Origin of the sequence: Sinorhizobium sp. NFACC03 (assembly GCF_900103435.1) — a bacterium.
In the GTDB taxonomy this organism is placed as follows: domain Bacteria; phylum Pseudomonadota; class Alphaproteobacteria; order Rhizobiales; family Rhizobiaceae; genus Ensifer.
Map to the genome: position 1 here is coordinate 1 of NZ_FMXF01000026.1, position 89,192 is coordinate 89,192.

Genomic DNA, 89,192 nt, shown 5'->3' on the forward strand with positions numbered 1-89,192 from the left:
GGTGTGGGTGATCATCGGATCGATCTCGATCTTGCCCTCCATGTACCAGTCGACAATCTTCGGCACGTCGGTGCGGCCGCGCGCGCCGCCGAAGGCGGTACCCATCCAGCTGCGGCCGGTGACGAGCTGGAACGGCCGGGTGGAGATCTCCTGGCCGGCGCCAGCAACGCCGATGACGACCGACTTGCCCCAGCCGCGATGCGAGGCCTCGAGCGCCTGGCGCATCACCTTGGTGTTGCCGGTGCAGTCGAAGGTGTAGTCGGCGCCGCCGATCTGGTCGGCCCCACGTTTCGTCATGTTGACGAGGTAGGGCACGATGTCGTCGCCGACCTCCTTCGGGTTGACGAAGTGGGTCATGCCGAAGCGTGTCCCCCAGGCCTTCTTGTCGTTGTTGAGGTCGACGCCGATGATCATGTCGGCGCCGGCAAGACGCAGGCCCTGGATGACGTTGAGGCCGATGCCGCCGAGACCGAAGACGATCGCGGTCGCGCCCATCTCGACCTTCGCCGTGTTGATGACCGCACCGATGCCGGTGGTGACGCCACAGCCGATGTAGCAGATCTTGTCGAAGGGTGCGTCGGGGTTGACCTTGGCAACGGCGATCTCGGGCAGCACCGTGTAGTTGGCAAACGTCGAGCAGCCCATATAGTGGTGGATGTTGTCCTTGCCGATCGAGAAGCGCGAGGTGCCGTCCGGCATCAGGCCCTGGCCCTGGGTCGAGCGGATCGCGGTGCACAGATTGGTCTTGCGCGACAGGCACGACGGGCAGGAGCGGCACTCGGGCGTATAAAGCGGAATGACGTGATCGCCCTTCTTCACCGAGGTAACGCCCGGGCCGACGTCGACGACGATGCCGGCGCCTTCATGACCGAGGATGGCCGGGAACAGGCCTTCCGGATCGGCACCAGAAAGCGTGAAGTCGTCCGTGTGGCAGATGCCGGTGGCCTTGACCTCGATCAGCACTTCGCCGGCCTTTGGGCCTTCGAGCTGAACCGTCATGACCTCGAGCGGCTTGCCTGCCTGAACGGCAACGGCGGCGCGTACATCCATTATATTTCTCTTTCTCTTGAGGTTTTCAGCCTGTCTTGCGGTGAGGCCTATCGGGGCAAGTAGCGTGTGAGACGGGCTTCGAGGAGCCGGATGAGGGTGATCAGCACCAGGTTGATCAGCAGGTAGAGCAGGCCGGCGATGGCGAATATTTCGAGGATTGCATAGGTCTGGCTCATCAACCGCTTTGCATGGCCGGTGATCTCCAGAACGGTAATGGTGGAGGCGAGGCTCGTTCCCTTGACGACGAGGACAAGCTCGTTGCCATAGGCTGGCAAGGCTTGCCGGATGGCGAGGGGAAACGTGATCCGGCGAAAGCGCAGGAGTTGCGACATGCCGCAGGCCTGCGCAGCTTCGACGAGCCCTGCCGGAATGGACATGAGGCCGCCCCGCAAGATCTCCGATGTATAGGCAGCGGTGTTGAGCGCGAGTGCCATGACCGCGCAATGGGCGCCATCACCGACCACCCACCAGAGCACAGGATTGTCCCGAACGAAGGAAAGCTGGCCGAGGCCGTAGTAGAAGAGGAAGAGCTGTACCAGCAGGGGCGTGCCGCGAAAAACGGTGCTGTAGCCTTTGGCAAAACTGCTCATGGCCCTGTTTTTCGATAGGCGCATGACCGCAAGCGCCAGGCCGAGGTTAAAGCCAATGGCGACCGAGGTGATCGTCAGGATCGCGGTGAGCCATAGTCCCTTGGCGAGGGTCGGAACTGCGAGGAAAACGAGTTCGAAATCCATGACCTATTTCCTCGTACGGGGGCGCAGAAGGCGTTCGATCCAGTCGAAACCACCCTGGCTGACCAACGTGATCGCGAGGTAGACGAGAGCGGCGATGAAATAGAAGATGAAGGGATGGCGGGTGGAGCCCGCGCCGACAAACGCGGCTCTCATCAATTCCTGCAGGCCGACCACGGAGACGAGCGCGGTGTCCTTGATCGTGGTCTGCCAGACATTGTTCATGCCGGGAACGGCGATCCGCAGCATCTGCGGCGCGATAATGCGGCGAAAGATCCGCCTGCCGGGAATCCCGAGTGCGCGCGCCGCCTCGATATGCCCGCTCGGAATGGCTGCCAGCGCACCTCGCACGACTTCTGTCGAATAGGCCCCCGATATGGCGGCGATTGCGACGACCGCGATGGTGAAGGCGTAACCGTTGCCGGCCAGTCCCTCGTAGCCGAACGCCGCAGCCACTCGGGCCACGAACTCGACGGAGGAAAAAAAGAGGAGATAGATGATCAGAAGTTCCGGCACGCCGCGCACGACCGACGTGTAGAAGTCCACTGCCAGTGTCAGCGGGAAAATCCGGGCCCACTTAATCAGGCCACAGCCAACGCCGATGACAGCGCCAAATGCCATGCTCGCCATGCCAAGGGCGATGGTGATTGCCGCTCCGCGCAGGATTGCCGATATCCAGCCGCTGTCCCATACCTGCCAAAGTCCAAGTTCCATCGAGCCCGCCCAACCTATGCATTGTCCTGTCGGATGAAGCCTCCCGAGAAAGGATCGACCTGCCGGCCTTTCATTCTCCCGGGAGGGTGCAGTTGCCCTTAGTGGCAGGGACGGGAGATGTCCGTCTTGAACCAGGTCTGGCTTGCCTTGCCGATCGAGCCGTCGGCGACCAATTCGCAGAGCGCCTTGTCGATACGGGCCTTCAGTTCGGTGTTCTCCTGCGCGATGCCGACGCCGATGCCCTCGCCGAGTGTGGGGTCGAAGGTGCTCAGCACCTTGACGTCGACGAACTGGAAATCCTTGCCGTCGGGGCGTCCCAGGAAGTCCTGGAGCGCGGATGAATCGGCGAATGCGGCCTCGACGCGTCCGCTGGCGAGGTCAATCTGCATCTGGTCGAGAGTGTCATAGGTCTTCAGGACGGCGGAGGAAGCCCGCTTTTCCATGAAGTGCGCATGGGTCGTGCCGGCCTGGACACCGACCGTACGGCCGTCGAGCGCTGTCAGCAGCGTCTCGATGTCCTTGACGCCAGCAAGATCGGAATCCTTTTTGACCACGAACATGTTGGCGAGTTCCGCATAGCCGACCGAGAAGTTGATCTGCTTCTTGCGCTCGGCGGTAATCGACATGCCGGAAATGATGATGTCGAAACGTTTGGCCTTCAGCGCCGGAATGAGACCGTCGAAGGCCTGCACGACAAAGTGACACTTCACTTCCAGTTTGGCGCAGAGCAGGTTTCCGACATCCGCGTCGAAACCGGTGACGTTGCCGGCGGCGTCAGCCATGCTCCACGGCGGATATTCGCCCTCCGTGCCGATCGACAATTCTCCCTCGGCGGCGTGGGCCGCGGTGAGGCCGGTGGCGAAGATCGTGGCGAGCAATAGACTTTTGAGCATCATGTTTTGGTTCCCCTTGCTGAGCGTTCTTGTTGGCTCCCGTTCCGGGAAGGGCCCCGGACAGGTGATGACGGCGGGCTGTCAGAACGTACGGGCCAGGAACTGGCGCATGCGTTCGGAGCGCGGGTTGGTGAAGACATCCGCCGGGGCACCCTCTTCCTCCACCTTTCCCTGGTGGAGGAAGAGGATCTTGTGCGAGACCTCGCGCGCGAACTGCATTTCGTGCGTCACGAGGATCATCGTATTTCCTTCTTCGGCCAGCTGCCGGATGACGCGCAGGACCTCGCCGACCAGCTCGGGATCAAGCGCGGAGGTCGGCTCGTCCAGGAGGATGAGCTTCGGGCGCATGGCGAGCGTGCGGGCGATGGCGGCGCGCTGTTGCTGGCCACCGGATAGCTGCCCGGGATATTGCGAATGTTTGTCGGAAAGGCCGACCTTCTTCAAAAGCGCGTGGGCGTGATCGACAGCCGCCCGTCGCTCCTCTTTCAGGACGTGCATCGGCGCCTCGACGATGTTTTCGAGGACCGTCATGTGTGGCCAGAGATTGAAGTTCTGGAACACCATGCCGACGCGCGAGCGGATACGCTCGACCTGGCGGATGTCGGCAGGTGCAGCACCGCCGTCCGGCGTCTTCTTCATGCGGATTTCTTCGCCGTCAATGACGATGCGCCCGTCGTTCGGTTGCTCGAGCAGATTGATGCAGCGCAGGAAGGTGCTTTTCCCCGAGCCGGAAGAGCCGATCATCGACACGACCTCGCCTGGCTGTGCAGAGACACTGACGCCGTTGAGCACGGAGAGGGGACCGAAGCGCTTGTGGATATCGTGCACCTCGATCGCCGGTCTCTCGTCAAGCCTTGGGCCGCCAGCCTCCGGATGGGTGACGACGATGACAGCGGCTGCGGCGGGGACGGTTTTTTCGGGTCGCGCGCCGCCTAATGCCTTGAGATCGGCGAAGGCGCGGTCGAAGTGGCGCAAGGATGTCTCAAGACAGGCGCGCTGCCAGTCGGCGTCTTCGGGAATGAAGGCGGCGAACAGGTCCTTCTTGATTCGGTCGCCGAGTGGCGTATCGATCTTGCCGAACAGGTGAAGCCAATTGTCCGCCTGGACCGCATCCGAGACCGCGGCGCCGTCGAGGGTACCGCATTCAACGACAAGCGGCAGGACGCGCGCCTTCGGTAGCGCGCCGCGCACGGCGGCCGAGACGTAGCCTGTGGCTGTCGCCGCGATGCCGGTATCCGTCGTTGCATTCTCGCCGGTCACGACGACCGAGAGCGCGGGGCCGAAGATGCGCCGGCCCCATTCCAGACCGGCGTGCTCGCTCTCGGCGACCGAGAGGAGGGCGGGGTAGCCGTAAGGCCCTGCACCTGTGTGCAGGTCGAAGATGACAACCTCGGCCGCCTTCTGTGCGAATGTCGACAGGATCTCGATCAGGGTTCGGTTGGACCAGACCGGACCGTCGCCGCCATAGAACAGGCCGTCCGGAAAGTCGTATTGTCCCGCTTCCACAATCGGAGCGATGCCTGCGTAGCCACCGAGCCTCCGCTTGGCGTCTTCGTATGCCTCGATTGCTGCGTCACGCTCCGGGCCGTCCCAGGCGCGACAGACGAGGGCCCCGTGCAATGCGGCGTAGCGTTCGTTCTTCGGCGGCGCGTTTCGCCAGTCGATGAAGTTGCGATTGAGATCGACATTGTCTTCGTTGACACGCCGCGTCCAAGCCGTGCCCCACGGGTTGATGAGGTGGATCGCCAGAACGGCGGTATCATCAGGAAGTTTCCAAGGGGAATTTTGCGAAAGCCACGCGGTCTGGCAGGCCGAGCCGAAGGGACCTTCGACGCCATGCGTCCCGGAGATCAGTACCATCAGCTTTTCAGCATCATTGCGCCCGAGATAGGCAACGTCAGTCGCTAGGCGCTCTCCCTTCGGACCGTGCAACGGGTGTAAATATTCGACGAGGCTAGCGCCAGCGGTGCGCGCGGCGGCGAGAAATCGAGCGCGCAAGGCGGAAAAGTCACCGGTGAAAAGGCCGGATGGCGCTGAAGGGGACATGCGATGGGGCTCCCGGTTTGCTCTGGACAGGCTTGCGTTTCCGCTCATTTGTTCGTTCCCTTGAGGCCGTGCCACGACCCCCTTTTTTGTGTTTTGGCTTGAAGCGCGCGCGGCAGCCGTCACGGCCTGGCGAGGCTGCGAAGCGCATCCAGAAAGCGGTCGTTTTCCAAGGGAGTGCCGATCGTCACACGGATGAAGGTGTTGTAACCTTCCTCCTTCCATGGCTTGACGATGATCCCCTTTGACAGGAAGTGATCGAACGCGATCCGGCTTTCCCGCCCGACGTCGATGAACAGGAAGTTCGTCTGCGACCTGGCCGTTGAAAGCCTCATGGCGGCCACAGCGTCGGCGACGCGCGCCCTCTCGTGTTTCAACCTCGCGACCGAAGACCGCATCCAGGCTTCATCCGCAAGCGCTACGACGGCTGCGACCTGCGCGGCGGCATTGACGTTGAACGGCGTCTTGGCGGCGCTCACCGCCCGGGCGAGCCGGACATCGGATGTCACGGCATAACCGACCCGCAGGCCTGCAAGCCCATACGCCTTGGAAAAAGTCCTGAGCACCACCCAGGAGAGGTTCGTCGCCGAGAGCGCGGCAAGGCCGTCGGGCGTGTCTTCGTCCGTGAACTCGAAATACGCCTCGTCGAGCACGAGAAGCGTTTCATGCCTGACTGCCGCGAGAATGCGCGTCAGCCCCTCGTGATCGAGCGCCGGACCGACCGGATTGGACGGCGAGGAGAGGAAGAAAATCGCCGGCGCGCGCTCGAGCATGGCGATGATCGCCGGTATGTCGAAATCGAGATCCGGCCGCATACCGACCTTCTCGACGCTTGCGCCATTGGCAAGCGCCTCGATCTCGTGCAGCCCAAAGCCGGGACAGACCGTTGCCACGAAGGCACCGGGACGCAGCACGGCGCGACAGATTGCGGCGATCATCTCCTCCGAGCCGTTCCCGGCGACGATCCGGTCGGGGGAAACGCCGAGCTTTTGGCTGAGCACCGCCCGCAGCGCCGTACAGGCGGGGTCGGAGTAGCGCGAGGGCTCAAGGTTTGCGAGCGCGGCTGTGACACGCGGTGAACAGCCGTCTGGGTTCTCGTTGCTGGCAAGTGCTGCGATGTCTTGCCGACCGCTCTGCCGCCGCGCCGCAGCGATGTTCATGCCCGCGTTGTAGGGCGGAAGGCCGGCCACATGCGGATTGAGCGGGAGCTCGGTATGAAGCGGTTTCGTCACGGATCTTCCTTCAAAGCTTGGACATCTGGATGGCGCCACGGCCATTCGGACAGTGCAGTCAGAGATCGAGCACGATCGAGGACTTTGGCCTGGTGCAGCAGAGCAGCACCCGGCCGTCCGGCACCTGATCGAGAGGCTCCTCGAAGTAGTCGACTTCACCTGAGACGAGGCCCTGCTCGCAGGTGCCGCAGACGCCCGCCCGGCAGGAGAATTCGGGCTCAATCCCCTGCGCTTCCAGGAACGCGAGGATGGAGTCGCTTGCGCTGTCCCAGGCAAGGCTGAGGCCCAATTTCTGCAGTACGACGCAGGGGGCTTCGCCGTCGATCACTGGCTTGGGGGTGAAAGCCATTTTCGATCGCGGCGCGGTCTGAGCGGTCTCCGTCAACAGGCTCGCCGGCCCGAAGAACTCGTAGGCGATGCGCTCCTTGCGCACCCCGAGGCCGGTCAGAATGCCGTAGAGCGCCTGCATGAAAGGTGGCGGCCCGCACATGTAGATGTCGTAGTCGTCGAGCGGCAGAAGGCTCTGAAGCGTGGCGCGCGTCAGGAAGCCCGTTGAATGGCACCGGGCAACCTTGAGATCGGCGCCTTCGGCGAAACGGTAGCAGTAGTGCACGGTGATACCGGGCCTGAGAGCGACGAGATGTTCGACCTCGTCCCGCAGTGCGTGGACGGCTGCACTGTCGCAGGCATGGATGAACCAGACCGGGCGGTTGGTGTCCCTCGCCAGCACATCGAGCATCGAAACTGTCGGCGTCAGCCCGACGCCACCGGAAAGAAGGACGACGGGCCGGGCACTCGCGCTGTCGAGCTTGAAGGCGCCGCGCGGCAGATCGATCTCGACGACCGCACCCGGCTCGATCTCGTCGTGCAGCCAGCAGGAACTCAGACCATCAGGCAGGTCCTGCGCGGGTGCGGCCTCGCGTTTCACGGTGATCCGGTAGGTACCTTCTTCCCGCGGGGAGGAGGAGACCGTGTAGTTGCGCAGGACATGCCCGCCCTTGCGATCGGGAACACGCATCGTCAGGAACTGTCCCGCCTCGAACGACCGCCAGTGGTGGCGTTCGAGTGGGGCAAGGCGGAAAGAGGTGATGGTGGCGCTTTCGCGTACCTTCGAGATGACTTCGAAGGAACGGAAGCGCGAGGCGGCCGCATCGAGCATCCGGACCGCTCCCTACTCGGCTGCGACGCTGGAGGGATCGGTTTTCGTCTCGGCGGCGATCAACTGAGCCAGCTTGCGCCGGAAGCGCATCGGGCCGACGTCGATTTTTAGGTCGAGATTCGGCGTCTGCTGGTTCGCCATTCCGTAATGAACCGCTTCCAGAACGACGCGGTCCTCTTCGAAAGCGCCGCGCACGGACTTAGCAAAACTCTCGGAAACCTTGACGTCATCAGGCGCAAAGTTGCGCATCTGGAACCAGTAGTACTTGGTCCGGTTTTGATCGACCGGAGTCATGAAGTTGTAGCTGTCCATCAGGAATGTATTTTCCGGCAGCGCGCGGCCTTCGCCGCCGGTATGGGCGGGCGCGAAGATCGCCTTGATGATCGCGTTGCTCGGATAGCGCACCTCATAGTGCTGCTTGCGGTCGGTGTTGCCCTTGAACTGCAGGAAGGGCGCATAGAACGGGGCCGGTTCGGAATCGATCATCCAGCGCCAGACGGTGACGCCGTCATCTTTCACGGTCGTCTCAAGCGGCGTTTCCTCGCAGGCGGAGCTGGCGAAGGACGACTGGTGGACCCAGGCGACATGGGACGGATCGAGCAGGTTGTCCGTCATGTAGAGATAATTGCAGTTCAGCGTCATCGACTCGCCGCGATTGATGCCCCAGGCGGGGTCGCCGAAATGCTCGACCTCAAAGATATCCTTCGGATCCGCCTTGTCGGCATCTCCCATCCAGACCCAAAGCAGGCCGTATCGCTCATGGATCGGGTAGGAACGCACCTTGGCGACATGCGGGATCCGCTCGGCCCCCGGCACGCGTGTGCAGATGCCTGAACAGTCGAAGGTGAGGCCATGGTAGCCGCATTCGACGTCGTCGCCCTTGATGCGCCCCATGGAGAGCGGCAGCTTGCGATGGGGACAGGCATCCTCGAGCGCGGCGGCCTTACCGTCCTGCTTTCGGTAGAGGACGATGTTTTCGCCGAGCATCGTGACGGGCTTCAACTCTCGGTCGACCTCGTGATCCCAGGCTGCGACATACCAGGCGTTCTTGAGAAACATTTCGCTCTCCTTGCGTTTTGTTAAGCGAATGTTCGACGTTTTTTATGTGCCAACAAGTTGCCAGCGCCTGCGTTCTTTTTTAGATTTTCTAAATTGGAGCGAATGGCTGAAGGAGTGCTTTACGATGCCGAACCCGTCCTTGCGCGGCTTGCAGGCCTTTGAGGCGATCGGACGATGTGGCACTGTCACAGCTGCGGCGGAGGACCTCGGCGTCTCGCCGGGCGCCGTGAGCCAGTTGGTGCGAAACCTGGAGCACTGTCTTGGCCTGACGCTATTGGAAAGGCGTGGACGCCGCGTTGAGCTTTCTTCCTGGGGCCGGTTGTACTATCGGGAAGTCGCCAAAGGCTTCCAGCAGCTCTCCCATGCTGCCAATGTTCTCACCCGCGCGCGCAACGAGACCGGGATCGTTCTGAGCGCGCTGACGTCGGTCGCCAACAAGTGGGTCAATCGCAAGATCTTCGACTGGCAAACGCTCTGTCCGGAATCGAGCGTCCGCATTCTCGGGCAGGAACAGGAGCCGCGCATCGGTGCCGATCAAGTGGATTTCCGTATTACCTACGGCCGGCGCTCCTATGTGCATGAGCACGTGGCCACGTTGTTCACGGACTGGATGGTCCCTGCCTGCTCGCCGATGCTGCTCGCCGGACGCAGCCTTGAAACGCCGCGCGATATCCTGACGTTTCCGCTCCTCCATGTGGAATGGGAGGCGGACTACAAGGCTTCTCCGCAATGGAACGACTGGGCAACCCTGGTGCACGCCGATGGGGCTAAGAAGTTCTCCGGCCTCTCCTTCACCTTGTCGAGCAGTGCGATCGACGCGGCCGTGAACGGCAGGGGGTTCGTTCTTGCGCAAGTCTCCATGATCAAGGATGAGATCGCCTCTGGATCTCTGGTTGTGCCCTTCGACATTCGTATGAAACTACCCGAAAGCTATTATCTCGCCTGGGATCGGGCCGCCCTCGAAAAGCCGTTTGGACAGAAGTTTCACAAATGGTTGCTTGGGGTTGCTAGACAGCAAGACCAAATGTCAGCTCCAGGCCCTCGTTCGAACCGGCTAACATGAGAATTTAGTCTCAATAAGAGTCTTGTCTGCCCTCGGCTGGGGCGTGGTGGGCGGTTCGATTCCGTTCAAGAGCATCGATTTATTTTCGTGGTGGGCGCCGTCTCAATGAAGGCCCTGGCAATCCCCCTGCAGCTGCTGTTCGGGCGCCCAGGGAGGCTGCTACTTGTCTAGCGCGAGGTGTCCTTCAGCTTGAGGAGGCCAGCGCGGATCACGTCCGACTTTGACGCCGGGGTGGGGAGGGGAGGTGCCGACTTTGGATTGTGTGATCCATCGCGCGCCTTGAAACCCTCGTACTTCTGGTTTGCATCCGACCTGTCGCCGTCCGATACAGGACCGACCGGTGTACCATTGATGTCGTGGCGGACGGATCCGGGTCGCGCGACCGCAATCTGATAGCTCCGCGAATGCACATAAGTTGCCATCGCCTTGCGCAGAGCCGTGACGCTGAATTCCGGTTTCAGGAGAGGGCGGATTTCATTCCAGAGCCCGAGTGCAAAGGGTCGGATCGGGTCGCCAATCTAGGCTGGAAGAACTGCGATCGGCCGAGTGAGAAGAGCGTTGATGGCCTCGATTTTGGCGACCTCTCGTTCACGTGCCAGAACCGGGCTGGAGTTATCTCGCGGAGATTTTGTCGTCGGTGACTTTTGACGCATCGCAACCCGAGCCAATCCAGGAATGTCATCGCTCCAGGATATGTCATTCGACATCACGAACCAACAACATCAGCTCGGTTCCAGAGGAATTATAGCTTGAACGCCGGAACGCAAGCACTGCGAGCGTTCTATGTCGTGCGCGAGAATCCTTATCTTCGAAGTGCCGGATCTTGGAGATGACAGCCGGGAAGTTGGGGTAGCAGCTGCTACGTTCGAACATTCCGATGCTCCCCTAGGCTCCCTGCAAAACGCTCGGCGAGGCGTTCCCTTTTGAAGGCCTCTGCCACCAGATCGACGAAAGCGCGCGTTTTGGCCGGCAACAGGGTCCGTGAGGCGTAATAGAGTGAAATGGCGCCCGCGTCAGCGTACCATTGCGGGAGAAGGCGAACGAGGATGCCGTTCTCGAGCTCTGGCAGGAGATCGGGCACAGCGAGCATGGCCACGCCGAGACCGAGCCGTGCGGCCTCCCGCATCGCCGCCGGGTCACTGACGACAATGGTTTCTGGCAAAAGCGCCGTCATCTCGGTTCCCGCCGCGTTGCGCATCGCCCAATGACGGATGCGGCCGGTTCTGAGCGACCGCATCACGATGCCATCGAATTGCGAAAGCCCGGTGGGATCGGTTGGCGGCGTGCGTTTCGCCATATAGCCAGGCGAAGCGACGGCGATGATGTGGGCAGGTGCCAATGTCCGGGCGACAATACCCGGAGCCAGATCGAAGCCCCCGCCGATGGCCGCGTCATAACCTTCGGCGGCCAGATCGACCGAGCGGTTCTCAAAATGCCATTCCGGCCGGATGAGCGGGTATCTGCGCAGCAGTTCCGGTAGCAGCGGCAGGATGTGGGTGACGCCGAAGGTGGGGCTCAAGCTGACCTTCAGCACGCCCATCGGCTCGGGAGCGCCAGATGAAACGTCGGTGATCGCCGCTTGCAGGGCTTCAAGATTGCCGCCGATCAACTGGAGGAACCGTTCGCCCGCTTCTGTCAGCACGAGCTTGCGGGTGGAGCGCTGGAATAGCCGCACACCCAGGTTCCGCTCCAGCATCGCCACGTTGCGGCTGACGGCGGCCGGTGTCAGGGCCATGCGCCGCGCGGCCTCCGAGAAACTGGAGGTCTCGGCGCTTTTGACGAAGCTTTCGAGGTTGGCCAGCGTTTCCATATCACCTTCAACTATCACTTGAAGTCAGATCAAAGCATTACCGACTAATCCGGAGGAAATAAACAGGACATCTTCACTCCATCGAAACCCCACGGAGTGAAGACAATGAATCAGAACACCCATCCCGTTGCTGGCAAGGTTGCTCTCGTCACCGGCGGTTCGCGCTCGATCGGCGCAGCGATTGCGAAGAAGCTTGCCGCCGACGGCGCGGCGGTCGCGGTCACTTACAGCGCATCGCCCGACAAGGCGGCCCAGGTCGTGGTCGACATCGAGGCCGCGGGCGGCAGGGCCCTTGCCATCGAGGCCGACGCCGGCAACCCGGACGCCGTTCGCGCTGCCGTGGCGAAGGCCGTGGAGACGTTCGGCGGGATCGACATTCTCGTCAACAATGCGGGGCTCGGCCTCGGCGGGCCGATCGAGGATATAGCCTTCGAAACCTATGAGCGGATGATCGCGGTCAACGTCACCGGCGTCTTCGTCGCGACGCAGGAGGCGGTGCGCCGCATGAAGCCCGGCGGGCGGATCATCCATATCGGCTCGTCGATGACACGTTATGCTGCGTTCCCGACGGCCTCGCTCTATACGCTGACCAAGGGCGCGATCACCGGCTTCAACCGCAGCCTCGTACGCGATCTCGGCCCGAAGGGCATCACCGTCAACACGGTTCACCCGGGTCCGACCGATACGGACATGAATCCGGCGGACGGCCCGGTCGCCAAGATCGTCGGTTCCGGCATGGCGATCGGCCGCTATGGCCAGCCCACGGAGATCGCCAGCGTCGTCGCCTTCCTCGCAAGCCCCGAAGCGGCCTTCGTCACCGGCGCGGACATCGTCGCTGATGGCGGCTTGACCGCCTGATGCCGCGACACTCGACCCCAGAAAGGACAATCGCCATGAACAGCATCGGCATCATCGGCGCAGGCAATATCGGTCGCGCCTTCGCGACGGCCCTTGCCAAAAACAACATCCGCGCCACGCTTGCCAACAGCCGGGGCCCGGAAAGCCTGAAGGACGTTGTCGCGGCGATTGGCCCGACCATCGAGGCCGGCACACGCGAGGACGCAGCGTCGAAGGACATCGTCCTCGTCGCGGTCAACTGGTCGAAGCTGCCGGCGGCGCTTGCCGGCCTGCCGGATCTCGGCGGCCGCGTCGTTGTCGACGCCAACAACCCCATCGAAGCACCGCTGTTCAAACCTGCCGAATTGAACGGCCGGCTGTCCAGCGAGGTCTTCGCCGGCATGGTGTCGGGTGCCCGCGTGGTGAAAGCCTTCAATCACCTGCAGCCGCACCTGCTTTCCGGCGATCCCCGAGCCGAGGGCGGCCGGCGCGTCCTGTTCTATTCCGGCGACAACGCCCAGTCCAAGGCGCAGGTCGGCGCGCTGATCGACCGGCTCGGCTTCTTCGGCATCGACCTCGGACCGATCTCGATCGGCGGAACCCTCGTCCAGTTTCCGGGCGGTCCTTTGCCGGCTCTCAATCTGGTGAAGTTCGGCTGAAGAGGCATCGACAGATCCCACGTTAAAGCTGTCGTCGGCGAACGGTTGAAACCGTTTCGCCGACGACGGCGGTGTTGCCGTTTTCTCTGAAGACCAAGCCGAGATTGGCCTTTCCTTGCAACGGCAAGCATAGAGGCGCAGTCGCCGCCTTCACGGGCCTTACGGCGTGAATTGTCCGCTTATGTTCGCTACCCCGACGGCAGGACTTATGCCACCTTTAGGGCGGCAACCTGTGCCTCTGCCTCCTTCAGCGACGACTTGCGCTGCTCGGAACTTACGTTGACCCCGTCGGCAGCGATGACCTCAGGATTGGCTATACCGATGAAAGCCAGCACGCTCTTCAGATAACTCAGCGTGTGCTCGAAGTTCTCGGCTGGTGAACCCGGTCCGTAGAAGCCGCCCCGCGCCAACGCTATGATGACGCGCTTGTTGCTCACCAAGCCTTCGGGTCCCTTTTCGGTGTACCGGAACGTCTTGCCCGGGACCGCGATGCGATCAATCCACGCCTTCAGTTGGCTGGGCACGCTGAGATTATACTGGGCTACGCCGAGAACGACCGTGTCGGCTGCTAGAAACTCTTCCAGAACAGCTTCGCCAAACTCAAGGTCGGCCCGAAGCGCGGCATCGTGGCTGGCTTCCAAGCCTCCCCTGACCACGGCTACGTAGTTGCCCGAGAGGTGCGGGATGGGCTGAGCTGCAAGGTCGCGATAGACCATGTCTACGCCAGGATTGAGATTCTTGAGGCGTGCGACCACAGCCGCCGAAAGCGCTCGGCTGACGGAGTTTGCGCCGAGAATACTGGAATCGAGATGCAGAAGGGATGGCATCGATGAACCTCACGCATGGAATTTGCAGGAATGAAAATGAGCGAGAGGGAAGTCTCGATCAACATAAAGGAACTTAAAAGTCATTTCGACTATATAGTCAATATGAAAATTCGCTGGTTCTTGACAGTTTGAAGTGGGCTCGCGCCGGCTTTTGATCGCCTCAAACAGCGAGAGTGTTGATGATACCGAAGATTTCAGTTGCGATATCGTCGGTGATCCGCAGCATCCGCCGCAGCGATTTTCGCGGTTCCCCCTTTCAGAACGCCTTGGCCTGCTGGCATCCCTCGATTGGGTGGTGGCCGCTTCGCCGTGGGTGAGCGAGTCAAGATCAAGTTTAATTGAGCACAATAGTCAAAATGACTATATGATCATAACGAGCGCGGAGCAGGTTGACGAATGGCAAAGATAAATTTGGAGCGCCGGGCGAAGATCGGGCGCGAACGGCGGGCGAGGACGCACGCGCAAATCGTCGAAGCGGGGACGATGTTGCTCGCGGAAGAGCCCGCCAAAACCCTCACGGTGGACGCTGTTGCAGAAGCAGCAGGCCTCGCAAAGGGCACCTTTTATTATCACTTCCAGAACATTGAGGAGTTGGTTTCTGCGGTAAGTGTACAACTCGGCCGGAGTTTCGACGACGTGCTGGCGCCCGCCCGGACCGAGATGAGAGACCCTATCGCGCGCCTGTCCTTCGCCTTCACACAATCCCTGGAAAAAGCGATTTCAGACCCTGGCTGGGCGCGGTTGGTAGTTCAGACCTCGCAAACCCGGAGCGAGTTCGGCCGCAGTATTCGCGACAGTCTCAAAGACGAGATTGCTGAGGCGATTGCGCAAGGGCGTGTGACAGTGCAGGACCCGCAACTGGCTGCGGACATTATCGTTGGAATTTGGCTGCAGGTGACCCGTGGCACTATCGAGCGCGTCGCCCCACCCGAATTGTCCAGCCAGGCTCTGGAGGCGGCACTTCGGGCCATCGGGAGCGCCCGACCCAAGAGCCCGAGTCCTTGAGCGGTTCTGGCGAAGTTCCGTGTCGGCATGATAAGCATATCCCATGCCAACCACCTAGTGAATCTGCCCTCTCAAAACACTCCGAAAACGCGACTTTTGGTTCGCACCCGTATGCGTTTAGTGCGTCGCGCTTCGCGCGGGCGCGTCCTGCATGGGAGTGGCTGGTAAGCGCACAAGGACAGACTTGGCCTCCTGAGCATTGAGGCCGATCGCGCGCAGAATCGCGCTGATGGCAGCGTCACGGTCGATCGAGGACAGCCTTCCTTCGCCGATCGCGCGCAAGATCTGGAGCATGATTCCGACGACAATCTCCAGTTTCAGCTCTGCAGACACTCCGTCGTCCGGCAATGCCTTTGAGAACTGCTGCAGGTCTTCGAAGAGGCGGCGGCGGGCTATCTCGCCACCCTTCGGAGCTGCCGCCGCCAGTCTGGCGACAACGCTGGCCCATAGAGGGTCTTTGAGAGCGTTGTCGATGAATGAGTAACACCCGAAGGCAATCTTTAGAGCAGGGTCCGTGAGGGACCCCCGACCCGGCTGCAGCAGTTCGTCGAAGGACTGCACCAGTTCCTCCGCGACCGCTGCGGTCACTGCCTCCAGGCTGTCGAAATGAACGTAGAAGGTTCCCTTGGCAACGCCGGCTTCTTTGACCAAGTCATCCACCGTGACAGATTCCACCGCCTGCCTAGCAAACAGCGAATTGGCGGCAGCAACAAGCTGCGCTCGAGTTCTCGCGCGCTTTTCACGCCCGATTTCGGCGCGTCGGATCGGATCGATTTTGGCCACGGTACAGACAACCTGAAAACTTTTCATGCAAATAGGTCATATTGACCAGAATGTCCAGTTATCACCCCGATGCGATGACCCCACTAAGGGAGGGGCAGCACCGACTTGTTCTGTGCGATCGTGCGGCCGCAGCCGTCGTAAAGCTGCCGGCAAACCCAGTGCGCACGACGTATCATCATCGAAGAACCCGTATTCCCGGCGCTTGGCTAGGCGAGGAGAGAGCTCCGTATCGTACAAAAGCGCAATTCTCATATTGACGTTAATGTCGAATTGACGTAATAGTCAATTCGACGGTCAAGTTCGGTCAGGCGTAGGCCCTCTCATCGTCAAACCCTTAAAACCTCGAACTTTTCGAGCGGAGGCTTTCATGCGCCCGTCGTCCGGTCAGTTTCTTTGTGTCTGTGTTGCCAGCCTTTGTCTCTCTCGCACTTGCGAAAGCATCGGCGTCGCAGTCGCGACCATCCTGACACTGGTCTTCCTGCCGACCTTCTATGTCGCCGAGAACTCCTTCTGGGAGACAGGAGCGGCAAATTCGGGTCCGCTCGGTGCGCCTGCTCTCGCACTCTTGCGCTGAGGGGGAACAGCCGTGCTGGAGATACCAACACCTCTCCTTTACCACTTTCTTCGATCGGATGCCCCGATGCATGCCGCGCCGAGTGAGAACAAGCGCGATTATGTCGACAGGATGCTGCTTGCCGCATTGCAGGAAACGCAAGTGACGGCGCGATCCTATGACACTAAGGCGCAGATCGTTGGCGCCGGCTACATCCTGGCGCTCAATCTCGTGCTGCATTTCGGCGATCTTCTGCCGACGCGTGCACCGCTTGGCCCGCTGTTCTTCGCCGTGGTCTGGGGTGTTGTCATTCTGCCAATCCTGCAGTTCGGGCAAGTGCTCTATCCGAGCCGAACCCGCGCAGAAAAGGACCTGCTCGGGAAAACGTCCAGTGCTTCCGACCAGCGCGTCTACTATGTCGAGCCCGACACATTTGCCGATCTCAAAGACTTCGTCCGAGAGGCACTGAAGTCCGACTGGACTTCGGTGCTCGGCGCCGAGTTACTCAAAACATCTCGCGTCAGGATCATCAAACAGGTGCGCTTCCGGCGGGGTCTTATGATGGCCGTCGTGTCTTTCATCGTGCTCGGAGGCGAGCAGTTTATTCGGAGTCTCTCCATCCCCTGAACATACGGCAGCGGGGACGAACCGCCCCGCGTTCGAGTTCACACTGGAAAGTATCGGAGATTTCAATGCGCCTTTAGAGGCTACCGGCAAGAACCAAATGGGCTATGAACGCGGTAACAGTCCATTTAGGGCCAGGTCGAAATGCGCCTCGATGAAGGCAGGCCCATCGATCGGCTTTCGATCCGCAAACATCAGGCGCCACACGGCAACGTGAAGGATCGAACTGGCGACGACGTCGGGAAACTTTGCCGCAGCCCCGTCAAGGAATTCCCCCGATGCGACGCCTTCCTCGACGAGCGTGCGTACGGCCGCAAGCAACGGAGCGATGAACTCGTCATGGTGTCGGTCCACAATGTCGGGGAAGCGCGTCCCCTCGGACAATGACAAGCGTAGGAGTTCTCTTGTTTTCCGATCGTCGGCGATCTTTTCGTATGCCAGGAGCAGGAGGGCCCGTAGCTGGTCCGCCGCCGAACCTTCGAGCGTGCCGACAGAAGCCAGCAGATCCGTGAACGGCGTCGACATGTGGCGGAACATTTCCTCGAAGAGAACGTCCTTCGTCGGGAAATAGAGATAGACGGTGCCCTTCGTCACCCCGAGGCGGGCTGCAACGTCTTCCACCCGCGTAGCCGCGTATCCCTTGACGGTGAATTCCTCGAACGCGGCCTCGAGGATCTCCTGAGGGCGCCTGGCTTTTTGTTCCGCCCGCGAGGTCTTCTTTTCGGTCTTTGTCATCGCGTTTTCATTTCCTGTTGGATTGGACCGGTTGTTCGAATCGCCTGGTTGCAAGCTGTCCTAGCAGGTTAGCCCGGGAATAGGCGGCTCGCCCTTCGGCAACCGACCATTCCCGACTTACCCAATATAATTGACTAACCCGTTAGTCAGTGATACTAGCGCATCACTCTTTTGATTGCAAACCGCTGTGGAGAAAAACATGCAGCCCTTTCGTTTGATTGGAATTGGTCTCGCCTGCGCCTATCTCGCCGCCTGCGAAGACAAAGCCGAAGTGGCCGCGCCACCGCAGCAGGTTCGGGCGGTTCGCGCGTCTGCGGCCGAGTATCAACCGGCCGCAGAGATCACCGGCGAGGTCAAGGCACGGATCCAATCCGATCTGTCCTTCCGCGTCAGCGGCAGGGTTATCGAGCGTCTCGTCGATGTTGGATCGCATGTGAGTGCCGGCGACGTCCTCGCTCGTCTCAACGACACCGAACAACGGGCCGATGTGGAGGTCGCCCGCGCTGGGCTTGAGTCGGCACAGGCGATCGTCAAGCAAAAGGCCCTTACGTTCGAACGGTATGACGCGCTATTGCGCTCGCGCTCGATTGCTCAGGCGACCTTCGATCAGGCTGACAAGGAACTGCGGACGGCACGAGCTTCACTGGACGCTGCTGAAGCGGCGCTGACGACGGCCGAGGACGCATTGTCGCACACCGAGCTGAAAGCCGGCTCGGGGGGGATCATCACCGCGCGCGAGATCGAAGTAGGCCAGGTGGTTTCCGCGGCGCAGCCTGCATTAACTCTCGCCCATGACGGCCCCCGCGACGCCGTTTTCGACGTGTTCGAGGCTTTCTTTCTGGAAGGACGGCCGCTCGCGCAGGTCGGTGTCGCACCGGTCGGGGATCGCGCGCTCGAAACTCAAGCGACCGTCAGGGAGATCGCTCCTTTCATCGACACGAGAACCGGAACGATCCATATCAAGGTGGCGCTTCCGGAAGATGCGCAATGGCCGCTTGGCACGCCGCTTGTCGGTGAATTCCGTTCGCCGTCACGCAAGGGGATTGTCCTGCCCGCCGGCGCGATCACCTCCGCGATGGGCACGCCCGCCGTGTGGCGCATCAACCCCGTGAAGAACTCCGTCTCGCTGCAAAAGATCGCAGTCGCTAAGTACCGGCAAAGCGATCTGATCGTGGCCGACGGGATCGCTCCGCAAGACCTGATCGTCACAGAGGGCGGAAAGTTCCTCAAGCAAGGCCAAGTCGTGGCCTGGGAGGGTAAGTAAGATGGTTGCTTACCGTCCCCAAGTCTCGTTTTCACTCCTTGCAGCGCTCGCGATTCTTGCCGGCTGTGATCAGGATGCCGGCGCAGGTGAGATCACGAGGCCGCGGCCGGTGAAGTCCGTTGCGGCGAGCGCAGCACACGCGGAGTTAGTGCGCCTGCCCGGGATCGTCCAGGCCAGGGTTGAGACCGGTCTTGCATTCCGAACCTTGGGACGCGTCGTGTCGCGCAAGGTAAATGTCGGCGACCTCGTACGCGCCGGCGATGTCGTCGCTGAAATCGATCCGCTTGCTCTTGAGCTTGCGGTCCGCAGCGCCGAGGCCGATCTGCGCAACGCTGAAGCGCAGTTCGAGAACGCCTTGTTGACGCAGGACCGCAAGCGGAGACTTGCCTCGACGAGCGCCGCGAGCACCGCGGATCTGGACCTTGCCGATCAGGCACTGAAATCGGCCTGGGCCGGCGTCGGCAAAGCAAATGCCAGCCTGGAGAAGGTACGCGAGCAGCTTGGCTATGCTGTGTTGAAGGCCGAGTTCGATGGTGTTGTGACTGCGACCTGGGTCGAAGTCGGACAGACGGTAACTGCCGGTCAGCCTGTCCTGAAGCTTGCGCGTCTTAATCAGCGCGACGTAGTCGTCGACGTTCCCGAAACGTATCTACAATCGCTGCGTCTGGGGGACCGAGCGGACATTGTCCTCCAACTCGATGACGCGCTGCGGACCTCCGGCGTCTTGCGCGAAATTGGCCCGCAGGCGGATGCCGGTACTCGTACTCATAGGCTGAAAATCGCCATCGATCAGGCGCCGGAGGTCTTCCGGCTGGGATCGGTAGTGACCGCGGCACCAGCTGACGTCCGGCAAGGGGCGGCGATCGGCGTACCGGCAACGGCCGTCGTCAAGAAGGACGGCGCCGACCGTGTCTGGGTGATTGACCCGGAGACACACACCGTCTCGCTCAGAAGTGTGCGGCTCGACAGCCCCTCCACCGACATCGGTTCCGTCGCGGTCCTCTCCGGGCTCAAGGACGGAGAAGAGGTCGTCGTCGCCGGCGTGAACGAACTTGCCGAGGGGCAGAGTGTGAGAACTGAACAGGATAATCGCCCGTGAACAAATTCAATCTTTCAGATTGGGCCCTCGAGCACCGATCGCTCGTCTGGTATTTCATGATCATCTTCGCAGTGGCGGGAGCTTTTGCCTATCTGAGCCTTGGCCGAGAAGAGGATCCATCCTTTACAATCAAGACGATGGTGATCCAGGCACAATGGCCTGGCGCCTCTGCCCACGAAGTGACGCAGCAGGTTACCGACCGCATCGAAAAGAAGCTCCAGGAAGTCAACAATCTCGAACACACCCGCAGTATCACGACCGCCGGCCAGACGATCGTCTTCGTCGATCTGTTGCCGGAGACGAATGCGCAGGATGTAAAGCCCACCTGGTCGCGGGTGCGCAACCTGATCGACGACATCAAGCACGACTTCCCCCAGGGCGTGGTCGGGCCGTTCTTCGATGACCAGTTCGGCGATGTCTACGGCAATATCTTTGCATTGACCAGCGACGGGCTCAGTCACAGGGAGTTGCGGGACTTCGCCGAGGACGCCCGCACCCAGATCCTCAAGATTGCGGACGTCGGCAAGGTCGACATCGTCGGCGCGCAAGACGAGGTCATCTATCTCGAATTCTCCACCCGCAAGATCGCGGCCCTCGGCCTTAACCGCGCCGACATCATTTCCACGCTGCAGGCGCAGAACGCGGTCACCCAGTCGGGTTTCGTTCAGACAGGACCGGAACGCGTCGCATTGCGGGTCGGAGGACGCTTCATCTCCGAAGACACCTTGCGTGGGATCAACCTCCGGGTAAACGACCGGTTCTTCCCGCTGACGGACGTCGCCACGATCACCCGCGGCTATGTCGACCCGCCGACGTCGCTCTTCCGCTTCAAGGGAAAACCGGCCATCGGTCTTGCGATTGGCATGAAGACGGGCGGCAACCTGCTTGCCTTCGGTGAATCGCTCGAAAAGACGATGGCCGCGATCGTTCAGAATCTCCCCGTCGGGGTCTCGGTCGAACAGGTATCCGACCAGCCGAAAGTCGTTCACGAGGCCGTGGGAGGCTTCACGAAGGCCCTGTTCGAGGCGGTCGCCATCGTGCTCGCGATCAGTTTCATCAGCCTCGGGTTCCGGGCAGGCTTGGTCGTGGCGATCGCGATCCCGTTGGTTCTCGCTATCACCTTTATGGTGATGCTCTATTCAGGCATTTCACTGCAGCGAATCTCGCTCGGTGCGCTCATTATCGCACTCGGTCTTCTCGTCGACGACGCCATGATCGCAGTCGAAATGATGGTGGCACGGCTGGAAATGGGTGACAGTCTCAGGAAGGCCGCCACCTACGTCTACACGTCCACGGCCTTTCCGATGCTGACCGGGACGCTTGTGACCGTCGCGGGCTTCATACCGGTCGCCTTCAATAAGAGCAGCGCCGGGGAATTCACCTTCACCCTCTTCGTCGTCATCGCCGTATCGCTCGTCGTCTCCTGGATCGTTGCCGTCCTGTTCACGCCTCTCATCGGCGTTACCTTGCTGCCGAAAACCATGAAGAAGCATGCCGAACACAAGGGCCGGTTCGCGAGGGCATTCTCGAGCGTGCTGCAGTTTTGCTTGCGCTGGCGCTGGATGACGATCATCGCGACCGTTCTCCTCTTCGCAGGTTCGCTCGCAGGTCTGACATTGGTGCCACAGCAGTTCTTCCCAAGCTCTGACCGGCCGGAACTGATCGTTGACTGGAACCTGCCGCACAACAGCTCGATTGCCGAAACGAGCCGTCAAATGGCTCAGTTCGAGCGCGAGATGCTGGCCGGCAACCCTGCGGTCGATCACTGGTCGACATATGTCGGAAGGGGCGCGCCGCGCTTCATCCTTTCCTTCGACGTGCAGCCGGCAGACGTTTCCTTCGGTCAGACCGTTATCGTCGCCAAGGAGCTCGACGCCCGCGACAAGCTGAAGCAAGAAGCGGAAGCTTACCTCCAGAAGACTTTTCCCGGAACTGACGCTTACGTGAAGCTGCTGGAAATCGGACCACCGGTCGGCAAGCCCATTCAGTATCGCGTGTCCGGGGACGACCTCCAGACGGTGCGCGACCTGGCACAGAAGCTGGGGTCTGTCATCGGCAGCCATCCTTCGCTCAAGAATCTCGCCTTCAACTGGAATGAACCGGCGCGCGTCGTAAAGATCGACGTGCTGCAGGACAAGGCGCGACAGCTCGGTGTCTCGTCTCAGGACATCGCCATGGCGCTCAACACCGTCGTACAAGGTGATGCGGCAACGCAGGTCCGGGACGACATCTATCTGGTCGATGTCGTCGGTCGCGCCTCGGAAAAGGAGCGCGGCTCGATAGACACGCTGCTCGACCTGCAACTGCAGAGCAGCAGCGGTCAGTCGGTTCCCCTCTCATCGGTCGCAACGTTCCGTTACGAGCTCGAACAGCCGACGATCTGGCGACGCGACAGGGTCCCGACCATCACGATCAAGGCCGGAATCAGCGATACGACGCAGCCGGCGACCATCGTGAAGGCGCTCGCCGACAAGGTTGCGGAATTCGAAAAGACGCTGCCGGTTGGCTATTCCGTTGCAGTCGGCGGCGCGGTCGAAGAAAGCGCCAAGTCGCAGGGTCCGATCGCCACGGTGGCGCCGGCCATGCTCCTTATCATGGCGACCCTGCTGATGATCCAGCTTCAGAGCTTCCACAGGCTCTTCCTGGTCTTCTCGGTTGCCCCTTTGGCGCTGATTGGTGTCGTCGCGGCGCTGTTCATGAGCAATGCGCCGCTCGGCTTCGTCGCCCTTCTGGGCGTGCTCGCCCTCGTCGGCATTCTCATTCGCAACTCGGTGATCCTGATCGTGGAAATCGAGGAATTGCGAGCCGCGGGAAAGTCGCCCTGGAAGGCGGTGGTGGAGGCGACCGAACACCGAATGCGGCCAATCATGCTGACGGCCGCAGCCGCGACCCTGGCGCTGATCCCGATCTCGCACGAGATATTCTGGGGACCCATGGCCTATGCAATGATGGGCGGGATCGTCGTGGGCACGGCACTAACGCTCCTGTTCCTGCCGGCGCTCTATGTCGCCTGGTTCCGGATACCGCGTGAGATCGAGCAGAACTGACATGACAATTTCCAGACTCTCATTCTCCGGGCGAGGTTTCGCCCGGGGGCCGCAACGAAGTGCCCGGTCGCGCCGAATCGCTGCAATATGTGCGTTTCCGCCGCGGGCGCTTGCTTCCCTTATTGTGTTAAGTGTCCTTGCCTCCGGCTGCGCGACCCGGGTGGAGAACGTCCTTCAGCCTCAGCAGGTGGCAGCCAGCGACGCCAGCCGGGTGAACATGCTGGTGGCGACGACGCGAAGGCCATCCGACGATCCCGGTCGCCTCTATTCGGGCGAGCGTGGAACGGCGATCTCGCTTAATAACCTCACCGTCTCCATTCCTCCGGATCGAAACCGCAAGATCGGCGAGGTGCAGTGGCCCTCACGCGTTCCGCCGAATCCGGAAAAGGAGTTTGCAGTCCTTGAAGTCGGCAAGGTTGCAGCGGAAGGGCAGGCTCTCGCATGGTTTCGCAAGAATCGGAACGCCAAGCGGCAGGTGCTCATCTTTGTTCATGGCTTCAACAACACCTATGCCGACGCCGTCTTTCGCTTCGCCCAGATCGTGCACGACTCGGGCACCGATGCGGCACCTATACTCTTCGCCTGGCCATCGCGGGCTCGCGTTTTCGACTACCTCTATGACAAGGAGAGCGCCAACTACTCGCGGCGTGCCTTGGAGGACATGATCCTTCAGGCCACCCGAAGCCCCGATGTCGACGAAGTGACGATTCTCGCCCATTCGATGGGGACCTGGCTCGCGGCGGAGGCACTGCGCGGTGTTGCCATGCGCGAAAAATCGATCCCGGCAAAGATCAAGAATGTCATTCTTGCGTCGCCGGACATCGACATCGATGTGTTTCGCCGGCAGTTTATCGAAATGGGGCCAAAGCGGCCGCATTTCGCGATTCTGACATCCACACGTGACAAGGCGCTAGAGGTGTCGCGCTTCCTGTCGGGCGGAGTTGACCGGGTCGGAGGATCTAATCTCAGACCCTACGCCGCCACCCTCGAGGAACTTGGCGTTTCGATCATCGACACGAGCGGCGTCGCGTCAAACGATCCGCTTGGCCACAATGCCTTTGCCGATAGCCCGGAGATCGTGCGACTGCTCGGCCGGCGTCTGGCCGGCCAATCGCTTTCGGGCGGCGAGGAGACATTCGCGGATCGCGTGGGAGTGGCCGCTGCCAATTTCGCCGGGTCGGCTGCCCGCGTGGCCGTCGCGGCCCCGGTATCGGTCATCAGCGGCGATGCACGCGAAGTGTTGAAACGCGAACTTTCTCCCTCGAACGGGCAGATCGTGGATGGGAGGATCGCGTATTGAGGACAGGTCTGCTTGGCAGACCTGTTTTCTGCCTAGCTGCCTCCATTCATGTTTGGCGCCCCTTAGCGCGCACGGTCGAGATCATGCAGTCGATCTACGGCATGGAAGCCTGCAGAATTCGCGCCAAGCAGAAGACGACGTCGGTACGCGACGCCGTTTCCGGCAGCGAGGATCAAAACGAATACCCCACCTTGACGGCGGCGCTGACTAGATCGTTGTCCGTAAAATTTCCGAATGAACCCGAAGCATCACCGAACTGATAGTAGCTGATGGCGGCCGTTATTTTTGTCTGGCCCTTCGTGTAGATTGCGCCAAGAGTGGGTCCCCACAAGCCGTCGGTTGCGTCGAGTGGCCCTTCAGCCCATACGTCAGTCGAGGGCTCGTATGTCAGAGACGCGAATCCCGACCATTGTTCACTAAACATCTGTGCCACGCCCAGCGTGTAGGTCTTCGTGTCGTTGAAGTGGACGAGCGATCCCAAGGGATAGCCCGGCGGACTGATCGTGTGTTCGCTCCAATCGGCCCAGCGAAACGTCGCGAAGAGCAATGTGGAAAGGCTGATCGGCGCCTGGAGATGGACGTTGACCGACTGCGGGGTCTCGACATCCGTGGTCCCTTGATAGGCACCGGAGGTGTCGAAATCGTAGTCGATCGCGGAATTGTAGGTAACTGCGACCCGGACATGGCTCTCCGGGATTTCAAAGGCCGCCCCGACCACGTAGCCCGCCGCCCAGGTGTCGTCAAAGGTGACGTTGCCAATCCCGGCAGGCACGCCGCCTGCGAAAACTGAGATATCGGTGTCGCCACCCATACGTTGCAGTCTGGGGCCGCCGAAGACGCTGAAACGATCCGTGAGCTTGTAACGCAGCAAACCTGTGACTGCGATCGACTCGACTTTTCCCGACAGACCGGACAGCGGCCCGCTATCATACTCGACTCTGCGTCCATAAGGATTGTCTACAATGACCGCTCCTGAGAATTGTTCGTTGATATCGGCCTTGAAGGCGCCATTGTAGAATGGAACCGAGGGCGCCGTATCGCCGGAAGCAAACGGGGGCCCGACGGCAATGATTTGTCCCCCCACGTTCGGACTGCCAAAGCCGATCCCGAATTCGACGTAGCGTCCCGTCTCGAAGAGGGCTTCATTCGGCTGCCCCAGGAGATCGAAGCCTCCTCCCATCGCCGGTGTGACCAAAAGACAGAACAATCCGGTCGACAAATTAATAGCTTTCATGCGGGTCTCCCTCCTCCGAGACGTGTCGCTTTTCCGCAAAGCCCAAGGAAATGCGCATTGCTCTCTTGCTTGCAGCCCGTGCGCGCTACCGCTGTTCCGGGGCAGGGGTTAGACCAGGAGGTGACACACGAGCCCTTCACACCCCCGCCGATCGGGCAATGGTGCGGGCGGCGACGTCGTGCGCGTCCTGATCCCGCCGAGATCACGCGTCCACGATTGCGAGCAATTGCCTGCCAAAATCGACGGCGCTGTCATCGGTGCGCATTTCGGCACGCATAATGTCGTCCGGTGCGAGGTAACGTGCGTGCGCGGTTGCTTCCTGGACGATCGCTTCCTTCCGCTCCGAATCCTTGAAAAGCTTGGTCGTCAGGATTTGGGCGAGGGGGACGCTCGCTTGCAGGATCACGCCGCCCGGCGTCCCTGTCAGGACCAGATCGCCCGCAGCCAGGTCCATCAGAGACGCAATGTCGTTGAGGCAGGTTTCCGGGCGAAAGACGAAGTCCCGGGAATGGGCCGACTGCCGCAGTTCGTCGTTCAGCCAGAGACGGATCTCAATCCTGTCGAGCAGATCCGCCACCTCGTCCGCTTCGGGAATGACCAGCCACGGGCCACAAGGGCAGAAGGTCCGGGCGCTTTTGCCGCGGAACCACTGCAAGAAGGCTTCACCGAACATGACGTCGCGGGCCGATATGTCGTTGCACAAGACGAGTCCGCCGATGAAATCGCCGAGGGTCTCTCGGGTGACGTGGTCGCCTGCAGTTAGTGGTCGCTTCAGGACAAGCCCAAGTTCCACTTCGTAGTCGAGCATCTGGCATCCTGGCGGCCGGATGACGGGATCGAACGCTCCAGACAGCGAGGAGGCGGCCTTCATGAAGAGCAGGTTCTTCTGGCGTGATGAATGCCCCGATTGATCCGCGTGATCTGCATAATTCAGACCCTGGCAAACGATCTGCGTCGGCGCTGTGACGGGGCTCAGAATGGTTACAGAGCTGATCGGGAAACGTTCAGCGCCTACCCGCGCCTTGAGGTGAGCTGGAGGAAGGCGCAGGATGTCCGCAGTCGAGACGAAGGTGCCTTCGAGCGGCGCGATCTCTTCTTCGTCCAAAATTCCCCACAAGGGTTCTCCACCGATCGCAAATCGGGTCACTTTAACTACCATTTCATTTCCTTTTTTGAGGGGGTCGCTTGGAAAGCGGCTCGAATCTCCGCTCACAGCACTTTGAAGGTCGGAGCGGCGTTACGCGCGGTCCTTGCCCTTGAGCTCCCCATATCGCTCGCGATAGTTCTCGATCGTGTCCATTGCCCCGCAGAATTCGACATTGTGCCAGTCGGGGTCGTAGAGATAGCAGGCGACGTTGCCGCCGGTCTCGCCGTCGCCCAAAGGCGGTTCGCTGTTGTGGCGGACTGGACCGTAGTTCAACTGGAATCCGTCGGCCTGCTGTTGCTTGGCAAAGGCCAGGACATCCTCCAATTGGTTTCCTTTCACCTCGAGCGCGAAATGGAAGAAGCTCATGCCCGAAGGTACGGTAATCCTGCCTGAAGGATCGTATTCCTCGACGAGCACGAGGCAATCCTCGTGGTCAGTTGCACTCATGTAGCAGCAGCGAAGGCGCCACCCTTCCTTGAACGGATGCGGCTCCAGCTCGCAGGTGCGGCTATGGATCATGCCGGCAACTTTCTCGTACCAGGCCCGGCTTCGCGCGATGTCGCGCACATAGATGGAGAGCTGTCCGATATGAGAAACGAGCGAAGGCTTGAAGACGCCGTAGTCCTCAGTCTTGTTGGAGAACCGCCGCTTCGTCAGCGTCGGCCACAACAGCACCATTTCGCGAAACCATTTCCGCTTCAGGAGGCCCGCGAAGCGTAGCTTGAATGGGGGCAGGACGTTCGGGGGAACGAGAGCGGTATTGCTCATATGCTGGGCTCCTCAATGATCTCGATCCAGTGCCTGTCGGGGTCCTGGAGGCAAAAAGCACGCGATACAGGGTGCGCGGAGGTGAGCATGCGCCCCTCGCGGATCGGTAAGTCCATGTCTCGTGCGCGGCGTCTGACGTCGTCGAATGCCTCTGCGTCCTTCACGGCTAGCGTGAAGTGCAGCATGGAATTGTTGTCCATCTTCAGCTTGTGATGCTTCACCAGGCAGATGTCGTGATGGTGGAAGCCGAACGAGAAGAAATGCATTTCCTGCTGCGACAAACGCATCGCGGCGCTGCTGTCCGGATGATTGAGGGCGGAGAACTGCAGGTCGAAGACCTTGATATAGAAAGCCTTTGAGCGTTCCAGGTCGGTAACGTAGAAGACGTGGTGTTGAAGGTTGGTGACGGGGATCCGAGTTGGAGCGTTCATGACTGGTTTCCTGACTGCTGGTTTGCCCACGAGAGTGCTGGCGCCCCCATCTCGTAACGGGCAAAATTGATCGCCATGACTGGCTTCCTTTTCTTCTCGCGAGTGTTCAGAGGAATTGCGTCTTGAAGGCGTAGCGACCCAGTTTTTCGCGGAGTGGGCCTGAATTGCCCTCGGCTGCAATTCTGGCAAGCAGACCGAGCCGGGCATCTTGAATGACCGAAAGGGATTCGAGCGTCACGCCGGACGCCGCCGCCTCCTGACGTACGACATCCTCAATCTCAAGCATCGACAATGCTGGCTTGAAGATCTTGCCGACGGGTGTGACGGGGAGCGTGGGCAGAATCCGGACGGATTTGGGGTGCGCAGCGCGCTCGGGAATACGGCCGACGGCATGGGCAAGCAGATCCGCCTCCGTTGCGGTCGTCCCGTGCTTCAATTGGACGTAGAGCACCGGCAGTTCTCCCGCGCGCTCATCGGGCCTTCCCACCGCTGCGGCAAGTTGTACCGCCGGGTGATCTTGCACGGCATTTTCGATCAGCTTGGGATCGATATTATGCCCGCCCCGGATAATGAGCTCCTTCTTGCGACCCGTCAGCCAGAAGTAGCCGTCGGTGTCCTGGCGGGCGAGATCGCCGGTGTTCAGCCATCGCTCGCCGTCTATCTCAAGCCAGAGCCCCTTGTTGTGTTCGGCATTGATGTAACCGGCAAAGACATTCGGCCCGCGGATCGCGAGCACGCCGACCTCGTCCGTCTCGGCGAACCCGGTGAAGCCGCCCGAATCGTCAAGTCTGACCACTGCCATCTGCTGGTAGGGGAGGCGTAGGCCGATCGAGCCGACACGTCGTTCGCCTTCCGGCGGATTGACGCTGGAAACACAGGCGCCTTCCGTCAGGCCGTAGGCCTCCAGAATGCGGATTCCGATCGTCTCTTCGAAATTGCGGAACAGTTCCACGGGCATCGGAGCCGCGCCGCAAAAACCGTATCCGACGCTCGAAATGTCGCGGCTGCCGACCGGCACCTGCATCAGTGCCGAGTATACAGTCGGAACGCCCGAGAAGGCCACGACACGATAGTGTTCGACGATCTCCCAAAAGGATGGAATAACTCCCTCTCCGCGATAGCCGTGCGGCGTGCCCATGACCACATGCCCGCCTTGCGACCACGGGATGAGGCCCGTCACCAGCTGTCCATTGACGTGGAAGAGCGGCAGGCCGCAGAAGATCGTCTTGCCCGGTGCGAACACACCCCCGATGAAGGTTTGGGTGGACCACGCGTCGAACACTTCCGACAAATGGGTGCGTGCGGCGATCTTGGGCAGTCCGGTCGTACCGCCTGTGCAGAAGTATGAAGAGATATCTCCGGGGCTGGGCATCTCGAAGGTCAAGCCTTCGCCGCGTTCCCCAGCAATTTCCTGACGCAGGCTGAGAACGGGGATGGAAAGGCCGTCGACACCCGGCGCCTGCGAGCGTACATCCGTCGCTTCATCTGTGGTCCCGCGGAGATACGGTGCGAAACTGACGGTTAGAATTCCTTGCAGGTCCGGCACCTTCTCCGCGGCCTTGGTCGCCTTCTGCCAAATGTCGGTTCCCGGAAAGGGAGCCAGAGTGACGAGCCATTTTGCCTTCCCGGCAATGAGGAGCTCGCAGATTTGTCCCGCTTCAAGCAGCGGATTGATCGCGAAGGTAATGCCCGCCGCCTCTCCGCCCCAGATCACGAAATGCGCTTCGGGCAGATTGGGCAGCACGAAGGCCACGACGTCGCATCGGCCGATCCCCAACCGCCGCAGGGCATTGGCTGTCCTCGTGATGTCAGCGATGAGCTCGGCATGCGTCCAGACGAAGGGATCACGGAAGTTGTCAGAGCGCAGAAAGAAGGACAGGGCAAGCTGATCCGGCACGATAGCGGCGCCGCGGGTAAGCATCTCGTAGGTGCTTGCGGGGAGGTTACGGTCCCGCAGCGGGATTTGCTCGAATGCCTCAACATCGGGCAATGCGACAATAGGGCGACCGACGCCGCCATGGGTTTTTGCGAGCATAGTGATCTTCCTCCCTGTAGGTCCGCGCTGGCTCACTTGGACAGCGGCGGCAACTCCCAATTAGCGATGCGACGAGCTTCCTCCGGCTCGATCTCAAGTGCCTGGAGCACGAACTCCGCCGCGTCGGATCCACCATCCGCCCAGGTCTTATGGCCCTGCTGCACCAGTAGCACTGCAGCGAGACTGGTGCCGGCAATCATCGCCAGCATTAAGAAGGACCCTTCCGGAGAGCCCCAACACTAAAGGAAATCAGGTCTTCGGGCGTGATGAGCGGGTGCCTGAGATTGAAATTCTCTATCGCTTTGGGTTCCCAGAGTGCCGCAGTTGACGCGCAAAGGCATTCAGCGGCCCGAAGACTGTCCTGTTGTCGAAATTCCTGTTCATCAACACCCTGTTCGACAAGTTCAGCGACGATGCCCTTAACGCGTCGTGCGTGTGCCTCGAAAGCGGGCCAGCGCTCATCATCGGCGATCGTGAGCAGCTCGAATATTTTGTCCTCATCCCGCATGAGAGCAAGGGCCCGTCCATGCAGCCCCAGCATGAACTCTCGGAGCGTTTCGGCACTCGTAAGGGTTCCGGAGTCGAGTTGAATGACGGGAAAGTTGTCTTCGAGCACACGCGCAACAAGCCTGTCATATATCGCCAGTTTGGAAGAGAAAAAACGATAGACGTTTGCGGGCGACATCTTGAGGTAGCCGGCGATATCGCACACGTTCGTTTTCCTGGAGCCATAAAGGGAACACAATTTCTCTGCCGCGCTGAGAATACGGGCAACATTCGTTCCCCGGCTCTCCTGCCGGCTTGTTCGCCGGTGGGTCATGCCCGAGCGGCTGTTGTCACTCTCAAGCATCGGCGCCTCCCCGCGAATCTGCGGCGCCGGGACGGGTCAACCTCAGTTCACCCAGATAGACGCTCTCGGACAGGACGCAGTTGCGCCAGACGCTGCCATGGGTATGGGACACTTCGACACGATATGTGCTTCCGTCACCCCGCAAACCGTCGAAGCCAAAATCGCCGAAGCTGTTCGTCGTGGCTCTCGCGAGACGCTTGCCTCCCTGGGATAGGGTCACCTCCGCCCCTTCGAGACATTCCACCGCCCCGGCGATGTCGGCGCTGACGCTGCCGCCGATGAAGCATGTCTCCCACCGTTCCAGACCCCGGTACCAGATGCGGGGTTTAGTTCCGAGCTCGGGCTTTTGCACCTTGAGCCCCTCGGTGGTCGCCTTTAGCTCCATGGCGGCGTCATCGAGTTTCACCGCCTCGAAGACGTCCGTCGGACAACTCTGCTGGCAACGAGGCCGCTGCCAGCCCTGATCGAGCAGGTGGGCATCAAAGATCCAGGTCTGCGGCACCTGCTGCTCCTCGTTCCAGACGATTGCCCTGTACGGGCACGAGCCGAGAATGTCCTTGCGGCCCTTAGCCTTCTCTGGATCAATGATAACGATACCGTCGTCGCGTTTGCGGATGGCGTCGCCCGCATATTGCATGCAGGGCGCGTCGTCGCAGTGGTTGCACATCACTGGCAAATAAGTGGTCTCCACCATCGGCGCACTGCCCTGTACGCGGCGCAGGATGCGAATAGGGCTCTCTCCCACGGCAGCAGCCGGCGCCGCGTAGCCCGGAAAGTCGTTGCCGACATGTTCGTCCCGGTCCGCGATCACGCAATTGTGGCAGTTCTCGCAGCGGCCGACGTTGATGATCAGATTCCATTTGCTCAAGACTTCCTCCTACGCCGCGCAGCCATCTTGAAGGCGTCCGCGTTCTGCCACTTCTCGATTTGCACAAGGCAGGAATTGGGAGCCATGCTGCTGGTTCCGCGGGTCTGCGACCGGTCCGGGGTAAGGATGTTCAAGCAGCCGCCGACCTCGACGGTCTCTCCTTCAATTTCGATAAGCTGGAACTCGGCGCTGGCCTCATAGGACTTGACGACGCCCAGGGTCACGAGGGCCGAAATGTCGGCGGCGCAGATCACGGCTCCGCGATCGTTGAAGATTTTCACCAGGTCACGATGACCAATGCCGCGGGCGGCGGCATCGGCCGGGTTGATCCGCAGCAACCAGAAGCGATGGCCTGCAACCAAGGCACGGTGGTCCTCGACCTGATTGACCGCGCTGTTCTTGCCATCCATGCTGGTGTGGAAGCTGTAGCGGCTATGAGTGGCGATCATCTGAAGCGGATAGCGCTCTGTCAGCTCGGTGGTGCGCAACCCTTCCCAGGAGGGAATGTAACGATTGACTGGCGGCCGATCCGGATTGTCCGCCGTGTTCCGCTTGAGGATCTCGGGCACGAATTCGAGTTTGCCGCTCGGCGTTTGCAGGCCCATGCCAAACTCTTCGGCATACTGGGATGGCATCGGGAGTGGTTCCGGCAGATCCTTGCGCCTGCCCTCGGCGAACCAGCGCATATCGACGGGCTGGCGCAGTTCCGGCTTTTCGGGCGGCACGACGTAGTAGCCCTTGCGACAGAATTTCTTCCAGGAAATTTCGCCGGGCAGATCTGACGAATCGAAAACCCGCTTGGCCCAGTCGAGTTCGCTGCAGCCTTCGGTGAAGACGGCGCCCAGGCCCAGCCGGGTCAGGATGGCTGTGAATATGTCGTAGTCGGACTTCGACTCGCCCAAGGGCTCGATGCACTTATGCTGGAGAGTTATGACGCGATGGTTGACGACGTTAACACCGTGATGGGCGTAGCCTCCGGAATTCGCCCATTCGCCGATGTCCCAGCGCTCCAGCGAGGTGCAGGCCGGCAGGATGATATCGGCAAACTGAGCCTCGCCCTCCATCCAGATGGACTGGTTCACCACGAACTCGATGCTCTCGTGCCGATAGGCGTCCACCCAGCGCCCCGATCGAGTTACGGTGCTCAGGGACGATCCGCCGTAGCGGTAGATCATGTGTATCGGCGAGTAGCCCGGCATGGGATAGCTGAAAGGCGCAAACTGGGCCTCCTGGGCCATACCGTCCCAGAGATAGCCGGTGGCGTGGCCGTTGATGATCGCGTCGGGCAGTTGCTGGCGCGGCACCATCTGCTTGACGGGATTCATCGTCAGGATGTGGGGCATGCGCTGATAATTGTTGACCGCATTGCCGGTCCACGCCAGGTCCCCGGAAATCCCTCCATCAGCATAGCCCGGAAAATAGAAGTGCAGGTTGTGCGGGACGCCGATCTGGAGACCGCCGAAATTGACGCCCGGCTTGCCCCAGCCCTGCATGGCCATCATCATGATCATGCAGCGGGCCCACTGGGCTCCGGTCGCGCCGCGGCCTGCGCCGCCGAACCCCGTACCGGTCATTCCGACAGCTAGGTAGACCTTCTTGCCGCCCCACTTGCGGGCCAGGGCGCGCACGTCCCTGGCAGGGATGCCGGTCTCGGCCTCCTGCCATTCAGGGGTCTTCGGAACGCCATCGGTTTCGCCCAGCAGGTACGCCTTCCATTCGTCGAAGCCGGTGGTGCGAGTGGCGACGTACTCCTCGTCATAGAGGCCTTCGGTGACCCAAACATACATGATCGCCTGGGCCAGGGCCGCATCGGTCTGCGGACGGACGGGAAACCAGCGTCCGCCCAGCAACTGGGCTGTCGGATTGCAATGCGGGTCGATATGTACGAACTCAATGCCGAGTTCCTTGGCCCATAGACGACGCGTCGTGCCCTCGAACCCCGCATAGGCTCCATTGGTGCTTTCGGGATCGCAGGACCAGAAGACGATCATCTCGGCTTCCTTGAGGCAGTCCTCGACCCCGCCATAGCCCGCAGGCACGCCGACCCGCATTGAATTGCCGAAATGGTGCATTGCGCCCCAGTACCAGCCCTCCCAGCTGTCCGGGTTAGCGGCAACCCGGGTGAAGCCGATCAGGTTGGCGCAGCGCATCAGCGAGCTGAGGTAATAGCCCACATTGCCCCACTGGTGGTGGGACGACATGGGGAACGTGATGGAACCGGGCCCGTGGACGCGCTTCTGCCGATTGATCTCCGTGGCGACGATGTCCAGCGCCTCATCCCAACTGATCCGCACGTAGCCGGATTTGCCGCGGTTCTGGGGATTGCGTTCGCCATTGGGATCGAAATCCACCCGCTTCATCGGGTAGAGGATACGCTTGTCCGAATAGACGAGGGATTTCATCGTCAAGGCGTGCGGCGCTACCAGCGCCCGCCGAGGCGGACTAAATTTGCGGCCGCGAGCCTCGATCACCCAGGTGGACGGATCGGTTGCGTCGAACTCGATCGGCGTAACCCGCAGAATGCGTCCATCCTTGACATAGACGAACAGGGGACCGCCGTTGGTGCAGGTGGTGAAGCGATGGCTGCCATCGGGCATGGGCATCCCCATGGCCACGCCGGCGGTCTCGCTCATGTTGAGAGTCTGCGTGAACCAGACAATCAGTTCGTCGGGCCCGGTGGTCACCACCTTAAAGTTCTTGGCCGCGTGGATGATCTCACCCTGATCGCGATTGGGCAGCAAGAGTTTCAAGGCGGTCGCCACGTCCTTGAAGGACATGACCACTTCGCCCTCGGCCGCCGTGCCCGGACGGGAGCGGAATTTGCCGCCTCGGATTTCCACGATGCGGCCGATGCTGCCGTCCTGTAGGCCGATCCATGCGACGACGTCCCGCTGCCTCAACCGCTCCCGGAACGCAGGGACGCGGGAGGCTGTGTGGTTGAGCACTTTGGGCAGGGCAACAAGAATGGTCCTGAGAACCTGCCGGTTCATCCTGGATTTTATCGCTGACATGTCGTGGCGGTCCGCGAGTCGGAATGTTCGTTTTCGAGGCCGAAGAAGAACGGCCCGAGCGCGGCGCGCGAAGCTTGCAGCTTCATTGATAGTTCTCCTCCTCCATCCCTCGATAATGACTATAATATCATAATGACCATGCAGTCAATTCGAAAAGAAGGATTGCAAAATTGGAGCGATGGGGCGGCCACAGGCATTGCGCCGCGGCGACGCCCTTTTGCGCGGTCTCCTGTTCGAAGCTGCAACTGTTATCCTCACGCAGTGCCGATAGCGGCCTGCGCTCTTGGGGGTTAAAGCTAAGGGAAAGGCTGGGTTTCAAACGTGCCGCGGTCGCCGTTGCGCGCAGATTGTCTGTCACTATGCACGCGATGCTCAAGACTGGTCAGCTTTTTGATCGGGCAGTTGGAATGGATCCAGCCAACGGCTAGCTGATCCGAATACTCTCCGCCAGCGTCCTGATGGACTGGCGTCAGAACGTCCCTGCCGGGACGTAGGCACGGTGATTCCGCGTGTTGGGGTGCAATCGCAGGTAACCGGCGGATTGCGTCGTCCACATTGGAACACTCGACGTGCGAAGCCCCATCATGCGGCGACCGTGTGTCGACCGCGAAGACGACCCTGCTTCCGGCAAACGCTCACTTGGCGCGCGCACAAACCAGACGCTCGCACCTGTATCGTTCGCTCTCCGGCACTGACCGCGATGCCGGCCGGACTGATCTTTGAAAAAACACTTGCAAAATGCCGTGCGATTAGACGACCCCAACAGAAGCAAGCACTCGGCGAGGGAATACGCTCACAAGGGATTGACGCAACGCCCGTTACAGAAGGATCGCATAATGTATCGACTGGAATGCCGGCCTTGCGGGGAAGCGAATGGCCTATGCCGAAAGACGGGCCTCTGCGAAGTGCGCCGCGGCTTCTTCCAATGCCTCCTCGGCCCACTGATTGAGACTCTTTCCCGAAAGTTCGGCAGCCAGAGCAGCTCGGCGATGCACTTCGGGAGCGACTCGAAACATCATCTTGCCGGAATAGGGCCTTTGAGGCTCTTTGCCGACGCTCTTGCAGGTCTCAAGGTAATCATCGACAGCTTCATGGAACGCCTTCTTCAGTTCAGCAACGCTGTCCCCGTGAAACCCGACTACGTCAGAAATGCCAGCAATCTTACCGAAGAACAGTTCGTCCTCCGCGTCGAATTCTATGCGAGCGTGGTAACCGTTGTAAGTCATGGTGTTCATGGTTCTACTCCAATTTGCGTCAGGAATTCGCGAGCGTCGCGAACCTGATAACGCTTTGCCTCCTTGTCGGGATGAGGACGATGGAAGCTCGCGATTATGCCGTCCTTTTCGAACTTAACGCGAGAGCCGTTTCCTTCGATGACTTTCGCGCCGGCAGCCACAAGCAAGTTTTCTATAGCGGCCCACTCGATGGTTCCCGAGACCGGATCTCTGAACACCGCCGCGAGGGTCTTTTTCTGCTTGCTGTTCATGCTAGCAAATATAGTGGCGCTTGCTATTTCTGCAAGCGTTATTTTCGATGCCACTATGAGTGCAGTGAGTATCGAGGGAGCCGCTGGCTGGTGTTACCCATCACGAGAACCGCCACCGGGGGATTGTTTGAACCCTCCCAGTTCGGCAGTCAGCTTTCAGCCCAAAGCGGGCAAGGGCGCAGCATACGAACCTTCCTTTTAGGGCGACCAACGCGATTGAAGGTTTTCAAAAGCCCGCCGCCTCTGATGCAGGTTCTCGAAGTGTGGTCAATTGAGCCTGATTTAACTCAAACATTCACAAAGGTGCCAAATTGAAATTTCTGAACGGCTCCCCAAGGCGTCACGTGTTCGTGGTGACAGGAGGCGGAGAGCTCGAAACGACTGCCGAGAACCCGCTGTAGACGTTCGGCATCGTAACGGGCGACCGGCAGACCGCTGCATTTTTCCGGCCCATCAAAATCAAATGTACTGATGATCGCCTTGCCGCGGGGGTTGAGTGTGTCTTCCAGGACGCGAACATACTGCTGGTCGTCCTCGGACTTTCTTATGCGAACCGGATAGCTGTTCTCGCGCGCGCCTTTACGCTACCTCCTCGCTATCACGACGAAGAGGTTCCCAGCGAATCGAGTAGGTGGCGGGCGCATGCCGCGATCGAACTGACCGCGCGCTCGACCACGGCCGCATTGCGCGCCAACGCATCGTTTCTGGCAGCGGAGGTTCGGTCCGCTGCCAGAGATGTTTCAACCAGTGGTCTGCTTATTTTACCGGGGGTTTGTAGGAAGATGCGATTCTGCCCGCCTTCTCTTGCGCAGTCTTGAATTCCGCGCCCGTGTAGGCTCGCACGGTTTTGACATTCGAGACGGCTCCCGATGCGCTTACGGCGAGAAGTGCGGGGACCAGATCAGCGCCATCGTCGAATTCCGTAATTGCCATCCAATCGGTCTCGCCGGTCGTGACGTAGAAGGAATGCAGTTTCCCACCCGCTGCTTCCATGATGCCACGGGCCGCCTTTTCCCGGTTCGATGGACTATCAATCATTCCCTTCGCTGACTTGGCTGTATAGCACCCTGTGGTTATGAACAGTGGCATAGTACATCCTCCCGTGATGATTGGGCAGATCGGGTGATCTGCCCTGCTCAATATCTCAAAAAACTTAGCGTTAGACGAGCGTTGGACCGCAGAGTGCTGGATTTGTTGCCGCCCCATCTTGGCGCTGTCACGGGGCCTGCCCCGACGACCTGCTTGGCGCAGCGATCTGCTAAGTTGCGGTCTGGATTCTTGCTGCTCTTGGGCGCGTTGCCGTTCTGGGATAGCCTACGGAAGCGCCCGAGAGTTTAGACCATGTCCGGCCCGAGCGGCGCTCCGGCTTGCGCTCTGCCGCAAGAGAAAGCGCAGCAGGATTTCGGCGCTGTAACCGACAAGTAGGACGATGCCGAAATTGCGCAGGATCGGCATAGTCCCCTGGTTCATCTCGGCTAAGACCCGATCTCTTGCCGCCACCCACTCGGGAACCATTCGCGCCGCTGCTTTGGTCTTTCGGATCCTGAATGCACCACTCTGCGGATCCTGGAGTGTGGGAACACACTTCATCTGGCATCTGCTCAACGCCGTCGCTCTGGGATTGACGCTCCTATCGATAGAACGGCTCTCGCCGAGGGAGCGGGGCGTCTCGTTGTCAGTGCCCGCGCACTCTAGTACGTGACGCTGCTGCTTCCAGTCCCGGCTGCCGCGGATGATATTAGGGCGCAGGCGAAGACAAAGCTCACTGCGCCCCAGCCCATTTCACTCCTCTTGCATCCGATGATCGTGGTATAAGGTCTGATGGCCGCATGAACCGGGGGAGGGGTGAATGCGTACGGTTCTTTCAATCCTTTCGATCGAAATGATACTGTTGGCGTCAGCGTCCGCCACCGAACCCGACGTCTTTCACAAAGCGCACTTTCCCGACAACACCGTGGTCAGCCTCAGCCTCGTCGAAAACCAGGCTGCGGCCAGTGTTGAGTACGACTTCGACGTCTTCATCGGGGTGTCGCAAACGAGCGACGAGGGAGGCAGGACCTACACCGACCCGAGCAAACATAGGGCGTCGGTTCGCTGTGCCGAGCCGGCAGCGATCTCGGTACGAGGAATCGAGTACCGAATACCCACGTCCGGAGCCAAGGGGAGCAACTGGAAGGACGATCTCTGGAACGCGGTCTGCATCCCTCCGATTTCTTGAGGTGCGCGCACGGGCATCAGCCAGAGCCCTCCTGCCGTGCCTTGATTGCGTTCATCTACTCGATTTCCTTGCGCTGCCCTTCGGAGATCTGGCGGCAGAGATTGACAAGCTCCTCGTCGGCAAGTTTTGCTTCACGACACATCAGGATCGCGCCCGAATGGTGCGGGATCATCGAGGCTACGAACTCCTGGTCGTCGATCAGGGCCTGCTTGCGCGTCCCCGCAAATGCGGCGACGAAGAGTACGGCAAGCCCAATGTGCAAGGCCACGTTCAGCCCGACGCGCCTGTACATTCCACCCATCGTCGCCAGCATGCTGATGCCCATCGGAGCTACCATCGTCAGCGCTATGTAGGCCATGTTGAGATTGTTCCGGAAGTCCGCCCAGCCGTCGATCATCGAGAACATCACGAAGTACATCACGATCAGGCCGAGAACCATGTTGACCGCAAACGTGATGTAGGGTGGGGACGGTCCCGTCCCGATGCTGGACTGGCTGCCTGTGTTGGGCCTTCATGGCGACATCCTCCGCTGGTTCCGAACGTCCTCGAAACCGTGCGGCCGCTCGTAGGTTCCATCATGGGTCTACGTCGCCGGACATCCACAACCAGCCGATCCGCAAACCGCCCGTTCCAGCGCGGAACTTTTGATCGGCAGGCGGATTGTAGGCTCGAAGGGAACGCGCCCCATGCCTGCCTTCCGAATTTCACTCCAGGTCATATTAATCGGTGCACTCTGCCTTGGGATTCTCAGTCTGCACGGCACACTGGGCGCGACCGTTCATGTCGATCGCCATTGCCCCTCCGTCACGGAGCCTGACCATCACGCTTCCGACATCGCCTCGCCGCCGGGCTGCTGCACAAAATCTCAGTGCTGTGCGGTTCTGGTGGATTGGATGCGTGCGGCGAAGATCCACTCCCCACATCTTCGCAGCCCGCTTGCAGTGCAGGCGAAGGCGTTCCTGCTCGTCCGCGTGCTTCATCCGCCGCCCAAGACCAGCACTCTCCCGATCTGAAACACACGTCCTTCCGAACATGGAGAGTACAATGAACAGCTCGCTTAAGCTCATAGTCGCCGGGACGGCCATACCAGCCATCCTTCTCGCAGCGACCGAAACGGCGTCGGCTCAGATGGCGATGCCGGACGCATGCAAATCGGCATCTTCGATGAGTGGCGACATGAAGATGCCAGGCGGCATGCAGACCGGCGAAATGGCCGACCATCAGAAAGCGATGATGGAGTCCATGCAGAAAATGCACCCGTCCATGATGCAGGGAATGATGGCGAAGGACCCTGATCTCGCGTTCGTCTGCGGCATGATCGGCCATCACATGGGCGCGATCAGCATGTCCGAGGTCGAGCTGAAATACGGTGATGACGAGCAGGCCAAGTCCATGGCCCAGAAGATCATCGACGCTCAGAAGAAGGAAATCGAGGAGATGAGCGCCTGGGTCAAGGAACACACCAAGTGAGTCCTCGCTAGCTTTGTCGGGAGGATACCGAGAGAGGCATCCTCCCGTTGGTCACTGCCGGAACCTGCTGGCGGCATCACGAGCCATCCGCGTGACGCACCAGCGTGCATAGATGGGCCCGAGGAGCGGGCCGATAATTCTGCCCGCCACCGTTGCCGGATCGTCGTAGTTGATGAATACCCGTAGCTGGGAGCCACCACCGGATCCATGGATCTCGAATCCCATCCTGTAGGCTCCGATGACAAGGAGGTCCGGCCGCCCCAGCGTCTCCCAGACCTTGCTGACCGGAGGCCGGTGTTCGACAATCACCTCGTCCACGGTGAGCTCCAGTCCGAGCACGCTGCCTCGCATCGAGATGCGGGATCCGACAGCGCGTCCGGCAGAATCTTCGAGCGAGTATGACATCCGTCCGCCGAGCATCATCATCGACGGCTTCCCCATGTGTGAACCGAGGGCGGCCTGGCCATCGAGGAAGTCGAAAAGCGTCTCGGGGGAAGCTGCAACATCGGTGACGGATTCTGCCGAGCGAACGTAGCTCATGTGATGTCCCCCGGCTCCGTCGGGTGGCTTCCACGGTCATGGCGATGCCCGCCGTGCCCATGTCCATGGAAGAGATGCATCAACGGGCACGCAAGCAGCAGCAGATAGGGCGTGAGACCCAACACGTGCTGCCAGTGCTCGCGAAGTACGAAGAATGCGGCAATCACTGCCAGCGAAGCGGCAAACAAAATCCATCTGCGATCCCACATCATATCCGTGCGCTCCTCAATCTCAGGGCATTGCCGATCACGCTGACGGACGAAAGCGCCATAGCGGCCGCCGCGATGATCGGCGACAGCAGAAGCCCGAAAGCCGGGTAGAGCACGCCGGCGGCGACGGGTACGCCTGCAGCGTTGTAGATGAAGGCGAAGAACAGGTTCTGCCGGATGTTCGCCATGGTCGCATGGCTGAGGCGCCGCGCGCGCACGATGCCCTGCAGATCGCCTTTGAGTAGCGTGACGCCCGCACTTTCGATCGCGACATCGGTTCCGGTTCCCATGGCGATGCCGACGTCGGCGGCGGCAAGGGCAGGGGCGTCGTTGACGCCGTCCCCCGCCATGGCCACGATCCTGCCTTCCTTGCGCAGACGGGCGACGATCTCGCTCTTGTGCTCGGGCAGGACTTCCGCCTCGACCTCCGTGATCCCCAGTTTGCGGGCGACCGCACTGGCGGTGGTCTTGTTGTCGCCGGTGAGCATCACCACGCGGACCCCGTCCCTGATCAGCGCCTCCACCGCAGCCGGTGTTGTGGCCTTGATCGGATCGGCAATAGCAAATAGTCCGCCCAGGCGGCTGTCGATGGCCGCGAAGATCACGGTTGCTCCCTCGCCACGCAGTTCTTCCGCCTTCTGCGACAGCGCAGAGACGTCCACCTTCTCCTCCGACATGATCCGGTGACTGCCGATGATGAGCCTGCGACCGTCGACGATGCCCGTCACGCCCTTGCCGACCGGACTGTCGAAGTCTTCCGCGGACACGAGTTCCAGGCCACGCTCGTTGGCGGCGTCGACGATGGCGCTTGCGAGCGGATGTTCGCTCGGCCGCTCCAAGGTGGCAGCCAGTCGCAGCAACTCGGCTTCAGATAGGCCGCTCACGGCGACGATTTCGGTGACCTTCGGCTTGCCCTCGGTCAGTGTTCCCGTTTTGTCGACCACCAGCGTGTCGACCTTCTCAAAGCGCTCCAGCGCTTCGGCGTTCTTGATCAACACGCCGACACCCGCGCCCTTGCCGACACCGACCATGATCGACATCGGCGTGGCGAGACCAAGCGCGCAGGGGCAGGCGATGATGAGCACCGCCACGGCTGCGACCAGTCCGTGGGCGAACCGCGGCTCCGGTCCGATCATCATCCACGTCGCGAAGGCAATGACGGCAATCAGGATGACGACCGGCACGAACCAGCCGGAGACCTCGTCGGCGAGCCGCTGGATCGGGGCGCGGGAGCGCTGCGCCTCGGCGACCATGTGGACGATCCGGGACAGCATGGTGTCGCGGCCGACCTTGCCCGCTTCCATGACGAAGCCGCCTGTCCGGTTCATCGTGCCGCCGATCAGTTTTGCCCCGATCTCCTTGGTGACGGGCATCGACTCTCCGGTGATCATGGATTCATCGACCGAACTCCGGCCTTCGAGGAGAGTACCGTCGACCGGAACCTTCTCGCCAGGGCGGACGCGCAGCTTGTCGCCAACGGCGACGGTCTCGAGCTCCACGTCCTCGTCGGTGCCATCGCTGCGGATGCGGCGGGCGGTCTTTGGCGCGAGATCGAGAAGGGCGCGGATCTCGCCACCTGTCTGCTCGCGCGCCTGCAGTTCGAGCACCTGACCGAGCAGCACCAGCACTGTGATGACGGCCGCCGCCTCGAAGTAGATCGCAACCGCTCCTTCGCTGGATCGGAATGTTTCCGGAAACAGGCCGGGGGCTACGGTTGCGACCACGCTGTAGACCCAGGCAACGCCCGTACCCATCGCGATCAGCGTGAACATGTTCAGGTGCAGTGTGACGATCGACTGCCAGGCCCGCTCGAAGAAGGGCGCGCCAGCCCAGAGAACGACCGGGGTCGCCAGGACGAGCTGGATCCAGGTCGACGTCTGGGCACCGAGCAGCATGTGCAGGTTGGTGAGATGGCCGCCCATTTCGAGCACCAGGACAGGCCAGGTCAGGACCAGCCCGGCCCAGAACCGCCGCCGCATGTCGACAAGCTCCGGGCTCGGCCCTGTGTCGGCGGTCACGACCTCCGGCTCGAGCGTCATGCCGCAGATCGGGCAGTTGCCCGGTCCGATCTGACGTACCTGAGGATGCATGGGGCAGGTGTAGATCACACCCTCCTGCTGGGGGCCTGGTTTGTCCGGGGCCCCGGAAGACGTCGCATTCTGATTGGCGGGGTGATGGTGCTCGTGACCTTCATGTTTGTGGTGATGCTTATTGTCGTCCATGGCAATGTCTCTTCCGTACAGGGACTAGCCGCTCAGGGCCGTCTGGCCCTCGTCACGCGCAGGTGAGACATCTGTCCGCCCACGAACTCACGGCGCTTCGCTTTCATTGACCTCCGGTCCACGGGAGCCTTGCGGACGATGATCGCGCCAAGGACGCGATCGCGCAGGACAGCCATCGGAGGCAGCGGGTCTGGTCAGCCAGCGGATCGAGGAGGGCCGATGGCGGGGCGGGAACTGATGCCGACGATCGGCCGTTGCAGGGTTAGGTCCCGGCGGCCAGCCGACTTCAGGATCGCTTCGATGAGCGTCGGGGCAGGGGACAGCGCGTAACACAGGCTGCAGACGCTCATGCAGCACGCTTTCGGGCAGTGTGGTTTACTGTCGGCGTGAAGAAACTGCGAGGAGACGGCATGTTGACTGCCGACGGTGTGTGTCCCGCAATCCATGGGAGCGGCCTCAGCCATCGGCGCGAACAGAAATAGAATTGCGACGAGGACGGCCAGAAAATCCTTTGCACGTTTCCGGACGATGTGACTGGCTGCGGTCATGGTTTCGTTCGACACCCTGTGCTGTCTTTGAGCACATTGCGCAATTCCTCAAGCATGACCTTGACCTTGATCAATCGAGCGCCGATTGCGGATCCTTGGCGTGCCAGGCATTGGAGTAACTAGGGAGCTTGAGATTGAAGGCGAGAACACTGGCCCTGTCAGCCGCCGTTTTCACGATGGCGCTCTCCGCAGCGACGGCCCAATCGACGTTACTGAAAGTGGCAGAGCGACAGCAGGACATGAAGGCGATGGCAGGTGCCGCCAAGTCCATCGACGGCATGTTCAAGGGCACCTCGCCATACGATTCAAAGTCCTTCAAGGCGGCTGCCGAGACCATTCGGATGTATTCCGGCGAAAGGCTCGCGGCACTGTTCGAACCACCCGTCATCGCCGAAGGCTCCAAGGCCAGTGGCACCATCGAAGCCGATCGGCCGACGTTCGACAGGCTGGCGGCGGAGCTCGGCGCTTACGCCGCGGCACTTTCCATCGCGGCAGACCGGAACCCGGATGTATGAAAATGACCAGCCGCGTCTTAGATCGGTCCGAATGGCATTTCTTTTTTGATCGCATGGCAAAAGCCCTTCGGGGAAAGCAGGCGCAGGTCGAGATTACCGGCCTTCGACTGGGTGACCAAATCCAGGCGAAATCGATCCCTTTGCTCGGCATCACCTTCGATCCCAAGGGAGATTTGCTTGAAATTGCTATGGAAGGGCTTGATCATCTCATTCATAAGCCGGCCAGCATAGCAATTCTTGAAGGGGTCGATGGGCTTAGTGGTCTGGAGATCGTGGATTCAGACCAACACCGCCAAATCGTCACATTGACGAGCCCGCTCAGGCTTTCCCCGCCAGGCAATTGACCCAGATAGGGCCGAAATCGTCTTGGAGCGCGACCTAAGTCGTCTTCGTCAATTTTGGTGTCAGTTGAGGTGTGTGATGAAGGCGATGGTGCTTGAAAAACCTGGGACGCCATTGGTCCTGAAGACCCTTGCCGATCCGCGGCCAGGCTCTGGCGAAATCCGAATACGCGTAGAGGCCTGCGCCGTCTGTCGTACCGACTTGCATGTGGTCGACGGTGAACTTTCTCATCCGAAACTTCCGCTGGTGCCGGGCCACGAAATCGTCGGGATCGTTGAAACGGTCGGTGTCGATGCCGATCCGTCTCTTGTTGGAAGCCGCGTTGGTGTGCCGTGGCTTGGGTTCACCTGCGGCCATTGCTCCTATTGCCGGGCCGGCCTGGAGAACCTCTGCGACGCGCCGCTCTTCACGGGCTTTACGCGCGATGGCGGGTTTGCCACCCATACTGTCGCTGATCAACGATTTTCCTTCAAGCTTGAGCCTGCGGCTGACCCAGTCGCTGTTGCGCCGCTTCTCTGTGCTGGGCTAATTGGCTGGCGGGCGTTGACAAAGGCAGGAAACGCAAAGCGTATTGGTCTCTTTGGCTTCGGAGCTGCGGCGCACATCATTACCCAGATCTCGGTGTGGCAGGGCCGCCAAATCTATGCCTTCACCAGATCCGGCGACATTCGAGCCCAGCGCTTCGCAGTCAGTGTGGGTGCGAGCTGGGCGGGTGGATCGGACGAGGCGCCGGAAGGCGTGCTTGACGCCGCCATCATCTTCGCGCCTGTGGGCGAGCTGGTACCGACGGCGCTGCGCGCAGTGCGCAAGGGAGGGCGGGTGGTGTGCGGCGGAATACACATGAGCGATATTCCTGAGATGCCCTACTCGATCCTGTGGGAGGAGCGTGAAATCGTTTCGGTCGCAAACCTCACGCGCGCCGACGCCCTTGAGTTCTTTCCCGTCGCTGATTTAGCTCAGGTAAAGACGCACACGGTCGTCTACCCCCTCGAGAGAGCGAACGAAGCCCTCGAGGATCTTCGCCACGGCAGACTGAATGGGGCAGCCGTCCTAGTTCCCTAAGCTGGAAGAGCGATCCGCAAGTATCGATATGGTGGAACCGCATCGACCAGGAAAATTCGACGGCGCGAGCGGCCGGCTGCCGATGAGCACCACGGGCGAGGAGTCAAAATCATGCGCTTTTCAGATCGATCGGAGGCAGGGAAGCAGCTTGCTCGAGCTCTTGAGCACTATCGCGGCCACGATGTGGTGGTGCTAGCCCTAGTCCGTGGGGGCTTGCCGGTGGCCGCTGAGGTTGCAACCCATCTTCAAGCGCCTCTCGACGTGATCCTAGTACGCAAGATTGGAGTTCCCTGGCACCGGGAACTCGCGATGGGGGCAGTCGTTGACGGGAACAAGCCAATAGTTGTGCGCGAGGAAGAGGTCATTGCCCTGGCACGAGTGACGGAAGCGGAATTTGAAGCCGCTTGTAAAAGCGAAATCGCCGAAATTGAGCGTCGCGGCAGTTTGTATTTCGCTGGCCGCGCTCCGTCGACATCGCCAAACGCATCGCAATCGTCGTCGATGACGGCATAGCCACTGGAGCGACTATCCGTGCAGCTGTCGAAGGCATCAGGAAACGCCAACCCTCAAGAATAGTTGTCGCGGCCCCAGTGGCTTCCCCAAAAGCGGTCGCGGCGCTGCAAGGACAAGTCGATGAAGTCTGTTGTTTGATTTCACCGCAGTCGATGGACGCGATTGGATATTTCTATGGGGATTTTTCCCAACTGAGCGACGACGACGTCATCCGTGTGCTCGCCGCCAATAGCGCCTAAGTTCGAACGCGAGCCGTTTCTCAATCGTTGGCTTGTTCGGGCCATACCGGGCCGTATGACATTTGGATTGTGACATCTTCCAAGCTCTGCAGAAAGTAGATCAATCTCTCATCTTGGCCAAAGACCGGCCGGTTTGAGTTCTTCCAGAACCTCGTGACGAAGCCGCCTTCGGGGCGGCACATATCATAAACATTGGCCAGGTATCACGTCGTCGGTGTGTCGTTCATTTTCGCAAGTTCGCTCGCTGTTGGCTGAACCCATGCCGATGACTGGAGCTGGTCATTCGCTCTTTTTTGCTTGCTCACCGAATAAATAAGGTGAAGCTAAATTAATTGATCTGGGTCAATGTGGCTCAGGGCGATGCGGCTACCTTGATTCCGACTTCAATCGGGAGGCTTTCATGTTCAGCAACATCCTCATACCTACCGATGGCTCACCGCTCGCGACGCTGGCCGTGGATGCCGCCATCACGTTCGCAAAGGAAGTGGGCGCGAAAATCACCATCCTTATCGTGACGGAGCCCTTTCACCTCGTTTCTCTGGATGCGGAGCAACTCAGCAACACCCGGGCGCAATATGAGGCGCTTTCCGAAGTGCATGCTGCCGAGACGCTTCGCGCCGCTCGGACCAGGGCCGAAGCGGCCGGCGTTCGCTGTGTGACCGATCAAACCAGCGCTCACGAGGTTTACCTTGAGATCATCAGAAAAGCGCAGGATATCGGCGCCGATCTGATCATCATGGCTTCGCACGGCCGCGGCGGTGTCGGCGCCTTGATCATCGGCAGCGTCGCCGCCAAAGTTCTTACGCATTCGACCATCCCCGTCCTGATATACAGGAAATAACACGAAGACTGAGACAAAATCGTCCGGAAAGGTGTGCATCGCCCCCGAACTTTCTCGAACCGGCATTCCGAAATTGAATCGTTAATGGAGCACCGACGCGCCTTCATCTCCGAGCTGATCAGAGCCGCCAACGAGGTCTAGAGGCTGACGCCGCATGAGATAAGTCGCCTCCTTGACCGTTCTGACGCTACGATCCGCGAATGCTTCAGCAGACCAGCGTTGGGGGTTGTCGGCGCGCAAGAGACGTCGTGATCGATCTGCAAATTGCGTCGCAGGGCTTCTCGGATCGCATAATGTATCGTCGGGAACCGGCGCGTCGCCTCGCAGTCTTCGAGCTGCCTCTTCCTTGTCACCCATAATTACGGCAGCGCTGAATGAGAGCAAAGAAGGGCTGTCCTTTAGGGCTGTAGAAAGATGCGAGGGATCAAGGTAGGTTTCGAGCCATAGGATCCCTGCGCGCGGGCTACTCATCGCACCCGTTTCCCATTTCTCCACTGTGGACGCTGGCGTTGAATCGGCCCCACAATCGTACGGCTGTTATACTCCGCCAGGTCCATCTTCACACTCGATCTGCCTTAGTGCCCCTTCGATCGTGGCTTTGTATCGCACGCGCGGTGGCCGCACATTATGCGCAAACAGCATGCGGCGGGCCTGCGCCGAGGCACCCGTGATGAAGAAGCGCACCTTGGCGCGTCCAGCTTTGTGAACCGCGCCTTCTATAACGCTCGCAGCAGTAGAATCGAGAAATGGGACGGCCGAGCAATCAAGGATGAAGTTTTGCCGTTGGTCAGCGATGCGATCGAGGATCGCGCCGACCGTCGAGGCAGCGGCGAAGAAAAAGGCACCGGAAATGCGGTAGACGACTGTGTCCGGATCGCTGGCGGTTTCCGTATGATAAGGCTTGCGCCCACCATTTGCCTCATCGGCGATGTCTTCGACCTGTGAAAAGGTGTGAGCTTCGACCGCGATCGTCTTCGACATCCTGTCGATGAAGAGCACTGCGCCGAGCGCGAAACCAATGACGATGCCTTCCGTCAGATCGCGGAAAACAACAAGCAGGAAGGTGACGATCAGCACCAGCGCGTCACCGCGCGAGGAGCGCAGCAGGGCGGCCACCGACTGCGTCTCGATCATGTTCCAGGCAACGACCGTGAGCAGGCCGGCGAGCGCAGAGAGCGGAATGTAACTCGCGAGGGGCGCGGCAATTAGCATAAATCCGAGGAGGAACAAGGCATGCAGCATCCCAGAGACGGGGCCATAGGCGCCGGCTCGAACATTTGTTGCCGTGCGCGCGATCGTGCCGGTCGCACAGATGCCGCCAAACAGCGCCGAGGCTATATTGGCCACACCCTGTGCTACGAGCTCGCAATTGGAACGGTGGCGCCGTCCTGTCATGCCATCGGCAACGACCGCTGAAAGTAGCGACTCGATCGAGCCAAGCAGGGCGAAGGCGATGGCGTCCGGCAAAACGGCAAGCAAAAGGTCGCCGCTAATCGCAGGCATCGACGGCAGTGGTAGACTGCGCGGAATACCGCCGAAGCGTGTCCCGATGGTATCCATAGGCAAATCGAAGACGGCAGTGACGAGCGATGCGGCGGTGATGGCGAGCAGCATCCCTGGCCAGCCAGGCCGTAAACGTTTCAGGGTGAGGATTGTGACGATTGTCAGTATCGCCACGCCAAGCGCTGAAAGACTAAGCGTGGGCGCTGCTGCGGTCAGTGCGGCCAGCTTCGCCAAAAGCTCGCCCGGTTCCTCGCTCGGCAATCTCAGTCCGAACAGTTCTCTGAATTGGCTGGCGAAAATGATGACAGCGATACCGGCCGTAAAGCCGATGGTCACGGGATAGGGAATGAATTTGATATAGGTGCCGAGCCGCAAATAGCCAGCGGTCAGCATGAAGACACCCGACATCATTGTCGCCAGAAGCAGGCCTTCGAGCCCGTGGTGGTGCGCTGTTGATGCTACGAGCACGATGAAGGCACCTGCTGGTCCTCCGATCTGGAAACGGCTGCCGCCAAGGGCCGATATCAGGAAACCGCCGACTATCGCGGTGAAGAGGCCGCGTTCGGGGGAGACGCCCGAGGCAATGGCAATTGCCATGGAAAGCGGCAGAGCCACGATCGCCACAGTAAGTCCGGCGACCGTGTCGCTGCGCAATTGTGACCAGGCATATCCCTCGCGCAACACCGTGACGAGTTTAGGTGTGTACAATTCCCAGAACGATGGGCTGGAAAATTGTGCCGTCGTCGGGCTGCTGGCCGTTCCAGTCTTCGCTTGCCGTGATATCCCCATTTGTTCTTCCGGCCCTTGGTTAAAGGTGGCGGGGGGGAGACGTCAGGATCGGCGATTGCCGCCGTTGAAGACACCTCCGCGTTTCACTGCCTCGCATCGCTGGAGGATCCCGGCTGGACCAGGCGGACACCGCGCCCGCCGCGCTCGCTCGCCTGGTTGTCGCTGATCAATTCTACGCCGCAGGCATTGAGCGCTTCGATCACTCGCGTCAGCGTTTCGATCACGCCGCGTACAATGCCTTCGCTGGCCTCCATGCGCTGGATCGTTGGCACCGACACGCCCGCCAGCTCTGCAAGCGTCTTCTGGTCGATGCCGGCAAGAGCCCGGGCGGCTCGCATCTGTGCAGCAGTGATCATGCATATATTCCCTAGCTGTTAATCTAAATTAGTGATGCATTGAAGTTCATGTTTCAAGCCTAATTCCTGAGGTGCTCGATGGCGCGCCAGAAACGGATGCTAACCGCGCGTTCGCTGCGGTTCTCAAATAGGCGGTCCGCTATCGTCACCGGGTAGCAGCGATCCGGCCACGTGGGGATACGGGCGCTTCAAAGCTGGGTGTTGGTAGGCGCCAGTGCGGCGCCGGTCCGCTCGCTGGGCACGGCGAGTTCCGGTCGGCCCAGCATGACAGCGATCCTTGAACCGATAAAGGTAGAGATGTCCAATCCATTCAAACCTTGCATGGTGGGTGCGCAAGCGTCCGACTTCCACCGGCGCTGAACTGCGGTTTGATTTCGCGCGGCAACGGGGATAGAGGCACATACGATTTTAGCTGCCGATGACGAGAGCATCTCGTCGATCCGATAAGACAAATTGGGTACTAGAGCGGAGTGAACATGAGTGACCAGAACGATGTCTACATTTACGACGAGGCGACCGGCGAATGGCGGCCGGCCTCGGAAATCGCTGCGGAAGCTGCGAAGGTCGCGGAGGTTCGCGATGCCTCCGGTAATCTTCTAGTGCACGGAGACTCCGTGGTCCTGATCAAAGACTTAAGGGTGAAGGGTGCCGGCCAAACCCTAAAGCAGGGCACAGTCATTAGGTCGATTCGGCTCACCGATAACCCGGAAGAGATCGACTGCCGCCACGACGCGATCAAGGGACTGGTCCTGCGCACCGAGTTCGTTCGCAAGCGGTAACCAAGAACATCAGCGCCGTTGTCGGGATGTCGGACGGGTGTTCCGGGGCTCCGCATGGTGTGGGCGACACGTTCCTCGATCGACTCTGACTGTCACGCCCCTGAGGGGCGCCCCATCAGACGGCACGAGCGGCCTCGTAACGCGACAGATGAACGAATGGTCGCCCCGACAAAGCAACCAGGCGGCGAGGCGCGTGTCACGCAACTGTCACGCGCAAAGAACTTTAGAAACTGCTAAGAAGTAGAGAGCCATGACGGTGTTCGAGTACGAAGATGCGCCGATACCTCTTTCACATTCATCTTCTTGGGACGGTCAATCGCGACCACACCGGAGCGTTTCATGCTAGCGACAGCCAGGCGGTGGCGCGCGGGAGATCGGTTGCGGACGGGATCGCAGAAAACGACAGGCACCGGAGCGTGATCGTAACCGTTGAAAGGGCAGGTGGCCCGGTTTTGGCGCGCGTAACTGCGACGAAGGCCATGCCCCCCTGGCAGTCTGCAAGCTCGAAGTTCGAACACGCCTGGCGGGAACTGACCGGCTTGGATTATCAGCCAACTCCCGAGTGATTGCGCCCGCGTTTTCGGGGAGGAATGAAGGTTTGGACGATGATCTGGTCTCGGTGAACGGGAGACGGCGCACACTTGGCTGGCGAGAGGCGCCGGCGATCGACGCGGACGACTTCGTACCGCAATAAAATGCCACCTGCATGCATTCCGTACTTGGGGAGACGAAAGAGCCGGCCGGGACGTGAGGTGGAACGCGATATACAGAATCCGCACCGATGCGGATTTCAACAGCATTCGCGACCACCTGCGCTACGTGCAGCTTCTTGCTTCGCAGGACCCGTGATGCACTTCTACTCCTGATGGAGGTCTCTGTCGGGCAAGTGAGGCAAGCTCTGCTGACGCCCAATCAGGTCCGCCGCTTCGACCTCTAACGAACTGCGCGAGGCGCTTGGACGATAAACGCTTCGTTCGAGAGAGCTGATGTAGGTGCGATCAGTGTCGGCACGAGCAGCGTGGCCGCAGCACAAATCACCCTCATTCGCATCTAATATCCCCCCGAAGCACCTTGGTCTCAACTTAAGTCTTTAAAGGCAGGAAAGGTTATCCTGAATTCATGGATCTAGGAAATCGGTTCAACGGAAAAGTACGGCCATGGGCCGGGGATCCCCGGCAGGTCGAGCTGCCCCCGCGGATCAAAGGAGCGGTTTGCACCGATGACGAGATCGCGCACGGTGCGGGAGACGATGATGTCGCCCGGTCCCGCGCAGCCCGCAAGTGCCGCGGCAAGCCGCAGGACCGGGCCGGCATAGAGGCCGTGGTGCCTTTCGCACTCGCCGATTTGGACGGCTGCTCGCACATTCAGGCCGATGTGATTCAGGCGGTCCCGAAGATCGAATGCACAGGCGATCGCCTGGCTGGGCTGCCGGAACACGACGACAAGCCTGAAATCCTGGAGGTCGATCGCCTCACCGTCGGCAGCACGAAGCTGACGAAAGGCATCGTCCTGCCAATCTTTCATCCGGCCGGAAGATGAGCTGTTCTCGGGCGTGGATGGGTCTTGAATGTCCAGGTGCAAGACCGTCAGCAAGGTGCTTTCGGTCGGAACAGGCTGGGCAGACGCCAGGAACCGCCGGATTTCGTCCATCAGCCGATCGGCATCAGCGCCCCAGATGATATGGTCGTCCCCGGGCAGCTCCACATATGTCGCGCCGGGAATGCGGCTTGCCAGATAACGCCCTTCTTCGGGCTTAACCCAGCGGTCGCCGGTTCGCTGGGTGATCAGGGTCGGAACGCGGATCGCCGGAAGGATGTCGCACGCATCGATTTCGACGCTCCACCGCCACAAGGCGACCGCATCGGCGGGGGACGCCGAATTTCGCAGGTAAGCCGCAAACCATTCGCGTTCCACCATATTGTCGACTAGGCTCGGGGCCGCCCGGCTAAGGTCCGCCGGGCGGCCCCACTCCCGCTCGATGGCAAGCAGTTCCTCTTCGAGTTCTTCGCGGGTGCGCCCCCAGGGATAGTCCGATGACCAGAGACCCCGCGCATAGGCGCCGTGCAAGATAAGGGCGGTCGTGCGTTCGGGATAGCTTGCGGCGAACAACATGCACATGAGGCCGCCTTCCGAACTGCCGAACAGGACCGTCTTTAGCGACCCGACCGCATCCAGTACGGCGCGCACATCCTGCATGCGCTGTTCAAGTGTCGGAAAACCGGTGCCACGATCCGAAAGGCCCGTGCCGCGTTTGTCAATGCGGATTAGGCGGCAGAAGGAACCGAGACGGTGGAGAACGCGTGACAGTCTCGGCGACTCCCAGGCGTAGTCCAGATTAGAAACCCAGCCTTGCACATATACGAGGTCGAAGGGGCCGTCGCCTGTCACCTGGTAAGCGATGTTGACCCCGTCCGATTTCACGTAGAGGGTTTGAGGGCGGCCTTCGAACGGCGCCCCTTTCTCCGGTGGTCGCCCGGCAACCGGTGCCGCGCGGCGCGCCCGCAGATCCTGGTAGAGGGCCTGCGTTTCTGGCTCGGGCTGCACACCGAGCTGCTTGCGCAGCGTATCGGCGCAACGCTGGTATTGTGCGAGGGCGAGGTTGAACTGTCCCTTCGTCGCATAGGCGCGCATCAGCGCGCGGTGTATGTCCTCCCGCAGTGGATCGAGGCTGAGCAGGCGTGTTGCCGCGGGAACGAAGGCACCCGCCTCGTTTCCCGCGATGTGGCGGGTGATGAGATTCTCCAGAACGGCAATGGCGATCAGCCGCAACCTTTCCCGCTCGGTGCGAAGCCAGTCTTCGAACGGCTCTTCCGCAAGGTTGAAACCTTCGAGGAGTTCTCCGGCATAGAGGGCGATCGCCTTTTCGAAGTCGTCCGTCGCGGAGCCGGCAGCCAGGACCTCAAACTGCCAGACGTCAAGATCGGCATCGCGGAGGTCGAGTGCCACCCGGTCACCCTTGATCACAAGCCATTCCCGTCCTGTCGCCCCCAGCGCTCGCCGCAGCACCGACAAAGTTTGCCGCAGGTTCGCACGGGCCTGCTCTTCGGCCACCCCGCCCCATAGCAAGGTGGCAAGTTTCTCGCGTGATTGGGAGCGTCCGGTCTGGAGCGCCAGATAGGCCACCAAGGCACGCGCCTTGCGCGTAGAGGCTGGAGACCCCGCAGCAAGGCCCGCGCAGTCGAACCCGCCCAGCAGGGTGAGGAAGGGGCGTCTCATCGAATTCGCCAAAGCCATCTTTTTACGAATCCATCACGCGCGGCCTCACACCCTTTTGACGGGGACGGAGGATCGTGCGGACGACGCCGCACGTCGAAGTTGGAGGCTAGTGCAATGAGTTTCATCCGTAAAGGCGAAGAGGGTATGCGCGAGGGAGCCGAGGGGCGGGTCCGGTGGCGGGCGCGCCTGCATATCCTATGGATTACTGCCATCAATCCGGTTGTCCCATGGCACCGGCAGAGCGAACATCTCCTGCGGGATATCGGCAAGAGCGCTGCCGATGCCGAACGGGAAGCGTATGCCAGAAGCTTTGGCTCGTTTCGCCGATTTCGTTTTCCAGATCGCGAATAGGCCTGCTTTGGCAAGCAGCCCTGACCGGGCGTTCGTCTGGATAGGAGATGGCGGGCATGTGAATGGCACACCGGTACCCGGTTAGCGCGGCTCGAACCCACGCGGACAACCGACAGCATTCGGTCAGCTGATTAAGCGCGCTCGGGGCGGTTTCATGGCTTCGCCAGTCCCACGCCATGCCAGCCAGTTCCACAATAGACATAGGCAGCAAAGGCTGGCTTTTCAGCAATTTGAGAACGTAAGGTGTGTGTCGCTGGTTCGAATGCCCTCAAGGCGAGAGGTGCGCCCGCCACACCGTCTTCCGGTGTGTCAGCTCTTGCGTCTGATATTTGCGACCAGCGATTTTGGCGAGGCCAAATTCTGCCGGAAAATCAAGAAACCTGCGGAATAGCTTCATTGTGTGTCCGCGATGGAAGATGCGGATGGCTAAAACGACGCCAACAATCAGAACACCGACAACGGCAGCCTCAACTCCCGTCGGCCACCGCGTGTGAACAACAAGACCGCCGATGACGCCGAAGGCTGTCGCTGAAACGATCAGTTGCGCCGCCAACGCTACCGGCAAGCGTCGGGACCTCGCCGCTTTCGTTGAGATCTACAGCCTCGCCAAGAGGTGGCCGCGGCGATTTTGCGATGTCCTGAAGTTGGGCCGGTGAGCTCGTGCCTTCGCGGGTGTCTCTAGCGCCGTTTGCCCGTGTCGCGTCCACGCCGCTCTTCCCTTTATAGAACTCAGCCATATTTACACCTCCACTGCCGGAAGGCGGTTCCTTCGAAGGGACCTGGGGCATGTCCATCATAATCAGCATCCTGATCACGGCCCTTATCATCGCCTTGGTGCTGTACCTCGTGCAAAAACTTCCGATTGACTCGACGATGAAGCAGATGGCTCAGATCGTCGTTGTAGTCGTCGGCATAGTCTTGTTGCTCAGCTCGCTGGACGTGTTCTGATCAGTGCACGGGGCTTGCCACTACTCGACCCAGCCGACGCCACCGGCCGGGAGTTGCTCTCAGCCCGCTTTTCCAGCCTTTGCGGTGCGGATTGGGCGAAGGCGTCAAGAAACTTGCGCGCCTGCCGGGGTTGCAATTCGCAAAAGGGAAAATCCTGATGAACGGCCACCACCACGAACGCCCACAGCAATGAAATTGAAGCCGGCTTATTCGGACTCTAAATTGTGAAGGTTGCCGCCGACACGCGCGGACACGCCTGTAAACACGTGATAGACCGCCCAGGAGCGATCCGCTTCCATGAGGCGGCCGTGCTGATGATCCACTGTGTCAGACGCTGGCGCGCCATCTTCATTTCCTAGCTTTTGATCGCTAGTGCATGTAAAAGCGGATCAGCCTATCGGCACCCGCGTGGACCGCGTCGCGCGAAACAGAGGTTCGCTGATGATGACGCTGTTACTTCCGAATCCGAGCCGCAGCGTCGATGAAAAGCGAAACGCCGTCCGCTTCTTTGGCCATGACGGTATGTTTGAGTTGCGGTTCTTCGTCGGGGCCGAGGCGCTCGTGATGGCGGATGCCGAATTGGGCAGGTCGGAAATCTCGGAATCGAAGTTCCTTTCTGTTTTCGACGCGTTGCGCCTGTCCATCTACGAAGTCCCACGCAAGGCCTATTCCAGTGGCCGCGATTCCTACACACTGACCGCCGCCGATTTCCGCCAGGATGGATTCAGATGCTGATCCGCTACGGCTATGAGATCACCCTGAACTTCCAACAACCGACCGCGTTGATATGCCTGCTGTCGGTCCACGAGGATCGCGCGGCCGATATCCGGGTTCCTGAAACGACATTCACCGCCCCCGATGTGCCGACATCGACCTATCGCGATCTCTTCGGCAACCGATGCCGGCGGCTTGTCGCACCGGCGGGTGACCTGACGATATGGGGCGATGCCACAATCGAGGACGACGGCAAACCGGACAAAGTTCTGCCAGCCGCCCAGGAGCTCCCAGTGCCGGAGTTGCCGGACGATTGCCTCACCTACCTCATGGGCAGCCGCTATTGCGAAACCGACCGTCTCAGTCAGAGCGCTTGGGACATGTTCGGTTCGGTCGCGCCCGGTTGGGGTCGTGTGCAAGCGATCTGCGATTTCGTCCACCACCATATCCGCTTCGACTACATGCAAGCCCGGTCGACGCGGACGGCCTTCGAAGTCTTTCATGAACGCGTTGGTGTCTGCCGCGACTTCGCACATCTTGCGGTCACGCTTTGCCGCTGTCTCAACATTCCCGCGCGCTATATCAACGGTCATCTCGGCGACATCGGCGTCCCGATCTTCGACCCGATGGATTTCAGTGCCTGGTTCGAGGTCTTCCTGGACGATGGATGGCACACGTTCGATCCGCGCAACAATACGCCACGTATCGGCAGGATCGTGGTTGCGCGCGGCCGTGACGCGGCCGATGTCCCCCTCATCAACTCGTTCGGGCCGCACGTCCTCAAGTCGTTCCGGGTGTGGACTTATGAGGTGCCGGCCTTGCAATAACCCGCTGGGAACATTGCCAGTCGCGATCAAAACGCAGGAGCGGTTTACGGCATGAGGGACCGCCTCTCACGGCTTCCCAGGGAACCCGCGGATCGGCTTACTAAGCCATTCATGCGATTCCTCCGCATTGAGGCTACGGCGGGCATTATCCTGCTGCTCAGCACGCTCTTGGCGCTAGTCCTCGCAAACACAGCGTGGTCGTCGTCGTTCCTCGCCTTATGGGAGATGCCCGCGGGCGTCAGAGTTGGCGACATCGAGACCTATCGTTCTCTGAAGCACTGGATCAACGACGGGCTGATGACGCTCTTTTGGCGGCGAGGTAGTTTTCCGGGCGCTTGTCATATCGGGTTGCGATGCCTCGGAACTGCTTGATCCTGTTGAAGAACCGTTCCACGAGATTGCGTTGCCGATAGACCCAGCGCGAAAACACGAAAGAGCCCTTGCGATTACGCTACGGCGGGATGTTGGCCCAGGCCTTTCGCTCGGCGGCCTCAGCCCGAATGGCATTCGTGTCATAACCCTTGTCGGCCAGCAGGATGTCCCCCTCGCCAAGCTCATCCGTCAGCGCGTCGGCTTCGGCACAATCGGCGATCTGTCCACCAGTCAGACGCAGATTGACCGGGCGACCTTCGGCATCGACGAGCGCGTGGATTTTGCTCGTAAGCCCGCCGCAGGAACGTCCCATGCCACCATCGTCTCCATCCCCTTTTTTCCCGTGGCCGCGTGCTGGTGAACGCGGACACAGGTCATCACGATGTCGCCATCGTAGGCCTTGCACACCGCTTCAAGAAGCCGATCCCATACCCCGGCTTTGCGCCAGCGGACGAAGCGGTTGTAACTGGTCGTCGGCGGGCCATAGCGTGCCGGAACTTCCGCCCAAGGCGAGCCCGTTCGAAACCGCCGGAGGATGCCATTCAGGACCCGCCGATCATCAACGCGGGCAACGCCGCGTGGCTTGTTGGGCAACAACGGCGAGATGATCGACCATTCGTGGTCAGTCAGTTCGTAGCGACGACGCGTCATCAAATGCTTCCCTATTTCGAAGCCTTGAATCACGGTGGTCGATAAATGCCAAGAAATTTTATGGGTGTAAAATTCCGATTCTGACGTGCGGGTCTGCGCGCCACCTTCCGAACCAGGCTCAGGATCCTTCCTCCTTGCGTGGATCGTCGCCAACCTGACGCAAGAGCTGGGTGAAGTAATGGTTCAAGCTTTCGAATGAGCGTTTTGCATGCGACTGTTGCTCCGTTGCGGAACCAGCGATTTGGCGAAGGCTGTAACGGGTGAGCGCCTGAATCAGGAGGAAGGTATGTCCAGGGAAACAGAAGAGAACATCGACGAACGGCAAGAGATTGCCGACCGTGCGATCCGCTATTTGGGAAGGCCGGCCGCGTTGCTTACGGATCGGGAACGCGCGGTTTTTCGACGCCATCTAGCCCGACGCGCAATAACGCGGGACCCGAATCGCTCTTTTGACGAGAAGCTGACGCCCGGGCAACGTTTGGCGGACAAGGTGGCCGAGTTCGGTGGCTCGTGGACCTTCATCATGACTTTCGCGCTAGCACTCGCGCTGTGGGTCGGAGCGAATGTACTTGCAACTACCCGCGCCTTCGATGCTTATCCCTTCATTTTTCTCAATCTCATTCTATCGATGCTGGCAGCCGTTCAAGCACCCGTGATCATGATGAGCCAGAACAGGCACTCGATCAAAGATAGGGTCGATGCGACACACGACTATGAGGTTAACCTGAAGGCGGAAATTGAGATCATGGCGCTGCATGACAAGCTGGATCAGATGCGCGAGATTGAACTTAAATCCCTGGTTGACAAGCAGCAGCAACAAATCGAGCTGCTGGCAGGACTTCTCATCAATCGCAACAAATAGGTCGTGGCGCATGTCACTCAGATAGTCTTCGGACGAATGACGATTCCCTTGGCTCCCTTGGGTCGAACAGGTAGACCGCAATCAGTATGCCCCACGCGTGTTTCTTCGCGGCGTGTTCGTGGAATTCGCGGTACCTCCCCTCAATGACTAAACATCTCCATCGGTGCCACTCAATGAAATGCTCGATCTCGACGCATACAAGCGGATTACTCCGCATGAATTCAATCTTACTTCCCGGCGTCGTTGCGATCGATCTGCTCATTCTGGTCCCGACGGGCAGACTTTAGGCTGACGCCACGATGAACCTGAAATCGGGATTGAAACGACGCTTGCGCTAGATGGGCGGCCAAAACCAAAGGATCAGAGGCACGCCCATTAAGACCACAATAAACGAGAGCGGCAGCCCCAACTTCCAATAGTCGCCGAAGCGATAGCCGCCAGGGCCTAGCACCAGGGTGTTGCACTGGTGTCCAACAGGCGTGAGAAAATCGCAAGCCGCCCCCACCGCGACTGCCATCAGAAACGCATCCGGATTGTAGCCAAGGCGCTGAGCAAGGGTGACCGCGATCGGGGCGACTACGAGAACGGTGGCTGCATTGTTCAGAAACGGTGTTGCTGCCATTGCGACCACCATGATCATTGCAAGGGCCCCATAGGGGGGCAACGTGGTAGCAAGTTGAGCAAGGCCGCCGGCGATTAGGTCGGCACCACCGGTCGCACGGATCGACTCGCTGACCGGAATGAGAGCGCCCAGCATTATTAGGATGGGCCAATCGACAGCCTCGTAAGCTTCCCGAAGCGAAAGTGAACCAAGCACTACCGTCAGCACAGCAGCCGTAAAGAAGGCCGTGGCGACGGGCAGCAGGCCGAATGCCGTTAGCACCATGGCACCAGCCAGGACCACCACCGGAATCAGGCCTTTTCGGGGATTCCCCAAGCGGATTTCGCGTCCGGCCAACGGAAGAAGACCGAGTTCCATTAACCTGTTCGGGAGAAGCACGAGATCGCCCTTCAAAACGAGCACGTCGCCTGGCTTTAATACGATGTCGCGCAATCGATCAGTGAAGCGCTCGCTGCTTCGGCTTACTGCGAGCAGATTAATGTTGAAGCGATCATGCAGCGCCAAACGCTTGGCGGTTTGCCCGATCAAGACTGATTTCGGGCCGATCACCGCCTCAATCCCTGCAATCTCCTCGTCGGTTCCCTTCGCTTCCGTGGGGCGGTCGTGTCCCTCCAGTTCCAGACGTGCACGACTGATGCCTCGCTCGAGCGCCTGAGGGTCTCCCTCCAACAGAACGATATCCCCTTGGCGGAGTTCGACGTCCGGCAGTGGAGTCACGCGCTCGACTCGGTTGCGAATGAGGCCAGTGACAAGGACTTCCTCGTCCAACAAGATCGACAGGTGGCTGATCGACTTGCCGATGACCGACGAAGTGGCAGTAACACGCGCCTCTGTCATGTAGTCCTTGATGTTCAGCGCCTTCTCCATTGTCGCGACCGCCGTGCGTTCGTTGGGAAGCAGCCGGTAGCCAAACGCCAGAAAGACTACTCCCGCTGCGGCTAGCCCTATGCCGACGGGGGTGAAATCGAACATGTTGAATGGGCGGCCCGTCAGTTCCTCGCGCATTCGGGAGACGACGATGTTCGGCGATGTGCCGACGAGGGTCATGAGCCCGCCAAGCAAGGAGCCAAACGCCATCGGCATGAGAAGAGACGAGGGGGAAGCTTTCGACCGGCGCGCCATCTGGAATGCTACTGGGATCATCATCGCCAGTGCGCCGATGTTCTTAATGAAGATGGAGAGAACCGAGACAGTCGTCACGAGAATAACAACCTGACCCTGCACAGAGGTCACGCTGGGCGCCACCCGATGGAGCAATGCCTCTATGACGCCACTGCGCTCAATCGCGGCGCTGACGACAAGCGCGCTGGCTACAATGATGACAATATCGTCCCCGAAGCCGAAGAACGCTGCCTTGTGCGGCACGATACCGGTGAAAACTGCGGCAAGCAGCGCGAGAACTGCAATGAGGTCGTAGCGGAGCCGTCCCCATATGAAAGCGACCATTAGGCTGATCAGAATGGCGAAGGCGAACGCCTGAGCCTGTGTCATGGATAAAGTCCCGACCTCCTCCTCCCAATGCCAGGTCCATTTTACTCGCTGAAAGAGCTAATGTCGGGATAACTTACCAGCTTCATTCCAGCTTCGTAGAGCGGATGCACGCATGATTAGGCGACTACAGGATGCTTCCGAACAGGACCGAATAGACGATCACAGCAATCGCCAGCGTAAACGCAAGCGATACGAACATGCGCGTGAAATCGTAGGTACTGAAGCGGGCGGGGATGAGGTTTTTCATTGCGATCTCCTAAGTTTCGCCTGGTCGAGATGCCCAAAGCGCAGCGTCACCGCGCCTCAAGATAGTGAGCGACTGCAACTCTTGCTGACCCTGCCGAAGATGTCCGCTGGAACTTGGATATCGGTCAGAATGGTCGCTACGAATTCGTCGCGCTTGGCATGATTGTCGTAGCCTTTAAGTGCTGCGAGGTCCGTGCTGGTGGCAGTTGCCATTCGCCCTGCCGCACTTGAACAGGTGCCCGCAAGCGCAGCCGCTCTGGCCTCGGTGCCGCGAAAAGTCCAACGACTAGACCGATCGCATAGGGCTTTGTCCGCTCAAGGACTTGATCGAATGTCATGATTTCGTTCCCTTTAATCAGGTTGATTTTCGGGATCGTTGCGGGCCCGCGCTCGGACCAGGAGCCAATGGCAATCCGGATTTTTTACAGTGCGCTTTAAAAGAATTAATGTAAACAACCAATTACAATGTTAATTCAAAACTACGTTGCAAATAATGATCGTGAATGATCTTGGGTAGAAAATGACAAATATCGATTTTTCAGTGAAAATATATTTATACAATCCGAAATATGTTTTCGCCGAAACAGATTTTCGATCAATAAACATAGTAAAGCCGTATTCAAGGCATACAGATTTATGATGGTTCTGAGGCCAGCGTGGCTTTTTGCTTCAGCAGAGGCAGCAGGCCCGCCCAACTCACCAATCTCGATTCCGCATATTCAGGTGCGGTGCCGTCGTTATGAGCTTCGTCCGATGAGGCTGTAGCGACGGGAGCTGTTCGCGCTGCTATTGGCGCCAAACGGCCGATCCTGGCTGAATCTCGCCCACGTATGCCACAGAAAAGGAGGGCAGCATGTTTGCCCGGACGAAACATCGAACAGTCCATTTCGACCAACCATTCTGGATGCCAGACCTCGGTGAGATAGTGGCTCGTGGCGACTACCAAGTCGATGAGGACGAGGAGTTGATCGAAGGCATCTCGTGGCTCGCTTATCGCCGTGTGGCGACCTTTATCACGCTACCAGCGACGGCCGCGAACGAATACCGAATGCGTCTGATAGCAATCGATCCTGAGGAACTTGAACGCCTGATAGCCGTCGATCGCCACGAAGCCGCAATCTCGCCGTCACCCTAACCGTAATGGCAACATCAACGCCTAACCATCGATTTCCGATCGGTCTGTCAGTGCGCCTTAAAGATCGCGCAAATATTTCACCCCGTGCGGCGGTAACGATCACATCATCGCCAAACTCGCCTTCAGGGACAACTCGCCTCGGTATCGCATCCGCAATGATGAACTCGGCCAGAGCGAGTGAGCAACGAAGATAATCTGCAGCCGATTGAACGGGGCATGACGCCCGATAAATGAGCAGCGTCGCCAGTCGGGGCACAGGCGACCGCCGCAAGGAGGGCTGCAGATGAAAAGCAAACACGAAGAACACGCGCTCGTCATCAGCGCATGGGAATCCGAAGGGGGCGCGCCGAACAGATCCGGACAGCTCGATCAGTATGGTCGCCGTTTCGACGGAGACGGAACCTATTCGATCTATCACGTCTTCACGGGAGAGACTGCAGAAATAGGCCCTTGGAAGATGGAGGGGCTCAGCCCTAAAAATGCAGTGCGGGCGCTGCGTATTCTCAATACCCCCAAGCTCGCTGGCGATCGCCTCCACCTGTGAACAAACACCCGTAGCGCTTTTTTTGAAGGGAGGCGCCGCGGTACGGCGCCTCCTTAACATACCGTTGGCTGAAGCCCAATTATGTCGGGGATCGCTAGTCCATGCTGCAGAGCCCGCTACGGAGCTGATACGGCCGTTTGCACTCCCAAGCATTGCCGGAAGAATCGAGATGCGCATTCTCAGGAATGCTTGATCTCTGAACCCGGCGACCGCAACGGCTGATTTTGGCGTCTGATGCGAGTTTAGGTTGGAGGGCGTATGCCTGCAATCGCTACTGGGCCTTGGTTCCTTGCTTCAGGCGAATGCTGACGGGTCTACCCTCCGCCTGCTGGACCTCGAACTTGTTTGTCTTTCGGATGAGGTCGCTGAGCTTTCGAAACCCGAAGGTACGCGGATCAAAGTCTGGTGCCAAGTTGAGCAGTTGCTTGCCAACGGTACCGAGGTTTACCCACCCTTCCTCGGTTTCTTCTTGGGCAAGAACTTTTTTTATCAACGGCACGGCGGCGCTCACCGGTTGTAAGGACTTTGCCGCTGATGTGGCGTCCTGCTCGCCTTTCCCTGCGCCTGCGAGCAGGTTCTCAGTGTAGATGAATCGGCGGCAGGCCTGCCGGAAGCTCTCCGGAGTCTTTTGTTCGCCAAAGCCAAAAACGTCGATGCCCTGCTCGCGAATACGGGCGGCCAAACGCGTGAAATCGCTATCGGACGAAACGAGGCAGAAGCCATCAAAACGACCACTATGCAGCAAATCCATGGCGTCGATCACGAGTGTGATATCTGAAGCGTTCTTGCCTGTCGTGTAGGCGAACTGCTGCTGCGGAATGATCGCGTGTTTCGCGAGCACATCCGTCCATGCCTTGGAACGCGTGCCCGAGAAATCGCCGTAAATGCGGCGGACGCTGGCCTCCCCGATCTTTGCCACCTCCTCGAACAACCCGTCGGCGATCTTTGCCGAGGTGTTGTCGGCGTCGATAAGGACCGCAAGGCGTGGTGATCGAGGCTCAGACGGCATGCTTTGCTCCTCTCGTCCAATCGTCAAAGCTTAGCAGCCGCTTGGCCATCGCACTATCCGGCTTTCCAGCCAGCACTCTTGTTCGCCCGCATCACTGCCATCAGCATCGGGCCGAGCGAGAATTCCCCTCTAGCCGCCTGGCGAAACTGATATGCCCCGCCCAAACCGCGATCACACTTCCATTTATCGAGGCATAGTCCGGTATTCGGAGGTTGCTGGTCGATGCTTTGGAGGCGCGAAAGGTCATTGTTCCAACGAGATCGAAGAAGACGCCTGCGCCCGTCCCGAAATGGAGGAGGTCTGCAAGATCGGCCAAGCAGATTTTCTTTTCATCCAGCGGCGACTAGAGCCCCGGGGGTGGCCGCCGTTGCGCGTGACGTGCCGCCCGTTAGCCAGCCGCCCAGCTGAACCCGATGATCATCATGGCGACCGCCCCGCCGGCCCATACGAGAAACGTCTTGGATGGCTGGTAGCTCTTGAAACGCTAGGCGATCGAATGCTGACCGAGCGGTCCAGGCACTGTTCTCAGTATCCCATCCCACCGATGCCGCCGTTACCCGCCGGCCGGGCAGTTTCTCTTGAGGGAATGTCGGCGATCATCGCTTCGGCAGTGATCAGAAGTGCCGCGATTGAGCCGGCGTCCTGCAAAGCGGTCCGCACGACCTTCGCCGGGTCGACGATGCCGGCTTTGATCATATCGACATAGGTCTCCGTCTGCGCGTCAAAGCCCTGGTTGCGGTCCCCGCTGCCGGTGAGTTTTCCCACGACGATCGAACCTTCGACACCGGCGTTCTCGGCGATCTGCCGGATCGGGGCTTCAAGCGCCCTGAGCACGATCGAGATGCCTGCTGTGACGTCCGCATTCGCTCCCGTCAGTCCGACCAGGACCGACCTGGCGCGCAACAGAGCAACACCACCGCCGGGAACAATGCCTTCTTCAACCGCGGCGCGCGTGGCGTTCAGCGCATCGTCGATACGGTCCTTCTTTTCCTTGACCTCGATTTCGGTCGCACCGCCGACGCGGATTACCGCGACGCCGCCGGCGAGTTTCGCCAGGCGTTCCTGCAGTTTTTCCTTGTCATAGTCGGAGGTCGTCTCCTCGATCTGTGCCTTGATCTGCTGGATGCGCGCCTGGATGGTCGCTTTATCGCCGGAGCCGTCGATGATCGTGGTGGTGTCCTTGTCGATCAGCACGCGCTTGGCGCGGCCGAGCATGTCGAGCGTAACGTTCTCGAGGTTGATGCCGAGATCCTCGGAGATCATCTGGCCGGCCGTTAGGACGGCAATGTCTTCCAGCATGGCCCTGCGGCGGTCGCCGAAGCCCGGCGCCTTGACGGCAGCGACCTTCAGGCCACCGCGCAACTTGTTTACGACCAGCGTCGCCAGAACCTCGCCCTCGACATCCTCGGAGAGGATCAGCAACGGTTTGCCGCTCTGCACGATCGCCTCGAGTATCGGCAGCAACGCTTGCAAATTGCCAAGCTTCTTTTCGTGGATGAGGATGTAGGGGGCCTCCAACTCCACGCGCATCTTCTCGGCATTGGTGACGAAATAGGGCGAGAGGTAGCCGCGGCCGAATTGCATGCCCTCGACAACGTCGAGCTCGGTCTCGGCAGTCTTGGCTTCCTCAACGGTGATGACGCCTTCATTGCCGACTTTTTCCATCGCTCTGGCGATCATCTCGCCGACTGTCGCGTCGCTATTGGCGGCGATGGTGCCGACTTGCGCAATCTCGCCCGAGGATTTGACTTTCTCGGCGCGCGCCTGGAGCTCCTTGACGACAGCAGCGACCGCAAGGTCGATGCCACGCTTGAGATCCATGGGATTCATGCCGGCGGCGACGAGCTTGACGCCTTCGCGCAGGATGGAGGCAGCGAGGACAGTCGCCGTCGTGGTACCGTCACCGGCAAGGTCGTTGGTCTTAGAGGCGACCTCGCGCACCATCTGCGCGCCCATGTTCTCGAACTTGTCGGCCAGCTCGATTTCCCTGGCTACGGTGACGCCGTCCTTGGTGATGCGCGGGGCGCCATAGGCCCTGTCGATGACGACATTGCGACCCTTGGGGCCTAGCGTCACCTTGACGGCGTTGTTGAGTAACTCGACACCGCGCAGCATGCGATCGCGCGCATCAGTGGAGAATTTGATTTCCTTGGCAGACATTGTATTCGTCCAGTGCGACGACGCCCATGATGTCGGGCTCGTTCTTGATAAGGGGTGCCTCACCGTCGATCCTGAAATCGGTACAAGACCATTTGCCGAACAAGATCCTATCACCGGCATTGGCGTCGAGCGGAATCAGCTTGCCGCTTTCATTACGCGTGCCTGGATCAACGGCGATCACTTCGCCTTCCAGCGGCTTTGGCAATGTCGCGAATGATCCCGCCCCTGGATTTGATATAGTCTTCCGCGCGCCGGATGACGACGCGGTCATGGAGTGGACAGAATTTCATAGAGATTCTTTCTGCGGTCGGCGCATAGGGCGACTGCAATCCTTACATAGCACGATTGGCACTCGATTGATAGGAGTGGCAAGAAATATTATTTCATATAAGGAATAATGTTGCAAAATATAAGTCAGATAATTCTGACGAAAATATCGTGTGTAATTCTAATAGTTATACATATATTGAAATTACAGACGTAATTATTCTGTATATTATCGGTAGCATCGACAATTTCTTCGCCCGTTGCTCAACCAAAACAGCAACCTACCGGTGTTGCTGAGTTTGTTTGGACTCGTTGGCGGAGTGCTTGCCTTTGGGTTGATCGGGCTCTTTCTCGGACCCACCCTGTTGGCGGTCGCGTACAATCTGTTTCTCGAGTGGGTGGCAGTCGAACTCTATGAACGGGTGCAAGCAGCGTCCGGCCTGCCCGCGGATGCGGCAACCACCCCAGAGAACTGAGCAGCAATCGTGGTTTGAACTCGTTGCCGAGGTTGATGCCTGCACGGGGCTCTCTCAGAGACCACGCCTGCCTGTCGAGGAGACAAAGGCTGCTGGCGTCAGGAGAGATCGTTGCTTCGGATCATGTCTCGGCAGAAGCGGGCGGGGAATGGGCGTTCCGGACGCATGTTGCGGCAAATTGCTTGCCAATGCGATCAACGGACCGTCTCGGGTGTTGCGGCGCGATCAAACGCCGTGCCGCCACCCTCGTTTTCCCATCGGTCCAGCTCTTCAGGCGAAAAGGACGGCGAGAGCATTTCGATCTGGCTAATCAGAATGGTGACCAGCGCTGCTTCGGAGTGAGTGCCACGTTGAAAAGCCGAGATCAGCAATCGCGCTGCGGCTCGTCTTTTCGCGCGGTGCCATGCACTCCTGACATCGAATATCCCGGCGGTGTCGAGCACCCTTTTTAGCATATCGAGGGGAACGGGGGCATGGGAGGCTACGTTGGAAGACATGTTGTCCTCCTTTGGTTGGAGGCATATCCGCAGGTCATCGCTCGGGCCTTGCTTGAAAATTTGCCTGCTATCACTGTGGTCCCGCTGCAAGGATATGGGAAGCACTTTCGTGTTCATCGTCCGATTTGATAACGGAGCGGCCTGCTCCTGCCAAAGCGCCGGTCCCCTATGCGAGGCGACCGCCGGAACCGCAGCCTTTGCCCGGCTCGATAACAAGCCGGGCTGGCGTTTTCTTCAGGCCGCTTTTTCGGCGGTCTGATTGACGACCTTGGTGGCGATCGCGGTCAGGGCAATGTCGGTTGCCTGCTCTTCGTCGAGCGTCGTCTGAAGCAGCTTGGCGGCGCCTTTCATGCCCAGCTCCAGCGCCCACGTCCTCAGCGTGCCGTAGCGTGACACTTCGTAGTGTTCGACAGCCTGTGCGGCTGCAAGCAGTCCGGCGTCGAGCGCGGGCGAGTCATGTTCAACCGAACGATTCACCGGACAATCCACTTCGATCAGACGTTCAGATTGCCGGGCGTAGATGAGACGATTGTTGCGGGCGATTACGAAATCGATGACAACGAGGTGCCGAAGATTGCTCTTGAAAAAGTGGGGTCGGCGTTATACTAAATACGCAAATTTAGTATAACTTGCGTCGTCTACCATTTCCCTGATCGATCGCGGGCGCTGTACTAAAAACGCCGATTTAGTACAGCGGAGGCAACATGAAGCAGATCGATCTCATGTATCGCACCATGACCGCCGAACTCGGCCAACGGCTGCTCGATGCTTCCTTCTCGGCCGACTTCCCGGTGGAAGGCCGCTTCGTCGGGGTCAACAACAAGGGCCGGAAATACTGGTACTTCGACCAGCCGCCGGAAGGGGACGGATATCGCCAACAGCGCCGATATGTTGGACCGGCCGACGATCCGGAGATCAACAAACGGGTCGAGGACTTCAAGGCGATCAAAGACGATACGAAAGCTCGCCGTAAATTCGTCTCGACGCTTGTTCGTGAGGCTGGCTTGCCGGAACCGGATCGCTTTACGGGCGATGTCGTCGAAGCTCTCGCCAATGCCGGAATCTTCCGCCTGCGGGCCTGCCTCGTCGGATCGGTCGCCTTCTCGACCTATGCGGGACATCTTGGCGTCCGTCTGCCTACTGCGTCATTCCAGACCGGAGATGCCGACTTCGCCCAGGACTATGCGATCTCGGCCGAAGTAGGGGACAGCCTTCCACCTATTCTCGAAATCCTGAAGGGCCTCGATCCGACATTCCGGCCGGTCATGCATCGCTCGGGGTCACCGCGTGTGACCGGCTTCATCAATCGCAGCGGCTACAAGGTCGAGTTCTTGACCGGAAACAGGGGATCACATGACCACATGGACAAACCGGCCGACATGCCCGCCCTTGGTGGAGCCTCGGCCGAACCGCTGAGATTCCTGGACTTCCTGATCTATGAGCCGATTAGAGCCGTCATGCTACACAAGTCAGGCATCAGCGTGATCGTACCAGCTCCGGAGCGCTACGCGATCCACAAGCTGATCGTCGCCAGCCGCCGCGTCGTTGACACGCTTGGTTCCGCGAAACGAGACAAGGACTTGAGGCAGGCCGTTCTCCTGTTCGAAGCACTCGATGTCGCCAATCGGCTCAATGAGCTGTCGGACGCACTGCATGAGGCATGGGAGAGGGGAGAGGCCTGGCGCTACGCGATCAAGACCGGGATCGGCTACATGAGCCGCGCTGATCGGGCGAAGACGGAAGCGTTGTTCAAGGAACTCGGCGTCGATCCATTCAAGGAAGATAGGTAGGGGCGGCTATTTCACAGATTTAGCAGCGCGCCAATGCCGATCATTTGGATCGCGGCGCGATCCCCATTGTGATGTCGAAGAATTCCCAATACAGAACTTCGTCGGTCATTGTCTGGGCCGATTGGATCGGGATGGCTGTAGAGCGTCTTTGGATCGGCTGAGCGCAGCGCGAAGAGGTTGCCGACGATCAAGCCGCCAAAGCCCCACGACTTCGCGAAGCCGATGCAACGGCGGATGGTCGGGTCGTCTTGGTCGGCGTCGGCCGTGGACGGGTTCAACATCAGGAACGCGACCTTTGGCAGGTCGGCATCCATCGCCGTTCAAGCCGGTAGCGATAGGCGCCGGAGCTTGAAATGATTGCCGAACACGTCAGCTCTTTCGCGAACAGATCGATCCCCGTCACGCGACACCGCCGTTCACTTGCAGGTCGATGTCCACGCCGAGCGCATGGCGCAGAGCGTTGCCGGCTGCTTCGACATCGCTCTGATATGAAGTCGGCACGCCCTTGGGCCGTCGTCGGCGGCAGTGTTCAGGTTGTCGGCAATCGTGTGCCGCGGACCACGTTGCCAGATCCCCTACGATGAGGTGATAGTGCTCCTTGTCGAGTTCTGAGGCTCGATAAGCGCCGGCACTCCAATGCGCGATGATACGCGACATCTTCACCGGCCGGAACTATTCCAGCGGTAGGCGATAGGTCATATTCCCTTTCAGTGGACCAGGTTGTGGGGGTAAGCAACGGGAGGCAGCAGTGGATGACTCCGAAAGCTTTGAAATTCAGTGCCAGAAGTGCGGGACGCGGGAGCGGCTTACGTTCTCCGAGATGGAGACGAGAGAATTGATCCAGTGCACGCGCTGCGGCGCAACCCGCGGCATGGGAAAAGAGAACCTGCTGGAGACGTGTCGCGAAGCAGCGAAAACGATGCGACAAAGGCTGGGATCCCCGAACGTTGTCAGAGGCGCTTTGTCGGCGCATATTTTGCTTATCGCCGGACTATGAAAAGGGCTCCGCGGCTGAGAGAGCATAAGCGCTTTCGCCCCAATTGGAGGAGCTTGGGCCATGCTTGATCAACGGCAATCCGGATACATCCTTCCTGAAGGCTTTACTGTGATTTCAGCCGTCTTCGAGAGGGTCATGGATGCGCGGCACATTGATCGGCAAAGCGGTGAAGGCGAGTGGCTGGCTCGGGAGGCGCTCCATCTATTCATGAGCGGCATACGAGACGCATGGGAGCTCGAAATTCGACTGAAAGAAGCTTGCTGCCCCATCGACGTTTCACCGCCCGCAAGCGCCGGTGGCACCAAAATCGTGGATCTGTTGCCGGATCTGTCGGCGTTGCCGGATCTGTCGGCATGGGCGCGGTGCTTGACGGCCTCACCGACCGGGGCAACTGCGCTCACAGAACAAACACTCGAATACGCCGTCGAACATATGGATGAGTTCGTGACGAAACCGAATGTCAGAGGATGGCTGGTCCGACTGATGCTGGACCTCCGCCTTGGCCGGAGCCGCCGTCGACGCCGAACGTAGGAATGGCGCTCGCAGGCGCAGCATGAAGATCGTACGACATCGATTCGAAGTCCCGACGCCGAACTCCTGCAGGCACAATCCGATCAGATGCTCAGTGTCTGGCATCTGACCGCCAGTAGCGAGCAAGCTCGGGATCGAGCGCCAGATGCTCCTGCCATGCGGCTTCTGGAACCTGTCCCGACCGATAAGCCTCGATCAGCAACCGCTGATCGTCGCTCAACCGCGGCTCATCGAAATGATGCAGCTGGAACAGCCCGAGTACCGCTTCGCCGATATCTCGCATATGAATAGACATTGGAAACCTCGCCTCGTGGTCAAGGATATAACGTGTGACCGCCGACGATGTTCAAATCTTTTGATGTCTAAGCAAACCTGCTGAGCGGTGATGACGCTGATCGGTTTTACCTGATCGTGGGTGGGGATGGCAGGCAACGACGCCTAGACTAGGCGACGGAAGAGTGTCCGGAGCCATGTGCAGTACCTTCTTGTTAGAAAAAACAGGCCACCATTCCCGATGGGCTCGCACGCGGGCGCCGCATTAAAATCGCGCGATATGGAACGGCCGTCGCGCTGGCGGCTTTGCTAACTGGGGACCTCCATGATCCTCGACGGCGAGGCCGTCGTTCTCGACGATAAGGGCCGCTGCGACTTCGGCTTCCCCTAGACCGCCGAAGCGCAAGGTGACCGGCAGCGGCGGTTCCAGGGCCGATCTTTGATGCGATGCAGCAACGAACCTGTCTTGACTAGTCATACTTTTCGCGGCTCCATGGAGAAACTGATCTGCTGGTCCTACCAGTGGGTCAGTTGGAGGCGGTGAACGGCGATGGACGGCAGCCCAATACTCACGCAAATGCCAAAGGTCGGGCAGAGTCTCGACCGGCGCACGGCTCGTGACCTCATCGCCGACAAGCTGATGGTGCTGATCGCCACCAACATGCTGCGCCCCGGCGACCTCTTGCCGGGGGAACGGGAACTCGCCAATGTGCTTCATGTCAGCCGTGAGACGGTGCGCGGTGCCATCCAGACGCTCGCCGCGCGCGGTATCGTCGAGGTGTCTCAGGGCAGTCGCACGCGGGTCTGCAATGTCGATCTCAGCCATCTCACCGTTACCATCGCTTCCCCCAACGCCATCGACAGCTACGATCTTGACGATGTTCATGCGGCCCGGCTGCATATCGAGCTGAAGGTCGTTGGCGATGCAGCTGACAGGATTGACGAAGAGACGTTGGGCAAGCTCAAAAGCCTGCTCGAGGCTCAGAAGCTCTGCGGCGATGACGCTATGCGATTCCTGATCTGCGACCGCGAATTCCACATGGCGATCTATCGGGCTTGCGGAAACCCGCTGCTGTCCGATTTCGTCACCGATCTCTACACCTACATGATGGACTATCGGCGCAGCGCCATGTCACGGCCGGGCGCGATCGATGCCAGCTATGACGACCACACCGAGATCGTGGAGGCACTGGAGCGGCGCGACCGGGACGCGGTGATCGCTGCATTTCGCCAGCATCTGACCCGGATCTACGACACGACGAAGGAATTGCTTGCGGGGAGCGGGCAGAAAAACAGGGAAAAGAGCAAGAGCGAGATGGCAGGCTGATCCGGCCTGAGCCGGGCGGCAGACGGGGAGGTTCGTCGAAAATGGATGTCATGGTGATTGGAGCGGCCGGGATGGTCGGCCGCAAGTTGGTGGAGAAGTTCGCCTCAGAGGAAGGCGTGCTTGGCTACGATATTTCTAGGCTGACGCTGGTGGATGTGATCGAGCCGCCTGTGCCTCAAGGGCTGTCGCCAATTGCAAAGGCACTCGTGCTTGATCTTTCGACCGATGACGCCGCCGAGAAACTCGTCGGTTTGCGGCCCGACGTGATCTTCCATCTCGCGGCGATCGTTTCCGGTGAGGCCGAGACTGATTTCGACAAGGGCTACAAGGTCAATCTTGACGGAACGCGGGCGCTGTTCGAGGCGATCCGCCACGAAAGTTTGCGGGACCCCTACGTTCCGCGGGTCATATTCGCGTCGTCGATCGCCGTTTTCGGAAGGCCTTTCCCGGAAAAGATCGGCGACGAGTTCCTTACCACGCCACTGACGAGCTACGGCACGCAAAAGGCGATCTGCGAACTGCTTCTCGCCGACTATTCGAGGCGCGGCATTTTCGATGGCGTCGGCATCCGCCTGCCGACGATCTGCATCCGCCCCGGCAAACCCAACAAGGCGGCGTCCGGCTTCTTTTCCAATATTCTGCGCGAGCCGCTGGTAGGTCAGGAGGCGGTGTTGCCGGTGGAGGAGAACGTACGCCACTGGTTTGCAAGCCCGCGTTCGGCGGTCGGGTTCTTCATTCATGCCGCGCGGATGGATACGTCCGCCATCGGCCCGAGACGCAATCTGACCATGCCCGGCCTTTCCGCCCTCGTTGGTGAAGAGATCCAGGCCCTTCGGCGTGTAGCCGGTGAGAAGGCCGTCAAACTCGTCCGCCGTGAGCCCGACCCGGTTATCCGCTCGATTGTTTCAGGCTGGCCGACCGATTTCGACGCGCGGCGTGCTTTCCAACTGGGTTTCAAAGCCGAAACCAACTTCGATGAGATCATCAGGATCCATATCGAAGATGAACTCGGAGGACATATCTGAGATGGTTCGCGCCTTAAAATCCGGCGAAGGCAAAATCGCATTGGTGACGGGCGGCGGCACGGGCCTCGGACGCGGGATCGCCGAGGCCTTAAGTGCGGAGGGTTATACCATCGTCATCACCGGCCGGCGCGCCGACGTGCTCGATAAAGCAGCTGGCGGTATAGCGGCGCAAACGGGAGGAACCGTGCGGGGTGTCAGGGCCGATATCGGCGATCCCAATGCGGTCGCCCGCCTTTTCGAGGCGATCCGCACCGAGTTCGGCCGGCTCGACCTCCTGGTCAACAACGCCGGCTCCAATGTGCCGGCCGTGCCGCTGGAAGAGGTGACCTTCGAGCAATGGAGCGGCATTCTTGCCGCAAACCTGACGGGTGCCTTTCTCTGCACGCAGCAGGCGTTCCGCCTGATGAAGGCGCAGGCGCCGCGCGGCGGGCGGATCATCAACAACGGCTCGATTTCGGCCCAGACGCCGCGGCCGAACTCAGCACCTTACACGGCAACCAAGCATGCGATCACGGGGCTGACCAAGTCGACCGCACTCGACGGGCGCAAATATGACATCGCCTGCGGCCAGATCGATATCGGCAATGCCGCGACCGACATGACGTCGAAGATGAATTCCGGGGTGTTGCAGGCGAATGGCGAGACCGCCAGTGAACCGACGATCCCGGTCGCCCATATCGCCGCGGCTGTTGTCTACATGGCAAGCCTGCCACTGGAGGCGAATGTGCTGACGATGACGGTCATGGCGACGAAGATGCCGCTGGTGGGGCGCGGGTAAGGGCGGTCGAGAGGAAACTGGACGGGGTCTAACAATGGCATGAGGCGGCCGCCGGACAATCCGCCGATTTCAGATGATATTCACAGGGAGGAAAGCATATGGCAGGCGTTGACTTCGTCGATGTCAGAAAATCATTCGGAGCCTTTCCCGTCATCAAGGGCGTGAACATCGAAATCGAGGATGGCGAATTCGTGATCCTTGTCGGCCCCTCGGGCTGCGGGAAATCGACGCTTCTGCGAATGTTGGCCGGGCTTGAAAACATTTCAGCGGGTGAGATCCGCATCGGCGACAAGGTGGTCAACGCCCTGCCGCCCAAGGATCGGGATATCGCCATGGTGTTCCAGAACTATGCGCTCTACCCGCATATGACGGTCGCCGACAATATGGCTTTCTCTCTTATGCTGAACGGCTCGCCGAAATCCGAGATCGAGAAGCGCGTCGGCACCGCGGCCGGAATTTTGGGACTTTCCAAGCTGCTCGACCGCTATCCGCGCCAGCTCTCCGGCGGCCAACGCCAGCGCGTAGCGATGGGCAGGGCGATCGTGCGCGATCCGCAGGTGTTTCTCTTCGACGAACCGCTGTCCAACCTCGATGCGAAACTGCGGGTAGCAATGCGCGCCGAGATCAAGGAACTGCACCAGCGGCTGAAGACGACCACCGTCTATGTCACGCACGACCAAATCGAGGCGATGACCATGGCCGACAAAATCGTCGTCATGCATGACGGTATTGTCGAACAGATCGGCGCGCCGCTTGACCTCTACGACAGTCCCGCCAATCTTTTCGTCGCGGGTTTTATCGGTTCGCCGGCGATGAACATGATCAAGGGCAGGCTCGACCCGCAAAATCCGAAGTGCTTTATCGCAACCGATGGCATGGCGCTGCCAGTCGCGCGGTCGCCATCGGCGGCAAGAGGACGTGATCTGATTTACGGCTTGCGGCCGGAATATATGTCGCTCGACCCGAACGGGTTTCCCGTGACCGTCGCGGTTATCGAGCCCACCGGCTACGAGACGCAGTTGATCGTGCGCTTCGGCGGCACGGACGTCACCTGCGTTTTCCGTGAGCGCGTGACCGCCCGGCCGGGCGAGGCAATCCACCTATCTATCGATGCCGATCATGTGCACCTGTTCGACGCCGAAACCGGCGTGCGGCTGACCGACTGATACCGTCCCGTTTTGCGCTGCGTGAGGGAAGAGGAGCCCTGACGCAACGGCCGGCATTCCGGCATTTCCGGAAGCCGTTAGCTCAGCATTCGCCAAACGGGACGGCGGGTGCCGGAAAGGATGATGTCCCGTGTCACCAGGAGGAGCATTATGACTTTCAAGAGACGTGATTTTCTTGCCGCATCCGCCGCGGTCGCGGGCATGGCCGGCCTTTCGGCTTTCGGCATCCGCTCGTCTTTCGCCCAAGGGGCGGAGCCGGCCTACAAGCCGGAGGACGGCGCAAGCCTGAGGCTGTTGCGCTGGACGCCCTTCGTCAAGGGTGACGAGGATGCATGGCTTGCCAACACCGCGAAGTTCACCCAAGCGACCGGTGTCGAGGTCCGCATCGACAAGGAAAGCTGGGAAGACATTCGCCCGAAAGCGGCCGTCGCTGCCAACGTCGGCTCCGGGCCGGATATGGTGATGTGCTGGTTCGACGATGCCCATCAATATCCGGACAAGCTCGTCGATCTGACCGAACTCGCCAACTACCTCGGCGGCAAATACGGCGGCTGGTACGATGGCGTAAAGGGTTATGCTTCGCGCGGCGACAAGTTCATCGCCATGCCGCTGGCGGCCATCGGCAATGCGATCTGCTACCGGGATAGTCACATGAAGGCGGCCGGCTTCAGCGAATTTCCAAAGGAAACCGACGGGTTCCTCGAACTGTGCAAAGCCATGAAGGCCAAGGGAACGCCAGCCGGCTTCCCGCACGGCAAGGCCGTCGGCGACGGCAACAACTATGCCCATTGGCTGCTCTGGAGCCATGGCGGCAAGATGGTCGATGAAGGCGGCAAGGTCGTCATCAACAGCCCCGAGACGCTCAAGGCGGTCAACTATGCCAAGGCGCTTTACGAGACCTTCATTCCGGGCACCGAGAGCTGGCTCGACATCAACAACAACCGGGCCTTCCTGGCGGGCCAGGTGTCGCTGACGGCGAACGGCGTCTCGCTCTACTATGCGTCGAAGAAGGACCCGGCGATGGCGGAACTTTCAGCCGACATCCGCACCACGAACTTCCCTGTCGGTCCGGTCGGCCAGAGCGTCGAGCTGCATCAGACCAGTTCGCTGCTCCTCTTCAGCCATACGAAATATCCGGAAGCTGCCAAGGCCTATATCAAGTTCATGATGGAGGCCGACCAGATGAATGCCTGGATCACGGGCTCCAGCGCGTATTGCTGCCAGCCTCTCAAGGCTTTCGCCGACAATCCCGTCTGGACGTCCGATCCGATCCACGCGCCTTATGTGCGCGCCTCGGAAACGCTGCGCCCGAACGGCTATGCCGGTCCGCTCGGCTATGCGTCCGCCGGCGTCATGGCCGACTACGTGCTGGTCGACATGTTCGCGACCGCGGTTACGGGGCAGATGACGCCGGAAGAGGCAATTGTAGAGGCTGAGCGCCGGGCAAACCGCTACTACCGGGTCTAAATCCCAACGTGGCCTGCATAGGCCGCTGAGACAAGGTATCGGCGGAAATGCCCCGCCGCTACCCGTTCCCCAATCCGCTATACGGGAGATGTCCGATGTCCACAGCGTCATCCAGGAAGCCGCCATCCGCGATGGCCTCGCTCATGCAGAACAGGAACATGATTGGTTTCCTCTTCATGCTTCCGGCCGCCGTCTTCCTTGTCTGCTTCCTGACCTATCCGCTTGGCCTCGGCGTCTGGCTCGGTTTCACCGACACGCGCATCGGCCGCGACGGCGTGTTCATCGGGCTCGAAAACTACATCTTCCTCGCCGAGGATTCGGTCTTCTGGCTCTCGGTCTTCAACACGCTTCTCTACACGATTGTGGCGTCGATCCTGAAATTCGTCTTCGGGCTGTGGCTGGCGCTGCTGCTGAATGAAAATTTGCCATTCAAGTCCTTCTTCCGGGCAATCGTACTCTTACCCTGGGTCGTTCCCACCGTGCTCTCGGCGCTGGCCTTCTGGTGGATCTACGATGCGCAGTTTTCGATCATCTCCTGGTCGCTGATGCAGCTCGGCGTGATCGATAGTCCGATCAACTTCCTGGGCGATCCGGAAAATGCCCGCGCCTCGGTGATCGCCGCCAATGTCTGGCGCGGCATTCCCTTTGTCGCCATTTCGTTGCTGGCGGGCCTGCAGACCATTCCGGCGTCGTTGCAGGAGGCGGCGTCGCTGGACGGCGCAACGAGCTGGCAACGCTTCCGCTATGTGACGTTGCCGATGCTGACGCCGATCATTGCCGTCGTCATGACCTTCTCGGTGCTGTTCACCTTCACCGATTTCCAGCTCATCTATGTGCTCACCAAGGGTGGGCCGGTGAATGCGACGCATCTGATGGCGACGCTGTCTTTCCAGCGCGGCATCCCCGGCGGACAGTTGGGCGAGGGGGCCGCGATCGCTGTGGCGATGATCCCGTTCCTCCTTGCCGCCATCATGTTCAGCTTCTTCGGTCTGCAACGCCGTAAATGGCAGCAGGGCGGCCAGGATTGATTGGGGGAGAATGACGATGACAACGACCGTGAAATCCGAAGATGCCGTTCTGACAGATGATGTACAGGGAATGAGCTATCTCAACCGCCTGCCACGCAGGATCGTGATGGTTTATCTGCCGATGGCGGTGTTCGTCTTCGTGCTGCTCTTTCCGTTCTACTGGATGGCGATCACTGCAGTGAAGCCGAATTCGCAGCTGACGGATTACAACAATTACAGCCCATTCTGGGTGGTCGGGCCGACGCTTGACCATATCAAATACCTGCTGTTCGAAACCTCCTATCCAGGCTGGCTGTGGAATACGATGCTGGTGGCGACCTGCGCGACGTTTCTGTCGCTTGCGGCTTCGGTCTTTGCGGCCTACGCAATCGAGCGGGTGCGGTTCTCGGGCTCGCGGCCGGTGGGCCTGATGATCTTTCTCGCCTATCTCGTGCCGCCCTCGATCCTGTTCATTCCGCTGGCATTCATCGTCTTCAAGTTTGGCATCTACGATTCCAGGCTGGCACTGATCTTTACCTATCCGACCTTCCTCATTCCGTTCTGCACCTGGCTGTTGATGGGCTATTTCCGGTCGATCCCGTTCGAGCTCGAAGAGAGCGCGCTAGTGGATGGCGCGACGCGCTGGCAGATCCTGATCAAGATCATCCTGCCGCTTGCTGTCCCCGGGCTGATATCGGCGGGCATCTTTGCCTTCACGCTGTCGTGGAACGAGTTCATCTATGCGCTCACTTTCATCCAGTCTTCGGAAAACAAGACCGTGCCGGTCGGCGTGCTGACGGAGCTGGTCCGCGGCGACGTGTTCGAATGGGGCGCGCTGATGGCCGGCGCGCTGTTCGGCTCGCTGCCGGTGGTGATCCTCTATTCCTTCTTCGTCGATTATTACGTCTCGTCCATGACCGGGGCGGTGAAGGAATGAGTGCCTGCTTCAGGTGATCGCGTATCAATCGTGGTCGTGGTCGTGGTCGTGATGCGACGGCAGGTCGAGGCCGAAGGTCTTGGTGAGATCGTTGACCTGCGCCGGGCTGAGATAACGGGGGTTGAGATTGCGCAGCAGCAGATAGAGCTTCGCCGTCTCCTCCAACTCCTCGGTCGCGAATACGGCCGCCTCCAGGCTGTCGCCGGCGACGACCGGTCCGTGATTGGCCAGAAGCACCGACGAATATTTTCCCGCCAGCCCGCGGATCGCGTCGGCCACCGCCGGATCGCCGGGACGATAGTAGGGGACCAGCGCGGTCTCGCCGGCGCGCAAGAGATAGTAGGGGGTCATCGGCGGCAGGGCGGCGCGCGGATCGATCTCCGGCAGCATGGTCAGCGCCACCGCGTGGGTGGAGTGAAGATGGACGATGGCGCGGGCACTGCCGCGCGTGTCGTAGAGCGCCGTGTGAAGCGGAATTTCCTTGGTCGGCTTGTCGCCGGCGAGGTGCCGGCCTTCGGCGTCCAGCTTTGAGATGCGGGCCGGGTCGAGGAAGCCGAGCGAGGCGTTCGTCGGGGTGACCAGCCAGCCGCCATCCTCCAGCCGCAACGATATATTGCCCGACGAACCGGGCGTCAGCCCGCGCTCGAACAGCGAACGACCGTAGCGGCAGATTTCTTCACGCAGGCGCGCGTCGGACATAACAGTTTCTCCCTATCAGGCGGTTGCCCCTTCGATCAGCTCGAAACCGAGATCGACGACCTGGGGTGGCGCATTGGTGATGACTAGCTGTGCTGCCATCTGTCCGGTCGCGACACGCGGCGTGCGGATGGTCGAGAGGGGCTGCGGCGTTGCCCGGCCGATATCGAGGCCGTTATAGCCGAAAATGGCAAGCTGCGAGGGGATCGCAATGCCCCGCGCCAGACAGTGAAAATAGCCGCCCAGCGCCATGTCGTCGTTGGAGAAATAGACCGCATCGAGATCGGGCGTCCGGGCGAGCAGCCGCTCCAGACCCAGCCTGCCGTTTTCCACCGACGATGCTCCGGCGAGAATTTCGCGATCGGCGAGGGGGGCGTCATGCACGCCCAGCGTTTCGCAAAAAGCGGAAAACCGCTTGCTGGCGCGGGTATCGCGGTTGAGGTCGTGGCCGACATACCCGATCCGGCGATAGCCCCGCTTGAGCAGGAAAGCCGCGCTTTCGCGTCCGGCTGCGCGGTTGGAGAAACCGACCGCCAGATCAAGCGCATCGCCGTCCAGATCGAGCAGCTCGACGATCCGGCAGCCGCTTGCGCGCAGCATCTTCACCGTGCCCTCCGTGTGCTCGTACCCCGCCAGCATCACCGCCGTGGGCCGCCAGGCGAGCATCGCGGCGGCAAGCGCTTCTTCCTTCCCCGGATCATAGTCGGTGACGGAGAAGACCGCCTGATACCGGTTTTCCTCCAGAACGGCGCTGGCGCCGCGCAGAACATCGGGAAAGACGATGTTGGATAGCGAGGGAATGACGAAGGCGACCAGGCGCGAAGCGGTGGAGGCGAGCGTTCCTGCGATCCGGTTCGGCACATAGCCGAGCCGCTCGACCGCAGCCATCACCCGGTCCCGCGTCTTGCCGGAAAACGAGCCGTGGTTGCGCAGCACCCGCGAGACCGTGCTCTCGCCGACGCCGGCCGCTTCCGCGACCTCGGCAAGCGTCACTGTCGCCTGGTGTTTGAATTCCATAGTCACTTTCGAACCCCACCTCGGGTGGGCGCTTCAGCCGCTAAGCCGTCATCCCTCTCCGATGTCGCCCACCATGCGGTCCTCATTTTTCACCACTCTCTTCAAGAAGCAAGATTTTTTTGGCAGCGCTACCAATTTTGCGTTGGCAGCGCTGCCAAAATGGATTAAAGAAAATGGCAGCGCTGCCATTATTGGCTCGGCGAGCCGCGGAAGGAGACCGCGGCAACAATTGGAGGAGAAAATCATGACGCTGCAAACGCACGCGCCAGTCGATGGCGCGTATGCCGCACAGACTGTGGAAGACCGGGCCTATGGCAAGGTATTCTGGAGAATCGTTCCTTTTTTGATGCTGTGCTACGTGGTCGCCTATCTCGACCGCGTCAATGTCGGCTTCGCGAAGCTGCAGATGTCGAGTGAGCTCGGCCTCTCGGAAGCGGCCTATGGTATCGGCGCAGGCATTTTCTTCATCGGCTATTTTCTGTTTGAAGTGCCGAGCAACATTATCATGAACAAGGTCGGCGCGCGGGTGTGGATTGCCCGTATCATGGTCACCTGGGGCATCATTTCCGCCGCCTTCATGTTCACCTCGTCGGAAGCCGTCTTCTATGTCCTGCGTTTCCTGCTGGGCGTTGCGGAAGCGGGATTTTTCCCTGGCATCATTCTCTATCTGACCGCATGGTATCCGGCCCATCGCCGCGCCAGAATCATCACCAGCTTCATGTCCGCAATCCCGATATCCGCCATTTTCGGTAATCCGCTGTCGGGTCTCTTGATGGACAGCTTCCATGGCACGCATGGTCTTTCCGGCTGGCAGTGGATGTTCCTGATCGAAGCCATCCCGGCCATCCTTTTCGGCGTCGCCACGTTCTTCTACCTCGATGATACGATCCGTGACGCGAAATGGCTAAGCGATGAGGAAAAGCAGGTGCTGGCGGCCAATATCGAGGCGGAGGACCGGGCCAAGGCCTCGAGCCCGCACAGCATTGCCGCAACGTTGACGGACCGCCGCGTCTGGCTGATGTGCCTTATCTATTTCTGCTTCGTGCTTGGGCAATACGGCCTGAATTTCTGGATGCCGTCCATCGTCAAGGCCTCTGGTGTCAGCGGGAACCTGAATATCGGCCTGATTTCCGCTATCCCCTATATCTGCACCTTCTTCGCCATGCTGGCGCTCGGCCGCTCCGCCGACAGGCTGCGTGAACGCCGGTGGCACCTGGTCATCCCCGCCCTCATCGCCGCCGGTGGTTTTGTCGCGGCAACGACGGCGACAAGCACGACGGTCTCAATCGTCTGCCTCTCGCTGGCTGCTGCGGGCGCCATCAGCTGCGCGCCGCTCTTCTGGTCGCTTCCGACGGCTTTTCTCGCCGGCACGGGCGCAGCCGCCGGCATCGCCTGGATCAATTCGGTCGGCAATCTCGCCGGGTTCCTCGGTCCGTTTCTGGTGGGCTATCTGAAGGATCTTACGGGCAGCAACAGCGCGGGCATGTATCTTCTCGCCGCCGCCCTGGTCATCGGTTCGCTGGCCGTGTTGACGGTTCCGGCGAAAACCGTCAACCGCTAAACACCAACCCCTCCGGGTGGCAGCACCCGGTAGGGCGGCTCTTTCTTTACAAGACTGGAGAACTCGTTATGTCACCGCTTGCTGAAAATTCAGGCCCCGCTGTTGTTGCGGCCGTCATCGGCCTTGGCTCCATGGGGCTCGGAATGGCCCGGTCGATGAAGCGCGCAGGCCTCGACGTCGTTGGGTATGACATCACTCCTGCGGCGGTGGACCGCTTCACCGCCGAGGGTGGACGCGGCGCTGCCACGCCCGCCGGTGCGGCAAAGGATGCCGACATTGTCGTCTCCGTCGTCGTCAACGGTGCGCAGACCGAGGCTGTGCTGTTCGGCGTCGAGGGTGTCGCAAGGACGATGAAGCCCGGAGCAGTCTTCATTTCGTCGGCCACCATGGACCCGGTTGTGGCACGCGACCTGGCACAACGGGTGGAGGTACTCGGTCTGCATTATCTCGATGCGCCAATTTCGGGCGGCGCGGCCAAGGCGGCAAACGGCGAACTGACGATCATGGCATCCGGCTCCAAGCAGGCTTTCGACACGGCCCGCCCGGGTCTCGACGCCATGGCCGGCAAGGTCTACGAGCTCGGCGACGCGGCCGGAACCGGCGCCGCCTTCAAGATGATCAACCAGCTTCTCGCCGGCGTGCACATCGCGGCCGCCTGCGAAGCGATAACGTTTGCCGCCAAGCAGGGCCTCGACCTCCACAAGGTCTATGAAGTGATCACGGCCTCGGCCGGCAATTCCTGGATGTTCGAAAACCGCGTGCCGCATGTGCTGGCCGGAGACTATAGTCCGCTGAGCAGCATCGAGATTTTCGTCAAGGATCTTGGCATCGTCCAGGATATGGCTCGCTCGGAGCGCTATCCGGTACCGCTCGCAGCTGCGGCCCTGCAGATGTATCTGGGCGCGTCCGGAGCCGGCATGGGCCGCGACGACGATTCGTCGCTCGCGCGCCTCTACGCCCAGCTCTCGGGCGCAACATTGCCCGGTGCGACCAAAGAACTGCAGAGCCTGTAAAAGGAACACCACCATGCCGGTTTTCGCCGCCAACCTGACGATGATGTTCAACGAATGGCCGTTCCTCGACCGCTTCGACGCTGCGGCCGATGCCGGGTTTGCCGCCGTCGAATATCTCTTTCCCTATGAAGCCACACCGGAGGCAATCGCCGAACGGCTCGCCCGCAACAATCTGCAGCAGGCCTTGTTCAACCTGCCGCCCGGCGATTGGGCCGCCGGCGAGCGGGGTATCGCGGTGCTTCCCGGACGGTTCGATGCGCTGAAAGCGGGCGTCGAGCGGGCGCTGGACTATGCGGCCGCGACGGGTGTCGGGCGGCTGCACCTGATGGCCGGCCTTGCTGATCCAAACGACGAGGACGCAGCCTCATCTTACCGACGCTCCGTCGTCTACGTTGCGGGGCGGCTCTCAGAGAAGGGCATCGACCTGTTGCTCGAGCCGATCAACGGGCGAAACATGCCGGGATATTTCCTCGATGATTTCGGCACGGCCGAGCGCCTGATCGGGGAACTCGGCCTGCCGAACCTGAAGCTCCAGTTCGATGTCTATCATCGTCAGATCATCCATGGTGACGTGGTCATGGCCTTGCGCCGCCTCATGCCGATCACCGGCCATATCCAGATCGCCAGCGTGCCGTCACGCAACGAGCCGGACGGGGAGGAGCTGAACTATCCCTATCTGTTCGGCGAAATCGACCGCATTGGCTATGACGGTTTCATCGGCTGCGAATACATCCCGCGCGGCCACACACTGGACGGTCTTGGCTGGTTCAGACCTTTTGCAAGGAGCTAGACGGTGGCTATATTGCTCGGATCGATCGCTGACGACTATACGGGTGCCTCCGACCTCGCCAATACGCTGACGAAAAACGGACTGCGCACGGTGCAGACGGTCGGCATCCCCGATCCGTCGCTGGCGCTGCCGGATGTAGACGCGGTTGTCGTCTCCCTGAAGATCCGCTCGGTGCCTGCCGCTGACGCCGTAACAGCCGCGACCGCGGCCGAACGATGGCTGCGCCGGCGCGGTGCCGCCCATGTGCTTTACAAGGTCTGCTCGACCTTCGATTCCACCGATGCCGGCAATATCGGTCCGGTCACCGAGGCTTTGAGTGATGCCGCGGGCGGTGGACTTGTGCTGGTGACGCCTGCCTTTCCGGAAACGGGCCGTACCGTCTATCTCGGCCATCTCTTCGTCGGCGGACAGCCGCTGAACGAAAGCCCGCTCAAGGACCATCCCCTCAATCCGATGCACGACGCCAATCTCGTGCGGGTGATGGCCATACAGTCGCGCGGCGCCGTCGGGCTTATAGATCTGCCGGCAATCGCGGCGGGACCCGATACAGTCAGGGTCCGGCTCGAGGCCCTGCGTGAGGCAGGTGTCAGGTCGGCAATTGCCGACGCGATCTTCGAACGCGATCTCGAGACGCTTGGCGCGATCGCACTGGAAACGCCGGTATCCACCGGCGCGTCGGGCCTCGGGCTTGGCCTTGCCCGTGCACTCGTCCGCTCCGGCCGGGCTCCTGCCGGCGACGCTACAACGGCGAACGCCATTTTCCCCGTGGGCGGGCTTTCCGCCGTCGTTGCCGGCAGTTGTTCCAAGGCAACGCTGCATCAGCTCGACGTCGTCGAACGGTCGATGCCCGTTCTGCGGCTCGACCCGGAGCGGCTGCTTGCCGGCCCGGATGAGATCGCCGCGGCGATTTCCTGGGCCGGGGACCGCATCTCGGCCGGTCCCATCGTCGTCGCCGCGAGCGCAGCGCCGGAAACCGTGTCCCGGTTGCAAGCACTATATGGGCGCGAGGCGTCCGGTCACGCGATCGAATCCGCAACGTCGATCATCGCCGCCGAACTGGTGGCAAGAGGCGTGCGGCGCCTGGTGATCGCCGGCGGAGAAACCGCGGGTGCCGCGGTCGACAGGCTGGCCATTCCAGCCTTCCTGATCGGCCCGGAGATCGCGCCCGGTGTGCCGGTGCTGCGAACGGTCGGCAATGCGCAGGGCGATATGCTACTGGCGCTGAAATCGGGAAACTTCGGAGGCGAGGATTTCTTCACGGCCGCGCTGGCGATGATGCACTGAGCAAGGCTGATCTGGTCCTCGCCTTTGCGACGGAGCAGTCTTACGCCAGGTCGATCGAGCCAGCCATGTTCGGAGCTTAACCCACCCGGTCTCCGGCAAAGCCAGGGCGGTCAGTCCAACCCGATCCAGACAGAGCCGTCCTGCACGCGGCACGGGTAAACGACCAGCTTGGCGCGGTTTTTCGAAATGTCGCCCGCGTATTCATAGCCAGGCGCGGTGCCATCCTGCTGCAACTGCGCCCACTGCCTGATTTCGCCTGTGAGCAGATCAAAACAGCTCTGATGCCATCGGCAGACCAGGCCAAGATCGCTGGTAATCGCACTTTCGGTGTGTGGGAGTTGCAGCCCTTTTGTCTGGGCTGGACTGCGACGCTCGTATAAAGGCAGATGAAGATGTGGGCAGGCGTTGTTGAAGGCACAATAGCCATCCGCTTCGCGAACGATAACGATATCATAGTCCTCGAAGTCGAGGATCCGCCTTTCGTGGAGCTGAAGGTCTTGTTCAGCTAGAGCGCAAACCCACCTTCTGCCGCCATGTCGGATGGTTTCGCGGGAGGGCTTGGCGTTGAGATCGGCGTCGATTTCGGGCCTCAGCCTACCTACTTCGAATAGCGTCGTGCGCTCGCTTGTACCGCGAAGGCGCACTCTGACAAAGTCAGCGATTTCAACTTTATCGGCAAGTGCGTTACGGAGCGGTTCGGATATCAGCAGCCGCGTACCGGCATCCTTGTTGGCGGCCTCGATCCGGCTCGCCACATTCACAACGTCACCAATGGCGGTCAGTCGGCCATGTCCGGAAAAACCTAATGTCCCGATGACAGCCTCGCCGTAGTTGAGGCCGATGCGGATCTCGAAGTCGATGCCATACATCGAGGCAAAGAACGGCTTCAATCGATCCACGGTGCCGAGAGTCTGAAGGGCTGCATTGACGGCGCGAAGCGGTGCGTCAGGTTGACCATCAATGCCGAATATGGCCATGAGCCCGTCACCAATGAAACTGTCGATGAACCCGCCATTCTTCTCGATGATGTCGCCGACCTGGGCGAAGTAGCGATTGAGTAGATACATCACGTCGTAGGCAGAGAGCTTCTCCGACAGCGCCGTGAAATCGACAATGTCGCTGAAGAACACCGTGACGTGCTTCGCTTCCCCAGAACGTGTCGCGGCTGTTGCGCCAAGTTGGTTGGTGATCATCAGGTCGGTTTCGTCCAACACCAATCGCCGGATACGAAGGTCGCCTTGAGGTTTAAGCTGGCAAGCCAACCGAACTTCGTCCGTCAAACTCAATCGATCGGCCATCGAAGCCTCAGCGGCATTCCGATTTGGGCAGGCCTCCAAGCCAGAGAGGATCCAGACACGGCAGGTCGAGCATTTCGCCCGCCCGCCGCATGCATGCGCGAACGGCACGCCCGATCTCAAGGCCGCCTCCAGCAAGGTCTCGCTGGCGTTCACGTCGAAGTCCGTCTGATCAGGCAGGGCGGTTACTCTGGTCGTCATATTCGACTCCGCAGGTTCGTCCTAATTCTAACACCAAGGGAACAGGCGATCGAATCCTGTACCGGGCCGGGAGGTGATCTCGGAGGTGCCGCCTTAACGATTGGCGCTGATCGCGATGGTATCGCAAGGGGGAAGTGCCCTGCACGCAGCGTCTCTTGCATTGTTCAATAACGCAAGTGGCTTAAGCGACGCGACAAAACGCCATCGGTCCGGTTCCGTTCAAGGCGAGGGATTCACAGTCGGCCAATTTCGTCGCATTGGCAGGCGGCGATCGTCTCTAACGGGTAGTTCGAGTTGACGGCCTTTGGCCTGAACGGTGAACGGACGAGCGATCATTGAACGCGCGCCATTGAACGACCGAAATGGGGCCGACAGTGGAACGGCCGCTTCCTAGATGGTAGCGCTGAAAAGCCGGCCTTTGTATTCAGCGTCGTGGGCCGACCGCAGGGACGACGAACGGAGCGACGGCCCTTACTTCACCGTGATGGCAAGACCGCTGAGATCGGCGTTGACTTTCAGGCCTACCTGCTTGCCTGAGAGCTCGAGTTGGGCGCCCTTGTCATTGGTTATGACGATCACCTGGGCCCCTTTGCCGAGCGCGCCGCCACCGCCCGCCGCACCGTAGACCCCCGTCACATCGCGGGCGCGGCGAATGTGGCGAACGGTACCATGGAAATAGGTTTTAGAAGCCCCGAAGGCGAGGCCGCCCGAGATGCCGCCGACAGAGATGGGATAGCGACGACCATGGAAGGTCAGCGTGCCCTCGCCTCCAGAACCGCCCACAAAGAAGGCAGCCTTGTAGACTGAGAAGCTGATCGTACCGCTGTCGGCATGCGCGGTGCCGGCAAAGCTGATTCCTGCTGCAGCGATAACCGCAGCCGCGACTGAACGAAATCTGGACGAAATCTTCATGATGCGAGTCTCCTCAAAATCGAGGCTTACCCAGCCAGGAGGGCACGTCAGCGTCATGCCAAAGTCCCAGCTGAAACAGTCTCGCCCGTCATTAATTCCAAGCACGCGGCCAGAATCCGGCTGCGAGACGGTCGCCACGAAACGAGGCGGCTGGCAAACATAGTCCCGGTGGCAGGGCCGGTGGCAGCCAACACTCGGCTGACTCAGGATTGCCTGCACGAAATCTAGAGCCACGAAAGCGAGGGGATGCGCAAAGCTGTAAACATTTAACAACCCACAACCTTTGACCGCGTTGCTGAGATATGCTCGGAGGCTCGTCGCGATATGAGCCGTGGCTCGAAGGTCGTTTTCGGCGCGAAGGGAGCCGTTCTTCACGAGCCCCGAGCACGGCTTGTTGCGAGCATGTTCACGTTCTGGGCCAAAAAGATGGAGTATGGAACCAAGGCGCACGCACCGCATGCCAGCGTCTTCCGACACGAGCGGAGTGAGTGTTGAATTAACGCAAACTTCTCCCTCTGACCGAAACAGCGAGCGACAAACGGGTTTGGCCTTTAAACACCAAGCCTCGCCATGGCGATACGGCGAGACCGTTACCCAACGGGCCGAGGCTCTGGGTGCCAGTACGGGTGTGGGAACAATGGGGCCGATCACAATTGGCAGTATGTTCTTTGCCAACTGCTTTGCACATCGCCTTACAGAAGCGCCACCATTGCCGCGATAATCAACATTGCAAATACAACGAGCCCAATGTGGAGCAGTTCCGCTCGGCGGCCGTTGCTTCGAGAGGTTCGAGTCATGAATTTACCTCACCATTTGACAGGTAACGCGCGGCTCACATGATCGTTCACTCGCTGTCTGCTGCCGACAGCGCCTGGTATCCCTGCGGCGCGCTTGGAGGCTGAAGCGTTGTGGCTGAACCCGGACGGGCAACCGCCAATCCGTCTCGTCGCGCCGCGGACCCCGCTCATTCGATGCAGGATCAGGGTTGAGTTTGAGAGACCGTACCAGAGCCTTTTGCGCGGACGCGGCAGCCACGAGCAGTTGCACCATCCCTCCGCTTCCGATTCCCAATGCGAAGTCGCCAGCTTCATTTCCCTGATAGCACATCGAACCAACGTATGCGGCGTCCACGCCCCATCGATTTTTCAGTTGCAGCGATCAGAAGTTGATCTAGGGGCCGTCAAATGAGCTCACCGAAGAGTACCTGACGAGCTCATTGTGAGGCCTTGATGCGGGCGGCATAGGCCCATGGCATCAGGGCTTCGATGTCCTTGGCGAGGTGGCCATTTGCGAGGCGGGTGAAGAGGTCGCACAGATAGGCGTAGGGCTCAACGCCGTTCATTTTACAAGTGCCGATCAGGCTGGCAAATCGAGCCCAATTGCGCCCTCCTTCATCGTGCCCCGCAAAGAGCGCATTGCGGCGGTTCATGGCCGGTCGGCGGATCGCGTTTTCCACCAGGTTGGAGTCGATATCGACGTGGCCGTCGTCCAGGAACAGCCGGAAGCCATCCTGCCGCGTCAGCATATAGGCTAGGGCTTTTCCGAGGTCAGATTTGCGTGAGACGCGCTTGGCTTGCGCTGCCAGCCAGGTGAAGAACTCGTCCACCAGCGGGAGGGACAGGTCCTGTCGAACTGCCCGGCGATGTTCGGGATCTGAGCCCCGGATACTGTCTTCGATCTTGTAGAGCGCGGCGATCTGCACCAGCGCCTCGTTGACGATGGGCGATCCGCTCTTTGGCGTGGCCTTGATCAGCTTTCTGCGCCCGTGCGCCCAACAGAAAGCCAGCTTCAAGGGATCGCCACCCATCCGGTCCGACGTGGCGAGGTGAGAGTAACCACCGTAGGCATCCACTTGGATTGTCCCGTTAAACCCGTCAAGGATTTCAGCGGCATATTCGCCTTTACGCCCGGGCCGGTAATGGAACACCACGCCTGGCGGCGCAGAGCCATTCCAGCCGCGGTCGTCACGCAGCACGGCCCACAGATAACCGGTCTTCGTCTTGCCTCGCCCCGGATCAAGCACCGGAGCCGTTGTCTCGTCGACATAAAGCCGCGTGCTTTCCCACAGCAGCCGTTCGGCCATGTGGTCGACCACCGGCGCGATCGCAGCACCCGTCCTGCCCATCCAATCTGCCAGGACGGTGCGGTCTATCGGCACCCCGTGTCGCGCCATGACCTCGGCCTGCCGGTTGAGCGGCATATGTTCGGAATGCTTGGAGACGGCAACCTCAGCCAGAACGGCTTCCGTCGGCCAGCTCCCTTCCAGCAGATGCG

Annotated in this window: 84 protein-coding genes and 10 pseudogenes; 43 read left to right on the top strand and 51 right to left on the bottom strand. The window is 60.2% G+C overall.

Going from position 1 to position 89,192, the window contains the following annotated elements; all coding sequences use genetic code 11:
• From BLU35_RS25995 to BLU35_RS26030, 8 genes are all read right to left on the bottom strand, one after another.
• A partial coding sequence (locus BLU35_RS25995) for an S-(hydroxymethyl)glutathione dehydrogenase/class III alcohol dehydrogenase (RefSeq protein WP_093235083.1) occupies positions 1–1,050 on the bottom strand: 1,050 nt, incomplete at its 3' end.
• Between the two features lie 47 nt (positions 1,051–1,097).
• Positions 1,098–1,784, bottom strand: a complete 687-nt coding sequence (locus tag BLU35_RS26000) for an ABC transporter permease (protein WP_093235084.1) — start codon at positions 1,782–1,784, stop codon at positions 1,098–1,100.
• A 3-nt stretch (positions 1,785–1,787) separates the two neighbouring features.
• Positions 1,788–2,495 (bottom strand): ABC transporter permease, encoded by a 708-nt coding sequence (locus BLU35_RS26005; protein ID WP_093235085.1) that lies wholly within the window; start codon positions 2,493–2,495, stop codon positions 1,788–1,790.
• Positions 2,496–2,593: 98 nt separating this feature from the next.
• Positions 2,594–3,391 (bottom strand): transporter substrate-binding domain-containing protein, encoded by a 798-nt coding sequence (locus tag BLU35_RS26010; RefSeq protein WP_093235086.1) that lies wholly within the window; start codon positions 3,389–3,391, stop codon positions 2,594–2,596.
• Between the two features lie 78 nt (positions 3,392–3,469).
• Positions 3,470–5,434 carry a DUF2817 domain-containing protein gene (locus tag BLU35_RS26015; protein WP_093235087.1) on the bottom strand — a complete coding sequence of 655 codons (1,965 nt, stop codon included), beginning with the start codon at positions 5,432–5,434 and terminating at the stop codon, positions 3,470–3,472.
• 119 nt (positions 5,435–5,553) lie between these two features.
• Positions 5,554–6,663: a histidinol-phosphate transaminase gene (gene hisC / locus BLU35_RS26020; RefSeq protein WP_286161632.1), complete on the bottom strand. Its 1,110-nt coding sequence runs from the start codon at positions 6,661–6,663 to the stop codon at positions 5,554–5,556.
• Between the two features lie 58 nt (positions 6,664–6,721).
• Positions 6,722–7,822, bottom strand: a complete 1,101-nt coding sequence (locus BLU35_RS26025; protein WP_093235089.1) for a 2Fe-2S iron-sulfur cluster-binding protein — start codon at positions 7,820–7,822, stop codon at positions 6,722–6,724.
• A 12-nt stretch (positions 7,823–7,834) separates the two neighbouring features.
• Positions 7,835–8,881: an aromatic ring-hydroxylating dioxygenase subunit alpha gene (locus BLU35_RS26030; protein ID WP_093235090.1), complete on the bottom strand. Its 1,047-nt coding sequence runs from the start codon at positions 8,879–8,881 to the stop codon at positions 7,835–7,837.
• A gap of 124 nt (positions 8,882–9,005) precedes the next feature.
• Here BLU35_RS26030 and BLU35_RS26035 point away from each other — a divergent pair, with 124 nt between their 5' ends.
• The gene (locus BLU35_RS26035) at positions 9,006–9,944 is read left to right on the top strand and encodes a LysR family transcriptional regulator (RefSeq protein ID WP_093235153.1); all 939 of its coding nucleotides are present in this window, start codon (positions 9,006–9,008) and stop codon (positions 9,942–9,944) included.
• 167 nt (positions 9,945–10,111) lie between these two features.
• On the opposite strand, the gene BLU35_RS26040 is transcribed toward BLU35_RS26035, so the two are convergent.
• Together BLU35_RS26040 and BLU35_RS26045 are read right to left on the bottom strand one after the other, a co-directional pair.
• A complete protein-coding gene (locus BLU35_RS26040; protein WP_353615048.1) occupies positions 10,112–10,462 on the bottom strand; it encodes a ProQ/FINO family protein in 351 nt (116 codons plus the stop codon).
• Between the two features lie 341 nt (positions 10,463–10,803).
• Positions 10,804–11,754: a LysR family transcriptional regulator gene (locus BLU35_RS26045; protein ID WP_093235091.1), complete on the bottom strand. Its 951-nt coding sequence runs from the start codon at positions 11,752–11,754 to the stop codon at positions 10,804–10,806.
• Between the two features lie 105 nt (positions 11,755–11,859).
• Between BLU35_RS26045 and BLU35_RS26050 the strand changes: the two genes are divergently transcribed.
• Together BLU35_RS26050 and BLU35_RS26055 are read left to right on the top strand one after the other, a co-directional pair.
• Positions 11,860–12,612 carry an SDR family oxidoreductase gene (locus tag BLU35_RS26050; RefSeq protein WP_093235092.1) on the top strand — a complete coding sequence of 251 codons (753 nt, stop codon included), beginning with the start codon at positions 11,860–11,862 and terminating at the stop codon, positions 12,610–12,612.
• A 35-nt stretch (positions 12,613–12,647) separates the two neighbouring features.
• On the top strand, positions 12,648–13,250 hold the full coding sequence (locus BLU35_RS26055; protein WP_093235093.1) for an NADPH-dependent F420 reductase: 603 nt from the start codon (positions 12,648–12,650) through the stop codon (positions 13,248–13,250).
• Between the two features lie 206 nt (positions 13,251–13,456).
• On the opposite strand, the gene BLU35_RS26060 is transcribed toward BLU35_RS26055, so the two are convergent.
• Positions 13,457–14,077 (bottom strand): FMN-dependent NADH-azoreductase, encoded by a 621-nt coding sequence (locus tag BLU35_RS26060; protein WP_093235094.1) that lies wholly within the window; start codon positions 14,075–14,077, stop codon positions 13,457–13,459.
• A 396-nt stretch (positions 14,078–14,473) separates the two neighbouring features.
• Between BLU35_RS26060 and BLU35_RS26065 the strand changes: the two genes are divergently transcribed.
• Positions 14,474–15,082, top strand: a complete 609-nt coding sequence (locus BLU35_RS26065; RefSeq protein WP_093235095.1) for a TetR/AcrR family transcriptional regulator — start codon at positions 14,474–14,476, stop codon at positions 15,080–15,082.
• A 117-nt stretch (positions 15,083–15,199) separates the two neighbouring features.
• On the opposite strand, the gene BLU35_RS26070 is transcribed toward BLU35_RS26065, so the two are convergent.
• Positions 15,200–15,892: a TetR/AcrR family transcriptional regulator gene (locus tag BLU35_RS26070; RefSeq protein WP_286161633.1), complete on the bottom strand. Its 693-nt coding sequence runs from the start codon at positions 15,890–15,892 to the stop codon at positions 15,200–15,202.
• A 340-nt stretch (positions 15,893–16,232) separates the two neighbouring features.
• Here BLU35_RS26070 and BLU35_RS26075 point away from each other — a divergent pair, with 340 nt between their 5' ends.
• Positions 16,233–16,439, top strand: a complete 207-nt coding sequence (locus BLU35_RS26075; protein WP_093235096.1) for a hypothetical protein — start codon at positions 16,233–16,235, stop codon at positions 16,437–16,439.
• Between the two features lie 66 nt (positions 16,440–16,505).
• Positions 16,506–17,045, top strand: a complete 540-nt coding sequence (locus BLU35_RS26080; protein WP_176907444.1) for a Pycsar system effector family protein — start codon at positions 16,506–16,508, stop codon at positions 17,043–17,045.
• A gap of 102 nt (positions 17,046–17,147) precedes the next feature.
• Here the strand turns inward: BLU35_RS26080 and BLU35_RS26085 are convergent, their stop codons facing one another.
• A complete protein-coding gene (locus BLU35_RS26085; protein WP_093235098.1) occupies positions 17,148–17,777 on the bottom strand; it encodes a TetR/AcrR family transcriptional regulator in 630 nt (209 codons plus the stop codon).
• Between the two features lie 199 nt (positions 17,778–17,976).
• Here BLU35_RS26085 and BLU35_RS26090 point away from each other — a divergent pair, with 199 nt between their 5' ends.
• The 4 genes from BLU35_RS26090 to BLU35_RS26105 all read left to right on the top strand — a co-directional run bounded on the left by BLU35_RS26090 (position 17,977) and on the right by BLU35_RS26105 (position 24,487).
• Complete coding sequence (locus BLU35_RS26090) at positions 17,977–19,041, top strand: efflux RND transporter periplasmic adaptor subunit (RefSeq protein WP_093235099.1); 1,065 nt, start codon at positions 17,977–17,979, stop codon at positions 19,039–19,041.
• A gap of 1 nt (position 19,042) precedes the next feature.
• On the top strand, positions 19,043–20,140 hold the full coding sequence (locus BLU35_RS26095; RefSeq protein WP_093235100.1) for an efflux RND transporter periplasmic adaptor subunit: 1,098 nt from the start codon (positions 19,043–19,045) through the stop codon (positions 20,138–20,140).
• Positions 20,137–23,187 carry an efflux RND transporter permease subunit gene (locus BLU35_RS26100; protein WP_093235101.1) on the top strand — a complete coding sequence of 1,017 codons (3,051 nt, stop codon included), beginning with the start codon at positions 20,137–20,139 and terminating at the stop codon, positions 23,185–23,187. Before BLU35_RS26095 ends, BLU35_RS26100 begins: the two co-directional genes overlap by 4 nt.
• Positions 23,188–23,404: 217 nt before the next feature.
• A complete protein-coding gene (locus BLU35_RS26105) occupies positions 23,405–24,487 on the top strand; it encodes an alpha/beta hydrolase (RefSeq protein WP_093235155.1) in 1,083 nt (360 codons plus the stop codon).
• 172 nt (positions 24,488–24,659) lie between these two features.
• On the opposite strand, the gene BLU35_RS26110 is transcribed toward BLU35_RS26105, so the two are convergent.
• From BLU35_RS26110 to BLU35_RS26145, 9 genes are all read right to left on the bottom strand, one after another.
• Positions 24,660–25,721: an OmpP1/FadL family transporter gene (locus BLU35_RS26110; protein ID WP_093235102.1), complete on the bottom strand. Its 1,062-nt coding sequence runs from the start codon at positions 25,719–25,721 to the stop codon at positions 24,660–24,662.
• A 202-nt stretch (positions 25,722–25,923) separates the two neighbouring features.
• Positions 25,924–26,934: a fumarylacetoacetate hydrolase family protein gene (locus BLU35_RS26115; protein WP_286161635.1), complete on the bottom strand. Its 1,011-nt coding sequence runs from the start codon at positions 26,932–26,934 to the stop codon at positions 25,924–25,926.
• A 24-nt stretch (positions 26,935–26,958) separates the two neighbouring features.
• The gene (locus BLU35_RS26120) at positions 26,959–27,636 is read right to left on the bottom strand and encodes a VOC family protein (RefSeq protein WP_093235104.1); all 678 of its coding nucleotides are present in this window, start codon (positions 27,634–27,636) and stop codon (positions 26,959–26,961) included.
• Positions 27,633–28,067, bottom strand: a complete 435-nt coding sequence (locus tag BLU35_RS26125; RefSeq protein ID WP_093235105.1) for a VOC family protein — start codon at positions 28,065–28,067, stop codon at positions 27,633–27,635. The genes BLU35_RS26120 and BLU35_RS26125 overlap by 4 nt, the downstream gene beginning before the upstream one ends.
• A gap of 106 nt (positions 28,068–28,173) precedes the next feature.
• The gene (locus BLU35_RS26130; protein WP_286161636.1) at positions 28,174–30,138 is read right to left on the bottom strand and encodes an acyl-CoA synthetase; all 1,965 of its coding nucleotides are present in this window, start codon (positions 30,136–30,138) and stop codon (positions 28,174–28,176) included.
• Positions 30,135–30,311 (bottom strand): hypothetical protein, encoded by a 177-nt coding sequence (locus BLU35_RS35765; RefSeq protein ID WP_162764997.1) that lies wholly within the window; start codon positions 30,309–30,311, stop codon positions 30,135–30,137. The genes BLU35_RS26130 and BLU35_RS35765 overlap by 4 nt, the downstream gene beginning before the upstream one ends.
• The gene (locus BLU35_RS26135) at positions 30,311–30,952 is read right to left on the bottom strand and encodes a TetR/AcrR family transcriptional regulator (RefSeq protein WP_286161637.1); all 642 of its coding nucleotides are present in this window, start codon (positions 30,950–30,952) and stop codon (positions 30,311–30,313) included. The genes BLU35_RS35765 and BLU35_RS26135 overlap by 1 nt, the downstream gene beginning before the upstream one ends.
• The gene (locus tag BLU35_RS26140) at positions 30,945–31,820 is read right to left on the bottom strand and encodes a 4Fe-4S dicluster domain-containing protein (RefSeq protein ID WP_093235107.1); all 876 of its coding nucleotides are present in this window, start codon (positions 31,818–31,820) and stop codon (positions 30,945–30,947) included. The genes BLU35_RS26135 and BLU35_RS26140 overlap by 8 nt, the downstream gene beginning before the upstream one ends.
• Positions 31,817–34,810 carry a molybdopterin-dependent oxidoreductase gene (locus BLU35_RS26145; RefSeq protein ID WP_093235108.1) on the bottom strand — a complete coding sequence of 998 codons (2,994 nt, stop codon included), beginning with the start codon at positions 34,808–34,810 and terminating at the stop codon, positions 31,817–31,819. The genes BLU35_RS26140 and BLU35_RS26145 overlap by 4 nt, the downstream gene beginning before the upstream one ends.
• Positions 34,811–35,030: 220 nt before the next feature.
• Here BLU35_RS26145 and BLU35_RS26150 point away from each other — a divergent pair.
• Positions 35,031–35,259 (top strand): annotated as a pseudogene (locus BLU35_RS26150) (IS110 family transposase); the annotation flags it as partial.
• A gap of 450 nt (positions 35,260–35,709) precedes the next feature.
• Here the strand turns inward: BLU35_RS26150 and BLU35_RS26155 are convergent.
• From BLU35_RS26155 to BLU35_RS26165, 3 genes are all read right to left on the bottom strand, one after another.
• Positions 35,710–36,066, bottom strand: coding sequence for a type II toxin-antitoxin system HicB family antitoxin (locus tag BLU35_RS26155; protein WP_058324814.1), 357 nt, complete (start codon positions 36,064–36,066; stop codon positions 35,710–35,712).
• Entirely contained in the window at positions 36,063–36,317 is a 255-nt protein-coding gene (locus tag BLU35_RS26160; RefSeq protein WP_093235109.1) for a type II toxin-antitoxin system HicA family toxin, read from the bottom strand. The genes BLU35_RS26155 and BLU35_RS26160 overlap by 4 nt, the downstream gene beginning before the upstream one ends.
• Positions 36,318–37,073: 756 nt before the next feature.
• Positions 37,074–37,406, bottom strand: coding sequence for a GYD domain-containing protein (locus BLU35_RS26165; RefSeq protein WP_093235110.1), 333 nt, complete (start codon positions 37,404–37,406; stop codon positions 37,074–37,076).
• A 760-nt stretch (positions 37,407–38,166) separates the two neighbouring features.
• On the opposite strand from BLU35_RS26165, the gene BLU35_RS26175 reads away from it, so the two are divergent.
• A complete protein-coding gene (locus tag BLU35_RS26175; protein WP_093235111.1) occupies positions 38,167–38,535 on the top strand; it encodes a hypothetical protein in 369 nt (122 codons plus the stop codon).
• A 55-nt stretch (positions 38,536–38,590) separates the two neighbouring features.
• Here BLU35_RS26175 and BLU35_RS26180 read toward each other — a convergent pair whose 3' ends face one another.
• The gene (locus BLU35_RS26180) at positions 38,591–38,974 is read right to left on the bottom strand and encodes a DUF305 domain-containing protein (RefSeq protein ID WP_093235112.1); all 384 of its coding nucleotides are present in this window, start codon (positions 38,972–38,974) and stop codon (positions 38,591–38,593) included.
• Between the two features lie 605 nt (positions 38,975–39,579).
• Here BLU35_RS26180 and copM point away from each other — a divergent pair.
• Positions 39,580–40,005, top strand: coding sequence for a CopM family metallochaperone (gene copM, locus BLU35_RS26190; RefSeq protein WP_093235114.1), 426 nt, complete (start codon positions 39,580–39,582; stop codon positions 40,003–40,005).
• 51 nt (positions 40,006–40,056) lie between these two features.
• Here the strand turns inward: copM and BLU35_RS26195 are convergent, their stop codons facing one another.
• The 4 genes from BLU35_RS26195 to BLU35_RS26210 form a co-directional block, all read right to left on the bottom strand.
• Entirely contained in the window at positions 40,057–40,545 is a 489-nt protein-coding gene (locus BLU35_RS26195; RefSeq protein ID WP_093235115.1) for a polyketide cyclase, read from the bottom strand.
• On the bottom strand, positions 40,542–40,757 hold the full coding sequence (locus BLU35_RS26200) for a DUF2933 domain-containing protein (protein ID WP_058329486.1): 216 nt from the start codon (positions 40,755–40,757) through the stop codon (positions 40,542–40,544). The genes BLU35_RS26195 and BLU35_RS26200 overlap by 4 nt, the downstream gene beginning before the upstream one ends.
• Positions 40,754–42,976, bottom strand: a complete 2,223-nt coding sequence (locus tag BLU35_RS26205) for a copper-transporting P-type ATPase (protein WP_093235116.1) — start codon at positions 42,974–42,976, stop codon at positions 40,754–40,756. The genes BLU35_RS26200 and BLU35_RS26205 overlap by 4 nt, the downstream gene beginning before the upstream one ends.
• Positions 42,977–43,170: 194 nt before the next feature.
• Positions 43,171–43,539: a hypothetical protein gene (locus BLU35_RS26210; RefSeq protein WP_143032999.1), complete on the bottom strand. Its 369-nt coding sequence runs from the start codon at positions 43,537–43,539 to the stop codon at positions 43,171–43,173.
• Positions 43,540–43,658: 119 nt separating this feature from the next.
• On the opposite strand from BLU35_RS26210, the gene BLU35_RS26215 reads away from it, so the two are divergent.
• The 6 genes from BLU35_RS26215 to BLU35_RS26235 all read left to right on the top strand — a co-directional run bounded on the left by BLU35_RS26215 (position 43,659) and on the right by BLU35_RS26235 (position 47,036).
• The gene (locus BLU35_RS26215; protein WP_353615046.1) at positions 43,659–44,039 is read left to right on the top strand and encodes a cytochrome c; all 381 of its coding nucleotides are present in this window, start codon (positions 43,659–43,661) and stop codon (positions 44,037–44,039) included.
• Between the two features lie 2 nt (positions 44,040–44,041).
• Positions 44,042–44,383: a DUF5335 family protein gene (locus BLU35_RS26220; RefSeq protein ID WP_093235157.1), complete on the top strand. Its 342-nt coding sequence runs from the start codon at positions 44,042–44,044 to the stop codon at positions 44,381–44,383.
• 76 nt (positions 44,384–44,459) lie between these two features.
• Positions 44,460–45,443, top strand: a complete 984-nt coding sequence (locus BLU35_RS26225) for a zinc-dependent alcohol dehydrogenase family protein (protein ID WP_093235119.1) — start codon at positions 44,460–44,462, stop codon at positions 45,441–45,443.
• Positions 45,444–45,554: 111 nt separating this feature from the next.
• Positions 45,555–45,956 carry a phosphoribosyltransferase gene (locus BLU35_RS36745; RefSeq protein WP_353615047.1) on the top strand — a complete coding sequence of 134 codons (402 nt, stop codon included), beginning with the start codon at positions 45,555–45,557 and terminating at the stop codon, positions 45,954–45,956.
• The gene (locus BLU35_RS36750) at positions 45,953–46,195 is read left to right on the top strand and encodes a hypothetical protein (RefSeq protein WP_353615050.1); all 243 of its coding nucleotides are present in this window, start codon (positions 45,953–45,955) and stop codon (positions 46,193–46,195) included. Before BLU35_RS36745 ends, BLU35_RS36750 begins: the two co-directional genes overlap by 4 nt.
• Before the next feature lie 400 nt (positions 46,196–46,595).
• Positions 46,596–47,036, top strand: a complete 441-nt coding sequence (locus BLU35_RS26235; protein WP_058320835.1) for a universal stress protein — start codon at positions 46,596–46,598, stop codon at positions 47,034–47,036.
• 537 nt (positions 47,037–47,573) lie between these two features.
• Here BLU35_RS26235 and BLU35_RS26240 read toward each other — a convergent pair.
• The gene (locus BLU35_RS26240) at positions 47,574–49,328 is read right to left on the bottom strand and encodes a SulP family inorganic anion transporter (RefSeq protein WP_093235120.1); all 1,755 of its coding nucleotides are present in this window, start codon (positions 49,326–49,328) and stop codon (positions 47,574–47,576) included.
• 83 nt (positions 49,329–49,411) lie between these two features.
• Entirely contained in the window at positions 49,412–49,684 is a 273-nt protein-coding gene (locus BLU35_RS26245) for a helix-turn-helix domain-containing protein (RefSeq protein WP_093235121.1), read from the bottom strand.
• A gap of 476 nt (positions 49,685–50,160) precedes the next feature.
• On the opposite strand from BLU35_RS26245, the gene BLU35_RS26250 reads away from it, so the two are divergent.
• Together BLU35_RS26250 and BLU35_RS36885 are read left to right on the top strand one after the other, a co-directional pair.
• Positions 50,161–50,463 carry an alkylphosphonate utilization protein gene (locus BLU35_RS26250; RefSeq protein ID WP_093235122.1) on the top strand — a complete coding sequence of 101 codons (303 nt, stop codon included), beginning with the start codon at positions 50,161–50,163 and terminating at the stop codon, positions 50,461–50,463.
• Between the two features lie 272 nt (positions 50,464–50,735).
• On the top strand, positions 50,736–51,029 hold the full coding sequence (locus tag BLU35_RS36885) for a DUF6894 family protein (protein ID WP_093235123.1): 294 nt from the start codon (positions 50,736–50,738) through the stop codon (positions 51,027–51,029).
• Positions 51,030–51,588: 559 nt separating this feature from the next.
• Here BLU35_RS36885 and BLU35_RS26260 read toward each other — a convergent pair.
• Positions 51,589–53,691, bottom strand: coding sequence for a bifunctional AfsR/SARP family transcriptional regulator/alpha/beta hydrolase (locus BLU35_RS26260; RefSeq protein ID WP_286161638.1), 2,103 nt, complete (start codon positions 53,689–53,691; stop codon positions 51,589–51,591).
• A 748-nt stretch (positions 53,692–54,439) separates the two neighbouring features.
• A pseudogene (locus BLU35_RS35235) lies at positions 54,440–54,604 on the bottom strand (EamA/RhaT family transporter); the annotation flags it as partial.
• 212 nt (positions 54,605–54,816) lie between these two features.
• On the opposite strand from BLU35_RS35235, the gene BLU35_RS35770 reads away from it, so the two are divergent.
• The 4 genes and pseudogenes from BLU35_RS35770 to BLU35_RS26290 all read left to right on the top strand — a co-directional run.
• Positions 54,817–54,978 carry a Thivi_2564 family membrane protein gene (locus BLU35_RS35770; RefSeq protein ID WP_093235127.1) on the top strand — a complete coding sequence of 54 codons (162 nt, stop codon included), beginning with the start codon at positions 54,817–54,819 and terminating at the stop codon, positions 54,976–54,978.
• Positions 54,979–55,422: 444 nt separating this feature from the next.
• Positions 55,423–55,713, top strand: a complete 291-nt coding sequence (locus tag BLU35_RS26280) for a DUF1488 family protein (protein ID WP_093235158.1) — start codon at positions 55,423–55,425, stop codon at positions 55,711–55,713.
• The gene (locus BLU35_RS26285; RefSeq protein WP_093235128.1) at positions 55,707–56,519 is read left to right on the top strand and encodes a transglutaminase-like domain-containing protein; all 813 of its coding nucleotides are present in this window, start codon (positions 55,707–55,709) and stop codon (positions 56,517–56,519) included. The genes BLU35_RS26280 and BLU35_RS26285 overlap by 7 nt, the downstream gene beginning before the upstream one ends.
• Before the next feature lie 51 nt (positions 56,520–56,570).
• Positions 56,571–56,831, top strand: a pseudogene (locus tag BLU35_RS26290) (Na+/H+ antiporter NhaA); the annotation flags it as partial.
• On the opposite strand, the pseudogene BLU35_RS26295 reads toward BLU35_RS26290, so the two are convergent.
• Positions 56,803–57,542 (bottom strand): annotated as a pseudogene (locus BLU35_RS26295) (IS5 family transposase). The pseudogenes BLU35_RS26290 and BLU35_RS26295 sit on opposite strands and share 29 nt — an antisense overlap.
• A 286-nt stretch (positions 57,543–57,828) precedes the next feature.
• Between BLU35_RS26295 and BLU35_RS26300 the strand changes: the two are divergent.
• Positions 57,829–58,404 (top strand): DUF1003 domain-containing protein, encoded by a 576-nt coding sequence (locus BLU35_RS26300; protein ID WP_093235129.1) that lies wholly within the window; start codon positions 57,829–57,831, stop codon positions 58,402–58,404.
• 334 nt (positions 58,405–58,738) lie between these two features.
• Here BLU35_RS26300 and BLU35_RS26305 read toward each other — a convergent pair whose 3' ends face one another.
• From BLU35_RS26305 to BLU35_RS36755, 3 genes and pseudogenes are all read right to left on the bottom strand, one after another.
• Positions 58,739–60,517 carry an SLC13 family permease gene (locus tag BLU35_RS26305; protein WP_093235130.1) on the bottom strand — a complete coding sequence of 593 codons (1,779 nt, stop codon included), beginning with the start codon at positions 60,515–60,517 and terminating at the stop codon, positions 58,739–58,741.
• Positions 60,518–60,641: 124 nt separating this feature from the next.
• On the bottom strand, positions 60,642–60,764 hold the full coding sequence (locus tag BLU35_RS36340; RefSeq protein ID WP_093235131.1) for a hypothetical protein: 123 nt from the start codon (positions 60,762–60,764) through the stop codon (positions 60,642–60,644).
• 56 nt (positions 60,765–60,820) lie between these two features.
• Positions 60,821–61,101 (bottom strand): annotated as a pseudogene (locus BLU35_RS36755) (hypothetical protein).
• A 515-nt stretch (positions 61,102–61,616) separates the two neighbouring features.
• On the opposite strand from BLU35_RS36755, the gene BLU35_RS26320 reads away from it, so the two are divergent.
• From BLU35_RS26320 to BLU35_RS26330, 3 genes and pseudogenes are all read left to right on the top strand, one after another.
• Entirely contained in the window at positions 61,617–61,898 is a 282-nt protein-coding gene (locus BLU35_RS26320; RefSeq protein WP_093235132.1) for a hypothetical protein, read from the top strand.
• Between the two features lie 5 nt (positions 61,899–61,903).
• Positions 61,904–62,132, top strand: a pseudogene (locus tag BLU35_RS36345) (hypothetical protein).
• Between the two features lie 49 nt (positions 62,133–62,181).
• On the top strand, positions 62,182–62,442 hold the full coding sequence (locus tag BLU35_RS26330; RefSeq protein ID WP_057248419.1) for a hypothetical protein: 261 nt from the start codon (positions 62,182–62,184) through the stop codon (positions 62,440–62,442).
• A 271-nt stretch (positions 62,443–62,713) separates the two neighbouring features.
• Here the strand turns inward: BLU35_RS26330 and BLU35_RS26335 are convergent, their stop codons facing one another.
• The 3 genes and pseudogenes from BLU35_RS26335 to BLU35_RS26350 all read right to left on the bottom strand — a co-directional run bounded on the left by BLU35_RS26335 (position 62,714) and on the right by BLU35_RS26350 (position 65,901).
• Positions 62,714–63,451 (bottom strand): NYN domain-containing protein, encoded by a 738-nt coding sequence (locus BLU35_RS26335; protein WP_093235133.1) that lies wholly within the window; start codon positions 63,449–63,451, stop codon positions 62,714–62,716.
• 525 nt (positions 63,452–63,976) lie between these two features.
• A complete protein-coding gene (gene groL / locus BLU35_RS26345) occupies positions 63,977–65,611 on the bottom strand; it encodes a chaperonin GroEL (RefSeq protein WP_093235134.1) in 1,635 nt (544 codons plus the stop codon).
• Positions 65,580–65,901: pseudogene (locus BLU35_RS26350) on the bottom strand (co-chaperone GroES). The gene groL and the pseudogene BLU35_RS26350 overlap by 32 nt, the downstream one beginning before the upstream one ends.
• Positions 65,902–66,100: 199 nt before the next feature.
• Here BLU35_RS26350 and BLU35_RS36350 point away from each other — a divergent pair.
• Positions 66,101–66,354, top strand: a pseudogene (locus BLU35_RS36350) (AI-2E family transporter); the annotation flags it as partial.
• A 194-nt stretch (positions 66,355–66,548) separates the two neighbouring features.
• On the opposite strand, the gene BLU35_RS26360 reads toward BLU35_RS36350, so the two are convergent.
• Positions 66,549–66,851, bottom strand: a complete 303-nt coding sequence (locus BLU35_RS26360; protein ID WP_143033000.1) for a hypothetical protein — start codon at positions 66,849–66,851, stop codon at positions 66,549–66,551.
• A 234-nt stretch (positions 66,852–67,085) separates the two neighbouring features.
• A pseudogene (locus BLU35_RS26365) lies at positions 67,086–67,307 on the bottom strand (YciE/YciF ferroxidase family protein); the annotation flags it as partial.
• Between the two features lie 248 nt (positions 67,308–67,555).
• Here BLU35_RS26365 and BLU35_RS26370 point away from each other — a divergent pair.
• Complete coding sequence (locus BLU35_RS26370) at positions 67,556–68,641, top strand: nucleotidyltransferase family protein (protein ID WP_093235136.1); 1,086 nt, start codon at positions 67,556–67,558, stop codon at positions 68,639–68,641.
• A gap of 101 nt (positions 68,642–68,742) precedes the next feature.
• Here the strand turns inward: BLU35_RS26370 and BLU35_RS26375 are convergent.
• A pseudogene (locus BLU35_RS26375) lies at positions 68,743–69,044 on the bottom strand (DUF1643 domain-containing protein); the annotation flags it as partial.
• Complete coding sequence (locus BLU35_RS35240) at positions 69,041–69,298, bottom strand: hypothetical protein (protein WP_143033001.1); 258 nt, start codon at positions 69,296–69,298, stop codon at positions 69,041–69,043. The pseudogene BLU35_RS26375 and the gene BLU35_RS35240, both read right to left, overlap by 4 nt.
• Before the next feature lie 400 nt (positions 69,299–69,698).
• On the opposite strand from BLU35_RS35240, the gene BLU35_RS26385 reads away from it, so the two are divergent.
• Complete coding sequence (locus BLU35_RS26385; protein WP_093235138.1) at positions 69,699–70,169, top strand: hypothetical protein; 471 nt, start codon at positions 69,699–69,701, stop codon at positions 70,167–70,169.
• Between the two features lie 91 nt (positions 70,170–70,260).
• Here the strand turns inward: BLU35_RS26385 and BLU35_RS26390 are convergent, their stop codons facing one another.
• Positions 70,261–70,464, bottom strand: a complete 204-nt coding sequence (locus BLU35_RS26390) for a hypothetical protein (protein ID WP_245296231.1) — start codon at positions 70,462–70,464, stop codon at positions 70,261–70,263.
• Positions 70,465–70,992: 528 nt separating this feature from the next.
• Between BLU35_RS26390 and BLU35_RS26400 the strand changes: the two genes are divergently transcribed.
• The 7 genes from BLU35_RS26400 (at position 70,993) to BLU35_RS26430 (ending at position 78,149) form a co-directional block, all read left to right on the top strand.
• Positions 70,993–71,769 (top strand): FadR/GntR family transcriptional regulator, encoded by a 777-nt coding sequence (locus BLU35_RS26400; protein WP_093235140.1) that lies wholly within the window; start codon positions 70,993–70,995, stop codon positions 71,767–71,769.
• Between the two features lie 41 nt (positions 71,770–71,810).
• Positions 71,811–72,794: a D-erythronate dehydrogenase gene (gene denD / locus BLU35_RS26405; RefSeq protein WP_093235141.1), complete on the top strand. Its 984-nt coding sequence runs from the start codon at positions 71,811–71,813 to the stop codon at positions 72,792–72,794.
• A gap of 1 nt (position 72,795) precedes the next feature.
• Complete coding sequence (locus BLU35_RS26410) at positions 72,796–73,572, top strand: SDR family oxidoreductase (RefSeq protein ID WP_093235142.1); 777 nt, start codon at positions 72,796–72,798, stop codon at positions 73,570–73,572.
• 98 nt (positions 73,573–73,670) lie between these two features.
• Positions 73,671–74,738: an ABC transporter ATP-binding protein gene (locus BLU35_RS26415; protein ID WP_093235143.1), complete on the top strand. Its 1,068-nt coding sequence runs from the start codon at positions 73,671–73,673 to the stop codon at positions 74,736–74,738.
• Between the two features lie 150 nt (positions 74,739–74,888).
• The gene (locus BLU35_RS26420) at positions 74,889–76,205 is read left to right on the top strand and encodes an ABC transporter substrate-binding protein (RefSeq protein ID WP_093235144.1); all 1,317 of its coding nucleotides are present in this window, start codon (positions 74,889–74,891) and stop codon (positions 76,203–76,205) included.
• Between the two features lie 95 nt (positions 76,206–76,300).
• Entirely contained in the window at positions 76,301–77,233 is a 933-nt protein-coding gene (locus BLU35_RS26425) for a carbohydrate ABC transporter permease (RefSeq protein WP_053249896.1), read from the top strand.
• A 16-nt stretch (positions 77,234–77,249) separates the two neighbouring features.
• Entirely contained in the window at positions 77,250–78,149 is a 900-nt protein-coding gene (locus tag BLU35_RS26430) for a carbohydrate ABC transporter permease (protein WP_058324860.1), read from the top strand.
• Between the two features lie 24 nt (positions 78,150–78,173).
• Here the strand turns inward: BLU35_RS26430 and otnC are convergent, their stop codons facing one another.
• Positions 78,174–78,848, bottom strand: a complete 675-nt coding sequence (gene otnC / locus BLU35_RS26435; protein WP_093235145.1) for a 3-oxo-tetronate 4-phosphate decarboxylase — start codon at positions 78,846–78,848, stop codon at positions 78,174–78,176.
• Between the two features lie 15 nt (positions 78,849–78,863).
• Positions 78,864–79,862, bottom strand: coding sequence for a LacI family DNA-binding transcriptional regulator (locus tag BLU35_RS26440; protein WP_093235146.1), 999 nt, complete (start codon positions 79,860–79,862; stop codon positions 78,864–78,866).
• Positions 79,863–80,106: 244 nt separating this feature from the next.
• Between BLU35_RS26440 and BLU35_RS26445 the strand changes: the two genes are divergently transcribed.
• The 4 genes from BLU35_RS26445 (at position 80,107) to otnK (ending at position 84,510) form a co-directional block, all read left to right on the top strand.
• Positions 80,107–81,423 carry an MFS transporter gene (locus tag BLU35_RS26445; protein WP_093235147.1) on the top strand — a complete coding sequence of 439 codons (1,317 nt, stop codon included), beginning with the start codon at positions 80,107–80,109 and terminating at the stop codon, positions 81,421–81,423.
• Positions 81,424–81,491: 68 nt separating this feature from the next.
• On the top strand, positions 81,492–82,436 hold the full coding sequence (ltnD, locus tag BLU35_RS26450) for an L-threonate dehydrogenase (protein ID WP_093235148.1): 945 nt from the start codon (positions 81,492–81,494) through the stop codon (positions 82,434–82,436).
• A 13-nt stretch (positions 82,437–82,449) separates the two neighbouring features.
• Entirely contained in the window at positions 82,450–83,226 is a 777-nt protein-coding gene (gene otnI, locus BLU35_RS26455; protein ID WP_093235149.1) for a 2-oxo-tetronate isomerase, read from the top strand.
• 3 nt (positions 83,227–83,229) lie between these two features.
• The gene (gene otnK / locus BLU35_RS26460; RefSeq protein ID WP_093235150.1) at positions 83,230–84,510 is read left to right on the top strand and encodes a 3-oxo-tetronate kinase; all 1,281 of its coding nucleotides are present in this window, start codon (positions 83,230–83,232) and stop codon (positions 84,508–84,510) included.
• 110 nt (positions 84,511–84,620) lie between these two features.
• Here otnK and BLU35_RS26465 read toward each other — a convergent pair whose 3' ends face one another.
• The 3 genes from BLU35_RS26465 to tnpC form a co-directional block, all read right to left on the bottom strand.
• Entirely contained in the window at positions 84,621–86,006 is a 1,386-nt protein-coding gene (locus BLU35_RS26465; protein ID WP_093235151.1) for an adenylate/guanylate cyclase domain-containing protein, read from the bottom strand.
• 471 nt (positions 86,007–86,477) lie between these two features.
• Positions 86,478–86,918: a lipid-binding SYLF domain-containing protein gene (locus tag BLU35_RS26470; protein WP_093235152.1), complete on the bottom strand. Its 441-nt coding sequence runs from the start codon at positions 86,916–86,918 to the stop codon at positions 86,478–86,480.
• A 1,213-nt stretch (positions 86,919–88,131) separates the two neighbouring features.
• Positions 88,132–89,192, bottom strand: a 1,061-nt coding sequence (gene tnpC / locus BLU35_RS26475) for an IS66 family transposase (protein ID WP_143033002.1), incomplete at its 5' end; no start/stop codon positions are given.

Coding starts and splice junctions, on each gene's coding strand:
- BLU35_RS26000 (WP_093235084.1), bottom strand. CDS start 1,784: ATGGATTTCGAACTCGTTTTCCTCGCAGTTCCGACCCTCGCCAAGGGA.
- BLU35_RS26005 (WP_093235085.1), bottom strand. CDS start 2,495: ATGGAACTTGGACTTTGGCAGGTATGGGACAGCGGCTGGATATCGGCA.
- BLU35_RS26010 (WP_093235086.1), bottom strand. CDS start 3,391: ATGATGCTCAAAAGTCTATTGCTCGCCACGATCTTCGCCACCGGCCTC.
- BLU35_RS26015 (WP_093235087.1), bottom strand. CDS start 5,434: ATGTCCCCTTCAGCGCCATCCGGCCTTTTCACCGGTGACTTTTCCGCC.
- BLU35_RS26025 (WP_093235089.1), bottom strand. CDS start 7,822: ATGCTCGATGCGGCCGCCTCGCGCTTCCGTTCCTTCGAAGTCATCTCG.
- BLU35_RS26030 (WP_093235090.1), bottom strand. CDS start 8,881: ATGTTTCTCAAGAACGCCTGGTATGTCGCAGCCTGGGATCACGAGGTC.
- BLU35_RS26035 (WP_093235153.1), top strand. CDS start 9,006: ATGCCGAACCCGTCCTTGCGCGGCTTGCAGGCCTTTGAGGCGATCGGA.
- BLU35_RS26045 (WP_093235091.1), bottom strand. CDS start 11,754: ATGGAAACGCTGGCCAACCTCGAAAGCTTCGTCAAAAGCGCCGAGACC.
- BLU35_RS26050 (WP_093235092.1), top strand. CDS start 11,860: ATGAATCAGAACACCCATCCCGTTGCTGGCAAGGTTGCTCTCGTCACC.
- BLU35_RS26055 (WP_093235093.1), top strand. CDS start 12,648: ATGAACAGCATCGGCATCATCGGCGCAGGCAATATCGGTCGCGCCTTC.
- BLU35_RS26060 (WP_093235094.1), bottom strand. CDS start 14,077: ATGCCATCCCTTCTGCATCTCGATTCCAGTATTCTCGGCGCAAACTCC.
- BLU35_RS26065 (WP_093235095.1), top strand. CDS start 14,474: ATGGCAAAGATAAATTTGGAGCGCCGGGCGAAGATCGGGCGCGAACGG.
- BLU35_RS26070 (WP_286161633.1), bottom strand. CDS start 15,892: ATGAAAAGTTTTCAGGTTGTCTGTACCGTGGCCAAAATCGATCCGATC.
- BLU35_RS26075 (WP_093235096.1), top strand. CDS start 16,233: ATGCGCCCGTCGTCCGGTCAGTTTCTTTGTGTCTGTGTTGCCAGCCTT.
- BLU35_RS26080 (WP_176907444.1), top strand. CDS start 16,506: ATGCATGCCGCGCCGAGTGAGAACAAGCGCGATTATGTCGACAGGATG.
- BLU35_RS26085 (WP_093235098.1), bottom strand. CDS start 17,777: ATGACAAAGACCGAAAAGAAGACCTCGCGGGCGGAACAAAAAGCCAGG.
- BLU35_RS26090 (WP_093235099.1), top strand. CDS start 17,977: ATGCAGCCCTTTCGTTTGATTGGAATTGGTCTCGCCTGCGCCTATCTC.
- BLU35_RS26095 (WP_093235100.1), top strand. CDS start 19,043: ATGGTTGCTTACCGTCCCCAAGTCTCGTTTTCACTCCTTGCAGCGCTC.
- BLU35_RS26105 (WP_093235155.1), top strand. CDS start 23,405: ATGCTGGTGGCGACGACGCGAAGGCCATCCGACGATCCCGGTCGCCTC.
- BLU35_RS26110 (WP_093235102.1), bottom strand. CDS start 25,721: ATGAAAGCTATTAATTTGTCGACCGGATTGTTCTGTCTTTTGGTCACA.
- BLU35_RS26120 (WP_093235104.1), bottom strand. CDS start 27,636: ATGAGCAATACCGCTCTCGTTCCCCCGAACGTCCTGCCCCCATTCAAG.
- BLU35_RS26125 (WP_093235105.1), bottom strand. CDS start 28,067: ATGAACGCTCCAACTCGGATCCCCGTCACCAACCTTCAACACCACGTC.
- BLU35_RS35765 (WP_162764997.1), bottom strand. CDS start 30,311: ATGCTGGCGATGATTGCCGGCACCAGTCTCGCTGCAGTGCTACTGGTG.
- BLU35_RS26135 (WP_286161637.1), bottom strand. CDS start 30,952: ATGCTTGAGAGTGACAACAGCCGCTCGGGCATGACCCACCGGCGAACA.
- BLU35_RS26145 (WP_093235108.1), bottom strand. CDS start 34,810: ATGAACCGGCAGGTTCTCAGGACCATTCTTGTTGCCCTGCCCAAAGTG.
- BLU35_RS26155 (WP_058324814.1), bottom strand. CDS start 36,066: ATGAACACCATGACTTACAACGGTTACCACGCTCGCATAGAATTCGAC.
- BLU35_RS26160 (WP_093235109.1), bottom strand. CDS start 36,317: ATGAACAGCAAGCAGAAAAAGACCCTCGCGGCGGTGTTCAGAGATCCG.
- BLU35_RS26165 (WP_093235110.1), bottom strand. CDS start 37,406: ATGCCACTGTTCATAACCACAGGGTGCTATACAGCCAAGTCAGCGAAG.
- BLU35_RS26175 (WP_093235111.1), top strand. CDS start 38,167: ATGCGTACGGTTCTTTCAATCCTTTCGATCGAAATGATACTGTTGGCG.
- BLU35_RS26180 (WP_093235112.1), bottom strand. CDS start 38,974: ATGGTTCTCGGCCTGATCGTGATGTACTTCGTGATGTTCTCGATGATC.
- copM (WP_093235114.1), top strand. CDS start 39,580: ATGAACAGCTCGCTTAAGCTCATAGTCGCCGGGACGGCCATACCAGCC.
- BLU35_RS26195 (WP_093235115.1), bottom strand. CDS start 40,545: ATGAGCTACGTTCGCTCGGCAGAATCCGTCACCGATGTTGCAGCTTCC.
- BLU35_RS26200 (WP_058329486.1), bottom strand. CDS start 40,757: ATGATGTGGGATCGCAGATGGATTTTGTTTGCCGCTTCGCTGGCAGTG.
- BLU35_RS26205 (WP_093235116.1), bottom strand. CDS start 42,976: ATGGACGACAATAAGCATCACCACAAACATGAAGGTCACGAGCACCAT.
- BLU35_RS26220 (WP_093235157.1), top strand. CDS start 44,042: ATGACCAGCCGCGTCTTAGATCGGTCCGAATGGCATTTCTTTTTTGAT.
- BLU35_RS26225 (WP_093235119.1), top strand. CDS start 44,460: ATGAAGGCGATGGTGCTTGAAAAACCTGGGACGCCATTGGTCCTGAAG.
- BLU35_RS36745 (WP_353615047.1), top strand. CDS start 45,555: ATGCGCTTTTCAGATCGATCGGAGGCAGGGAAGCAGCTTGCTCGAGCT.
- BLU35_RS26235 (WP_058320835.1), top strand. CDS start 46,596: ATGTTCAGCAACATCCTCATACCTACCGATGGCTCACCGCTCGCGACG.
- BLU35_RS26240 (WP_093235120.1), bottom strand. CDS start 49,328: ATGGGGATATCACGGCAAGCGAAGACTGGAACGGCCAGCAGCCCGACG.
- BLU35_RS26245 (WP_093235121.1), bottom strand. CDS start 49,684: ATGATCACTGCTGCACAGATGCGAGCCGCCCGGGCTCTTGCCGGCATC.
- BLU35_RS26250 (WP_093235122.1), top strand. CDS start 50,161: ATGAGTGACCAGAACGATGTCTACATTTACGACGAGGCGACCGGCGAA.
- BLU35_RS36885 (WP_093235123.1), top strand. CDS start 50,736: ATGCGCCGATACCTCTTTCACATTCATCTTCTTGGGACGGTCAATCGC.
- BLU35_RS35770 (WP_093235127.1), top strand. CDS start 54,817: ATGTCCATCATAATCAGCATCCTGATCACGGCCCTTATCATCGCCTTG.
- BLU35_RS26280 (WP_093235158.1), top strand. CDS start 55,423: ATGACGCTGTTACTTCCGAATCCGAGCCGCAGCGTCGATGAAAAGCGA.
- BLU35_RS26285 (WP_093235128.1), top strand. CDS start 55,707: ATGCTGATCCGCTACGGCTATGAGATCACCCTGAACTTCCAACAACCG.
- BLU35_RS26300 (WP_093235129.1), top strand. CDS start 57,829: ATGTCCAGGGAAACAGAAGAGAACATCGACGAACGGCAAGAGATTGCC.
- BLU35_RS26305 (WP_093235130.1), bottom strand. CDS start 60,517: ATGACACAGGCTCAGGCGTTCGCCTTCGCCATTCTGATCAGCCTAATG.
- BLU35_RS36340 (WP_093235131.1), bottom strand. CDS start 60,764: ATGAAAAACCTCATCCCCGCCCGCTTCAGTACCTACGATTTCACGCGC.
- BLU35_RS26320 (WP_093235132.1), top strand. CDS start 61,617: ATGTTTGCCCGGACGAAACATCGAACAGTCCATTTCGACCAACCATTC.
- BLU35_RS26330 (WP_057248419.1), top strand. CDS start 62,182: ATGAAAAGCAAACACGAAGAACACGCGCTCGTCATCAGCGCATGGGAA.
- BLU35_RS26335 (WP_093235133.1), bottom strand. CDS start 63,451: ATGCCGTCTGAGCCTCGATCACCACGCCTTGCGGTCCTTATCGACGCC.
- groL (WP_093235134.1), bottom strand. CDS start 65,611: ATGTCTGCCAAGGAAATCAAATTCTCCACTGATGCGCGCGATCGCATG.
- BLU35_RS26360 (WP_143033000.1), bottom strand. CDS start 66,851: ATGTCTTCCAACGTAGCCTCCCATGCCCCCGTTCCCCTCGATATGCTA.
- BLU35_RS26370 (WP_093235136.1), top strand. CDS start 67,556: ATGAAGCAGATCGATCTCATGTATCGCACCATGACCGCCGAACTCGGC.
- BLU35_RS35240 (WP_143033001.1), bottom strand. CDS start 69,298: ATGTCGCGTATCATCGCGCATTGGAGTGCCGGCGCTTATCGAGCCTCA.
- BLU35_RS26385 (WP_093235138.1), top strand. CDS start 69,699: ATGCTTGATCAACGGCAATCCGGATACATCCTTCCTGAAGGCTTTACT.
- BLU35_RS26390 (WP_245296231.1), bottom strand. CDS start 70,464: ATGTCTATTCATATGCGAGATATCGGCGAAGCGGTACTCGGGCTGTTC.
- BLU35_RS26400 (WP_093235140.1), top strand. CDS start 70,993: ATGGACGGCAGCCCAATACTCACGCAAATGCCAAAGGTCGGGCAGAGT.
- denD (WP_093235141.1), top strand. CDS start 71,811: ATGGATGTCATGGTGATTGGAGCGGCCGGGATGGTCGGCCGCAAGTTG.
- BLU35_RS26410 (WP_093235142.1), top strand. CDS start 72,796: ATGGTTCGCGCCTTAAAATCCGGCGAAGGCAAAATCGCATTGGTGACG.
- BLU35_RS26415 (WP_093235143.1), top strand. CDS start 73,671: ATGGCAGGCGTTGACTTCGTCGATGTCAGAAAATCATTCGGAGCCTTT.
- BLU35_RS26420 (WP_093235144.1), top strand. CDS start 74,889: ATGACTTTCAAGAGACGTGATTTTCTTGCCGCATCCGCCGCGGTCGCG.
- BLU35_RS26425 (WP_053249896.1), top strand. CDS start 76,301: ATGTCCACAGCGTCATCCAGGAAGCCGCCATCCGCGATGGCCTCGCTC.
- BLU35_RS26430 (WP_058324860.1), top strand. CDS start 77,250: ATGACAACGACCGTGAAATCCGAAGATGCCGTTCTGACAGATGATGTA.
- otnC (WP_093235145.1), bottom strand. CDS start 78,848: ATGTCCGACGCGCGCCTGCGTGAAGAAATCTGCCGCTACGGTCGTTCG.
- BLU35_RS26440 (WP_093235146.1), bottom strand. CDS start 79,862: ATGGAATTCAAACACCAGGCGACAGTGACGCTTGCCGAGGTCGCGGAA.
- BLU35_RS26445 (WP_093235147.1), top strand. CDS start 80,107: ATGACGCTGCAAACGCACGCGCCAGTCGATGGCGCGTATGCCGCACAG.
- ltnD (WP_093235148.1), top strand. CDS start 81,492: ATGTCACCGCTTGCTGAAAATTCAGGCCCCGCTGTTGTTGCGGCCGTC.
- otnI (WP_093235149.1), top strand. CDS start 82,450: ATGCCGGTTTTCGCCGCCAACCTGACGATGATGTTCAACGAATGGCCG.
- BLU35_RS26465 (WP_093235151.1), bottom strand. CDS start 86,006: ATGACGACCAGAGTAACCGCCCTGCCTGATCAGACGGACTTCGACGTG.
- BLU35_RS26470 (WP_093235152.1), bottom strand. CDS start 86,918: ATGAAGATTTCGTCCAGATTTCGTTCAGTCGCGGCTGCGGTTATCGCT.